This window comes from Balneola sp. (genome assembly GCA_003712055.1).
GTDB lineage: Bacteria > Bacteroidota > Rhodothermia > Balneolales > Balneolaceae > RHLJ01.
In genome coordinates this window covers 1-115,343 of record RHLJ01000006.1, presented here as the reverse complement: position 1 = coordinate 115,343, position 115,343 = coordinate 1, and the positions used below count along the sequence as shown (strand labels likewise).

General features: G+C 39.1%; 97 protein-coding genes and 1 rRNA gene (1 of these 98 running past the window's edge). 40 read left to right on the top strand and 58 right to left on the bottom strand.

The window, feature by feature from the left end; all coding sequences use genetic code 11:
- Positions 1-700, top strand: the 3' end of a protein-coding gene (locus ED557_13940; GenBank protein RNC79620.1) for a hypothetical protein. Its footprint begins 716 nt before the window's first position; only the last 700 of its 1,416 coding nucleotides appear in the window; the start codon falls outside the window, past its left edge; the stop codon is at positions 698-700.
- A 162-nt stretch (positions 701-862) separates the two neighbouring features.
- On the opposite strand, the gene ED557_13935 is transcribed toward ED557_13940, so the two are convergent.
- The 4 genes from ED557_13935 to ED557_13920 all read right to left on the bottom strand — a co-directional run bounded on the left by ED557_13935 (position 863) and on the right by ED557_13920 (position 4,204).
- Positions 863-2,074 (bottom strand): ABC transporter permease, encoded by a 1,212-nt coding sequence (locus ED557_13935; protein ID RNC79619.1) that lies wholly within the window; start codon positions 2,072-2,074, stop codon positions 863-865.
- A 160-nt stretch (positions 2,075-2,234) separates the two neighbouring features.
- On the bottom strand, positions 2,235-2,678 hold the full coding sequence (locus ED557_13930) for a DUF2141 domain-containing protein (GenBank protein RNC79618.1): 444 nt from the start codon (positions 2,676-2,678) through the stop codon (positions 2,235-2,237).
- Between the two features lie 100 nt (positions 2,679-2,778).
- Positions 2,779-3,117 (bottom strand): tRNA-binding protein, encoded by a 339-nt coding sequence (locus ED557_13925; GenBank protein RNC79617.1) that lies wholly within the window; start codon positions 3,115-3,117, stop codon positions 2,779-2,781.
- A 73-nt stretch (positions 3,118-3,190) separates the two neighbouring features.
- Positions 3,191-4,204, bottom strand: a complete 1,014-nt coding sequence (locus ED557_13920; GenBank protein RNC79616.1) for a glutamine synthetase — start codon at positions 4,202-4,204, stop codon at positions 3,191-3,193.
- A gap of 269 nt (positions 4,205-4,473) precedes the next feature.
- On the opposite strand from ED557_13920, the gene ED557_13915 reads away from it, so the two are divergent.
- Genes ED557_13915 through menE form a run of 3 tightly spaced genes read left to right on the top strand, consistent with a single transcriptional unit; the run spans position 4,474 to position 7,920 of the window.
- Positions 4,474-5,361 (top strand): 1,4-dihydroxy-2-naphthoate polyprenyltransferase, encoded by an 888-nt coding sequence (locus ED557_13915; protein ID RNC79615.1) that lies wholly within the window; start codon positions 4,474-4,476, stop codon positions 5,359-5,361.
- Positions 5,362-6,435 (top strand): o-succinylbenzoate synthase, encoded by a 1,074-nt coding sequence (menC, locus tag ED557_13910; protein RNC79614.1) that lies wholly within the window; start codon positions 5,362-5,364, stop codon positions 6,433-6,435.
- Entirely contained in the window at positions 6,436-7,920 is a 1,485-nt protein-coding gene (gene menE / locus ED557_13905; protein ID RNC79613.1) for an o-succinylbenzoate--CoA ligase, read from the top strand. It abuts the gene before it with no gap.
- 7 nt (positions 7,921-7,927) lie between these two features.
- Here menE and ED557_13900 read toward each other — a convergent pair whose 3' ends face one another.
- The 3 genes from ED557_13900 to purB all read right to left on the bottom strand — a co-directional run bounded on the left by ED557_13900 (position 7,928) and on the right by purB (position 10,266).
- Complete coding sequence (locus ED557_13900) at positions 7,928-8,332, bottom strand: hypothetical protein (GenBank protein RNC79749.1); 405 nt, start codon at positions 8,330-8,332, stop codon at positions 7,928-7,930.
- Positions 8,329-8,712 (bottom strand): alkyl hydroperoxide reductase, encoded by a 384-nt coding sequence (locus ED557_13895; GenBank protein ID RNC79612.1) that lies wholly within the window; start codon positions 8,710-8,712, stop codon positions 8,329-8,331. Before ED557_13895 ends, ED557_13900 begins: the two co-directional genes overlap by 4 nt.
- Before the next feature lie 258 nt (positions 8,713-8,970).
- Positions 8,971-10,266 (bottom strand): adenylosuccinate lyase, encoded by a 1,296-nt coding sequence (purB, locus tag ED557_13890; protein ID RNC79611.1) that lies wholly within the window; start codon positions 10,264-10,266, stop codon positions 8,971-8,973.
- Between the two features lie 307 nt (positions 10,267-10,573).
- Here purB and ED557_13885 point away from each other — a divergent pair, with 307 nt between their 5' ends.
- Both ED557_13885 and ED557_13880 read left to right on the top strand, forming a co-directional pair.
- Positions 10,574-11,872, top strand: coding sequence for an ammonium transporter (locus ED557_13885; protein RNC79610.1), 1,299 nt, complete (start codon positions 10,574-10,576; stop codon positions 11,870-11,872).
- Positions 11,873-12,024: 152 nt separating this feature from the next.
- Complete coding sequence (locus ED557_13880; protein RNC79609.1) at positions 12,025-12,675, top strand: hypothetical protein; 651 nt, start codon at positions 12,025-12,027, stop codon at positions 12,673-12,675.
- Between the two features lie 88 nt (positions 12,676-12,763).
- On the opposite strand, the gene ED557_13875 is transcribed toward ED557_13880, so the two are convergent.
- Together ED557_13875 and ED557_13870 are read right to left on the bottom strand one after the other, a co-directional pair.
- Positions 12,764-14,272, bottom strand: a complete 1,509-nt coding sequence (locus ED557_13875) for a peptidase M48 (GenBank protein ID RNC79608.1) — start codon at positions 14,270-14,272, stop codon at positions 12,764-12,766.
- 155 nt (positions 14,273-14,427) lie between these two features.
- Positions 14,428-16,539, bottom strand: coding sequence for a hypothetical protein (locus tag ED557_13870; GenBank protein ID RNC79607.1), 2,112 nt, complete (start codon positions 16,537-16,539; stop codon positions 14,428-14,430).
- Between the two features lie 114 nt (positions 16,540-16,653).
- Between ED557_13870 and ED557_13865 the strand changes: the two genes are divergently transcribed.
- Together ED557_13865 and ED557_13860 are read left to right on the top strand one after the other, a co-directional pair.
- Entirely contained in the window at positions 16,654-18,159 is a 1,506-nt protein-coding gene (locus ED557_13865) for a CRTAC1 family protein (GenBank protein ID RNC79606.1), read from the top strand.
- Between the two features lie 10 nt (positions 18,160-18,169).
- A complete protein-coding gene (locus ED557_13860) occupies positions 18,170-18,601 on the top strand; it encodes a hypothetical protein (GenBank protein RNC79605.1) in 432 nt (143 codons plus the stop codon).
- Between the two features lie 16 nt (positions 18,602-18,617).
- On the opposite strand, the gene ED557_13855 is transcribed toward ED557_13860, so the two are convergent.
- From ED557_13855 to ED557_13825, 7 genes are all read right to left on the bottom strand, one after another.
- Positions 18,618-19,637 (bottom strand): UDP-N-acetylmuramate dehydrogenase, encoded by a 1,020-nt coding sequence (locus ED557_13855; protein RNC79604.1) that lies wholly within the window; start codon positions 19,635-19,637, stop codon positions 18,618-18,620.
- Positions 19,634-20,938 (bottom strand): DUF21 domain-containing protein, encoded by a 1,305-nt coding sequence (locus tag ED557_13850; protein ID RNC79748.1) that lies wholly within the window; start codon positions 20,936-20,938, stop codon positions 19,634-19,636. Before ED557_13850 ends, ED557_13855 begins: the two co-directional genes overlap by 4 nt.
- Positions 20,939-21,132: 194 nt before the next feature.
- Entirely contained in the window at positions 21,133-21,588 is a 456-nt protein-coding gene (locus ED557_13845; GenBank protein RNC79603.1) for a single-stranded DNA-binding protein, read from the bottom strand.
- A gap of 127 nt (positions 21,589-21,715) precedes the next feature.
- On the bottom strand, positions 21,716-22,807 hold the full coding sequence (locus ED557_13840) for an AI-2E family transporter (protein ID RNC79602.1): 1,092 nt from the start codon (positions 22,805-22,807) through the stop codon (positions 21,716-21,718).
- A 62-nt stretch (positions 22,808-22,869) separates the two neighbouring features.
- Entirely contained in the window at positions 22,870-24,786 is a 1,917-nt protein-coding gene (locus tag ED557_13835) for a DUF3857 domain-containing protein (protein RNC79601.1), read from the bottom strand.
- On the bottom strand, positions 24,779-26,764 hold the full coding sequence (locus tag ED557_13830) for a DUF3857 domain-containing protein (GenBank protein ID RNC79600.1): 1,986 nt from the start codon (positions 26,762-26,764) through the stop codon (positions 24,779-24,781). The genes ED557_13835 and ED557_13830 overlap by 8 nt, the downstream gene beginning before the upstream one ends.
- A gap of 155 nt (positions 26,765-26,919) precedes the next feature.
- On the bottom strand, positions 26,920-28,902 hold the full coding sequence (locus ED557_13825; GenBank protein RNC79599.1) for a DUF3857 domain-containing protein: 1,983 nt from the start codon (positions 28,900-28,902) through the stop codon (positions 26,920-26,922).
- A 198-nt stretch (positions 28,903-29,100) separates the two neighbouring features.
- On the opposite strand from ED557_13825, the gene ED557_13820 reads away from it, so the two are divergent.
- Genes ED557_13820 through ED557_13805 form a run of 4 tightly spaced genes read left to right on the top strand, consistent with a single transcriptional unit; the run spans position 29,101 to position 34,447 of the window.
- Complete coding sequence (locus ED557_13820) at positions 29,101-30,681, top strand: DUF1800 domain-containing protein (protein ID RNC79598.1); 1,581 nt, start codon at positions 29,101-29,103, stop codon at positions 30,679-30,681.
- Positions 30,682-30,693: 12 nt separating this feature from the next.
- On the top strand, positions 30,694-32,334 hold the full coding sequence (locus ED557_13815; protein RNC79597.1) for a DUF1501 domain-containing protein: 1,641 nt from the start codon (positions 30,694-30,696) through the stop codon (positions 32,332-32,334).
- A 6-nt stretch (positions 32,335-32,340) separates the two neighbouring features.
- Complete coding sequence (locus ED557_13810; protein RNC79596.1) at positions 32,341-33,378, top strand: WG repeat-containing protein; 1,038 nt, start codon at positions 32,341-32,343, stop codon at positions 33,376-33,378.
- The gene (locus ED557_13805) at positions 33,254-34,447 is read left to right on the top strand and encodes a WG repeat-containing protein (GenBank protein RNC79595.1); all 1,194 of its coding nucleotides are present in this window, start codon (positions 33,254-33,256) and stop codon (positions 34,445-34,447) included. The genes ED557_13810 and ED557_13805 overlap by 125 nt, the downstream gene beginning before the upstream one ends.
- A 73-nt stretch (positions 34,448-34,520) precedes the next feature.
- On the opposite strand, the gene ED557_13800 is transcribed toward ED557_13805, so the two are convergent.
- Positions 34,521-35,693, bottom strand: a complete 1,173-nt coding sequence (locus ED557_13800) for a hypothetical protein (GenBank protein RNC79594.1) — start codon at positions 35,691-35,693, stop codon at positions 34,521-34,523.
- Positions 35,694-35,842: 149 nt separating this feature from the next.
- Here ED557_13800 and ED557_13795 point away from each other — a divergent pair, with 149 nt between their 5' ends.
- Positions 35,843-36,427 (top strand): hypothetical protein, encoded by a 585-nt coding sequence (locus ED557_13795; protein RNC79593.1) that lies wholly within the window; start codon positions 35,843-35,845, stop codon positions 36,425-36,427.
- A gap of 43 nt (positions 36,428-36,470) precedes the next feature.
- Here ED557_13795 and ED557_13790 read toward each other — a convergent pair whose 3' ends face one another.
- Entirely contained in the window at positions 36,471-38,423 is a 1,953-nt protein-coding gene (locus tag ED557_13790) for a DUF3857 domain-containing protein (GenBank protein ID RNC79592.1), read from the bottom strand.
- An 11-nt stretch (positions 38,424-38,434) separates the two neighbouring features.
- Positions 38,435-39,628 (bottom strand): phosphoglycerate kinase, encoded by a 1,194-nt coding sequence (locus tag ED557_13785; GenBank protein ID RNC79591.1) that lies wholly within the window; start codon positions 39,626-39,628, stop codon positions 38,435-38,437.
- Positions 39,629-39,795: 167 nt separating this feature from the next.
- On the opposite strand from ED557_13785, the gene ED557_13780 reads away from it, so the two are divergent.
- The 5 genes from ED557_13780 to ED557_13760 all read left to right on the top strand — a co-directional run bounded on the left by ED557_13780 (position 39,796) and on the right by ED557_13760 (position 46,284).
- A complete protein-coding gene (locus ED557_13780; GenBank protein ID RNC79590.1) occupies positions 39,796-43,644 on the top strand; it encodes a T9SS C-terminal target domain-containing protein in 3,849 nt (1,282 codons plus the stop codon).
- 115 nt (positions 43,645-43,759) lie between these two features.
- On the top strand, positions 43,760-44,926 hold the full coding sequence (locus ED557_13775; GenBank protein ID RNC79589.1) for a cysteine desulfurase: 1,167 nt from the start codon (positions 43,760-43,762) through the stop codon (positions 44,924-44,926).
- A complete protein-coding gene (locus ED557_13770) occupies positions 44,923-45,459 on the top strand; it encodes a TIGR00730 family Rossman fold protein (GenBank protein ID RNC79588.1) in 537 nt (178 codons plus the stop codon). Before ED557_13775 ends, ED557_13770 begins: the two co-directional genes overlap by 4 nt.
- Before the next feature lie 11 nt (positions 45,460-45,470).
- Positions 45,471-45,905 (top strand): DUF1499 domain-containing protein, encoded by a 435-nt coding sequence (locus ED557_13765; GenBank protein RNC79587.1) that lies wholly within the window; start codon positions 45,471-45,473, stop codon positions 45,903-45,905.
- Positions 45,906-45,912: 7 nt separating this feature from the next.
- Positions 45,913-46,284 (top strand): hypothetical protein, encoded by a 372-nt coding sequence (locus tag ED557_13760; protein RNC79586.1) that lies wholly within the window; start codon positions 45,913-45,915, stop codon positions 46,282-46,284.
- Positions 46,285-46,387: 103 nt separating this feature from the next.
- On the opposite strand, the gene ED557_13755 is transcribed toward ED557_13760, so the two are convergent.
- Positions 46,388-48,271 carry a long-chain fatty acid--CoA ligase gene (locus ED557_13755; GenBank protein RNC79585.1) on the bottom strand — a complete coding sequence of 628 codons (1,884 nt, stop codon included), beginning with the start codon at positions 48,269-48,271 and terminating at the stop codon, positions 46,388-46,390.
- A gap of 115 nt (positions 48,272-48,386) precedes the next feature.
- On the opposite strand from ED557_13755, the gene ED557_13750 reads away from it, so the two are divergent.
- Positions 48,387-48,887, top strand: coding sequence for a transcriptional repressor (locus ED557_13750; GenBank protein ID RNC79584.1), 501 nt, complete (start codon positions 48,387-48,389; stop codon positions 48,885-48,887).
- 142 nt (positions 48,888-49,029) lie between these two features.
- On the opposite strand, the gene ED557_13745 is transcribed toward ED557_13750, so the two are convergent.
- From ED557_13745 to ED557_13730, 4 genes are all read right to left on the bottom strand, one after another.
- Positions 49,030-49,218 (bottom strand): hypothetical protein, encoded by a 189-nt coding sequence (locus ED557_13745; GenBank protein ID RNC79583.1) that lies wholly within the window; start codon positions 49,216-49,218, stop codon positions 49,030-49,032.
- A gap of 410 nt (positions 49,219-49,628) precedes the next feature.
- Positions 49,629-50,513, bottom strand: a complete 885-nt coding sequence (locus tag ED557_13740) for an ABC transporter permease (protein ID RNC79582.1) — start codon at positions 50,511-50,513, stop codon at positions 49,629-49,631.
- Between the two features lies 1 nt (position 50,514).
- Complete coding sequence (locus ED557_13735) at positions 50,515-52,488, bottom strand: hypothetical protein (GenBank protein ID RNC79581.1); 1,974 nt, start codon at positions 52,486-52,488, stop codon at positions 50,515-50,517.
- A complete protein-coding gene (locus ED557_13730; protein RNC79747.1) occupies positions 52,485-53,789 on the bottom strand; it encodes a competence/damage-inducible protein A in 1,305 nt (434 codons plus the stop codon). Before ED557_13730 ends, ED557_13735 begins: the two co-directional genes overlap by 4 nt.
- 116 nt (positions 53,790-53,905) lie before the next feature.
- On the opposite strand from ED557_13730, the gene pgsA reads away from it, so the two are divergent.
- From pgsA to ED557_13705, 5 genes are read left to right on the top strand one after another with little or no spacing between them, the layout of a single operon-like run.
- A complete protein-coding gene (pgsA, locus tag ED557_13725; GenBank protein RNC79580.1) occupies positions 53,906-54,490 on the top strand; it encodes a CDP-diacylglycerol--glycerol-3-phosphate 3-phosphatidyltransferase in 585 nt (194 codons plus the stop codon).
- Positions 54,491-54,492: 2 nt separating this feature from the next.
- Positions 54,493-54,969 (top strand): phosphatidylglycerophosphatase A, encoded by a 477-nt coding sequence (locus tag ED557_13720; GenBank protein ID RNC79579.1) that lies wholly within the window; start codon positions 54,493-54,495, stop codon positions 54,967-54,969.
- Positions 54,970-55,021: 52 nt separating this feature from the next.
- On the top strand, positions 55,022-55,666 hold the full coding sequence (locus tag ED557_13715; GenBank protein ID RNC79578.1) for an orotate phosphoribosyltransferase: 645 nt from the start codon (positions 55,022-55,024) through the stop codon (positions 55,664-55,666).
- A 51-nt stretch (positions 55,667-55,717) separates the two neighbouring features.
- On the top strand, positions 55,718-57,034 hold the full coding sequence (miaB, locus tag ED557_13710; protein ID RNC79577.1) for a tRNA (N6-isopentenyl adenosine(37)-C2)-methylthiotransferase MiaB: 1,317 nt from the start codon (positions 55,718-55,720) through the stop codon (positions 57,032-57,034).
- Positions 57,035-58,492: a hypothetical protein gene (locus ED557_13705; GenBank protein RNC79576.1), complete on the top strand. Its 1,458-nt coding sequence runs from the start codon at positions 57,035-57,037 to the stop codon at positions 58,490-58,492.
- On the opposite strand, the gene ED557_13700 is transcribed toward ED557_13705, so the two are convergent.
- The 3 genes from ED557_13700 to ED557_13690 all read right to left on the bottom strand — a co-directional run bounded on the left by ED557_13700 (position 58,484) and on the right by ED557_13690 (position 60,426).
- Entirely contained in the window at positions 58,484-59,575 is a 1,092-nt protein-coding gene (locus ED557_13700; protein RNC79575.1) for a carboxypeptidase-like regulatory domain-containing protein, read from the bottom strand. The genes ED557_13705 and ED557_13700 overlap by 9 nt on opposite strands.
- Positions 59,576-59,644: 69 nt before the next feature.
- A complete protein-coding gene (locus ED557_13695) occupies positions 59,645-59,767 on the bottom strand; it encodes a hypothetical protein (protein RNC79574.1) in 123 nt (40 codons plus the stop codon).
- Positions 59,768-59,781: 14 nt separating this feature from the next.
- A complete protein-coding gene (locus tag ED557_13690) occupies positions 59,782-60,426 on the bottom strand; it encodes a DUF4143 domain-containing protein (GenBank protein ID RNC79573.1) in 645 nt (214 codons plus the stop codon).
- Here ED557_13690 and ED557_13685 point away from each other — a divergent pair, their 5' ends adjacent.
- Positions 60,427-60,681, top strand: coding sequence for a hypothetical protein (locus ED557_13685; protein ID RNC79572.1), 255 nt, complete (start codon positions 60,427-60,429; stop codon positions 60,679-60,681).
- An 85-nt stretch (positions 60,682-60,766) separates the two neighbouring features.
- Here the strand turns inward: ED557_13685 and ED557_13680 are convergent, their stop codons facing one another.
- From ED557_13680 to ED557_13620, 13 genes are all read right to left on the bottom strand, one after another.
- Positions 60,767-61,636 (bottom strand): carboxypeptidase-like regulatory domain-containing protein, encoded by an 870-nt coding sequence (locus ED557_13680; protein ID RNC79571.1) that lies wholly within the window; start codon positions 61,634-61,636, stop codon positions 60,767-60,769.
- Positions 61,637-61,713: 77 nt separating this feature from the next.
- Positions 61,714-62,274 carry a hypothetical protein gene (locus ED557_13675; GenBank protein RNC79570.1) on the bottom strand — a complete coding sequence of 187 codons (561 nt, stop codon included), beginning with the start codon at positions 62,272-62,274 and terminating at the stop codon, positions 61,714-61,716.
- Positions 62,243-63,289 (bottom strand): hypothetical protein, encoded by a 1,047-nt coding sequence (locus tag ED557_13670; GenBank protein ID RNC79569.1) that lies wholly within the window; start codon positions 63,287-63,289, stop codon positions 62,243-62,245. The genes ED557_13675 and ED557_13670 overlap by 32 nt, the downstream gene beginning before the upstream one ends.
- A 60-nt stretch (positions 63,290-63,349) precedes the next feature.
- Entirely contained in the window at positions 63,350-63,610 is a 261-nt protein-coding gene (locus ED557_13665; protein RNC79568.1) for a hypothetical protein, read from the bottom strand.
- A 143-nt stretch (positions 63,611-63,753) separates the two neighbouring features.
- On the bottom strand, positions 63,754-64,086 hold the full coding sequence (locus ED557_13660; GenBank protein RNC79567.1) for an AraC family transcriptional regulator: 333 nt from the start codon (positions 64,084-64,086) through the stop codon (positions 63,754-63,756).
- Positions 64,087-64,200: 114 nt separating this feature from the next.
- Complete coding sequence (locus ED557_13655; protein ID RNC79566.1) at positions 64,201-67,329, bottom strand: efflux RND transporter permease subunit; 3,129 nt, start codon at positions 67,327-67,329, stop codon at positions 64,201-64,203.
- A 4-nt stretch (positions 67,330-67,333) separates the two neighbouring features.
- On the bottom strand, positions 67,334-68,398 hold the full coding sequence (locus ED557_13650) for an efflux RND transporter periplasmic adaptor subunit (GenBank protein RNC79565.1): 1,065 nt from the start codon (positions 68,396-68,398) through the stop codon (positions 67,334-67,336).
- Positions 68,398-71,451: an efflux RND transporter permease subunit gene (locus tag ED557_13645; GenBank protein ID RNC79564.1), complete on the bottom strand. Its 3,054-nt coding sequence runs from the start codon at positions 71,449-71,451 to the stop codon at positions 68,398-68,400. The genes ED557_13650 and ED557_13645 overlap by 1 nt, the downstream gene beginning before the upstream one ends.
- 275 nt (positions 71,452-71,726) lie before the next feature.
- Positions 71,727-72,809, bottom strand: coding sequence for a 6-bladed beta-propeller (locus ED557_13640; protein RNC79563.1), 1,083 nt, complete (start codon positions 72,807-72,809; stop codon positions 71,727-71,729).
- A 65-nt stretch (positions 72,810-72,874) separates the two neighbouring features.
- Positions 72,875-73,072: a hypothetical protein gene (locus tag ED557_13635; protein ID RNC79562.1), complete on the bottom strand. Its 198-nt coding sequence runs from the start codon at positions 73,070-73,072 to the stop codon at positions 72,875-72,877.
- A gap of 237 nt (positions 73,073-73,309) precedes the next feature.
- The gene (locus ED557_13630) at positions 73,310-73,615 is read right to left on the bottom strand and encodes a hypothetical protein (GenBank protein RNC79561.1); all 306 of its coding nucleotides are present in this window, start codon (positions 73,613-73,615) and stop codon (positions 73,310-73,312) included.
- Positions 73,616-73,829: 214 nt separating this feature from the next.
- On the bottom strand, positions 73,830-75,335 hold the full coding sequence (gene rpoN / locus ED557_13625) for an RNA polymerase sigma-54 factor (protein RNC79560.1): 1,506 nt from the start codon (positions 75,333-75,335) through the stop codon (positions 73,830-73,832).
- The gene (locus ED557_13620; protein ID RNC79746.1) at positions 75,336-75,920 is read right to left on the bottom strand and encodes a DUF3109 family protein; all 585 of its coding nucleotides are present in this window, start codon (positions 75,918-75,920) and stop codon (positions 75,336-75,338) included.
- Between the two features lie 142 nt (positions 75,921-76,062).
- On the opposite strand from ED557_13620, the gene ED557_13615 reads away from it, so the two are divergent.
- From ED557_13615 to ED557_13595, 5 genes are all read left to right on the top strand, one after another.
- Positions 76,063-78,897 (top strand): insulinase family protein, encoded by a 2,835-nt coding sequence (locus tag ED557_13615; protein ID RNC79559.1) that lies wholly within the window; start codon positions 76,063-76,065, stop codon positions 78,895-78,897.
- 5 nt (positions 78,898-78,902) lie between these two features.
- Positions 78,903-79,409 carry a cupin domain-containing protein gene (locus ED557_13610; GenBank protein ID RNC79558.1) on the top strand — a complete coding sequence of 169 codons (507 nt, stop codon included), beginning with the start codon at positions 78,903-78,905 and terminating at the stop codon, positions 79,407-79,409.
- A gap of 306 nt (positions 79,410-79,715) precedes the next feature.
- Complete coding sequence (locus ED557_13605) at positions 79,716-80,714, top strand: PhoH family protein (GenBank protein RNC79557.1); 999 nt, start codon at positions 79,716-79,718, stop codon at positions 80,712-80,714.
- The gene (locus ED557_13600) at positions 80,680-81,525 is read left to right on the top strand and encodes an MBL fold metallo-hydrolase (protein ID RNC79556.1); all 846 of its coding nucleotides are present in this window, start codon (positions 80,680-80,682) and stop codon (positions 81,523-81,525) included. The genes ED557_13605 and ED557_13600 overlap by 35 nt, the downstream gene beginning before the upstream one ends.
- On the top strand, positions 81,512-82,291 hold the full coding sequence (locus ED557_13595; GenBank protein ID RNC79555.1) for a purine-nucleoside phosphorylase: 780 nt from the start codon (positions 81,512-81,514) through the stop codon (positions 82,289-82,291). Before ED557_13600 ends, ED557_13595 begins: the two co-directional genes overlap by 14 nt.
- On the opposite strand, the gene ED557_13590 is transcribed toward ED557_13595, so the two are convergent.
- The 3 genes from ED557_13590 to ED557_13580 all read right to left on the bottom strand — a co-directional run bounded on the left by ED557_13590 (position 82,286) and on the right by ED557_13580 (position 84,147).
- Complete coding sequence (locus ED557_13590; protein RNC79554.1) at positions 82,286-83,428, bottom strand: hypothetical protein; 1,143 nt, start codon at positions 83,426-83,428, stop codon at positions 82,286-82,288. The genes ED557_13595 and ED557_13590 overlap by 6 nt on opposite strands.
- A 19-nt stretch (positions 83,429-83,447) precedes the next feature.
- Positions 83,448-83,675, bottom strand: a complete 228-nt coding sequence (locus ED557_13585; GenBank protein ID RNC79553.1) for a hypothetical protein — start codon at positions 83,673-83,675, stop codon at positions 83,448-83,450.
- Between the two features lie 61 nt (positions 83,676-83,736).
- A complete protein-coding gene (locus ED557_13580; protein ID RNC79552.1) occupies positions 83,737-84,147 on the bottom strand; it encodes an AraC family transcriptional regulator in 411 nt (136 codons plus the stop codon).
- Positions 84,148-84,398: 251 nt separating this feature from the next.
- On the opposite strand from ED557_13580, the gene ED557_13575 reads away from it, so the two are divergent.
- Together ED557_13575 and ED557_13570 are read left to right on the top strand one after the other, a co-directional pair.
- A complete protein-coding gene (locus ED557_13575) occupies positions 84,399-84,743 on the top strand; it encodes a PadR family transcriptional regulator (GenBank protein RNC79551.1) in 345 nt (114 codons plus the stop codon).
- 7 nt (positions 84,744-84,750) lie between these two features.
- Entirely contained in the window at positions 84,751-87,381 is a 2,631-nt protein-coding gene (locus tag ED557_13570) for an FtsX-like permease family protein (protein RNC79550.1), read from the top strand.
- 533 nt (positions 87,382-87,914) lie between these two features.
- Here the strand turns inward: ED557_13570 and ED557_13565 are convergent.
- Both ED557_13565 and ED557_13560 read right to left on the bottom strand, forming a co-directional pair.
- Positions 87,915-89,564: a hypothetical protein gene (locus ED557_13565; GenBank protein ID RNC79549.1), complete on the bottom strand. Its 1,650-nt coding sequence runs from the start codon at positions 89,562-89,564 to the stop codon at positions 87,915-87,917.
- A 224-nt stretch (positions 89,565-89,788) separates the two neighbouring features.
- On the bottom strand, positions 89,789-91,687 hold the full coding sequence (locus ED557_13560; GenBank protein RNC79548.1) for a hypothetical protein: 1,899 nt from the start codon (positions 91,685-91,687) through the stop codon (positions 89,789-89,791).
- 114 nt (positions 91,688-91,801) lie between these two features.
- Here ED557_13560 and ED557_13555 point away from each other — a divergent pair, with 114 nt between their 5' ends.
- Together ED557_13555 and ED557_13550 are read left to right on the top strand one after the other, a co-directional pair.
- Entirely contained in the window at positions 91,802-92,395 is a 594-nt protein-coding gene (locus ED557_13555) for a hypothetical protein (protein ID RNC79547.1), read from the top strand.
- Between the two features lie 17 nt (positions 92,396-92,412).
- Complete coding sequence (locus ED557_13550) at positions 92,413-92,736, top strand: hypothetical protein (GenBank protein RNC79546.1); 324 nt, start codon at positions 92,413-92,415, stop codon at positions 92,734-92,736.
- A gap of 6 nt (positions 92,737-92,742) precedes the next feature.
- On the opposite strand, the gene ED557_13545 is transcribed toward ED557_13550, so the two are convergent.
- The 3 genes from ED557_13545 to ED557_13535 form a co-directional block, all read right to left on the bottom strand.
- Complete coding sequence (locus ED557_13545; GenBank protein RNC79545.1) at positions 92,743-93,189, bottom strand: hypothetical protein; 447 nt, start codon at positions 93,187-93,189, stop codon at positions 92,743-92,745.
- Positions 93,186-94,544, bottom strand: coding sequence for a M24 family metallopeptidase (locus ED557_13540; protein ID RNC79544.1), 1,359 nt, complete (start codon positions 94,542-94,544; stop codon positions 93,186-93,188). Before ED557_13540 ends, ED557_13545 begins: the two co-directional genes overlap by 4 nt.
- Positions 94,545-94,773: 229 nt before the next feature.
- Positions 94,774-96,573, bottom strand: coding sequence for a M61 family peptidase (locus ED557_13535; GenBank protein ID RNC79543.1), 1,800 nt, complete (start codon positions 96,571-96,573; stop codon positions 94,774-94,776).
- A 145-nt stretch (positions 96,574-96,718) separates the two neighbouring features.
- Between ED557_13535 and ED557_13530 the strand changes: the two genes are divergently transcribed.
- Both ED557_13530 and ED557_13525 read left to right on the top strand, forming a co-directional pair.
- Positions 96,719-97,042, top strand: coding sequence for a hypothetical protein (locus ED557_13530; GenBank protein RNC79542.1), 324 nt, complete (start codon positions 96,719-96,721; stop codon positions 97,040-97,042).
- The gene (locus ED557_13525; GenBank protein ID RNC79541.1) at positions 97,042-97,797 is read left to right on the top strand and encodes an enoyl-CoA hydratase/isomerase family protein; all 756 of its coding nucleotides are present in this window, start codon (positions 97,042-97,044) and stop codon (positions 97,795-97,797) included. Before ED557_13530 ends, ED557_13525 begins: the two co-directional genes overlap by 1 nt.
- 6 nt (positions 97,798-97,803) lie before the next feature.
- Here ED557_13525 and ED557_13520 read toward each other — a convergent pair whose 3' ends face one another.
- Entirely contained in the window at positions 97,804-100,773 is a 2,970-nt protein-coding gene (locus ED557_13520; protein ID RNC79540.1) for a hypothetical protein, read from the bottom strand.
- A 192-nt stretch (positions 100,774-100,965) separates the two neighbouring features.
- Here ED557_13520 and ED557_13515 point away from each other — a divergent pair, with 192 nt between their 5' ends.
- Entirely contained in the window at positions 100,966-104,238 is a 3,273-nt protein-coding gene (locus tag ED557_13515) for an amidohydrolase (protein RNC79539.1), read from the top strand.
- A 125-nt stretch (positions 104,239-104,363) separates the two neighbouring features.
- Positions 104,364-105,230, top strand: coding sequence for an EamA/RhaT family transporter (locus ED557_13510; GenBank protein ID RNC79745.1), 867 nt, complete (start codon positions 104,364-104,366; stop codon positions 105,228-105,230).
- A 93-nt stretch (positions 105,231-105,323) separates the two neighbouring features.
- Here the strand turns inward: ED557_13510 and ED557_13505 are convergent, their stop codons facing one another.
- Positions 105,324-107,108: a HAMP domain-containing protein gene (locus ED557_13505; GenBank protein RNC79538.1), complete on the bottom strand. Its 1,785-nt coding sequence runs from the start codon at positions 107,106-107,108 to the stop codon at positions 105,324-105,326.
- A 179-nt stretch (positions 107,109-107,287) separates the two neighbouring features.
- Positions 107,288-108,394 (bottom strand): histidinol-phosphate transaminase, encoded by a 1,107-nt coding sequence (gene hisC / locus ED557_13500; GenBank protein RNC79537.1) that lies wholly within the window; start codon positions 108,392-108,394, stop codon positions 107,288-107,290.
- Between the two features lie 87 nt (positions 108,395-108,481).
- Between hisC and ED557_13495 the strand changes: the two genes are divergently transcribed.
- Both ED557_13495 and ED557_13490 read left to right on the top strand, forming a co-directional pair.
- The gene (locus ED557_13495; protein RNC79536.1) at positions 108,482-109,174 is read left to right on the top strand and encodes an SDR family oxidoreductase; all 693 of its coding nucleotides are present in this window, start codon (positions 108,482-108,484) and stop codon (positions 109,172-109,174) included.
- A gap of 59 nt (positions 109,175-109,233) precedes the next feature.
- Positions 109,234-109,902: a hypothetical protein gene (locus ED557_13490; GenBank protein ID RNC79535.1), complete on the top strand. Its 669-nt coding sequence runs from the start codon at positions 109,234-109,236 to the stop codon at positions 109,900-109,902.
- Here ED557_13490 and ED557_13485 read toward each other — a convergent pair.
- The 7 genes from ED557_13485 to rrf form a co-directional block, all read right to left on the bottom strand.
- The gene (locus ED557_13485) at positions 109,892-110,755 is read right to left on the bottom strand and encodes an SGNH/GDSL hydrolase family protein (protein RNC79534.1); all 864 of its coding nucleotides are present in this window, start codon (positions 110,753-110,755) and stop codon (positions 109,892-109,894) included. The genes ED557_13490 and ED557_13485 overlap by 11 nt on opposite strands.
- Positions 110,748-111,449 carry an NAD-dependent deacylase gene (locus ED557_13480; GenBank protein ID RNC79533.1) on the bottom strand — a complete coding sequence of 234 codons (702 nt, stop codon included), beginning with the start codon at positions 111,447-111,449 and terminating at the stop codon, positions 110,748-110,750. Before ED557_13480 ends, ED557_13485 begins: the two co-directional genes overlap by 8 nt.
- Entirely contained in the window at positions 111,439-112,941 is a 1,503-nt protein-coding gene (locus ED557_13475; protein ID RNC79532.1) for an acyl-CoA dehydrogenase, read from the bottom strand. The genes ED557_13480 and ED557_13475 overlap by 11 nt, the downstream gene beginning before the upstream one ends.
- A 183-nt stretch (positions 112,942-113,124) precedes the next feature.
- Positions 113,125-113,694 (bottom strand): hypothetical protein, encoded by a 570-nt coding sequence (locus ED557_13470; GenBank protein ID RNC79531.1) that lies wholly within the window; start codon positions 113,692-113,694, stop codon positions 113,125-113,127.
- Positions 113,691-114,782, bottom strand: a complete 1,092-nt coding sequence (locus ED557_13465; protein RNC79530.1) for a hypothetical protein — start codon at positions 114,780-114,782, stop codon at positions 113,691-113,693. Before ED557_13465 ends, ED557_13470 begins: the two co-directional genes overlap by 4 nt.
- 49 nt (positions 114,783-114,831) lie before the next feature.
- Positions 114,832-115,089, bottom strand: a complete 258-nt coding sequence (locus ED557_13460; GenBank protein RNC79529.1) for a hypothetical protein — start codon at positions 115,087-115,089, stop codon at positions 114,832-114,834.
- Positions 115,090-115,261: 172 nt separating this feature from the next.
- Positions 115,262-115,343: ribosomal RNA gene (rrf, locus tag ED557_13455) — 5S ribosomal RNA — on the bottom strand; the annotation flags it as partial.

The window sequence follows — 115,343 nt, the reverse complement described above, 5'->3', positions numbered from 1 at the left end:
TGCTGTGAATGCCTTCGACATAAATGGATCGCTTACCGGAGATGGCCCTTATGTTGAATATGAACTAACCAATATCGACGGGGACGTTCGCATTGATAATAAAAGCGGAAAAATCACTCTCAATTCTGCAAGATCCCTTCGGGTAGTTGGAGATTATACCCACGTAAATGCCTCAAACATAACCAGTTCAGAAGGTGCTTCAATAGAAGGAAGATCTGCTAATGTAGATCTGAAGAATATAGAAGGGAATGTGATGGTAACTGGCCAATACCTCAATATTGACTTAGAAAAAGTTAAAGGCGCCGCCTCAATCAGCAATCGATCTGGTAAACTCTACATTAATGATCTTGAAAAGGATTTAACCTTCAGAGGAGAATATGTGCCTATTTCGGCCAGGAACTTAAGAGGAGCTAATCTAAATATTGATAACAAATCAGGGAATATGGATATCGAAACTCTTGCTGTAATGGAGAATGTCTTTATTAAGTCGAACTACGGCAATGTAGAATTATTTATGAAATCCAAGTTTAATGGTCAGGTCAAAATTGAAACCAAATATGGAAAATTAGATTCCGACTTCACCATTACAGGCGAACAGATTTCAGAGTACAGTAACCGAAGAATTGTTACCGGAACCGTCGGCAACGGGAATGGAACCATGGAAATCATCACTCAAAATGCCAATGTGATAATTAAATAATCACTGGAAAACTTTAAGTATTGTCCTTTCCCAGATAATTAACCCTCCCCTATCCCCTCCCAAGAGGGGAACTCTTTGATCTAAATAAAAAATTAAAGTAAAAAGCCTCCCCTCCATTGGAGGGGATTGAGGGGTGGGTTAAATCAAATAGCATGAGAAGTATCACTCATGCCGAATGGCATCGATTGGATCCAACTGTGACGCCCTCCAGGCTGGGTAAGTGCCAAACACTACTCCCACAACCATAGCTACTGCCAGAATTATCAAAACGGTATTAAACCCAAGAGCAGCGCGAAATCCCATATCAGCGATGGAATTCACTATGGGTACAAAAATAAAGATCCCAAGAATACCAACTACCCAGCCTGCTATACAACCAACGAAGGATACAGTAACCGACTCTGCCATAAACTGAAGTACGATATCTTTCTTTTTGGCTCCGGTTGCCTTTCGGATTCCTATCTCTTTCGTTCTTTCGGTAACGGAAATGAGGAGCACATTCATAACTCCAATTCCACCTACCAATACAGAAATGCCGGTAATTGCACCCATAATCAGTTTGAATAAGAGAATGCCCTGAGAAAATTGCTCTACCCTAGCTCGGTTCGACATCAATGAAAAAGCTCCATGCCCTTCTTCAAATTCACTATCCAGCCATACTTTTAATTCTTCTTCAACTATAGGAATCTCTTCAGCTCTGGTTACTTTTAAGCTAAGTACCGGGTAATCATCAACTATATCCAGAAAAGTAGAAATTGGAACATAAGCTCTTGGAGTTCCTTCTCCCTGTTCCTTTAAAAGTCCAATAACTACGAATTGTTCTCCTTTTATACCAACCTGCTTCCCTATAATCTCTTCAGGACTTTCAAACCATTTTTCAGCAATGTACCCTCCTAGTACCAGAACTTTTTCCCCATTCAAAATATCCGTTTCGGTAATATACCGACCTGAAGCCAGGGAGTCGTTTATAAAAGAGAGTCCATTCTCCATATTTCCCTGGAAGTATATGCCATGGGTTGAGTCTCCATAGCTAATTTCTGTAGCTTCATTTGCCACAAACTCAACAATAGCACGTTTACTATATTCGCTTTGAATCCTTCGGGCTTGTTCTACCTTCAATCTTGGAGCATCCTCAATGCGAACTCTTACATTATCAACTGTTTTTGTTTGATTGGTCCGGGCTTGAAGAATGTTCAGGGAAGTAGTCTGAGCTAACTGCTCCCTTCCCGTTTGTTCAAGTCCATCACCTAAGGCTAATATTCCAACCAATGCAGCTACTCCAATGATAATGCCCAGGGTGGATAAGAAAGTGTGAAGTGGGTTAGCCCGAATATTTTGCAGGGCTATGAAAACAGATTTTATAAAATAACTCATACCGTAGATTTAGATGAAGTACAATAAGCTATTACACAATTGTTACCTACTTGCCCGGAGCGTTATTTGTTAATGGTTATTTGTGAACCATTAACAAATAACCAATAGCTCCTATATAAAGCGGAGTGAGCTACGCAACCAACCTAGCTAGGTTGCACTACTACTTAATCTTAATGAGATGAATCTCTTCTTCTTTGGTAACTACGAATTGTGCATCATCCCACGAAGCAGGTCCAAATCTGCCGCGCGCATTGTTAGAGAAGCCATAACTCTCTTTTGGGATTCCAAGAAAGTTAGTATCCAGTTTCCCATTCTCATTCTTATCGTGATACACTGCTATAGCATATTCTCCGAAAGGTAGCCCGTCAACTTCCCACTCTACTAGCGTACTGTCTACTGTAATTACAACAGCATGAATCGGATCTTTTGTGTAGGAATCTTTTGAATTGAACATTGCAATTCGAATCTCTCCTTCCGCTTTTTTTAACCCTTCAATTTGAAGCTTAAAAACAGATGAGTTTGAATATTCAGGGAGTTCCTGTGCAATAGCGCTCATACTTAATGAGACAACCAAAACTAAAAATACTGCTATATGTTTGACCATTGTTCGACTAGTGTTTACAAATACCGCTTTCTACTTACTCTTGTGAGTTATGTTTCTGAGCGACAGGCTCTTAACCAAGAAAATATCGGAATAATTCTCTCTACCCTAGTTTTACTCCATTTTTTATTGATTTATCCGGAGTGGCTAGTATTACTTTCCCTTCTTCATCATAAAAACCGGTAACCAGACATTCTGATAAGAAATGCCCGATTTGTTTCTTTGGAAAATTGATTACCGCTATCACCTGTTTTCCAATAAGCTCTTCCCGGGAATAATGATCTGTTATTTGAGCGGAAGATTTACGTGTACCTATTTCTTCTCCAAAATCTACAATGAGTTTATACGCTGGTTTGTTGGCTTCAGGAAAATCATGAGCTTCAATTATAGTACCAATCCTTAGTTCTACTTGTTCAAATTCGCTCCAGGTAATTTCTTTCATTTTTGAGGAACAATAAAAAACCCCACCTTCTTTTGAAAGTGAGGTTTTGTTCTACTTCGATAAGAAGAAAGTTTTATCCGGTAACAGTTTTCACTGTTTTGATAATTCGAGCAGCTACTTTGTATGGATCTGCATTAGAAGCTACGCGTCTATCTTCCAGATATCCGCTCCAGCCATGGGTAGCTGTATAAATAGGAATTCGAATAGAAGCTCCACGATCAGAAACGCCATAAGAGAATTGATCAATAGATTGAGTTTCGTGCTTACCGGTTAAGCGTTGCTCGTTGTGTGCACCGTATACGGCAATGTGCTCCTCAACTACATCACGGAAAGCTTCACAAACAGCTTCTATTTTTTCTTTAGAACCAGCAGTTCGGATATATTCGTTTGAGAAGTTTGCATGCATACCTGAACCATTCCAGTCAGTATCGCCAAGTGGCTTGGGATGATATTCGATGTAAACACCATACTTCTCAGAAAGTCTTTCCATGAGATAACGTGCTACCCAAATTTGATCACCAGCAGATTGCGCACCTTTTGCGAAAATTTGCCATTCCCACTGACCTGCAGCAACTTCACCGTTAGTTCCTTCTACATTTAATCCTGCATCAAGGCAAATATCCAGGTGCTCATCCTTAAATGCGCGACCAAAAGCATTTTGGCCACCAACGCCACAGTAATATGGGCCTTGTGGTTCAGGGTAACCATTAAGTGGGAAACCAAGTGGGCGTTGGGTTTCAGGGTCCATTAAGAAGTATTCCTGCTCGAAACCGAACCAGAAATCATCGTCTTCATCTTCGATAGTTGCCCGTCCGTTTGATTCGTGAGGAGTACCATCGGCATTTAATACTTCCGTCATGACTAAATAGCCATTCTTAATTTCAGGGTCAGGGAAAATTGCTACTGGTTTTAATAAACAATCTGAACTACTACCATCAGCTTGTTCAGTAGAACTTCCATCAAATGACCATTCCGGACAATCCTCCAGTTTTCCGCTAAAGTCCGATACAATTTTGGTTTTACTTCTTAGGCTTTGGGTAGGTTTATACCCGTCAAGCCATATGTATTCAAGTTTTGAGAATGCCATGTTTGAATTTGTTTGTAGGTTAGTGCAAAAAAATGACCGTAAATATAAAGCACTTTTACTAAAACACTCAATTAATTTAAACCAATATTTATCCACATATTAATTAGATAGGCTGAAAAGCGCTTTTGCTTTAATTATTTTTTAATTTCAAACGAGTCGCCCTTTTGTATACGTCTATATTAATTGCAAAAACACTAAAACTAGCTTCACATAAAAACTTCTATCCTTTTTATATTTATCCACATTCTAAATGTCTAAAAAAGAGCCTTTTGTCTTCATCAACTTTTAAAATCTGGGTAGACGCTGCCCGCCCAAAAACACTAACTGCAGCCTTTACTCCCGTGCTTGTTGGAGCAGTTTTATCCTTGCAAGATCAAGTACTTTCAGCAAGTGCTACTTTCGTTGCATTTTTGTGCGCGTTCTTAATTCAAATTGGCACCAACTTCGCAAATGATTATTTCGATTTTGTTAAAGGAGCTGATACTGAAGAGCGAATTGGTTTCGAAAGAGCTACTGCCTCCGGACTTATCTCGCCAAAAACTATGCTTAGAGCAACCATCTTAACTATGAGTTTAGCTTTTCTTTTTGGGCTTTATCTGGTTTGGGTTGGGGGATGGACAGTATTAATCATTGGAATCCTATCTCTTGTGTTTGGGATTCTCTATACAGGTGGCCCCTACCCTCTTGGATATAATGGGTTAGGCGATATTTTTGTTTTCATCTTTTTTGGAATTGTAGCGGTAATGGGCACGTATTATGTGAATGCACTTGCATGGTCCGAGGCTTCGTTTTGGGCTTCGTTAGCAGTTGGGGCACTATGTACGAATATTCTTGTAATCAACAATTTGAGAGATGTAGAACAAGACGCAAAAGCAGGAAAACGTACCCTTGGGGTTCTTTTTGGAGAAACTGCCTTAAAGTGGGAGTACCTGTTTATGCTCTTACTTGCTTTTGCCATTCCCCCGCACTTTTATTTTCAGTTGGATTATAGTGCATGGATTTTCCTTCCCTTCTTGTTGCTGCCACTAGCAGCTATGCATACTAAAAAGGTTTGGATAGAGACACATAAACCTCACCTGAATAAGGTACTGGCTCAAACTGCGCAGTTTATGGCGCTTTTCGGAATTTTATTCTCAATAGGCATTGTTCTCACTTAAATGCTGAGCTATTATTCTTATATCACTCCTTTAAAAAAGCCTTTTAAAACCTCAATGGGAAATTTCGCGTCTCGGGAAGGAATTATCATCACTTATGAAAAGGATGGATTACGAGCCTATGGAGAAGTAGCCCCGCTACCTGGCTTTTCCATTGACAATCTGATTGAAGTGAAATCAGTACTGCTATCTAATAGAAACTTAATTAATGACTTCATTGACAGTGAAAATTATGATGAATTACTAAACGAATTATCGAACTCTCATCCTTATCCCTCCCTATTATTTGGAATAGATACATTAATTCATGATCTAAAAGCAAAACAACAGAAGATCCCTTTTCAGGAATTATTATTTGGGAAAGGAACAAACCAGGTTTTATGCAATACAACCATTGGTATGCAAACTACCGAAGAGGCTCTAAATCAAGCTGAACTGAAGATCAAAGAAGGGTTTAGAACTATTAAAGTAAAAGTGGGAAAGGATTTTCAGAAAGAGAAAGAAGTACTCTATTCATTGAGGGATCATTATCCTGATATTAAATTAAGGATTGATGCCAACCAGGCATGGGAGAAAGGTGAAGCAGTTACGCTTCTTAATCAGCTTTCGTCCTTAAATATTGAGTATTGCGAGCAACCCGTTTCTGCTGAGAACATCTCTGATTTAAAGTGGGTAAGTGACAGAACGGAGATCCCAATTGCTGCTGATGAATCACTGGCTAACAAAGACAACATTATCAAGATTTTCGAGAATAAGAGCTGCGATCTGATTGTTATAAAACCAGCTTTATTTGGTTCTTTCGAAGAAATAAACGTAACAAAACAACTTGCCAATTCTCATAACATGGTAGTTGTCTTCACAACAACCCTTGACGGAGTTATTGGGAGGAAGGTCACATCGGTCTTGGCATCTGGTCTCGGCTCAACCAATTTTGCCCATGGACTAGGAACTGGTTCATTTTTTTATGAATCATATTCAAGTTCTGAGCATATTGAGAATGGAAGATATTTACTCAATGAATGTGAACCCGGATTAGGCCACCCAATTGATCTAGTTCAATTAAAAGAAGTGTGCTAATTGTTTAGGTCTCGATTACATAGTTTTGAATTTAGGAAAACAAACCCGCAACAGGTCTTTTTGACCTCTCAGCATGGAATGTATACTTATAGTGATCTTGACCGATTCACTGCCTTCTTCAAAGATATAGTAGAGAAAAAATCTGATTCCATTAAATGGCCTATCGCCTTTCTCTCCGAATCCTCTGATTTACTCATCTTCTCGATAGCCGCTTGCTGGAAACTTGGCATCCCCTTTATTCCCTTAAATCCAAAACTACCTACTGAAAAGCTCAAAGAACAGATACAGGAACTCAGTCCCACACTCATCTTTTCTGACTCGAAAAATAGAAATCGATTAATGGGCGATGATGTCATTCAAATGGATGAGAATTTCTTCCTCAATGCTTTCACCTTTGATATAAGAAATCTTAAACTACCTGATGAGACTAAGATCAAAGACCAATTAGTGTTTGGCTACTTTTTCACTTCCGGTACTTCAGGTTCTCCAAAGATTGTACCACTTAAAAGAAAGCAGATGCTTGCTGCGGCGAAATCGTCCGCAAAGAATTTTAAACCCGATCCTAACCATTTCTGGTTACTCTGCCTCCCTCTTAATCACATTGGTGGTATTTCAATCATATTACGATCGCTTATTTACGGAACAGCAATCTACCGAATGGATGTATTCCATGAAGAAATGATTAAGGAATTCCTTGGAGAGAATACCCGGTTCCAGGCAGCTTCGTTAGTTCCTACTATGCTCAAGCGGTTACTGGACGATCCTCTCTTTAAAACCCATAGAAGTTTTAAAGCCATTTTACTAGGAGGAGGCCCTGTGAATTCAGGCTTGCTCCAAAAGGCGGTAGAACGAGGAATACCTGTGGTTTCATCTTATGGGATGACAGAAACCTGTGCTCAAATTGCTGCTAACCCTACTTCTGCACCTTCCGGAGTATATATCCCAATTAAAAGTGTAGGAAAGGCTTTTCCACCCAATGAATTACAAATCAGGGATGATCGTGGGAAGGTACTTAAACGAAATCAATCGGGTACAATTTGGCTAAAAGGCCCTCAAGTATTTGACGGTTATTACTATAAAAAAGACAATAAGGACCGTTTCGATAAAGACGGATGGTTTAATACCGGCGACTATGGACACAAGAATACCTTTGACCAGGTATTTATTGAATCAAGGCGTACAGATCTAATAATCACCGGAGGGGAAAATGTGAATCCCGTTGAAGTGGAACAGGCGATTCAAAAGCTTCCATTTATCAAAGAAGCGGCAGTTGTTGGACTACCGGATGAAGAATGGGGTCAAAAAATAACAGCTGTTGTAACTCTGTCGAATGGAAAAAATCCAAGCCTCGAAGAAATGAGAGATTTACTTAAGGGAGAGCTCATCAATTTCAAATTACCGAGAGAGCTGTTCATCATCGACGAACTCCCCAAAACTCAAACTGGAAAAATTAGGAAGTCAGAACTTATCGCTTCTTTTTCTTAGGGATAGCTTACTCTTCTTTAAGCCCTACCCTTTCAGAAATAACATTCATATTCCTCACGGAAAGTGCCCATACAATTAATACAGGGTGAATAATTAAAAGCCTTACCCAGCTAACCCATTCAGGTACACAAAGTCCTGTTTCTACACAACTCCCTATTTCGAGAAAATAAATATGTGCAGGAATAAAACTGATCAGCATTAGCACTAACAGATAGCTGGCTATTTTTCGAGTTTTATTGAGTAACACACCGATTCCTAAAACGACTTCTGCAATTCCACTTATTATGTTTATGGCATCAGGAAAAGGAAGATACTCTGGTATAAGTGACAGGTAGAAATCAGGATTAATGAAATGATTAAGTCCTGCAAAAACGTAGAAAAAAGTTAACAGGAATACGTTTACTCGCTTCAAATCCATTGAATCTTTTTATGCTTATGGGAGGTTTTCAGAATGAGGAAAAAGGGAAGCCACCATATAAAGTCGTTGGTAATAAGTGTATAGAAAAATTCAAAAGGGATATTTCCATTTAAGTAGTTTACAAAAAACCCAACCGGGCCAAATATTTTACCTAAAAAACCAACCGCTACAATTGGCCAATGAGTTAAAGGATCTTTTGAAGCCCACCAATATCCCAAACCATAAACCCCAATAACCATGCCCATTCCTTGCCAAATCATAGGATGTGTTGGCAATTCCATTCCCACTAATTCGAAAAAGTGATTTGGAAACAAAACTACCCACCCCCCCCAAATAAGATTGTAGATTGCAGCGGCTCTAAGGGTAAGTGACATTTTTTTGAAGGTCATTGCTGATACAAAGAGATTACTTTAATTTTAGTGAATCTAATTTTTGTTGAATTAGTTCGGCATCAGTCAAATCTCAAGAGACCCTAGGAGGTTAAAAAGGAGTTCAGGTTTCAATGTCACGTTTTCAAAACCGAATTCTATATTAATACCATTACCTTTTTACGACAGAAGATGAATCATTAGAATCACATATAGTGCTCAATCATCCAGAGATAATCGTTTTATTTTTTAAAAATAAAACGATTATCTCAAGCCCACCCTCTCAAAAATAGTATCCACATTTCTGGTATGATGATTTAAGTCAAAGGCATCATCTATTTCTTCCTGTGATAGCTTACTGGTAATAAAAGCATCTGCTTCAACTAACGGTTTGAAAGCAATTTGATTCTCCCAGGCCTGCATTGCCAATGGTTGAACGGCATCGTAGGCTTGCTCCCGTACCTCTCCCTTTTCGATAAGTTTATTTAAGACCCTTTGAGAGAATACCAAACCATGTGTTTTCCAGATGTTGGCTTCCATATTCTCTTCAAACACCACAAGGTTTTCCATCACATTTGCAAAACGATGAAGCATATAGTCTAAAAGAATAGTCGCATCAGGAAGTATAATTCGTTCTGCCGATGAGTGAGAAATATCACGCTCATGCCAAAGTGGAATATTTTCAAAAGCCGTAACCATATAGCCCCTTAGAACCCTGGCACAACCTGATATATTTTCTGAGCTAATAGGGTTTCGCTTATGAGGCATAGATGAAGAACCTTTTTGCCCTTTTCTAAATGCTTCTTCTGCTTCTCGAACCTCACTTCGTTGCAGGTGCCGAACTTCAACAGCCATTTTTTCCAGGGTAGAGCCAATTAATGCTATGGTAGACAAATAATGCGCGTGACGATCACGTTGCAAGGTTTGTGTAGAAATTGGCGCAGGAGTAAGCCCCAGCTTCTCGCAGGTGTGCTGTTCTACTTCGGGAGGTATATTTGCAAATGTTCCTACTGATCCCGAAAGCTTACCAAACTCGACATCAAAAGCTGCTTTTTTAAACCGCTCCAGATTTCTGGACATTTCAGCATACCAGAGCGCACACTTTAATCCAAAAGTAGTAGGCTCGGCATGGATGCCATGTGTCCTGCCCATCATAACTGTATGCTTATGCTTTAAAGCCTTTTCTTTCAGCACAGCTATTATTCTCTCCAGGTCTGATAACAGTAATTCATTGGCCTGTTTAAGTCTCACTCCCCATGCCGTATCAACTACGTCGGTTGAAGTAAGCCCATAGTGTATCCATTTCTTCTCATCTCCAAGAGTTTCTGACACTGCCCTGGTAAAAGCCACCACATCATGGCGTGTTTGCTCTTCAATTTCCTTAATTCGGGCCAGATCGAAAGATGCTTGCTCATATAACTTATCTACATCTTCCATTGGGATCACTCCCAGCTTAGCCCATGCCCAACATGCCGCCAGCTCTACTTGTAACCATGCATTGAACTGGTTTTCTTCTGTCCATATATCTGACATTTCCTTTCGGGCATATCTTGAAATCATAAAAAGTGATCTTTATTAGGTGAGTGTTCGCGCGCAAAGATACGGTTTTGTTGCACACCTTTTCTCAGAAATCCCTTTTCCTTACCCCTTGCTACACACCAATTAACGAATCTTTCAAAAAAAATTTAAAAAAATAACGTAAGCGCTTTTCACCTTGTATTTTGAATGAAAAAGCGCTTCTCACGGTAATTGGTAAAGCTAATATAAAGATTACGTTAAGTTTTTTTATTTGATATTTAGCCTTGCCTAATTATGTTAGAACCGGGTATACAATTCAACTCACTCATCTTAATTAATCACTTTACCAATGAAAATTAGATACAAATTTGCACTTTGCATATTGGCTATGTTAACGGTAGATCAGGTACAAGCTCAGGACATAACTGCTGAAACTGTGCAGGACAATCTTAATTATATCTGGACTATTATCGCAGCTTGTCTGGTATTTTTTATGCAGGCTGGTTTTGCATTAGTTGAAACCGGATTCACGCGTGCCAAAAACGCAGTAAACATTATCATGAAAAACGTAATGGACGTTTCTGCGGGCGGATTGGCTTTCTTCCTGGTTGGCTTTGGTATTATGTTTGGTACCACCGCGGGAGGCTGGATCGGAACGGATGGCTTTTTGCTATCAGAAATAGGTGACTATTCTATAGAATGGTCTTACACCTTCTTTTTCTTCCAGGCTGTATTTGCTGCAACCGCTGCTACTATTGTTTCAGGAGCCGTTGCTGAACGTACTTCATTTAATGCTTATCTCATCTTTTCCATTCTGATTACGGCGTTTATCTATCCCGTTTTTGGCTCATGGGCATGGGGCAGTTTATTCAATGGAAGCGGATGGCTCGAAGGCCTTGGATTCATCGATTTTGCTGGATCTACAGTAGTACACTCTGTTGGAGGCTGGGCTGCTCTTGCAGGAGCCATTGTGGTTGGACCTCGCGTTGGAAAATACATTGATGGTAAACCTCAAGTTATTAAAGGGCATAGTTTGCCGCTAGCAGCTCTTGGGGTGTTCATCCTATGGCTAGGCTGGTTTGGGTTCAACGCTGGTTCTACCACAACCGGAGACACTTCGGTTGCCTTGATCGCCCTTAATACATTCCTCGCCGCAGGAGCTGGTGCAACTGCTGCTATGGTAACAAGCTGGATTTCGGCTGGTAAACCTGATGGTGCTATTACCTTAAATGGTGTCCTTGCCGGGTTGGTTGGTATCACAGCGGGCTGTGCTAATCTCACACCTGGTTTTGCAATTCTAGCAGGAGCCATTGCAGGGGTTATCGTTCATTACTCTATGATCTTACTTGATAAAAAGGTAGACGACGCTGTTGGTGCTGTTTCAGTACACGGGGTATGTGGTGCCTGGGGAACATTAGCAGCCGGGTTATTCGACTCTGCCGGATTTAGCTGGGGGGTAGTAGGTGTTCAGCTTATTGGTATCGCGGCTGCTTTCCTATGGACTTTCCCGGTAAGCTACCTTCTTTTTAAAGGAATCGACCTACTCTTACCACTTCGGGTCAATGGTGAACTTGAAGAAATGGGACTTGATCTTCACGAACATGATGCTGAAGCATATCCCGAATTCGAATCTAAGGTCATCGCTTAGCACGTTTAGTTCTTACTAAACACTACTCAAACACACACTTTCCTGAAAGTCAAGGGGGAACTCACTCTCCTCCTGACTACAGGAAAACTACACTCAGGGTATTAGCAAATTTTGTGTAGCCCTTCTTAATCACTCACTCAATCGAATAAAAAATGAAAACACAATCTAAAATCACATCTTTATTGATGTTGGGTATATTATTGGTATTAGCAAACATTAGCACGGTCAGTGCTCAGGAAGTTGAAGTAAGCACAGGGGTAGATCTTTATTCAACCTATGTGTTTCGTGGCGTAGCTTATTCAGGTCCTTCATGGCAGCCTGCCATTGAGCTTTCAACAGGCGACTTTGCAATTGGCGCCTGGGGCTCGCAGGGATATGACGGATTCCAGGAAATGGATCTTTATGCCGGATATGGTTTCGATTTTGGGTTATACCTCGGAGTAACCGATTACTGGTATCCGGAATCTCAATACCTTGATACCGATACTCATGCTTATGAATTAAACCTTGGTTATGAAATCGATGGCTTCTCACTTGCTGCCAACTATATTTTTGCAGGTGAAGGTTCAGTAGGTGATGATCTCTATTTTGAAGCCGGGTACTCATTAGACCAGGCTGATCTATTTGTTGGTGCTGGTGACGGATGGCACTCTACTGACGGAGAATTTGCCCTTGTTAATATAGGTATTGGAACCAGTAAAGAAATTGCTATTACCGATTCATTTTCAGTACCAGTTAGTGGCGCAATTATCCTGAATCCCGACTCAGAGCAACTTTACATTCTGGTCGGATTCTCATTCTAAGACTTTTGGTCGTTAGTTAGGTTTATCTTTTAACTGGAAAACCACAGGGAGAGCCCCGCAAGGCTCTCTCTTTTTTATTTCTTTTGTTCTAGTTTTGAACTGGAATCTTAAGCATGGTACCCTGCTGAATAATCTCATCTAATTCAACCTGGTTCAATATTGCCATATCAAGGGGATCAATATTCATGGGCAGACTAGACGGGAGTAACGAAGAAAAAGAAACTGTTTTCGAAGCCTCAATTACTTCAAGCCGAACCGGCTCTACATTCAAAATATCCGGATCATTAACCCCATTAAAGCCCATTGGAACCGAGTTGAATCGAGAACGATATTCATTGTACTGAGCGCTCGTTGTGTAGCTCAAAAATTGATAAATATTACCAGAATAAGAAACTGCTGACATATCTATGGTAAGCTCTGTCCCATCATCGGTAGTAATTTTTGCTTCAGCTTCATAACCAGTATATCCATTTATATTAACTGCTCCCTCATCAACTATAGCCACGCCCTCCTGATTTATAAATGCCTGAACCGCAGCTTCGGGACTATCATTCTCAGAGTTAATGTTAAATTGGATAATAGCATCCTGAGCTTCATTCATAAGAATGACTGATGAAGGCTGGTTATAAACTGTGAAGGCATCCGGGACGGGGAACTCAAAAGCCAAATCCGGATGATAAAATACTCCGTCACTCTCAAAACCTTCACGAGGATTATCTCCATACATAAGCCCGTCAATCTTGTCTAAAAACTCATCCTGATTTATCTTATTCATTTCATATCCCTGCTCTGCCCATTCAGAAGCCATCCTTGGGATATTTTGCTCACGTTCACCCGGATCAGGATGAGAAGAAAGGTGTGAAGGGATGCTGTGCCCTGTTTTCTCAGATATTCTTTTAAGGGAAGTAAAGAAGTCACTACCTTCGGCTGCCACATACCCTTCCATAGCCGAATATTCAACACCTAGTGCATCTGATTCTCTTTCGTTTTCTCGACTATAACTCATATATAACAGCTCAGCTGTTTGGCTACTCAATTGAAGAATATTTCCACCATCAAGACCTAAAGACTGTCCGAGCACCGCTCCACCTAGAATAAATACCTGCCCTAATTGCTGATTCGCTTCTCTTTGCGAGGCATGTCTTGCGGCTACATGCCCAATCTCGTGTCCAAGTACTACCATTAATTGTGCTTCATTGTCCAGATGGCCGAGCAAACCACGGGTTACATATACATAACCCCCAGGCAAAGCAAATGCATTTACCACAGGACTGTTTAGCACCCTAAAGGTAAATTCGGTATTCCTGTATTCCGCCGGGGTATCTTCTCTATTGAAGTGACTCACCTCCAGTAACTCTTCCCCAAGCCTGGTTACATAATCTGCCAGTTCCTGGTCATCGTATAAGCCATATTGAGCAATAATCTCACCATCTGCTTCCTGCCCTATTTCTTTCTCTTTCTCCCAGGAATACCCATACACTCTTTTATTTCCGGAGAGAAGGCTGGTTTGATAGGAAACGCAACCACTTAAAAAAAGGATTAGAACAAGGGTCAAAGTGTTTATCACTCTGATTTTAGAATATTCTTGTTTGATCATACTAATATCAATTTTAATGGAATAGCTACTTTGCTAACAATGGTAGGAATTTAAAAACTTTAAGAGTATAAAGTTTCAGTTATAGAACTCTACAAGAATTATTATTCGAGTATTCGTCTTTCATTTTTCAACTTTCGCGATGGCTGCTTGAGTAACTATAATCTGCGGTCTGTACTTAGATTTCTATAAAGAATTACATCGCTGTTATTGCTTACTCTTTGTGTTATTAGAATTCTTCTTTCTTCTCCTGACAAACTCATTCCCGCCACATTAGGGATGTTGTTCAAATTCAATACTAATTCAGTTTCTAGCGATTCAAAATCGTAAAACTTCAATGCGGGATTGGCTGATGCTGAAAGTCGACTTATGTAATAAATCCCTTTTTCTGACACTACAAAATTTCCCCAATCAAAAAGGTGAAGATCTTCTATAATTCGTTCTTCTACTCCGTTTATCAGCGATTTCTCCCATATACCCGTTGAATCGAATTTTGTGAAATAGATATTCTCATTGGATGGAGCCTTAACGGAATAGCCCCCATTTTGGGTAATTTGCTTTTGCGAATCATCTTCAAGGTTATGATACCATACTTCCCATTTCTCTGTTTGATTTGAGCTAAAATAAAAACCTTTATCTCCTGGAGCCCATTGAGGCGTAATCTCGTTAGAAATGGAACTGGTAACTTGTTTTAGTTGCTGCTTCTCAATATCCAGATGATATATATCTGCATTCCCTTTAAGGGTGAATACATTGAATAAGAGTTGGGAATCATCTGATGACCAATGAGGTGAACTCACATACTTCGAATTGATATCAGTAACTCTTTTGGTTTGACGGTTAGTTTTATCATAAATATAGAGTTCGAAATTGCCCGATCGGTTTGAGACGAAAACCAACTTGGTACCATCCTTACTTATTTGTGGAGAAAAATCCTCCAGTGTTGAATTAAGTCCACTTACTACCTCTCTATTAAAAACTGCTTCACTTCTATTGGATACATCAACACTGATAATATCATAGTCATGATCCCAGACTTCGGTAACTAATAACTCACCACTTTTATCTACACTCGGAAATCTTCCGGCTATATTTAACCACGTTGGTTTACCACCTTTTTTTGAGACGCTCCACAACTCTGCCGAACTACCTCTTGAAGCTGAGTAAATAATTCTATCATCCTCAGCCCAAACCTGACCAAGAGTGCGCTGAGTATCATGAGTCAATCTACGCTCATCTCCGGTTTTCAAATCATGAATAAAAATATCGTGGGTACCAGCACTTATACCTCGAATAAAGGAAAGCTTGCTTCCATCAGGGCTAAACGAAGGAGCGTAATCTCCCCAATGCTGATTAGTAGGAGTAGTTAGTTTGACTTTCGTACCATTTTCAACATTCATTAAATAAATACTGTACGAATCCCTCTTTGATTCTCTATCAACATAGGCTATTTGTTTTCCATCTGGTGACCAGGACATATGTTGGGCTATTAAATTGTAAGGCACCCCAATTTTTTCTTCCATCCCCCCTTGTGCAGGTATTTTATAAATCCCACTTTTTTCACCCTCCTGTCTAAAGTATGCGATGTAACGTCCATCTGGAGACCATACGGGTGCGGATTCATTCCCAGGATGGTTTGTTATCCGAATACTTTCTCCCTCCACTCCTGAAATAGCAACCGTTATGTCCCGGTTGGTATCTGAATCTGAATACATAGCATAAGCTATACGGCTACCATCAGGTGAAATAGCTGGAAAAATCTCATTTTTCTTTGAGGTCGCTGTTGGAAAATCCTGCCATACTACAAAATCATTATTATCTCTTTGGCTATAGATCGTGTTCCCAATAAATAAAAGTATCAAAACCGAAATAACCAGGATGAACACCAAACTGTTCTTTTTCTTTTCAACGACTTCCTGAGCTTTTTCTCGTTTATCACCAAAAGTAACTTCTGCTACTAATCGATATCCTTTCTTTCGAATTGTCCTAATCACTCTGGGCTCTTTTATGTCATCTTTAAAGGTGCGCCTCAACACCGAGATACATCTTGTTAGGACTTCTTCTGATACATACTCTTGCTTCCAGATTTCCTGAAGCAACTCCTCTCTTGTAACTACCCGGTCCGAATTCTGAGCAAGATAAACCAAAACCTGCATCACTTTATTCTCTACCTGTACTGAATGCCCATTTATTATGACCTCATTTTGCATAGGTAGAACAGTAAAGTCTCCTATATAAAAAGCTTGAGTATGAGTTGTCTCTTCCTTCAAAAAAGTGTCTTAATACAAGTTTTTCTTTAAAAATCAGATTTCCCTTTGATAAACATCAGGTTAAAAAAGCACTCTGATAATACATTCGTTAAACAATGAATAAAATTCACAAAAATGCAATCCACCGACAAATACTTAATTATGCTTCTTCTAATCATTAGTTCTTGTTCAACGCAGGAGCATGTTACGCCTCATACTTTTACCAGGTTGCAGAATGTCCCGATAGTAACAGATCGTGCGAGTACTGGTGGGGCTAGCTGGATTGATATTGATAATGACGGAGACCTGGATTTGGCAATAACGAATGGATATGATGTAACTAACCCTAACGGTGCAATCCCGCAAACTAACCGGCTGTACCGTAATAGTGGTGATGGAACATTTGAAGAGATAGTAGATAGTCCCTTTGCAACTAAAGAAGGTTTCTCATCAGGCAGCACCTGGGGCGATTATGATAATGATGGAGATCCTGATGTATTCATTTCTAATCAGAGAGGGCAAAACAATTTTTTGTTTAAAAATATGGGTAATGGCCAGTTGTTTATCTCCGAAGATAGTAGTGCTACCATGGATGGAGGGTCTTCATTTGGAGCAGCATGGGTAGATATAGATCTAGATGGATGGATCGACTTATATGTTGGAAATGGAGGTTTAAGTGCCAGAGAACCCGATTTCTTATTTAAGAATAACGGAGATGGAACATTTACACGAATATTAGCCTCACCAATTGCTACCGACTCTCTTGCTACTACCGGAGGCATTTGGAATGATTTCGATAATGATGGAGATCCTGATCTATTTGTCCCAAACAGAGGCGGAAATGATGCATTGTATTTGAATAAAGGAAATTGGGAATTCACCAAAGTAGAAGACTTTTCTCTCACAAGAGAGATGAATCTCTTTACCAGCCAGGGAGCCAGCTCAGGCGACTTTGACAGTGACGGAGATATAGATATTTATATAGCTAAGCCTTTTGGAGGTAATAATATCTTATTAGTGAATGATGGCTCGGCAAATTTTTCACCTCTTGAACATGACCCAATTGTCACACAAAGTGGATATACAAGTAGTGCCTTATCCAGTGATTTTGATAATGATGGAGATTTGGATGTAATTGCTTCAACCTGGGGAGGTGCACTTGAGTACTACGAAAATCTTGGTGGATTGAAATTTCGGCGAACTTTTCCTGGAGAACTAGGTGAGAATATAATCTACTCATCTTCAATAGCAGCCGGAGATTATGATAATGATGGAGACCAGGATGTTTATATTGGGAATTGGCCGAATTACCCAGGAGAGCCAGAAGAGAATCATTTATACATCAACCAAATCCAAAAAGGAAACTGGATAAAAATAAGACTTGAAGGTACCGAATCTAACCGATCAGCAATTGGAGCCAGAATACTCCTCACCTCTGATATAAATGGCCAAACCACAACTCAACTTAGAGAAGTTTCCGGAAGCCAGAACTGGAGAAGCCAAAGTGGACTTGTTCAGCATTTTGGGTTAGCTAATGGTAGAATTATTGACAAAATAGTTGTTGAATGGCCGTCAGGTGCTAGATCCGAGCTGGAGAACATTAGCATTAATGAAGTTCTATTTATAAAAGAAGAATCCTAATTAAACAGATATGAAAAAAGTACTCCCATCTCTCCTTTTTTTAGTAGCAACAGTAGCTGGTAATTATGTCGCACACGCCCAGCAAACAACAACAAATTACTGCCCTGATACTGATTCGGATATCAAACTTGAATTAACACATACGTTTAATGATGGAACCGAGGAGACTACAGTAATTGCAGAGCATGAATCTGTTCAGGCTTTTCTCGGGAATAAAGAATTTCAGGAGTTCAGCAAAATCCTTCTGTTTAAACCTCACAAGAAGAGAACGGACTGCTTCACAATATTGGTCAATCCTGATGTAAAACAGAGAGATTCACTATCGAATATTAAAACGGTTCAGCTTAAGTACTTATCGGAGAAAAACTATAAGAGTATAATTACTATCAATTATGATGTGGCTAAAGACTCGATGAGTAGCCACATCCGAAATGGTTATTAGTTTTAATACTTTTGAACTAGATGATGTTCACTTCAGGATTAAGTTCAATCCCAAATTTTTGTTTAACAACCTGAACAACCTGGAGGGCGAGGTTCCACATTTCTTTTCCCGTGGCATTACCATGATTAACCAGAACCAACGCCTGTTTATCATGTACTCCTGCATCCCCTTTCCTCTTCCCTTTCCAGCCTGCCTGTTCAATAAGCCAGCCTGCAGGCACTTTTACCAGATGTTCTGTAACAGCATACCCTGGAAGTTTGGGATGTTCTTTTTTAAGCTCATCAAAGTGAAAAACGGAGATCACGGGATTCTTAAAGAAACTTCCAGTATTACCAATTTCATTCGGATCGGGAAGCTTGCTTTGACGGACTTCGATAACCGCATCACTTACATCTTTAATACCTGGATTGTGTATTCCTTTTTCCTCTAGTTTTTGCTTTAAGCTGGCATACTCGAATCTTGGCACTGCCATTTTAGAAAGCTTCAAGGTGACTGAGCTTATGATCACCTTCCCTTTAAGTTCTCTTTTAAAAATACTATCTCTGTAACCAAATTTACATTGTTCCTTAGTCCAGATAGTATGCTCCATGGTTTCCAAATGAAGTGCTTCCAGCTCTACAAACACTTCCTTCAGTTCTACTCCATAGGCTCCTATGTTCTGAATAGGTGCGGCCCCAACTGTTCCCGGAATTAACGAAAGGTTTTCAATTCCGCTGTAGCCTTTTTCCACACTCCAGATTACCAGACTATGCCAGTTTTCTCCCGCACCAATTTTAAGGGTAACAGACTCATTATCTTCTTGAACGATAGTAAATCCTTTTATTCGATTTAAGATAATGAGCCCCTCATAGTCTTTTACAAACAGGATATTACTGCCTTCTCCTAGAACCAGGACGTCCAGGTTATTCTTTTTAGCAAAGGTACACGCCTGTAAAAGGTCTTCTTCGTTAATACATTCAACAAAATACCTGGCCAAAGCGGAGACTCCCATCGTTGTGAATGGAGCTAACTCAACCTTCTCCTTAATTGAGATCATAATTTATCCGATCCGCTATCAGTGATTACTTCTTTAGGCCCTTCTACTTTAACCCGAACTTTTTTGATCCTGTTATTTTGGACAGAGTGAACAGTAAGTTCAAGGTTTTTAAAATTAACTCTCACTCCAACGGTAGGCAGACTTTCAGTTAAATGGTAGATAAGGCCACCCAGGGTTTCATATTCATCATCCTCAGAAGTGAGCTCACATTCAAGGATGTCTTCCATATCGTCCAAATCTATTTGGGCATCGAAAATATAGATTCCGCTCTTGAAACGGGTGTAAAGGCTTAATTCTTCGCCTTCATCATCTACAATGTCGCCAACTATTTCTTCAAGGATATCATCCATAGTTATCAACCCTTCTGTCCCACCATATTCATCAACCACAACCGCCATATGTGTTTTTTCCTTTTGAAAGTCTCTCAGAAGGTCGTCTAGCTTCTTTGTAATAGGGATAAATAGTGCTTTCCTCGATATCGTCTTCCAGTTCAGTGCTGGCTCTTCTTTAACCTTATTTAAATATGGGAGCACATCCTTTGTATAAATTACCCCATGGATAGTATCCAGATCATTCTCGTAAAGCGGCATTCGGGACAAGCTATGTTCTTTGATGAGCTTGAGAACGTCTGTCAGGGAGTCTTCTACAGAAACTCCGATAATGCTTACCCTTGAAGTCATTATCTCCCTGACCGTAGTAGTACCAAACTCTATTACGTTTTCAATAATCTCCCTTTCGTCTTCTTTGATCGAGCCTTCTTTTTCACTTACCTCAGCCATTGTTTTTATGTCTTCAGAAGTCATTTTTGAAGTAGGTTTAGGGAGATAACGTTCCAAGCTAATGGCACTTTCCGCTAAAATGGTTGCAATAGGTTTTAGTAAAATGAACAGTGAATAGATAAAACCGCTAACCCTTCTTGAAACACGAAGTGGGTTATTAATTGCGATAATTTTTGGAGTGATTTCGCTTAGGATCAGGATAGTAAAAGTTAACACTACTACCTCAATCGCATAAACCAGTACCTCAGATAGACCAATAAGTAATAACAAACTCCCGGTTATTGCAGCAGCCATAACCGAGGCCATAATGTTGGTAAATGTATTTCCGATAAGGATAGTAGCCAGTAGCCTTCTGGGTTTATCAAGCATTAGCAGAATCCGATCATCTGCCGTGTGTGGCTTTTCATCCTGCTTCAAATCTTCGAGTCGGTTTGCAAGAGAGAAAAAGGCAACCTCTGATCCCGAAAACACCGCAGAAAATATTAACCCAAGTATCATTATCACTACCTGGATACTGAGCATAATCACATCAATCTCGCCGGTAGAAATTATAAATGCCGTGTTTTGAAATGCTAAAAAGAGAGTATCAAAAAAATTATCTATCAATAGAGTGGAATAATTTTTATGAATGTAATGACGTATTAATTCGCTACAAAATAAAAAAGCGCCGGAACAAAGTCCCGACGCTTAATAAGGAATATAATATAAAGTGATCCTTAAAACGGAAGATCATCGTCCATATCATCAAAATTGCTTCCCAGTTCAACATTACTTGAAATAGGAGCGCCTTGAGATGCCGGAGCTGCTTGAGGGGTATTTTGATTTCCACCACCCATTGATCCTTTGCTATCGAGCATTGTCATTTGTAGCGCCTTAATCTCAGTAGTATATCTCTTCTGACCCTGATTGTCTTCCCATTGGCGGGTTTGAAGTGGGCCTTCAATATAGATTAGAGAACCTTTTCTTAAATACTGCTGACAAATCTCAGCGAGTCTGCCCCAGGCTACTACCCGGTGCCATTCTGTTTTTTCCTGATACTCGCCGTTACCATCTTTGTAGCGTTCGCTGGTGGCCATATTCAAGGTAGCTACGGCTGTATTTGCCTGGGTGTATCTTACTTCTGGGTCTTGGCCAAGTCGGCCGATTAACATTACTTTATTTAGTGAACTCATTACGTATCCTGCTGTCTAATTTATGTTTCGTTTTTGCAAGGTAAGACTTAATTAATCCGAATTCCTTACAAAAAATTTTATAAGTAGCTGACCATTAAGTATTACTTAATGATTTTTTCCAGACAGGTTATTCTTCTGACCATCCAAATATTTTACGCACCCTTTTCAAAGTAATAGAATGCTTTTCGGAGCCTTCTGTTCCGAGCAAGAAAGCGTAAGGCTTAAGCTCAGTAACACTTTCACAAAATATTTTAAGCATGCCCAGCGAAGGGATAACAAGAAACATTCCAGGCAATCCCCAAATCAAACCACCTGCAATCAAAGAGAAAATAATTACCAGCGGGTTTATGCGTACATATGATCCAGTAATATTTGGTGTGAGAATATTGTTTTCGGTGAACTGAATGATAAAAAATTGAATGACTACAGCTCCAGCTATGGCTGGAGATTGGACACCCAGCACAAAAATAGCTACGATTCCATATCCAAGCACCGTGCCTAAATAAGGAATGAGGTTGAAGATTGCAGCTATTACGCCGAGTAAGATCGGATACTTTACCCCAATCAGATAAAACCCTAATGAATTGATCACAACAAGTATCAGGCAGACCACAATGAGCCCCTTCAAATATTTTGGAACTACAAATGCGGCTTTGCTGATCACTTCTTGTGCGGTTGACTCATTATCCTTTTTCACAATCATGGATATAAAGTCTCTGAACTTATCGCGATAAAAAAGGAGCAGAAATGTATATACCGGGATAAGTGCCAATGCAATAATCGTATTGCGCCCTGCCTCAATAAGGGATCCAAAATAATCTCCGGAAAGCCCTGCTGTAGTAAGTATAGAATTCTGTTGCTCTACAGGCATACCCATTACACTCACAATCCACAGTTGTAGGGACCGAATATTTTGAGCAAGTTGATCTCTAAGCTGCGGGAGATCATCACTAAATCGATCGAAAAGCTGTGCTATAACAATAATTACTCCGAGAATGAGCGCCATAAAACTGAGAATCACTACAAAATTAGTAACAATTCTAGGTAGCCCTTTCTTTTCTAACCATTGTGCTCCTGGGTAAAGTAAGTAGGCAAGAAAAATGCTGAAGAATAGTGGGACTAGTAACTGTTTAGTAATACTCAATACTGCCACAACAGCAAAAATGAGCATGATTCTAACCAGATAGCGAACAGAAATAGGATAATTTTGCGCCTTCATACCTGCCAAAGTTACTTCTTTGACAGATAATTCTCCGTTTCTAAACTGTAAATTGTTGTAGGCTAATCGCGTACTAAAACAAACTGTTGTCTATCAGCATATCTAACTTTATCAAAAAAGTCTTTTAGGTCATTATAGCTCTCCGGCTCAATCATTTTTTCGGTAATTGAGAAGGTTCTGAAATAGCCCATTTTACCTTCTCCAAGTACTTCGAAATCAGCAGTAAACTCTCCAAACTCATTGGTGTATTCTACATCAGCTGGGGCTGATTCAATCGAAAACCCTTCGGGCGTTTCAAAAATGATTGAGTCTGATTCCATAAAGGTATAAGGCAGATACAACGACTGTTCTCGTTCTTCATCATCATCCAAACCAAAAAACCAACGGTTCATTTTATTAACCGGAACAAAAATTCGCTTATTTGATGCTTGTGTGTAATTCCCAAGTCTGGCTTTAAAACTAAATATGGAGAAGTCATCTGAACTGTTTACTTCGTCAAAACTATATTCTATGATGTTTGTATTGTCTACATCAATCTGACTTTCTATCCATTCCTCTCTCTCCTTTTCTGATACTGGTAACACCTCCATTAATAAGTAGTCCTGAAGAATCCCTTCCCTCTTAGTTTTATTCTCAATAATGGTAGTACCGTCTTCCTCAACTTTCACATGTAATTTTGTTTGAGAGAGGTTCGCTGAATATTCATAAGAAGGTGTTTCAATAACTTCGCCTCCTTCTTCGGTAATCAATAAAGCATATTTGCCTTCATTATCCGGACCTATATGATTAGGAGGATAGTACTTACTGGTACATTCTAACCATATCACTTCACCACTTTCCAAAGTAACTTTTAGAATTACATGATTGAACTGATTGCTTGGAAAATCAACATTCATAAACTGCTCATTTATCCCTCTGTAGATTAGAACGCTTTCAGCTTTTATCCCTGCATACTCGAGCATTGCATGCATATAATTGGTTAGTGCCTTACAATCACCATAGCTGTTATCGAAAACGTAATCTGCAGTAAAAGGCTTCCAGCCTCCTATACCAAGCTGAATACTGACATATCTGGATCTGTCCTGGAGGTAATCGAAAAGGATTTTAACCTTCTCTTTCTCTGAACTAATTCCTGCAATCAGCTCATCAACTTCTTTTTTGGCTTCTTCCGGAAGCTCTCGGGTATCTTTGCTAAGTTCGTAATACCATTTTCCAAATGACTTCCATGTTGTAGCATTCCCAGTCGTTTGCTCCATTTCAAATTTCCCGGGAGCGACCTCTACCATGGGTAAGAGCTCAGAGGATGGAGGCCCAAGTACTTCTCGTTCAATTGCTTCTGAGTTCTTTATGCTCCATGAATAGGTCTTCGCAGTTTGAGTTTCTGTAATAATAGGTTCCTCGTCAATATTTTTGTTATAGAAACGAACCCCGGTATTACCCCTGTCAATTAAGGTGAAATTGGCTTCTTCCACACTTTGACCTATAAGCTGAGGCCACCAACCAGGTAACCCTAATAGGCCATTATATTCTAGCTCAAACTCATACTCAATAGAGTAGGGAAATTTGTTGTAAGGCATTTCGAGTATTTTCATTCTATTGTCAGAGAAGAAATCCCCTCCCGAAGCACTATAGTCTCCGGCATCCCCTAAGGAAAAAGACCGAATAACTCGCCCGGTATTATCTCTGATATTAGCAACCAAATAGTTAATACTTATAAAATCATCATATGGTAAATAAACTACCGCCAGATCCTTATCGTCTTTATCATAAATAGTGACCGCCTTTTGAACTTTATATAGTGCTTTTGATGGGCTTATAACGTCAAGTGTGGTATTACTTAGCCTAACTGTTGAATGCGCATTTAAGGCCAGACGCAAATCGGTACTCGAATAATCACCGTACCCAATATCAACTGACCTTTTAGTTGATGAACACCCAAGAACTAACAGTAATAGGACGATGATTTTTAATTTATTCATTGGTCTGCTTTTTTAACACAATGTTTGCATCCAGCATCGCAGTCATCTGATCGTACATTTTTTTCAATTCGTCGTACTCACCGGGCATGAAGCGATATTTCTTAATCCTGAAAATGTAATTCATCATGATAGTATTTCCATTGGCTTGGATAAGTCGTCTGAACTCAGCGGTGTTATCCGGAAGTCGGTGCACTACTGATTGTGGTAACTCATCCACGACCCATCCTTCAGGAAGAGTCATTGAGTACACTAAATTTTCAGAAAAGGGATAATTATAATCTACAGGAAATGATCTGTCTTCTTTCTTAAATGGATTTTCACGCCCACCAATAACCATTGGATTGATATAGAGTACATCAACGTGCATATTCTTATCAATGCGAAAATCAACTTCCAGGTCAAAAGACTCATCCAGAACATCTTTTGATATACTTACCGAATCAATCATGTAACTATCGGGGGCTCCGAGTATTTCCTGCTTCACACTTTTCTCTAACTCTTCATAGTCGATCTGTTGCCTGCGATTATATGCGAAATACCCTTTGTTGGTAAGCTTGAGAGATCCTTTAATCCCGCTATCTGTGATTTGAACGTTAACTCTGCACACTTCACTGGAAGTAGATTTATTATCTATCGGAACCCATAGCTCTTCATTAGGATAAACAAGCAACCCCTCTCCGTTGAGATCTTCCGGGTGTAATAAATTATAGGGCAGGTAATCATCCTTAGCGTCCAGTAAATGATAGATTCCATCTACCTCAGCATATACAATGGTATGATTGAATTGAATAGAACCTGGAAATGTCCTAATAACCTCTCCATGAGAACGTGTACTAATCATAACAGGGTGCGCTTCTAATCCAACAGCTCTTAAAAAATCTACAAGTACTAGATTTATCGCTGCCCCATTCCCAGTACCCTCTTCATATACATCTTCTAGTTTCTTATTCGGCCAAAGTCCATAATTTTCGTTCCAATCCATCACGCTAGAAACATGATTATATACTTTAACCATCTTATGGAGATCAGAATCTGCGTCGTCAACAAGTCCGGCAACTTCTCTTCCAACCCATCTACCGTTTAATCTTCTCCCATAATCACCGTTTTCTAACATACCATTTACTAACCCTCTCCATGAAGTCATGTAATTGTCGACCATGGAATTTGGCATTTGAATGGAAGCAAGCTTATACCTGATGTGAGACAAATAATCCAACGAAGTCTTCATATATGGTTCACTCTTAATGGCCGGAAGATCCTTCATTGCATATCTGTATTCTGTCCCTTTAAATTCGATTCGCTCTGAAGTATCACCCATATAAATACTGCGCAGAGAAAAGTAATCATTGTATGTTTTTTGCTCATTCACAGCATACCTATGAAAACCACGGCTCACCGTTAAAAAACTGAACCATTCGGGTATTTTGGCTGTGTACTCACTCCACATCACCGGAATATCACCCTGAAATACCCAATCCGGAAAATTCAACGGATTATTAGATACCAATTCATAGGAGTACTCAAAAACACTTCCCTTTCTCAAATTCGGCATGGTAAACTTTACGGCGGAAGCATATTCTGAAAGTTCTTCTGTGAAGCGGTCTCTTCGACCTATATTTTCTTTATTCAACTTTCCATTTTCATCTAAAAAGTAGCTCGTCGCTTTTATATTGTTTATCTCTTCGGGACTGCTTGAATTTTTGTTCCTGAATCGAATGGAAATATCTCCCTCATCAAGCCCTTCATCCGTTAAAATTTTTATTCGTACATGCCTTTTAATAGTGAGCATGAATTCCTCATTCCGGTATGTTAAATCCGTTTCCCCGTTTGAAAAGAGGATAACTGCACTTGCGGTTGAGTCCTTATCGTAAACCTCCATCTCAAGATGTTCTTGAGGAATATCACCAAACTTAAATGTTTGAGAATACAGGTTAGTTACATAGAGTAGAAATAGAGAAGTTAGTAGTAGTCGATACATTTTTTAAGCCCTTGTATTCATTAAAAAGAAAGCACTTTTCGTAGGTACCAGCCTAAATCCCAGAAAAAATAATGATGAAATTAAAGGAACTTTTCTATTGCATCAAACCAGATGAATAAGATTTTAGCAGACTCTTAAGAAATAATCTATCGAGATTATTCTCGTAACTCCCTTTCTTGTTTCTTCAGAACAATACCTTCATCAAGTGCTGCAGTCATGTAATCGTACATTTCTTTTAGTTCGTCATATTCTTCTGGCACAAAGCGATACTTTTTAATGTAAAAGGTATTGTTCACTATTATAGTATTTCCATTCACTTGTATTAATCTACGGTATTCTCCTGCGTTATCTGGTAATGTGTGCGCAACCGATTGAGGTAGTGTATCAATACCCCATCCATCCGGGATTGTAAATGTATAGATAAGGTTTTTCGAAAATGGAAAGTTGTAATCCACAGGAAAAGATCTGTCATTTTTCTTAAATGGATTATCCCACCCACCAATAATCATTGGATTGATATAAAGCACATCAGCATCCACATTCTTATCAAGGCGAAAATCAATATCAAGGTCAAACGCCCCATCCAGTTTATCTTTCGTTATCCTTACCGAATCAATCAGGTAGTTGCCCGGTGTCTTGAATATTTCATCCTCTACACTTTTTGTAAGATCTCTATAGTCAAGCTGGTTTCTCCGGATATAAGCGAAATACCCTTTATTTGATAGCCTAAGATTACCCCGTACGCTACTTTCTGAGACTTGTACATCAATTTTAACATCCTCACTCGAAACGATTCTATTGTCTAGTGTAATCCAACGTTCTTCTAATGGATGAAGTAGCAATGCCTTTCCACCAATCACATCCAGAGGCAGTAAGTTATAGGGCAAATTTTGATCTCTTGCATCCAGTAGATAGGATTCTCCATCAACTTCTGCATAAGCTATAGTGTGGTTAAATTGATCAAAGCCCGGAAATTGGTGGATTACCTCTCCGTTAAAACGTGTACTTAATAAAACAGGATGGGCTTCTAATCCGACAGCCCTTAGAAAATCAACCAATATTAGATTTATCGCTGTCCCATTCCCGGTCCCCTCTTCGTACACATCTTCTGGTTTCCTATCTGACCAAAGGCTATACTCTTCATTCCAATCTATCATATTTGAAATATGGTTATAGACTTTAATCATCTTTTCGAGATCAGAATCTGAGTCATCAACAATACCCGGTATTTCTTTTCTAACCCATTTGCCATTCAATCTTTTACCAAAATCCTCATCACCTAACATTTCGTTTATAAATTCTTCCCATGAACTTGTGAAATTCTGATAGAATCTCTCCGAAAACTCTATTGAAACAGGTTGATACCTTATTTGAGGTAAATAGTCATTTGCTATCTTCATAAAAGGTTCCTCTTCAAAAGCTTCGAGATCTTTCATTACAAATCTGTAATCGCTACCCTGCACTTGAAGCATTTCCAGGTTTTCAAATGACACATATTCTGAATAAGATTCTTTTGTATTAATATGATATTCCTGAAATCCTTTTTTAATCGTAGATAGTGTAAGCCAATCCGGAACTCGAATTCGATATTCACTCCACTTCACCGGAATAGAATCCTGAAAGAACCAATCCAAAATATCCCAGGGGGTATCAGAATAAATTTCATAGGAATATTCAAATATGTCTCCCTTTTTTAGATCTGAAATTGAGACCGATAGCTCTGAAATATGATTTGATATTCTTTCCTCAAAGTAAGCCTCTCTTGGAATCTCTCTCGTAATAACTGCCCCGGTCTCATCTAGTGTATAACTCGCTGTTCTCAAATTTTTTATCTCTTGAGGAAAATCTGACCAATTATTCCAAAACAGGATTGAGATATTTCCAAAGTTCTCTCCTTCATCGGTAAGCACTTTAATCCGCTCATGTATGCTAACCTTGAGAGTAAACTCGCCCCTCCTAAACACAATATTAGATTCTCCTAACGCAAAAAGTACCACCGCATCTGCAGCTGAATCCTTATCAAAAATTAGCATCTCCAGATTTTCACGGGAAATATCACCGAATTCGCGAACCTGTGAATGTACCTCTCCAGATATCAGTAACAAGGCTATTATAGTTAGTAGCTTTTTTGATTTCATAAATACTTATAACACTCACAGTAAACTATCTCTCTCCTAAAATATTATGCAATCCAAGAGAAATGATTTCCCTCAAAATTACGGGAACCTTTCCCAGAAACTTAACTAGAACTATTAACATTTAATGTAACACCTAACTATAGTCAGCCCTCTTACTGACATTCTATGCAACAAGAATTCAAATTTTAAAGCAGTATTATGAATTCTCCTTCTCTCTCAATCAGAGCTAATTCATCAAGTCTGGAGACTTATAATGGAACCTGGGGAAAAGCACAGGCCGCCCATCTAACAAGACGAACTCATTTTGGTAACAAAATAAGTGATTTAAACCGGCTTCGAGCGCTTGGCTCGGCATCAGCTGCGGTTGATACTATTGTTGATGAAGCCGCTTCCGCTATCCTTCCGGATGATCCTTCCTGGTATAACTCAGGAAACTCAGGGGATATTTTGGATATATATGATATTCAGTTTCGCTGGATGGATCGCATGTATAATGGTGGGCTCATGGAGCGAATGATGCTTTTTTGGAGTAATCATTTTGCTGTGTCTTACCAAAATATGAACGACCTGCCTGGTAAAGCTCCCAACAGCTACAGTAGCCATATGTACAAATACATGAAGTTGCTACAAACACACGGCTTTGGCGATTACAAGGAACTTGTTCGTCTTGTGAGTAAAAACTCTGCAATGGTCTATTACCTGAATAACTACAACAATAGTGCAGGTCAACCTAATGAGGATTTTGCGCGAGAATTACTGGAGCTATTTACTCTTGGGCCAAAAGACAAAGACGAGAATGATAATTATTCTGAAAACGATGTAGCCGAAGTAGCCAGAGCTGTTACCGGCTGGAGAGTGAACGATGCCACCCTATCAGGATATTTTGATGATAGCCGTTATGATACCGGGTCGAAGAGCATACTTGAACAGACCGACTCTTTCGATTTAGATGGAGTTATTGATCTGATTTTTGATCAAAAGCCAGCAGAAGTGGCCTGGTTCATAAGCAGAAAACTATACGTCTTTTTTGTTAGTGCTGAACCTGATAATGATGCTATTCAGGAACTTGCTGATTATTGTTTAAGTGTAGACTTCAACATTGCAGATGTTCTCAAAAACCTTCTTAGCAGCACTCATTTTTACGATGAAAGGTTTATGGGTTCAAGGATTAAGAGCCCTATTGAAATATTCATCAGCTTTCTTCGGCAACTCGAAATAGCTCCTACTTCTGAAATTAAAGAGTATATAAGAGTCAGGATGCAGGAGCTTAATGAAGAGCTGCTCCGCCCCGAAACTGTTTTTGGTTGGTCCGGATATAATCCGCCTGATTCAGATGGTACCCCTGGGCATTACACCTGGCTTAATACTAATCTGATGCCCTCAAGATGGGATAATCTTACTGACCTGGTTTATGGATATGATGGTGGTGGAGACCTTTACGATCCCATTCGAATCGCTGAAAAAGTCTCGGACCCATCCAACCCTTTTAGTGTTGCGGAAGATATTGCAGAACACCTGCTTTCGCTCCCACTAGATCAGGTTGGAATACGGGAAGTGGAAGAAGATTTTGCAGGGAACCCTGATTTGGCACCTGATGTATCCGGGTTTCCTGATTACAAAATAAACCTCTCTAAAATTCTGCTGGGAGATATTCCCTGGTATGAATGGACGGCTAATTCTGATGCCGATGATAATCTCTTCTATGAAGATACATTTGCCGAAAATCTACGGCTGTACATCTCATATCTCATTCAATTACCAGCATACCAGCTTATTTAAGGGAGACTAATTATGTGTAATCATCACAATCATTCTAACAAGAAAACTATCTCTAATCGTCATGGAAGCAGTCTTGAGCATGGGCAGGCCCATGAACAAGACCACCAGTCATGGACCAGAAGAAGTTTCTTAAGCACCCTTGGAATTGGGGCTTTAGGTTCTGGTTTTATGCTTGGTGGATTATCTGTTAATGCCATGGCGAGGACTAAATTCCTAAACCGCCTGGTAGCTGCCAACAACGATCGGGTATTAATACTTATCCAGCTAGGTGGAGGTAATGATGGTTTAAATACCATCATTCCTGTAGAAAATGATGTCTATTTTCAAAAACGCCCAACCATAGCTATTACTAAAGAACAGTCGATTCTTCTAAGTGACGACATTGGGATGCATCCTGCTATGGCAGCGCTACAACCAGTTTGGGATAATGGAAATATGTCTGTAATCCATAATGTAGGCTATCAAAACCCGAATCGTTCTCATGCCCGCTCTACGGATATATGGACCTCAGCCAGTGATGAAGATCAGAATCTTGGTACTGGTTGGGCCGGACGTTTTCTGGTGGAAGATAATCCAAGCTTTATCCTAAGCCCTCCTGAGTATCCTTTAGGAGTACGAATTGGAGGATCCGCTACATTATTCCAGAGCGAATTCGGGAACCTAGGAGTAACTTTTGGAGGCGCAAGTCAATTTGCTCAATTCCTGGAACAAGGAGGGTTTTATAGCGAAGAAAATGTTCCTGAAAACGAATTCGGCCGATCTCTTTCCTTCGCGCGAAAGATTGCAAACTCGTCCTTCCGGTATCTTGAAGCTATCCAATCTGCTGCCGATGCTTCAACTAACCTTGTTGAATATCCTAATTCAGGATTAGCAAATAGTCTCTCGGTTGTTGCCCGTTTGATTCGAGGTGGTCTGCAAACCAAAGTATTCCTTGTCTCTAAAGGAGGTTTCGATACTCATAATAATCAGGGAGGAACCGAAGGTGGGCATGCAGGCTTATTAGCTGATATCGCTAATTCTGTGAATGCCTTTTATGAAGACCTGGCAGCCGACGAACTTCAGGATCGAGCTTTAACTATGACGTTCTCTGAATTCGGAAGAACACTGGATGAAAACTCATCTCAAGGTACCGATCACGGTTCTTCTGCACCTGTAATGCTTTTTGGACCAGTAAACGGTGGTTTGTATGGAGATCATGCTAATCTCACCGATTTGGATAATTCCGGCGATCCGGTATTTAGTATCGACTACCGCTCTATATATACCACTATCCTCAATAAGTGGTTTGGATTGGATGTGGATGATACAGAAACCGTATTACAAGGCGAATTCCAGGATCTTGGATTTGTGAATGAGCTGCCCGTCAATACGGAGCCGGGAAGTAAAGCCAGGAACTTTACCCTCCATCAGAATTATCCTAATCCATTTAACCCAACTACTAACATATCGTTTGTGCTGGCCAAATCGGAGCCGGTCACATTAAAAGTGTTCGATGCCAGGGGGAGCTTGGTCCAAACCCTGGTTCATCGAACACTACCTGCAGGAGAACACACACTCAGTTTTGATGCCAGCGCTCTCACCAGTGGGGTTTATCTGTACCGTATTGAAACTCCATCAGGTAGCCAAAGCAAAAAAATGACCCTCATTAAATAGCTAATCATGTCAAAAAAGCTACAAACACTCGCCCTTATTTTTTCTCTAATAAGTTTATTTGTTCTCTCAAATTGTACTGTGGTAGACAGCATAGGGGGAGGAGACGATAATGAAACAGTAGAAACCCTCCACCCTATTCTTTTAAACGGACAATGGGGATACATCAATAACTCTGGCAATATTGTTATTGAACCCAATTATGATGAAGCCCGAGAGTTCTCGGATGGTTTTGCGGCTGTTCGTCAAGGAACCCAATGGGGATATGTATCCGAAGAGACAAAAAAACTTGCAATCCCGGTATCATTTAGTGTCGCCGGTAATTTTTCAGGAGAACTAGCTCCTGCACAACTTCCCGGACAAGCTTATGGGTTTATCAATTCCAGCGGAGATTTCGCCATCTCTCCTTCCTTTGATTTTGCCGGGCCTTTTTCTGAGGGCTTAGCTGCTGTTCGTGCCGATGGTTTATGGGGATATGTTTCTAGCGATGGCTCAACGGCCATTGAGCTTAGATTTAGCGATGCCCAGGTTTTTTCAGAAGACGTTGCTGCGGTAGAAACTTTTGAAGGATGGGTATATATCGATAAATCCGGAAATGAAATTATAAACCCAGATTTCCAGATAGCTTCGGCTGGGGAATTTTCTGACGGACTTGCCCCTGTTCAAACCACCGAGGGATGGGGATATATTGATAAATCAGGTAATCCGGTAATTACTCCAACTTATACCCAGGCAGGAATATTCTCGCAAGGCCTGGCCTGGGTTATGGAAGAAGACTATATAGGTTTTATTGATAATGAGGGAGAGCTTGTAATTCCTTTCCAATTTGCTGAGGTAAAATCATTCTCCGAAAACATGAGTGCCGTACGTCTTAGTGGCGATTGGTTCTACATCAACCGGAGTTCCGGTTTAATAACAATAAATGAGCCTTTTTATGAGGCAGAAAGCTTCACTAATGGAATCGCGAGAGTGCGATTTGGTGAAGATAACCCACGCTATGGATACGTGGATAAATCAGGAGAATATGTTTGGTACCCAACTCGATAAATACAGAATTATGAAACGTTCACTTATATACTTAAGCGCCCTATTTCTTGTTTTTGCCTCTTCATGTGATATAGTAGATAATATTACCGGTGGCGGCGATAACAATGATGATGTTGTAGTAAAACTTTATCCGGTTCTTGTGGATGGGGAATGGGGATATATCAATAATCAGGGAGCAATGGTTATTGAGCCTACCTTACAAAATGCATACCCCTTTTCCGATGGTCTTGCTGTTGTGAGGGAAAGCTGGGGTTGGAAATACATGGACAAAAATGGAGATTTCATTATTGAAGGAGATTTCCAGGATATCCAGCCTTTTTACGACGGTAAAGCTGCTGTTCGAGTTAATGGCAGATGGGGGTATATCAACAAAAAAGGAAACTTCATTATTAATCCTCGTTTCAGGGAATCCAATCCTTTCTCTGATGGACGCGCCTTTGTGAGAAGTCTCGATTACTCCGAATATTTATATATCAATGAAGATGGTGATAAAATTGAATCAGTAAATATGCCTGAAGATTTAGATAATATTGATGAGAATGAATTTTCTAATGGAAGAGCTTTGGTTCGAGATGATGAACTATTTGGCTATATAGACCGAAGCGGTAGTACCGTAGTTGATCTCAAGTATTCAGAAGCCCTCCCATTTTCGGATAACTTGGCAGCTGTAAGGGTCAGCGATCGTTGGGGCTTTATTGATGCTGGTGGTAGTGTGGTCATTTCACCTCAATACATTAGTGCAGGCAGGTTTGGGAATGGGTTAGCTCCGGCCAGAAGAAATAGCAATCAATTTGGGTTTATTGATAGATCCGGGAATTTTGCCATTACTGAACAATTCGAAGAAGTTCGCCCTTTTACTGAGGAAAGAGCTCCTATTCTTGAAAACGGAAAATGGACTTTTATAGATCTTTCAGGAAATAAAATCACTGAAGCCAAATTCGATGAGGTTGATGCTTTTTATAATGGCCTGGCCAGGGTAGTAATTTATGTTACGGTAGATGAAGAAGTAACCGAACAGTATGGCTACATCAACAAATCTGGAGATTATGTGTGGTTTCCCACTAATTAATGACTATCGCTTAAGTACAGTTGATTAATTAATACGTAGGTAAAGAGGCGCTTCGGCGCCTCTTTTGTTTATCTCAGAATATTAATTCTAAAAGAGTCCTTTCCGACTTTCCATTAAGAGGTATTCTACCCCTAATTGACCAATGGTTACCATGCCTATAATACCCTCGGTTGAAAGCACCTTCCTCAATGACATGTAAATAAGCATAATCGAAATTGATATAGTACAAGTCTATACCTAAACCAAAAGAGCGGTAAGAAAAATCTTCTTCTATTTCAGCAGCATTTTCAAAGCCAAATCTCAGTGAAAGGGCGCTTAAAAATGTGACCTCAATACCTACATGGTACCAAAGTTGGTCTTTTAAACCGACTGATACATTTTGCTGCCCATTAAAAAACTCATACGCTTCCCATGATTCTATTAATTGCCTGAATGGAGGGAGTGCGACAAAGGAAGTATCCGAACCTGATATCCTCAATTCTTTCCTTGATAATAATTTGGATACATTTGTCATTAAACTGACATCAAAGAGGTTAAAACCTTTCCATTCTCTATTGCTTTCGTAAGCCAGCCCTGTTCCAATTTTTAATATAGTTGGCAAAGGATCGGTACTTCTGTTCGTATGATATTCTAACCCTGCTCCGAAATCTGTCAAAGAGAATCCAAAGCTTGTTCTTAAAATGTGTCTATTATTTAGTTTAAAAGAATTCTCGTAAACCGCTCCTATATCAAAACTAAATCCTTCAACTTTATCTAATCGAGTAGCAATGGCTTGTGAAAAAGACCCATTGGCATTCATATAATTCATTCCTACTCCTAATCTCAATCCTTGAGAAAGCCTATAATTATATACTCCCGATATATAATGTTCTTCTCCTGCAAGTCTACCTATTCTTCTGAGTCTATCTTCTAGCAAGATCTGCCCGCCCTGCGTTAATTTTCTAAAAGACAAGCCGAATGATGATCTCCCTACCTCATAGCTAATTCCCATTAATCCAATTGAGTGCTCACCTCTCCCAAAGCGTTCATACATGCCTTTTACCTGAACAATATTACTTACCCCAATTCCAGCCGGATTTACATGGTAATCTCCATCTATACCTTGAAGAGAAACCGTAGCATTTCCCAGAGATAAGCTCCTAACATTCGAGTTGTGAATAGTGAATGGAAATGCAGTTAAGCCAAGTTGCCCATAAGAAAAAGTGGAAAGACAAAGTAGTAGGAATACTGTTAGTAAGGACTTCATTGTCTGAAGGTTTGTTAAATGTACAGTATCCTTTTACATAGGCTTTGAAGAGTGATTTTTTGTATTACGGGATAGTAACAAATTCTTGTCCCTTTCTTTAGATCAAATTTGTTACTATTTCAAACATCATTAACCAAATACGGGGAAACATGAAAAAAATCGGTTCATTATTAGTCATAAGTTTATTCACTCTTTCCGCTTTTGCACAGTCAGGAGCAGAGCGTGATTTCGCGATTAAATATTTAATGGCAACTCAGCAAGAAATTGTTAATAGCGCTCAGGATCTTTCAGATGAAGCCTGGAATTATACACCAGAAGCTGGCGGATGGTCTGCTTCAAACTGCCTGGAACATATTCTTGTCACAGAACAGGCTTTTTTTGGAATGATTCAGGGTATGCTTCAGGGAGAAGCTGACGAATCTCTTGATATGTCCGGAGCTGATGGCGTACTTATTGGTACCATCGCTAACAGAGGTACCAAAGTAACCACCGCTCCACAATTTGAGCCAAGTGGCAAGTGGGATACTAAAGACGATATGCTTAACGCTCTCAAGGAATCTAGAACTCAAATTATTGACTTCCTTAAATCAAACGATGCAAATATGAGACATCACAAAGGTGAAATTCCTTTAGGAGAAGTTGATGCGTATCAAATTGTTCTTCTTATTGCTGGTCATAGTCAACGTCACACACATCAAATGAAAGAAGTACTGGGCGAATACCAGGCGATGTAATAATAGTTCTACTTACTTTTAAAAAAACAGGCTCGGGATAGGTTTATTCAGAGCTTTCTTTTTTTAGAACCACCTGAGAATTAGTTGCTTTGTACTTGGCTTCGAATAGCTCTTTTATCTCCTGATACTGATCAGGTGCATAGTAGTAGGTATTAATACTGGTGATAGATACCAGAGTTAAAACATCTCCTGTTAGGTTGGTTTGAAAACGGTAATACCCTCCCTGATCTGGCAGATTCACTTCTACTGATTCAGGTATTTCATCCACTATATACCCATCAGGCAGAGTTACTCTAACCAGGTGTTGCTTACCATAGGGAAATGGAAATTCGATAGGCAGATTCCGCTCCGTTTTGATAAACGGGTTTTCTGGTTCACTTAAAAAAAGAAAAGGGTTCAGGTAGATAAATTCATTACCTAGCTTAAGCCTCTCTTCTTTCTCCATAGAAAAAGACGTTTTATACGTTACGCTTTCTCCTAGATTCTGAAGGTTAGTGAAGGAAGATGAGTCTACAGTAACATCTTCCAGATCACTGTAGTAGTCCTCCCAATATGAGTTAAAATCTAACCGATCTACATCGCTCCTCAATTGTTCAGAAAAAGCCCCTTTTGTCCTCGCTGAAATTGAAACTGCAATTTTTGAAGAATCCTTCAGGGAATAATTCATACTTAATCTCTCTGATGAATTTTCCAGGGAATGGGTAAGCAGCCAACCAAAGGTGTTATCCTTCCTGATTACTAATGCATTTCGAAATAGAAGTTTTGGGTGAGGAAAGGTATAAGACCTTAATCCTGATGAAGCATCAAGCATAAACACCCCCTCCTCTGATTCAACAGCAACAACTAACATATTGAATTGATTCAATGAGGGGTAATCACCTAAAACACTTCCATTATCTCGAGTACTAATTAAGGCCGGATTAGTGCCGATACCCGCTTCCCTTAACATGATGGTAAGAAGTAAATTTAAATCTGCGCTATTCCCCATTTTGTCATCGAAAGTATCTCTAATTCCTTTTTCTGTAACCAAGTAATGATAACCGTCCCATTCAAAATTGTTTACCATATAACTGTAAACAGCTTCTACTTTTTCTAAGTCATTCATTCCATCAGTTATAATAGAATTAACAAGCCCTTTTATAGCGCGGTTAGCCTTCTGTTTACCGAAATCTTCCCTCTCATTTAGTTGTTTAATTATTTCGTCCCAACTCCGCGGAAAATTTCTTGGATAATAACCTGGGATACTCATTCCGGTTAGCTGAGTTATTACGGAAGAAACATGATCATCTCTGTTCAATAAAAAAGGTAATGACTCGATGGGCTTAAGGTCTTTCTTTGCCAGCCTGATACTCTGGGCAGGCATATTATTTACCAGGTTATTAATCCTTTCTGCTTCATTAATATGTAGGGTATCCCCTCCCTTAAAAACCATTCTGTAATTCAATGTAGATGGAACGATCATTTCTATTTCACTCCATTCTATAGGAATGTACCCATGGAATTCCCAATCAGGCATCATGAATGCATTCCCCATCTTTTTCCGATAATAGTATTCAATTATTACCCCTGGTTGCAAATCGGGCATGGTGAATTTCTTTACTTCTATAACATGACCTTCTACCGATGTGAAAATATCCTCTTCATTTATCTTTTTTTCCTCAATTTCTCCATCTTCATTGAGTATATAGGTAACCGCCTTTATGCTTGACACATTTTGCCGGGCAGGTTTATAAGCAGGAATCTCAATATCTCCATAATCAGCTCCTTGATCAGTTAATATTTTAATTCGTCTATGAAGCTGAAGGATGCAATTGTAGTCAGAATCAAATTCTACTACCCCTTTTTCGAATAATATTACCGCCGAAGCCGATTCATTATAGGTGGAGTCATATGCTAAGAAATCCTCAGCACTTATATCTCCATAATCCTTCGGCTGTGCTTTTGCTGAAGAAGTAAAAAGAAAGAATCCTATTAAAACGATCCAGAAACTTTTCACATCCTGATTCTTTATTTATCAGTCAACGAACTTACACCTGGCAAGTCTTTTCCTTCCAGGTATTCCAAACTAGCTCCCCCTCCTGTTGAAACGTGTGATACCTGATCACTTAACCCTGCTTGCTTTATGGCAGAAGCCGAATCTCCCCCACCAATTATCGTAGTTGCTCCAAATTTTGTCGCCTCTACAAGTGCCATAGCTACCGCATTGGTCCCTTCAGCAAAACTAGGCATCTCGAATACTCCCATTGGCCCATTCCAAACTACTGTTTTAGCGGCCTTGATTGCATTCCCAAATGCAATTGCAGATTGTGGCCCAATGTCTAGTGCTTCCCAGTCATCTTTGATATTATCTTCGTCAACTACTTCCTGATTGGCTTCATTGCTAAAGTCATCAGCTATTACAAAATCGAAAGGGAGCATGAGATTGACTCCGGCTTTCTTAGCGTCTTCCATCAGTTTCTTTGCGGTTGATACCATTTCTTCCTGAAGCAGAGAATTACCCACAGACTTACCATTTGCTACAAGGAATGTATAAGCCATCCCCCCACCAATAATTATGGTATCCACTTTATTAATAAGGTTTTCAATCACTGGAATTTTATCTGATACCTTTGCTCCTCCTAAAATAGCCACAAATGGTCGATTGGGATCATTTACACTATCGCTTAGATATCTAATCTCCTTTTCTAAAAGATATCCTGAAGCCGACGGCTGCAGAAACTCAGTTACTCCCGCAACTGAAGCATGAGCCCTGTGACTACTTCCGAAAGCATCATTTACAAATACATCAGCATGGCTGGCAAGTGCTTTTGCAAACCCGGTTTCATTATCAGTCTCTTCTTTATGAAATCGAACGTTTTCAAGAACCACTATTTCACCAAAATCAGCTTTCTCAATAACTGATGATGCAGCTTCTCCTATACAATCATCTGCAAAATGTACCTTTGCATCTATTAAAGAAGCTAAATGTTCGGCCACTGGTTTTAGTGAGAACTCCGGATTTCTTTCTCCTTTTGGGCGCCCTAAGTGAGACGTAAGTATTAGCAAGGCTCCTGCATCAATAACATGTTGGATAGATGGTAATGCCTGAACTACCCGGTTATCGTCTGTTATTTCGCCATTAATAATGGGTACATTAAAGTCGACGCGCATTAGTACTTTTTTGCCTTGTACATCGATGTCGTTAAGAGTGAGCTTCGCCATAATTTTTTTGTAAGGAGTTTATTTTGAATTGGTCTTACTCTCAAAGGTACAATCTTTCTTAATTCAAGCATAGGCATTTACAATAGGATTACATGCTTTTTGCTTAAAAATTTCGGTTATTGTACTGGGTATTAATCGTTTAACAAACAAATGGGGTATTAGTATTTATGAAGTTTCGGATACTATTGTGCTCTTTGAGCTTATTGTCTGGTGCAGCTTTTGCACAAAATCTAAATGTAGTCAGTACCTCTCCCGCTGACGGTGATTTTGATGTTGATACAGATTCTGTAGTAATTACTTTTGATCAAAAAATAGATTACAGTTTCTTCGGAATCAGTGATGGATCAACAGACTCAGAATTCAATTTCTTTATAGCTCCTGATGATTCTGTGTATTACTTAGGGGCTAGTATAAGTGCAGATAGTATGTCTGCGGTATACTATGTGGAATTAGGTGAAAACACTGATTTCACAGTTTACTTGCTTGATGGAGAATCTGCTGATGGAGATCTCCTTGAGGATCCATACATCTTTCAGTTCACTACTGCAGCCGATACAGGGCAGTTTGTAATTGAAGGAACAATCGATCAGGAAGCTCTTGCAAAGGTAATCGAGGCTCATCCTTACGAAGACATATTTGTAGCACTTGCTTATGATCCAATTGTTTTTGGAGAAGAGGATGATAGTACGGATGTACGAGCAGTTTTCTCCACATTAGTGGATAAAGAAACGGGTGATTTCTCAATTCCCAGAGTCAGAGAAGGTGAATATTACCCCATGGCTTTTCCTATTTTTGGTCAAGAGGAAGAAGTAGATTTCTTTCCTCTTTTCTACTTCTATGATGTAGATGGAGACTTTGAGCTTGATGCTATCCAGGTTGATGCCGGTACTACGGTAAATGATACTTTGAGTGGTGTAAACCTGTTTAAGTTTGAAATCACGCCTTTCACTTTCCAGGAAGCTATTGAAAAAGCCGATTCTACCATTGCAGATCTTGAGAACATAATTTCAATTCTTGGTGGAAATACGTTTTATGCTTCTTACTCAGATGATATTGAAGAAGATGGTACTACTGAAAAAACTAAATTCGGGAGTCTAGGGATAGAAAGATCTTTCGAAGCTGATGATCACGGCGGAGATGGAGAATTCCTTGATATCACAAGCTTCCCATCGGGTTACCAATTCCAATGGAGCATTTTTGGGTACGATGCTATTAAAGATTCCGTAGTTAATATCATTGTAACTCCTTTCGATTCTTTTGTTGCTGCCTATTTTGGTAAAGATGATACCGACTTACCAGATAGTGTAGACTTTGATTCATTTGATCCGCTACCGGTAACGTTTATTGACAGTGACTCCGCTGCCTTTATCATGGAAGAAAATGGTGGATGGGAATTCCGAGATCGTTTTACAGGAAATCATAGCTCCTGGGAAATGGAACTGGAAGCTTTTCATAACTATGTGGAGTTCGAACCCGATCCAACTACAGATGCACCTGTAATGTGGATTGGTCGATATAATGGAAATACCTACAATCCTTATACTGGTTTCGCTGAGCAAGGATATTTTGATATTTACCTCGATATCGAAACCGGAGAAGTACTTCATATCGACTCCCTAATTGGCGAACCTTTTGAGTTAGCGCTGATTACTTTTGATGAAGCATTAGCGCTTGCTGAAGAAACGATCGACAGTCTGGGCACTGATGTTGTTATTGTAGGTGGAGGTACATCTTACAGAAGTGATTTCATTTTTGACAGCCCTCAAGATGGAGAAATCCAAGCAAAAGGAAATCCTGAAACACCTCTTTTAGCTGCTGATCACGATGAAGAAGGAGGAGATGGAGATTGGTTCTACTACAGGTATCTATATTTTGGTGAAGATGAGCCTGAAACTGGCGAGCAGCTTTTCTGGAATATCTATGGGTACAATACGGTAAAAGACTCTGCTTTTTCAATTGGTGTTACTTTCAATGATGTAAATTTCTCAGGATACCTCGGTAAAGATGAAACCGATCTTCCTGATACTGTAGATTTTGCTTCCATCAAACCCCTTCCTGAAACTTTCATTGATAGCGATTCTGCGGCTTATATCATTGAAACGAACGGTGGTTGGGATTTCCGAGACCGATTCCATGGAGATTACAGCTTCTGGGAAATGGAATTAGAAGCCTTGCACAATTATTGGGAGTTCGGTCCAAATCCTACTGAAACTGCTCCTGTGATGTGGAGAGGCCGATATTACGGTACCTCTTTCGATCCTTACGATGGATTCTATATAGAATCGTACCTGGATATTTATATCGACATAGAAACCGGTGCGCTTTTATTTACAGATTCATTAACCGTTAATCCACTGGATTCTGCATTAATCACTTTTAGCGAAGCGCTTGACCTCGCTCAATCTGTGATTGATAGCCTTGAAAACGATCCTGTCATTCTTGGAGGAACTACCTTCTACTTTTCTGAAACAGCCTTTGATGGCGGCACCGGAGGAGGAGACTTCAAAACGGTTCCTGAAGGTATTTTCACAAGTAACGACGGACATGATGGGGAAGACGATGATGATGTATTCCCATTTGAATTCCTTTTTGAGCCTAGTGGCGAACAACTGCAATGGGAGATATTTGGATATGACGGCGTCAAAGATTCTGCATTCACAATCAGTGTTTCTTTCTTCGATACTCAATTCGAAGGATACATAAGTGAAGAAGATGCGGAATTACCTGACACGGTTGCCTTTTCTTCATTAAAGGAAATACCGGAATCATTTATCGATAGTGATTCAGCGGTCTACATTATGGAGGAAAATGGCGGATGGGATTTCCGATCTGAGTTTGATGGTGACTACGGTTTTTGGTATATGGATTTACAAGCCGTACATGAGTACTGGTTATTCCCTCCTGATCCAACCGTAGACGCTCCTGTGTTATGGAAAGGTTCTTATCTAGGATTAGGCTTTGACCCCATTACAGAAGAATACTACGGCGGATACTTTGTGATTTACCTGGATATGGAAACAGGTGAAATCTTATTCACTGATTCTGAAATCGTAGCAGGCCCCGGAGACTCTTTCATCACTTTTGATGATGCTGTAGGTCTTGCTGATAGCCTGTTAAGTAACCATCCAAATGATCTAGAGTTGGTAGGTGGAGTTACCAGGTATACAAATGCCGAAGCCATTTTCAAGGATAATCCGAACTTCCAAAATGAGCGTTTCCAAAGTAAAGTAACGGCTCTTGCAGATGAGGACTCTTCCTTTACTATCAGTCCTGATGGGTATGCATTTAGCTGGGAGCTTTTTGCTTATGATCCGGTTAAAGACTCCGTTCTATTCATAAATGTAACTGAGTTTGATGTATTCGAAATGTATTATGCAGGTGAAGATGATTTCGAAGAACCTATCGAGTTTGATGATATCGATCCTCTTCCGTTTACACATATTGATAGTGACTCTGCTGCTTATCTGATTGATGAAGCGGGAGGCTATGCATTCCGAGCAACTTTGGAAGACTCTGAGATTAACTGGATTTGGGAGGCTGAGTTACAATTGCTTCACAATTACTGGGAGTTCCCACCTGATCCAACTCCAGATGCACCTATCACGTGGCACATGAGATACTATGCGTGGGCCTTCGATCCTTCCGGAGTTCCAGTCGGAGCAGACTCTCTAACTATTATTCTTGATGCAGAAACGGGAGATGTTCTATATCAATCTGTAATTGTATCGAATGAAAATGAAGATGCTCTGCCAACAGAGTTTAGTCTCTCACAGAACTATCCAAATCCATTTAACCCAACTACTACTATCCCCTTCTCATTACGAGAAGCTTCAAGAGTAGAAATAAGTGTTTATTCTATTCTGGGCCAGAAAGTAGCTACCATTGTGAATGAGCAGTACCCTGCCGGTTCGCATTCGGTTAGATGGGATGCCAGAAACCTGGCTAGTGGAATGTATATTTACAGGATGCAGGCAAAAGGTTTTACTCAAACCAAAAAACTAATCCTGCTTAAATAAAATTATCCTTAGTTAGATTAAGCCCTGTATCGCAATGGGATGCAGGGCTTTTTTTATGCCTGATTTTCAAATGCTATTTCTCTATTTTTCGCAACTAATTACAAACAGGTTATAGATGAAAACTCTTTATCTCGATCACGCAGCCACCACTCCTCTCGACGAACGTGTACTTGAAGCTATGCTTCCCTTTATGACCGAAAACTATGGCAACGCGAACTCTGCTCACCACTTGGGGCAAAAAGCTAAAGTTGTTGTTGAAGAAGCTCGTGAAAAAGTGGCCCATCTGATAAATGCAGAGCCTTCGGAGATTATATTTACCAGTGGAGGAACTGAAAGTGATAATGCTGTAATCAAAGGAGTAATGGCCGTAGCGGGTAATAAGAATGAATTGATTACCTCACATCTGGAACATCATGCGGTACTACATCCCATTGAGATGGCAAAGATGAATGGGTTCAAGCCAGTGTTTGTAGAACCCGAAGAATGCGGAAGAATTACTGCTGAAAGGGTTAATGATGTATTGACAGAGCATACTGCTCTGGTTAGCCTGATGCATGTAAATAATGAAATAGGTTGCATCAATGAGGTTAAAGAAATCGCTACACTTTGTACTGAGAAAGGCGTTCCTTTTCATTCTGATACTGTTCAAAGCCTTGGCAAAATTCCTATTGATGTTCAAGAACTAGGCCTGGATTTCCTCAGTGGTAGTGCCCATAAAATATATGGTCCCAAAGGAGTAGGGATCATGTATGTTAAAAATGGTTCTCGATGGATTCCATGGATGACTGGAGGCTCCCAGGAACGACGCAGAAGAGCAGGTACTATCAATGTACCTGGAGTTGTCGGTTTTGCTAAAGCCCTCGAGTTAGCAATAGCAGAAATGGAACAGAATACTGCACATTATAAGCACTTACGTTCCCTGTTGATTTCAGAGCTGGATAATAAGCTTAACAGTTGTAGCTATTCCATCAACGGGAATAATGAAAATGGAGTGCCCCACATCGTGAATCTCTCATTTACTGATGACCAAAATCATGGTATTGATGGTGAGATGTTGCTTCTGAATCTGGACATAGAAGGAATTTGCGTGTCTAACGGATCGGCATGCACGTCCGGTGCTGTAGAACCATCACATGTATTAACAGGACTAGGTATCGATGAAACCTCAGCTAAATCCAGTATCAGAGTTAGTTTTGGTAAAAAGAATACCCCTGAAGATGTCCACTACTTTGTTGAAAAACTTGATGGAGTACTTACCCGAATGTTTGATCTTGTTCAATGAAGCACATCTGTGTGTATTGCGGATCCCGTATTCCGAATAGTCCTGAGTTAGTAGATCTTGCCTCTAATCTTGGTAAAGAAATAGCTCAAGAAGGATGGACACTTGTGTATGGTGGTGGCAAGGTAGGTACCATGGGAATTATAGCTGATGCTGCCCTGGATAAAGGCGGAGAAGTAATCGGGGTTATCCCTACTCACCTCAAAAAAGCCGAAGTAGCCCATGAAGGACTAACCAAGCTTTATGAAACGCAGGATATGCACACCAGAAAAGCTTTATTGGAAAATCTTTCTGATGTATTTGTAATCATTCCCGGAGGTTTCGGAACCTTGGACGAATTCTTTGAAATTCTTACTTGGAAGCAACTTGGTATACATAGCAAACCCATCATACTGGTCAATAAATCCGGATACTTTAATGGCTTAACACAGTTTTTTGAGCGTTCCATTGATGAAAATTATGTCAGAGAATCGAGTATGGGGTTATTTAGCGTGGTTGAAAGCCTTGAGGAATGCCTTGAAATTTTAAAGGGTTAATTTCTCAATTCATGAAAAATTCATTTATCACGATTATACTCTTTTCAATTTTTGCCGGTGCTTGTGCAAATCAATCACATTCTCCAGAAATGTCAGACTTAACAAACCCTTTACCGCCCTGCCCGTCCACTCCTAATTGTGTTCGTACAGCAGCTTCATTTGGTGAAGTAGATTCAATGAAAGTCTTTGAAGCTATTCAGCATGCACTACAAAGTATGAAGGCAGAAGAAATCACTGTTGCTGACTCGACCCTTGATATCCATGCAGTATTCAGAATTCCCGTTTTTGGCTGGAGAGACGACGTAAACGTTTCCATTCAGCAAATTGATAATGTTACTGTAGCCTTTTTTCGAAGTGCCAGTCGGGAAGGAACCTGGGATATCTGGGCGAACTCTATTCGGGTTAGAAAACTGATTCGTCGAACTAACAACTTTCTATTACAATAACAGAACTATGAAAAATCTTACACTGTCACTCGGAATCTTACTGATCATCCTTGGCTTGGCTTCTTATTTTGGTACAGGTCAGGAAAGCGTCACCGCTCTCATACCATCTTTCTTTGGATTGGTTTTTATTGGCTTTGGTGTACTGGCTGGAGTTGAAAAACTAAAAAAGCATGCTATGCACGGAGCAGCCGGACTTGCATTACTTGGCATTTTAGGCTCTGCTCGTGGTATACCAGGGCTTTTTGAAATATTTGGCGGAGCAGATGTGGAAAGACCACTGGCTATTTATGCTCAAACTGCAATGTTCCTGATGTGTTTGGTCTTTTTATTCAAGGCGGTTCAATCCTTTAGAGCTGCCCGAAAAGCCGGAGAGGTTTAATATCTACTAAAAAGATTCGGTCATCCTGAGGCTACCGCCGAAGGATCTTGCTTAATATTCGATAAGATCCTTCGCAAGTATGCTCAGGATGACCTAGAAAAAGCTACGCCGCATCATTCTTGAAAATATCGGCGATTTGATCTCCGTATTTCTCAGCAATAACTCTGCGTTTCACTTTTAAGGTTGGAGTAATCTCTCCGGTCTCTACCGTGAATTCATTTGGGAGGAGTCGAAAATCTCTGATTTTTTCATGGGAAGCCAATTCCTTTGAAAAAGCTCTCATCTCATTTTTATACAACTTTTGAATTTCATCATGAGCAAGTAATTCTTGTGTTGATGAAGTCTTTATCCCATTGTCTCGAGCAAATTTTTGAATCGCTTCGTAGTCAGGCACAATCAAAGCTCCCATAAAATTCTGAGCTTCACCTACTACTACCAATTGATCAATCCACTTACTGGTTTTAAACATATCCTCAATTGGCCCAGGGTAGATATTCTTCCCACCTGCATTAACAATCATGTGCTTAATTCGGTCTGTGATCTTAAGGCCACCATTAACAAAACGGCCTACATCACCGGTATGTAGCCAGCCATCAGAGTCAATCATTTCTTCAGTTGCCGTATCATTCTTCCAATACCCCTTCATTACATTAGGACCCTTACAAAGAATCTCTCCAGCTTCAGAACTAAGTTCAGTTGGATAATCTTCCCCACTTATTTCCGCAATTATTTTTCCACTATTCAAATCCTGGATACCCACTGTAACCCCTGGAATTACTTCTCCTACCACACCAAGAACTTCTTTACCTGGTTTATTTGCGGCCATTACCGGAGAAGTCTCTGTGAGGCCATAGCCCTGTAGTATAGTTAGTCCGGCACACCTGAAAAACAAATCAATATCTGGAGGAAGTGCAGCTCCACCTGCTACAAACAATCGAATATTTCCACCTGTTCGCTGCTTCAGCTTATCGAAAACCAGTTTATCAGCTACTACCTTTTGAAGAGAAACAATTCCTCGTTTTCCTTCAGAGTATTTCCGACCTACTTCTACTGCCCAATTGAAAATCTTCTTCTTTGTATCGCTACCTTCTTCTACACTTTTGATAATCAGGTTATAAATCTTTTCAAATAGTCGAGGCACACTAATCATAACCGTTGGCTTTACCTCAGGCATATTTTTAGATACAGTATCCACACTTTCCGCATAATAGATTTCAGCGCCACAAGAAATAATCGCATAGTACCCTGCGGTTCTCTCAAAAGAATGGCAAAGTGGTAAGAAGGACAGCAACCTATCTTTATCGTCCCAGTAAATATGCTGGGTAGCCGCTTTTACATTACTCACAATATTGTTGTGAGTAAGCATTGCACCTTTAGGTCGCCCCGTTGTTCCGGAAGTATATATTAAGGTAGAAACATCTTGTGGGGTAACCTTAGATGATCGTTTTTGGATAGTTTCCTCATGCTTTGGAAATAGCCTCTTCCCCTCTTCGAGTACCGCAGTAAAAAGAGTTACATACTCATGTTCAAGGAGCTTCTTTACTTTTGGAGTATCAAAAGCTATTACTTTAGCGAGGTGCTCACAGTTGTCATATACCTCAACAGATTTTTTTAACTGAATGCCTGTGGAAACGAAGAATAGCTTGGATTCTGAATCCTGAAGTATGTATTCACATTGATTGGGTGGTAAAGTTGTATACAACGATACATTGATTCCTCCAATTAGCTGAATAGCAAGATCTACTACTGCCCACTCATATCGGTTCTCGCTCAAAATACCTACACGATCGCCGTGCTCAATGCCTTGCTCAATCATATAAGCAGCCATGGCATTTACATCATCCGTCACCTGGTCCCAATACACAGGCTCATAGCTTCCGCTAGGATTTAGCTTATGATGTATTATCGGTTTATTCTGCCCCGAATATTTTTTTGATAGATTTTTATAGAGATCAGTAAGGGTCTCAAATGGTACAATTACTGGCATACTGCAATCCTTTATTCCGTTTATTTCCGCTTGAATATACTATTCTTCGGGTGAAAAGCATGAGTTTCAAAAGGAGCTTAACAAGTCTTATATTCAACAAAAATTAATTCTTTTCATGGCACATCCCGCACACGAAGACACGATTCAGCTTGTTAAGGAAATTTTCCGCTCATACCTAAAAGAAGGCAACCAACGTCAGACCCCTGAACGTTTCATGGTACTGGAAGAAATCTATCGAGCGGATGGTCACTTTGATGCAGACGATATATTCTTTCGAATGCAAGAAGGCGGAACCCGTGTGAGCCGTGCAACGGTGTATAATACACTAGATCTACTTGTAGAATGTGGTTTAGTACAAAAACAGCAATTCGGTCGCAGCCAATATTATTATGAGCGCGCTTATGCTTACCAACAGCATGATCATATTATTTGTAACGAATGTGGACATGTGCTGGAATTTTGTGATCCAAGAATTGGTGAAATCCAGGATATGCTTGGAAAGATTCATGGAATGAATATCAGCTCCCATTCGCTCCACTTTTATGGTACATGTAGTGATCTCAATGCTTGTGAGCATCGAAAGTCTGCTTCTAAAAAGGGTAGTCTCGTAAGTTAGACTATTCCTTTTTTAGGTCACTTATACTCGTTTCAGGGTCCTGTAGTAGTTAGAACTTTGACCTAACTCTATTTGGATTAGAGGCACAATATTCACAGGCTCCGGATCAAGTCCAGAATGACTTTCTTTGTATAGAAAGTAACTACTTATCGTCCATCCACTGACTAGATTTCTTTTCCTGTCTTAGCGCTGCACCATACACCAGTACTCCGAATACGCATAAAATAAAAAGGGCCAGTTCCGGGTAGCTTATCAATGGCTCTGCGTTTAACAACTGTTCATTCATGGTTTTCACCGTGTATTTAATTAGCGTTACAACACTAGTACACATGAATATGGTTTTACCCCTAATCTGGTTCTGGAGCTCTGCTACAATACCCAGACTGGAGCTCCGCTCCTACTATTGCCCTAGCCTACTCTCCTGAAAAACAGCTGCTGGAAGCAGAGCTTCCTAGAAGGCGTTGCGAAAGAGACCTTCGCAACTAAGCTTACTCTGATACACAAAAATTAGTGGTTTTGTGTGTTTGTGGCTAATCCGAAGCATAGGCTTGCAGGTGGAATAGCGAACCCACCCCTCAATCCCCTCCCAAGAGGGGAAGCCTGTGTGCCGATAGGTAGGCTTGTTTGAGGATCTGTAAAGCATGATTCGTTGATATAGTCATCGCTAAATCAATCTCTTCCTCTACAGATCCCGTGTCGCAGCACGGGATGACAAAAATTGAGATACGGAATAGCTAAGAACTACCTTGATATATATGTCTCTTCGATAAACTTATGAGCTGCCAATCGGCTTCCCCACCACCCCATTAGTACTGAGAGCCCAAACATTGCCGCAGTTAAAAAATGCCAGCTACCAAACGGCCAGGAAAGTAACCCCATTTCGGGCAGGTATATTGGAATAACAAATTCAAAAACTAGAAAAACACATAACACAGCCATTAAACCGGATAATACCCCTTGTAAAACTCCCTCAATAATAAACGGGCTTCGGATGAATCCGTTAGTTGCTCCTACCAATTTCATTGCCCTTATGAGTTCTCTTTTCGCATAAATAGTAAGCCTTATGGTATTGTAAACTAAAATTACTGAAGCCAAAAGAATTAGAAATCCGATTCCTCCTCCCACTAGAGTAAAGGTATTCAGGTTTGACTCCATAATGCGCAATAAACTTGCGTTATATTTAACCTCATCAACTCCTCTGAGGTTTTGAATACTTGATACCAGAGACTCAATCTGGGCTGTACCAGCTTCAGTATCTACCTTAATCCGAAATGAAGCAGGAAGGAAATTAAGTTCAACTAACTCTTCAGCTCCGGGTCCGAATTCTTGCTTCATAATTGTTGAGGCACTGTCTTTTGAAATATAGGAGACCGAGAGTACTACCTCCCTGTTTTCGAGAGACTGTTGAATCTGTGCAGTTGTGCTTTCATCGATATCAAAAAGAAAAACCTCCACCTCTATAAGATCCTTTACAGACATCGCCTGAACATAGATGTTATAAGCTACCCTGGATAAGATCCCCAGTAATAAAATGGCTACAAATAACGAGAAAATCGAAGTGGTGGCTGCTAACTTCGCTCTTCGGAAGCCCGCGAAACCTTCTTTAATGATGTATTTTATATTCATATCAATTTCTGAATTGTGCCCTAATTCCAAATAATAAGCGCCGGGCAGGCATAGGGTACGTAGCCGATTCAAAGTAGCCTAACTGGCCCACTCCATCAAGTGCATTTTCCCATCTTATTACTACCATCATAGCTCGTATTCTTGCCGAAAGTTCTGCATCTAGCCGGAAAAAAGCTGCAATATCACTTTCACTACTATTAGCCTGCCAGTACTGTAATTCTGTATTAAAATATTTACTTCCATAAGTGAGCGGAGATAAGATTGTACGCACTCCAAGTTTCACATAAGTTGCCCGATCAAACATATATCCTTTAATAAATGCACTGTTTCTAAACCAGATCTTTTGCTCGTTATAATCATTGGAAGCAAGGGTATCTGTTGCTCCTAAAGCATCAAAAGTAACCGAACTTTCAAATTCGTATCTGTAGTTTGAAAATTTTCCAAATATTGTTCCTGAAATACCCGTCACATTTCCATCATTAATAAAAGTACTGTCTGTATTTAAGATGGTTCTGTTCTGGGATTGATTAAGCCTCCCTGAAATACCCACTGATATTCTATCTGAAAATTTGACTTCCAGATCTCCAAACATGGATATCCCGGTTTCGTTTTCAAGAGAGGATGTTCCTGAATAGTTTTTTCCATTCCAGTATAAATGTTGAATGGTTGGCATCCTTGAATATGTACCCGCACCCATGCTTAAAGAAGAGCGACTTGTTGGTAAAAACTGAAGCTCCCCTCCTAATTCTACTCCTGAAAAAGAATCCGAACGAAAAGTAGCTTTCCCTTGAGTACTAACTGAAAATTTTGGTGATAGATAGTAGGTTAACTGAGGAGATACATTTCCAATCCACCAATCATCTCTGGAAATAGTAGTACCCGAAGCCCTTCGAAAATAACTTCCGCTTGCTTTAAGCTTAATCTCCAGATTTCCAACCTTGTTGATATTAAATGCACTCAAGGTATAATTTCTTATATCCCAACTAAGTGTATCCCTTGATGAAGCAGGAAGGCTAAAGTCGTCCTTTGAAGCAACGAATTCAATTCCCCTTGTCTCTACCGAGTTCGTATCCTGCCTTTGGTATAGCCCAATTAACCAATCTCTTCGAGTTGTTTTTGACTCTGCGTTGCTAACATTGGCCGAGGAAGCGAATCGATCAAAGGAAAAGGCCAATGGGTCGCTTACTACATACCCGAAAGGCTCCTGTAATTCAAACTGATTGCGGAGAAATAAACTTCTCAACTGGAGATTTGGCTTAAGGTAGTGATAACCTCGAGCGACAATTTGGTTGCCAAGCACATCATTTCTCGGATAGCTATCTCCATCTCTTCGATCCCAAAAAGATAATTCAAGGTTTGTTCTCTCGGTAAAATTTTGAGCTACCGAAAATTCGAGATTTCTGTAATTAAACTTGGCTTCATCGTAATTCATATAGCTCAGTGGCTCAACCAGATAATACCTCTTAAGCCTCACTTCAGATTGATAGCGAATCATTTTCTGCTCAATTACTTCTCCAATTTTACTATGTGGAACGTAATTGTAATTGATTAGTCCTGTTATTGGATTCGAAAGATCAATTCCGTCAAGAGTCAGGCTTTGCTCATAGGGATTGTACCCGGAGATTTGGAAAGCATCTACCCTTCCAATGGTTCCCTGTCTAAATGAAAGCACATCATGCCGATAAGCATAATAATCTCCCCAATTGGGCCAAACCTGCCAGCGGAGAAGACTATCATTAGAAACCTGGCTAAAACTGGCCGGAGTGAATTGCTTCCAGGGTATTATATTTTCAGGGAGTTTTTCCTCGGGCAAACTAACATCGCGAAGCGTTTCAGCATTCAACAATGAATCGGGAGTAGGAGTATCAATTGCTAAAGAATCTGTAGACACCGAGTCTGGCAGCACTTGAGCTGAAATTTCAGCAGTGGCTAAACAAACAACCACCAAGACCAATAATGTACATCTGCTGATCAAGAAGTTTCTTTTTTTAATGAATATGGGAGTTCCTCTATCCCAATTAAAACTCGACGTATAATTTCAAGCGCCGTGACTACCGTACGCTCTTTATTAACAAGTCGATCTTTGGTAAACAACGCCTTTACCGCAAAATGTTGTTCTGAGCTGTAAAATCCAATCCATACCGTACCTACTGGCTTTTCAGGGCTTCCCCCTCCGGGGCCGGCTATACCAGTGGTTGAAATTCCTATATCCGCGCCCAGATTTTCGGCTACTCCTTTTGCCATCTGTAATGCCACTTGTTTGCTCACTGCGCCAACGGTATCCAAGTCTTGCTGAAGAACTCCAAGCTGCTTGATTTTAACTTCATTTGCGTAGGAAACAATCCCTCCTAACATGTAGGCACTACTTCCTGAAATATCTGTGATTTTACTGGCCAGGAGTCCTCCTGTACAGCTTTCAGCAGTGGCAACAGTAAATTCTTTTTCTTTGAGTATCGTACCAAGAGATTCACTTATTGAAGCCTCTTTGGTTTCTCCATAAATAAAAGGATCTGTTTTCTCGCGTATGAAATCAATCAGTTTTTGAGCATGTTCTGTGGCTGCTTCTTTGGTTTCACCTTTACCAGTTATGCGAAGTGTTACCTGACCAAAGGAAGGCAAAAAAGCGAGTGATACACCATTAGTTAAAAAGCTTGATAAATCCCCTAGAATTGTATCGCTAAGAGTACTTTCTCCAATTCCCGCAACCTTAAGGTATTCTGTGTGAATGTATCCTATGTTCTCAGAAACATTTCTCAATTTTGAAGCTACTCTCCGCTTCATCAAATATTTCATTTCATAAGGCACTCCTGGAAGTACAGCTAGATAACAATCCATTTCGTGAAACCACATCCCCGGAGCTGTTCCAGCCTTATTAAAAAGTACTTCACAATTCTCAGGTACCATCGCTTGCCAGGCATTTGATTCAGAAAAGGGAATATTCCTGCTTTTGAATAATTCCCTCACGTATTGATCTACCTCTTCGTTCTTGTATAAGCCAACGTTAAAAAGCTCCGCAATACTTGTTTTGGTAATGTCATCATGGGTAGGCCCAAGTCCTCCGGTCGTGATAACTAAATCGGAAGCTTCCATACAGGACTTAACCGTTTTTTTTATTAAGTCAGAATCATCCGAGATAGTATGTACCCTGGTAACTTCAATACCCAAATCATTAAGGAATTGCCCCATCCAGGAAGCATTCGTGTTTATTGTGTCACCAATTAAAAGCTCATTACCAATGGATATCAACTGTGCTTGCATGGGCTCAAAATTCACCATTCCAACAGCAAAATGCCAGCCGTAACAATAAAGTAATCGTTTATGGTTAATGGTTATTGGTGAGTCGCCCTTCCAATAACCATTAACCATAAACCAAATAATTCCTATCTTCGCACATGCATCGCATTCCGAATATTCTAAGTGGTACAAGAATAATTCTGTCACCCGTTTTTTTAGTTCTATGGTTCCAGGGTGAATTCTGGCTAAAAGCAGTTGCTTTAGCTATCTATATCGTCGCTGCTGTAACCGATTATTTTGATGGATACTACGCACGCAAATACCAGGTAGAGACCAACCTGGGAATCTTTTTAGATCCACTTGCTGATAAGTTCCTCACATTTAGTGGATTTGTTGTACTACCATTTATCGACCCTTCTCAGTTCCCGTGGTGGGCCATTGGACTCATTATCTTCAGAGATGTATTCATTACTGTACTAAGGGTATATATGAATAAAAAGAAACAACCCATGCAGACTCGCTTTACTGCCAAAGCCAAGACCACTATTCAAATGATATTTCTTTACATAGGCCTTGTGGTAGGATTGTTCCAGGGAGTAGACTTTTTTGTGGGTGATTGGATTGAACTTTTACTGACCACAAATATTCTTTTGATCTTAATGATCTTTGTGACTTTTGTGACGCTCTATTCAGGATTTGAGTACATCTACATCAATAGAGGCGTATTCAAAAAAACTACCTGAGCATGAAATCCCTCAAACTATTTATTGGAACAGGCTTTGGTTCTGGTATGGCACCAGTGGCTCCTGGTACTATTGGTAGCTTGGTAGCTACCATTGCATTGTATTTTGTGTTAATGGTTGACCCCTATTTAGGACCTGTCATTTTTATGATAGCTGCAGGATTACTTACCCTTTGGGTTGGAAAAACCTGCGAGGAAGAATGGGGAAAAGATCCTGGTAAAGTAGTAATCGACGAATTTTCGGGGCAGGCAGTTGTATTTATTTCCATACCATTATTCAATGAGCCTACCCTTGATGCCTTACTTATGGGGGTTGGATTTCTGCTTTTTCGAATTTTTGACATCTGGAAACCTCTGGGCATTCGGAAGGTTCAAAAAACGGGTGGAGGTTTGGGAATCCTACTTGATGATTTAATTGCGGGTTTATATGCGTTAATCTGCTTAAAAACTCTTATTTTCTTTGCTTCGAAAATAGTATAGCCGCAATAAAAGCGGATTTTGATAAAAAGCAGTTAAAAGATTTACAGAACGAATGATTATTGACACCACATTTGCAAGAGAATTAGCCTCCGACTTATTGGAAATTAATGCAGTGATTCTACGCCCAAATGATCCATTTACCTGGGCATCAGGATGGCATTCTCCTATTTATTGCGATAACCGATTAACACTTAGACACCCTGAGATTAGGAAGAAAATCGCGACTAAATTCAGTGAAATTATAACCCAGGAGTTTCCAAATACAGAAGTGATTACGGGAACAGCTACAGCGGGTATTCCTCATGCTGCCTGGGTAGCTGACTTACTTAATAAGCCCATGGCTTATGTGAGAGCAAAACCAAAAAACTATGGGATGGGTAATCAGATTGAAGGTGGTGTAGCTAAAGGACAGCCTACTGTAGTAATAGAGGATTTAATTTCAACAGGTGGTTCTGCACTTTCTGTAATTAATGCCCTTCAATTCGTTGGTGCCGATGTACAGGCTATTATTTCGATTTTTAATTATGGATTTGATAAATCCTCCGAGAATTTTGAATCGGTTAATGTTCCCGTATTCAACCTAACTGATTACAGTACGTTGGTTGATGTAGCTGTTGAAAAGGGTTTCGTTACCAGCGATGACCTGGATCAATTGTCAAACTGGAGAAATAACCCTGATACCTGGCCTAATAATTAATTTCCGATTGTGAGTAACAAGAAATTCTTCATAGAGACTTACGGATGCCAGATGAACTTCGCAGATTCTGAGATCGTCAACTCAATTCTGCTTGAAGATGGTATGACTGTAGCAGATACCCCTGAGAAAGCCGATGTAATTTTGGTAAATACCTGTTCCATCAGAGAAAATGCAGAAACTAAAGTTTGGAATCGCCTCAAGGAATTAAGAACGCTTAAAAAAACAAATTCTGAACTTACGGTTGGTGTGTTAGGATGTATGGCCGAACGCATCAAAGACCGAATCATAGAAAAAGAACACCTGGTTGATATTGTTGTTGGACCTGATGCATATCGTGATATCCCAAGGTTATTGGCCGAAGTTGATGACGGAAGAAAAGCAGTAAATGTTCTTCTATCGTTGGAAGAAACTTATGCAGATATAGCCCCGGTTCGAACTACCGGGAATGGAGTTTCTTCTTTCGTTTCTATCATGCGCGGATGTGACAACATGTGTTCATTCTGTGTGGTACCCTTTACTCGTGGTAGAGAAAGAAGCAGACCAATGGAAAGCATCTTGCAGGAAGTTCGTCAGCTTAGCAACGAAGGCTACAAAGAAGTAACCTTCCTCGGGCAAAATGTGAATTCCTATCGGGACGGAGAAAACACATTTACCACATTAATGGATGCTGCCAGCTTAATTGATCCAGAAATACGGTTCAGATTCTCTTCCCCTCATCCAAAAGATTTTCCGGATGACCTTCTGCATTTGATTGCGGAACGCCCGAATCTGTGTAATTACATTCACATCCCTGCTCAGGCAGGAAGCGACACTATGTTGGAGCGTATGAGGAGACCTTATACTCGCCAACAGTATTTGGAGCTCATCCAAAAAATGCACGAAATTATTCCTGGTCTTGCTCTTTCAACTGATATCATTGCAGGTTTCTGCGGTGAGACCGAAGAAGAACATGAAGGAACAATGACTCTAATGAAGGAAGTTGGGTACGATCTAGCTTATATGTTCGCATACTCAGAACGAGAACGAACACTTGCTTATCGAAAGTTTGAGGATGACGTCCCTGAAGAAATCAAAAAGCGCCGATTGACTGAGATCATTAATCAACAGATGGAGATACAGAAAGAAAGAAACCTGTTGGAGATAGGAAGAAGACACCTTGTTTTAGTAGAAGGAACCAGTAAACGATCAGAAGAGCAGGTAAGTGGACGTACCGATACAAACAAAATGGTTGTTTTCGATCGAAATGATTATGAAAAAGGTGATTACGTTGAAGTAGAAATTACCGATTCTACCTCGGCAACCCTCCTGGGCAACCCGATTCGTAAGTCTTCGATTGTAGAATTTTATGGAGCTGCTGTAGAAGCCTAAGTGAGAATTAAATCCACATATTTTTTTCTTTCTCTTTTTTGCTGGCTTGTTGCCACTTCTATTAATTCTGTTTCTGCACAAAACCCCAGACTTGGTATAAGCTGGTCTTTCCTTCCAAATACACCTAACCAAATATCTGCTCAATTAAACACTTTCGAGAATATAGGTATAGAGGTATTGGAATTGACACATCCGGTGAGCACTACATTGCTCGATTCCATTTCAAATTACCCCTTTGAAGTATATATCCGTTTTAACCATAACTTTCTTACTGCTACTAAAATAACTGAGACTCGGGAAAATCTTGTTCAAGAGTATAACACACTTATAAATGGTTATTCCGAACATACTCAGATTGCGGCATTTGGTTTATACAGTTATAGCCAGTCTTTTGATGAAAATTTTACCAGAGAGTTTGAATCAATTACTACTGAGCTTAAAAAGAATACAAATAGAAGCTTCTATGAAGTTACTTCAGGAAACACCACGGCACTGGATTTCTCTATTACAGAAATAACCGCTGATTCGATTATTGTAGAAAATACCGCCCTGCTTCTTTCGAAAGAGAACTCGATTAATGATGCCAAACTTTTAAATGATTTATTTAATTCACGAACGGAACTTCTATTTATCAATTCTACCTGGTTTTTTAATGCTATCCATATTCACCCAAGGCTACTTCTGTCACTTGGAGAAGTAAAAAACGGAAGCCCATTCATATTACCAGAACAAAAAACGGAAGCCTCTTCTGATCCATTAAACTGGCCGGTAATTGTTTTTATGCTGGTTTGGCTAAGTGTAGGACTTCATCTAAAAGTCTCTCAAAATTACCGCACTCTATTATTCCGTTTCTTCACAGGTCATCGCTTTTTTGTAGATGATATTATGAGATATAGGGAGCGGTCAATGACAAGTGGTATCTTCCTGTTTCTCCAACATGCTTTCTTATCAGGAATAACTCTTTATCTCGTGTTCTCTACCCTCGTTTCGGAAAAAGGGTTGGAAGCATTTTATCATTTCATGCCTTTACTAGCTATTGTCGGGAAAAACTATTTCTCCGTTTTCATAATTGGAGTTTTGCTCTCATCGTTAGTTCAGGTAATAGGAGTCATTTGGTTATACCTACCTAATAAGGCAATGACACACTTGAGCCAGGTCATGAATTTATACACCTGGATTTTCCATCTCGATTTTCTGATTGTAAGCATTATGCTGGTTGTTTACCTGGCCGGGGGTAGCTCTACGTTAATCATTATTCTCTCTATCCTTTACCTCTTGGTTTGGCTAACAGGGTTTTTACTCACATCTCTTGATAGTTCGAAGTACTTACAAAGAGGAAGAATCAAATATATCTTTTACACCTTTGGCTTACACACTCTCGTAAACATTGGCATTCTGGTGTTTGTTTTTGCGAATGCTTGGACAATGGATGTACTACAACTGATTACATTATTGTAGCGATTCAGTGATATAATCTATTGGGAGGGTTTTTGCAAATCGATCGTTAGACCATGGCCCATAAAAAATTACATCTTCCGGATTAAAAATATTTCCATAATCATCCACTACAATAAGGCTTGCCTGGTTATTGATTTGAAAATTGGTGAATACCTGATCCGGAGATAAACGATCTCCTCTGGTATAAACTGGTTTGTGGAGTACACCAAACTCATACCTAACTAATCGAAAAACATGATAGTTATCTACTATCACTTTCCATTTTCTTGGGAATACTCGTTTAATTAGCTCCTCATTATCCACCTTTTCCAGTATGTCAGACTTAGGCATTACCGCGAAATTTTCCCGTTTCACCTCATCCTCGATCACACTTTTCAGAAAATGTTTTGAAGATCCTTCAAATGCGCGTTCTCTATTCTGATCCCATTTTCTTTTTTCCCTATAGTTTCTTGGCTCCATCTCCTCGAAACGAGGTTTCACACTCCAAAACCCAGTATGATCGTATGGATTGAATATTATCCGTTGGTTTTCGATAACAATTTTATAACCCAGCTCATTATTATTTAATACAATTGGCTGCTTAAAAAAGACCATGAGCTCGCTCCTGCCGTACTCTTCAAAATCAATGTATTCGGGGTTAACAATTATCGTCTGGTCTGAGTAGGAATCCCATCCCAAAAAAAATCTCCGGAAATTTTTGAACTGTTCTTGCCATTCTTTGTCCCGTTCAGCAGAAACCTTAAGCTCATCCATCTGTAATGAGTTTTCAACCAACTCAAATCTAAATGAAAAATCTTCTTTTCCATCCAATATAATTTCCCTCATTTCAGTTTCAAAACCCAGGAAACTTACAACAAGGTCAAAACGACCTTTTAAATTTGTTTCAAATTCGAACTCTCCATTTGCATTCGTTGAGGCTCCAATGCTAGTACCTGCAAGATATACATTCACCCCTATTAGAGGCTCCTCCGTTTCTCGTTCAAGTACACTTCCGCTTATTGAGATACTTTGAGCTATTGTAAGATTTGTACTAAATAGGATACAAACAAAAATGACCATTCTAACTACCAGACGAACAAACATACTTTTCTCTTAAATCTAATTTCTATTTTATCAATAAAATTAAAAGGATATAAAAATGAAATAGTGATATTAAATAATCTGCTTCCTCAACCTGGCAACTGGCTCATTTAATTGCTCCCGATATTTACTTACCGTCCTTCGACCCACTTTATGTCCTTTTAAACTCAAGATATGACTAAAAAACCTGATCACTTAATTAGTTTCTTTTATTTAGGAAGTATCCACTCTAAATAATTGGAGGGATTAATTTGCTTAAAAAATGAATGAGCATACGCCTTTTCCCAAGCCACAGGTATTTTACTTTTCTTTTTGGGATTCCACTTCATTTCATAAGCGTATAGCTTTCCGCTTCGCTCTTCTACCCAATCTATTTCTTGTTGGTCATAGGTTCTCCAAAAATAGCTGTTCACCAGTATGTTTGAATAACTCAATCGCTTCACTCTTTCACTTATAATGTAATTCTTCCAAAGTTGCCCTATATCTAACCGGGAAGATATACCCTTAAAATTAGCGATAAGAACATTTCTTAGCCCATTATCAAAGAAATACCATTTACTGGATTTAGTAATCTCTTTTCGCAAATTTCTACTGAATCCTTCTACTTTGAATAACACGAATACTTTTTGGAGTAAATCAAGGTATTTCTCAACCGTATTCTTGCTCATTCCAAGTTGACTACCCAATTCTTGATAAGAAACCTGGTTTCCAACCTGAAAAGCGATCAACCTAAGCAGGTCTTTTATTTTTGAAGCATTTCTTATGTTTTCTAAAGCCAAAATATCTTTCAATAGATATGTTTCAGTCAATTCTCTTAAATAGACTTCTTTCTCTTCTTTTGATTGAAGGTGTATGTGTTTATGCTGGCAGTTTACCTGTCGGGTGGTAGTCCCACTCTAATCATTATTCTCTCTATCCTTTATCTCGTGGTTTGGCTAACAGGATTTTTACTCACATCTCTTGATAGTTCTAAATACTTACAAAGAGGAAGAATCAAATATATCTTCTATACCTTCGGTTTACATACCGTGGTAAATATTGCCATCCTTGTGTTTATTTTTACAAATGCCTGGATAATGGATATGCTACCGTTGATTATTTTTTTGTAGTGCCAGCTTCCCGGTTTTTTGAGCCAGTTAAAAGTTGACTCTACTTTAGACAGGCTCAGTTTTTGAAGTATCAATCTTTGAAAAACTAAAGCTCAATACCTCGAAAAAAGAATTGTAGTTCTGTTTTAGCAACCAATCTAAATTCATCATTTATATTCGAGGAGTAATTTAGATCTCTCGCAAAAAAATTCCCTGGATTAGAAATTTTATATCTAAATAATAGATTTCGATTCTCAACTTCTCCGTCTATTCGAATTCTCTCTAAAGATAATAGAACATCCCCATTGAGTATCAGATTAAGAAAACTAATATCTTTGGTAACAACCCCTGTTTTTTGTTTTTCTTTCAAATAAACATTATCTCTAATTAGATTTTCTCCAACTTTACCATCTTGAAAATCATAAATATTTATCCTGAAAAACATACTATCCCCTACAATTTGGCTGATTTTAAAATTTGCACTTGTGATATATGTTGGTTTTTCAAAACTAATTTTTGTAGCTATTTCATCTCCTGACCTCCAATTGGAAAGAACCGTTCCACCCTTTCTTTTAGAGTCATTCCCAAATATTTTTTCTTTACCTAACCTATTCGAATTAACTGTTATTTCTGTAAAACTAAATTTTACAGGAACCATACGAATTTCGTTCAATTCTTTAACCTGATCAACAACCAAAACTATATTCTCATACCCTACATAAGAAAACTTAACAGAATCAGAAATCTCGATTTTATCGCTAACTAATAAAAAACTCCCATCAATACTACTTACTGTACCGATTCTAGTTCCTAGCACTCCAATATTAACATATGGTAAGGGTAAACCAGTAGAATCACTCACTATCGTACTTGTAATTCCAACTTGTGAATTACACAGATTATAAAAACCTATAGAAAATATTAGGAAGAAAAATGATATAAATAAGGTATTATTTTTATTGTCAAATCTACACATTATACCTAAATGAATAAAATATGAAAAGTAATTTGGATTTATATAACTGACCTAATAATCTATTATTTATCTCTTTTTTAGTTACTTAAAAATTTAATTAACCTAAAATTACGTCTATAAAAAACTATACTTTTATTCGGCTTATCTATTTCGGAATAATGAGTATCTAAAACTTTTCCTGTAGATGTAACTAGAAAAGCGATCGGATTATCAAAATTTAGATCCTCGTTAACTATTGTTGTATTAGATTGCAGTAACTTATATCCGAATTCAGCTTCATATAACCTTTCGAGTAATGTCGAATCATTTCCTATCAAAAAAACAGTAAAAAAAGAGTGATTTATTTCAAGATTGTCATTCAATAAATTAACTTCATTTTGAATACACTCAATACAACCAGTACTTTTAAAAAAAATATATAGATGTATATCACCATGCCCTGCGTTAACTAAGGTTTTATTTAACTTAAATTCTTTTAGACCATTATCGTCTTGATAGTAGCTATTTATAGGTATACTATTTAATATAGTTTTATAGCTTTTATTTTTTGAAATGGAATAAATATTTATTGCTAGCAAAATAAAAATTCCTACCAATAACTCTTTTTTAGTTATCCAATTTAAATCTATAAATCTCATCATTATTAAAACTTATAGCGTAAATATAATTTTCATTTACATCTATACTTATCATAGATATATCTAAATTTCCATTTACTTTATATTGTTCAATTGGAATACCATCCCAAGTAATTACTTTTATGTAAAAATTATCTGGAGCTGTGAGTTCATTACTTCCCCTGTAAAGTAGATAAATATTATCATCATTAGCTGTAGCAAAAACGTAATATTGAATTAAATTCATATCTATAAATTCAGATAATGGATATTCTAAATCCAATTTAGAATCTTCCTCTAAGATAAAATTTCTTTTTTCTTTTGTATTTATATCAATTATTTCAAGGAGTGGTGCATGTACACTAATTAAAGCTAATTTATTATTATTCCGGGATAAAACAGGAGTTCTTGAATTAATATTAATTTGTTCAGTTCTATCATAGGGATTTAGCTTAAAATTTATAAGTTCAATTATGTCATATTCATCTTTTTGAAAATTGTAGATTACGATTCCTTTTTTTGAATCAATCCTTTGATGAATATGATCGTCATAGATTCCGATAAGATTTGCTTTATCTAAGTAAAAAATTTCTCTTAATCCGATAAACTCTCTAGGCAAATTAATTTCTCTTTTTACTATAATTCGTGATGAATCAATAGAAAGTGTTAAATCGATTTCTTTTAGTTTAAGTAACTGTGCATCAAATATAAAAACACTACTATTAGTATTGTCATATATATGATAAGGAATCAATAACTCATCAGGGCCAGGGCCAATTTTGCCGAACACTCCAATTTTATAGAGATCCTCATTGTAAACATGGTATAAAGAATCTAACTGAATTGTACTTAGTAATAATAAACTATCTAATGGTTTTATAAAAAAATTTCCAAACTGATCTTCAAGAATTATTTCTTCTTTTAAGTCTATAGGCTCAGGAAAATTTGTTACTACTTCTATATTATTATTCTTTTGTTCTACACAATTTAGTATCAGGATTATGCTTGCTAGAAAAAATATGTTTGAAAATTTCATTTACTTATAAGGCAAAGGTATATAAATATACCTTTGCACAAATTTTATTAATTATTTAGGCTATTCTTCGCCAGGATTTGACGTAGTACATTCAGATTGAGGTGCCAACCCCCTTCTAAATTGTACTGTAGTACAAGTAGTACAATTGGTATAGTCATATGTCAAATTTATTTTTGATTGAGACCAACATGGTATAAGATCTCCAGATCTAGCATAAGCATCTTCACCTCCAATCGTTATATTATGTTCTTCAGATAAGTTTATGGTAATTAAAAAAATAAACGCAAACAAAATTATAATTTTATATTTAATTTTCTCCATTGTTACAATGATTAGTTCAAGTTGACATAAAAATTTATGTTTTCAGGAGATGAGTTTCTCCCTTTTCAGACTCCCTTTTCAGACTCCCTTTTCAGACTCCCTTTTCAGACTCCCTTTTCAGACTCCCTTTTCAGACTCCCTTTTCAGACTCCCTTTTCAGACTCCCTTTTCAGACTCCCTATACACATACCAGTATGCCTGTTAACAAACTTGTATAAAGCAGTATCATTTGCAAAACCTAATTCTCGGGCAATACAATAATAAATATCGTCAGGAGATGTTCTGAGACATTCTTTTATCTTCTTGATTTTTTGTTGTATATAAATTTCTTTCGGAGAACAGCCATAATGAGTCTTAACTTTTTTTGAAAAATAATCTGCCGAAGAATACCCCATGAGCTCTGCCCACTCAGCTACGGTAGTAACTCTCGTAATATGCTCTCCTAATATATCAACTGCATTCTCTATTTTGTGCATTGGAAGTTAATTAATTACAAAGTTCTTAGCGCTTGCAGAACTACCTAACCTATTTCTCTTCAAGACTTTGTTAAAAAAGTAATTACTTTTAAAAAATCAAAATAATTCTTACTGCTACTTTTTCACCCACATTCCAGAAACAAAAAGCAGTAACCCAGTACTAAACAACAATCCCCAGATCACAATAACTGCAAGTGGCTCCCAAAACTCGTTGGAACCAAAAATTAGCATAGGGGTTAATCCTGCTATGGTAGTAGTGGTTGTAATTAAAATTGTCCGAATCTTTTTTCTAAATACATACAGCCAGTTTCTAAGTCCACCTATTCCTTTTTTTAATTCCAACTGATGCTGATGGATCAAAAGAATTGCATTATTAACTACTACCCCGATACTTAACAATGCCCCGGCTATTGCTCCTCGATCAAATGCAAGATCGTTAGAAAGAGTGCCAAGCATAATACCTATACCACATAACGGAACAGCAAGAATCACAAAAAGCGGCCCTTTCCAGCTCTCAAGTAGTGCTGAAACAATCATCCAGACACTTAATACACTTAGAAAAGCTATGAACCATAAATTTCTAGTAGTCTCTTCGTTATCCCTTCCAAAAAAAGAAAAACCATAGTTAATGCTTGCCCCTACTGGAACAGGAACTGCATCTAAAGTTTGCTGGATATATTCCCTTCCCATTCGGAAATTCCCCAAAAAATTTAAGGTAATTGTTCGTTCATAAGATTGGTTATTTCTTCGAATCTCTGTTAACGCTTTCTCTTTTTGAATTTCACTTATTCGAGCAAGGTTAAAGGAAGCATTTTGGGTTTCCCTTGGTGTGTTCATGAGATCTTCTTCATACATTAGTTCTGCTCCAGTGGTACCTATCAGGTACATTTTTTGACCTTCGAACTCCACTTTGCTAACCGTATTAGTTGGATTCAAGTCTATGGATAAAGCCTGTAATACTTCTCTTCGATCTAAACCTTTCGCGACTATCGTTTCATTATCCAACTCTAGCTTATATTGTTGAAAATCGTTTCTACTGAAGTAGGAGCTTGAATTAATATCTACCTCTCTTACACGTCGATTCCTCTCCAGTCTTCTCTGAATTTCTCCAGCCAATTCATAAAGCTCATCATAGGAATATCCCGTTAGCTGAATCCTATGAGAAGAAGACTGCCCTCCAAAGCCAGTACTTATCCCGTCACCAAAACCCGAAACAGAAGTAGCTACATTACCTGTACGAGCTGCCAGGTACATTGCCTCTCCAAAGAAATAATAAGGGTCGGGATTAAATAAATAATCAGGGTCAACGGCAAACCTGATATGAGCACCATAGTATTCTGACATCTGAGCTTCATAGTAGGTGAAGGCCTGCTGATAGGGTTTTACAATTGTCTCGTAGTTAGCTACAATCTTATCGATCTCGGAAAGCGGCGTGCCTTGAGGAGAGCGGATATAAACCGTTATATACTCTTGTTCGCTTCTACTCCATGGACTTCCAAAATAGGTTTCACTTACAAATTTCTGTGTGATTCCTCCTATCCACGGATCGATATTATCACGATTATCAAAATAAACCTGTGTGAATTCCGGCCAATTGGTGCTTTCCCAGTCAGGATCAGGAATAAGAAACAGAGGAACACCAATCAGCCATATCAATGCTGCTAAAACAACCCACTTTAATTTGTTTCGGTAAAAGAGAAGTTGAAGTCCAAGTTTGTTTGAAACAATATTTCTCCTGGGCTTTTTGGCAGAGCCATTTTCTTTTTCGGAGGTAAGCCATATCAAAGCATAAGGAATCCAGGTAAAAGCGATTAGTACAGAACAAACAAGAGTGAGGGTTAATGCCACTGCAAGTGGCATTAGGAATAATTTCAGTTCATCCAGGGCAAAAAGAAGCGGAATAAAAATACCTATGGTTGTAAATGTGCTGCCAAATACAGGAACAACAGCATTCCCAAGTTTTCCAATTATATGCTTACTCCTTTCCTGCCTTGAGAGAGGCAACTCAGAATTAATCTGCTCAAAAACCACCACTGCGTTGTCAATCAACATCCCAAGTGCAATGGTTATGCCCGCGAGAGTAATTACATTGAGTGTATAATTAAAAACCAAGAGCAACGCTATGCTCATTAATACTGAGAAAAGCACACTACCGATGATAATTAGCGGGGCCCGTAAGCTCCGGATGAATAGCAGTACAATGACAAATACTAGCACTCCACTTAACATAGCCTGAGTAGCTAATTCATCAAATTGTTCCCTCAATTCCTCTGTCGAATCAAACTGCATTCTTAGTTCCATCCCTTCAGGAATCTTGGACTCTATTATCTCCATTTTTTCAATAATCTCTTTCGCAAGTTCTAAAGCATCTGCCCCTCCTTCTTTCACGAATTCTATAGTTAATGCAGGATTCCCATTTATCCTTCTCTTTGTTTTAGAAGGATAATCGGTAACACTTACTGAAGCAATTTCTTCGAGTAATAATTGTCTTTGAGAGCCTGGAAGTGATATTCTCATTCCGGCAATATCAGCTCGCTGGTTAAATACCGGAGGTAATATCAGGCTTGTTCGTTCTCCCATTCCATCTACAAAACCCGCACCATTCCAGGAGAGTTTATCCCTTATCTCTACTAAAACAAGGCTGGGGGAAATATCATATTTTTCAAGTTGATCACGATCAAATTCAATGATTAATGCCGGGTCTTCTACCCCTTCCAGTTTTATATCAGCTAATCCCTCAGTCCCCAGCAATTGGGTTTTTATATTTTGCCGGGCGTATTCGAGCAATGTTTTTCCCTGCAATTCTCCACTAAGGGTAAAAATCAGAAAAGTTTGCTGGTCCTCTAATTCCTGGGGCACCTGTCGAGAAATAGATGCCGGAGAAATATTAGTGGGGAGATCAGCCTCCAGAGTATTCAAATACTCCCGCATTTCAAGAGCCCGGAATTCTACCGGCGCATTTTTGAAAAAGGTAATGGTAACTGAACTCCTTCCTTCCTGGGTAATAGATCGTATTTCTGAAACATCTCGCAGACGATTTGCAGCACTTTCCACTTTTCGCGTAATCTCCTGTTCCATAATCTCAGGAACAGTGCTTCCCCACGAATAAGAAACTGTAATGGATGGTAAGTTGAGTTCAGGTGTTTGCTCAATACTTATAGAATTCCAAGCTACAAATCCTACCAAACATACCATCAGGTAAAAAAAGGAGATCAGGTATTTGCGCCTCAGTAATTCTTCCATTGCTTTAATTATCTAACAATGGCACCACTTTTTGCTGATGGCTGATACTAAAATGTTTGTCTATAGCTAAGGTATCCCCTGGAAAAATATCCGGATGATTTACGAGTACCCATTCAGTGGTCATAGCCTCCGGAGTTACATAAATCCACTCAACTTCATCCTTATTAAGCTTGAATACCAACGTTCGTCCATCTCTTTCCAGCAATGCCTCTCTGGGCATTCTCACTTTACTTGTTTCGCTTCTTACAAAAACTCTTCCTTCAACCGTCATTCCCGGTTTTAAATACTCTTGGGGGTTTTCCACCTTTGCAACTACCTGTCCTGTTTTGGTATCCAGATTTATTTCAGGTGAAATAGCTGATATCACACCAGAAAAAGAATTGCCTGATGGATCTTCTAGTTGAATCTCCATTCCTGAGTTTAAGCCACTAATCTCTGATTCCAGTACATCGAAGCGAACATATACAATTTCACTATTGATTAGCACCCCCAGTTCCTTTCCAGCAGAAATATATGCCCCATTCGTAATTACTTCTTTCGTGGATATTATACCTGAAAAAGGAGCTTTCAATGTGGTATAGGAAAGGTCCAGCTTCGCTCGGTCATAAGCGATCTCTGCATCAGCAAGTCCGGAGGTAATTCGATACCCTTCCAGGTCATTCGTATTTCCATTAGTACCACGAAGTTGTGCTTCTACTTCAAAATCAGCTTTAGCTTTCAGATAGTTATTATAAGCCTCTTGCTCCCTCAATTCCCATTCTTCCTTATTCAGTTGAAAGATGAGTTCTCCTTCCTCAATTACTTTGCCTTCAACAATATTATGGTTTTCAAGGAATCCACCTATTCTTGGTGCGAGAGAAATTTTTTGATCCGGTTCTATTACTCCCCTGCTTTCTACAAAAAATTGTAGTGGTTCTGCATCAACTACAGTAAAGACTACTTCAGGACGTATTTCTATACTATCTAAATCAGGTTGCTCTACTCTCTCTTTCTCACCTATACAGCCAACTAACAAAAAAAGGGCCAATACAGGTATCATGTTTAATATGTATTTAGACCTGGTTCTCATTATGACGTTTTATTTAATTGATATTTCTTACGATTAATAACTCTGAATACGGTAGGAATTATGTACAATGTTAGTAATGTACTCGTAAATAGGCCCCCAACCAAAGCAATTGCCAAAGACTGACGAAATACATACCCATCTCCAATAGGAATAAGCATGGGTATTAGACCCAAAATAGTTGTCAAACTTGTCATAACCACAGGTCTGAACCTATTAATGCCCGCTTGTTGTATGGCAGCGTCCAGATCTCCTGTCTCAGCGAGATATCTTCTCATAAAATCTATTTTCAAAATAGAATCATTTACTGCAATACCAGTAAGTATTAAAATTCCCATAAAAGAGAGAGCATTCAAACTTAAGCCTGTAACAAAGAGTATTCCTATAGAGCCAATCCATGCAAATGGAATAGCTAAAATAATGAGCAAAGGATAGAGCAGGTTTTCATATTGGATAGCAAGAATCAGGTAGATTAGAAGGACGCTTAGCGACAAAAGCATTCCTAATTGTTTTAATAATTCAATGAGCTCCGGAGCTTGGCCAAAAACCCGAACCTCCTGACTTGTTTCTCTCATAAACTGCTGGATTTCCTCATTGATTAACGCTGACTTCCACCACCAATCTGTATAACTAAGATTAGTTGTAAATGTAAGCACAGGAGCTTGCCCAATCCGCTCAATCTGCTCGGCTTCTTCTGCTTCTGTAATAATAACCAGGTCAGAAAGAGGGATAATTTTATCATCAAAATTCAAGCTGATATCGTCAGGGTGTATGACTTGCTGACCCTGAGCTCTAAGCCTTACCGAAACATTTTCATCCTGCCTTGTCCAATCCGTAATCCACTTTCCCCTGGAAACAGATTCGAGATAGTTTATAACTTCTCTTTCCGAAATACCATAGTTAAGTAACTCTTTGCTTTTGAACCGGAGTTGATACACCGATACTCTCTGAGGGTATTTTTCCTGGGTTTGAAGGCTAGGAAAATCATCCGATAGCTCCTCAAATAAAGCACTCCCTACCCGTTTACTAAATGTTCTGTCTTCTCCAATAATGGATACTTCTACCGGAACTTCACTGGAAGATTCCACAACAGTAAAACCTCTGGTAGCTTTTTGAATTATATCCCAGGTATCATAACTGGCAAGCAATTGCTCGAAAATGGTTTCGACTTGAAAAATTTGTTCCTGATTACTTACCGGAATAGAGAGATGAAGTTTATTGAGAGCCTCATCGGTAACCGTATTTAGGCTTATATCATCGGTATATCCTGCATAGGCTAGAATCCCTTCAATATCACTGTTGCTCTGAATCGTTCGTACTACTTCAAAAGCTATTTCCTGAGTAGATCTAAGCGAGGTATTACCCGGCAAAGTGATTAGATATTCAAGTTGATCCGGTTCACTTTCCGGAAGAGAAGCTTTATCTATATATAGAAAGGTACCAATAGTACTTGCTATGAGTAGCGAAGCAACTACAAAAACAACGAGTGGTCTTTTTTTTACTTTTGAAAGACTTCTTTCATAAGCCTGAACGAGATTTGTCAGCCATATTGAAATACGCCCAAGAATTTTACTTTCCTTATCAGACGAAAATTGTGCTACAAAAACAGGAAGAATTATTAATGCCACTAATAACGATGAAAGCAGACTGATAGATAAGGTAGCGGCAAGATCTCGAAAAAAGGCTCCTTCGAATCCACCTAAAAAAAGCAGTGGTAGAAATACGGATACGGTTGTGAAAGTTGATGCAGTTACCGCCAGGGCTATTTCCCTTGTCCCTTTTAGCGAAGCGGTGAACCTGTCTAAGCCTTGCTCTTTATATCGATTGATATTCTCCAGCACAACAATTGAGTTATCTAAAAGCAGCCCAATACCTAATGTCAATCCACTCAAAGAAATGATGTTCAATTGAATGTCGAGAACAAACATAAGGGTAAAAGTGAGGAAAATGCTTGCTGGAATTGAAATCCCAATAGTGAAAGGAGTTCGGGCATCGTTTAGAAAAAGAAACAGCACCATAAATGCCAGCACACCACCTATAAGCAAGGTCTGAAGTAAGTTAGAGATGGAGTTCTGAATATAGGTAGCATCCTCGAGTACAATCCCGATTTCTATTTCCGGGTATTGAGTTTCTATCTCTCCTAAGGTTTCCAATAAAGTTTCAAATACAGATACTGTATTTGACCCAAACTCTTTTTTTACCTGAACACTTAGTATCTCTTTATCATCCAATAGTGCAAAGGATGTAGGATCTGCTTCAGTAAGGGTAATATCAGCCAGTTCATCAAGAAGTAGCACTCTCCCATTAGCCAGCGACTTGACCGGAGTTTGGCGAATATCTTCTATCGAATTTATTCGGCTTTCAATTTTTAAGGCATAGCGATACCAGCCGTCTCTAAGCTCTCCTGTCGAAGAAAACAGGTTTGCATCCTGAACCACCTGTTGCACCTGGGCCAGGGAAACATCAAAGCGATCAAGTAAAGAAGGGTCATAATTGATTTGCACTTCTGGCTCTACTGCACCAACCAGTATGGCCTGAGCTATCCCTTCTTGCTGCTCTAACCTTCGGGTAAATACCTGCTCTGCCCATTGCTTTAATTCTAGCTGGTCACTAAAACTTTGAATCTCCTGATTCTTATTGGAAAGCGACAAAGTCGCGACAGGCTGATCGGAACCTGAGGCGTATATGATTTGCGGCCTTTCGGACTGTTCTGGCAGTAAATACCGGGCCTGGTCCAGCTTTTCTCTCACATTCAGAAATGCCAAATCCATATCGGTTCCCCAGTTAAAGGTGAGGAACAATAGGCTCTTGCCTTGACGGGCTAACCCACGAATTTCTTTTACCCCTTTCACCGAACCCATAATCCCTTCCAGTGGCTCATTAATCCGGTACTCTACTTCCGAAGCTGGGGCTCCAATATACTCCGTCGAAATAAGTAAGCTCGGCTGGCTTACATCCGGTAGCAATTCTACGGATAACCGGGACAGAGAAATCCCACCAAAAATTAAAACGGCTAGAACAATGATAACCGAGGCAATGGGTTTTCTAAGAAGCAAATAGAGTTATTTTAGTTACTTAAAGAATAGTACTGATATGATTATTTGAAGTCCAACTTTCATAGAGAAAATTATGCTTTAATTAACCAATATTTAAGTAAGGTTGTACAATTCTAAAGTTGGCATCTTCCCAGCTTGGAATCTCGGGTGAACTAGAAGCCGTGGGGTTAATCTCTGTGGTATAAATACAAAAGCAAACTAAGACACGGAGCATTGACGAACACGTACCCGTGCATTATTCCAGCTTGAACATTTACTTATATCGATAAGCGCAATCAGTTAATGAAGCTCTTATGAATCTTTTTTTTGACGGAGTTAATTAAAAAAATTTCATTGTCCCTGATCTTTAACCTTGTAAACCCGCTTATGGGGTCACCTGTACTTTCAACTAATATATATTTGGTCACTTTTTTTGTAGCTAAATCAATCGAATGGAGCTTTCCCATATAGCTAAAGTAAATCTTTTCTTTCGTAATCGATAAATCATGAAGGATAATATTAATTCCCTGGCCTATTAGATCATTGGCATTTCCAGTAAATGACGTTTTCGTTTTTCTCATAAAAGGCTTATTGAATTCCGTTAATTCTTTATCCGGAAGAAGATTGAATACATATTTTTCAGATTCGGTTACAATAAAGATTAATGGAAGGCCTTTAAATCCATAGGTTAGCATACGTTGTGTATCGTTATAATCATGAGTAATACGATTATGGGATATGTATGAATCATTTAATGGTGTAATTCTGGGAATAAATTTATTCACCAATTTGGCTTCAGTATCGATTTGGATGAGCAATGAATCTTTGTATGGTGATTGTTGAATAAAGAAGGTATTGTTATCACCGTTCACTAAGTCAAGTGACCAATAATTTGTATTAATAAACTCACTTACAGTTCGGTCAATTTCTTTTCCATGTTTATCGTACTCAATTAAACTGCTTAAACCAGTATCCAAAACAAATATCCTGATTTGCTCTTGATTCTCCACGATGGTATTGATGGATGCAGGCTTTAGTAATTCATTAGGCCCCTTTCCTTTTTGAGCTATAGTTTTCACATATTCACCATTCGCTTCATATACATGAATGGCACCTCCTCGCACATCCAAAATCCAGTACTGTTCACCTACTTTTCCTATATCTACGGGGAAGTTCGATATTGGATCACTCCCATTAGCTGTTTCGATATCATACAGAGACTCGAAAACTAATGTATCCGAATTAATAACTTCATCTGATACTGTTAATCCTATATAATCAAAAGAATCTAATTCCAATTCTGACACATACCCTGGTACACTGTGCTCATTTTTACAACTTAGTATGAATACACTTAATATTAAAAATAATAATCGCATAAATATAAAAAGCAACGACTAGGTCATTGCTTTGATTGTTTGAAAATAACAGTTAATTATAGTGGTTATGAAGGATAACACCAATCATCTCCTCCATCATATTGTCCTCCAATAGTGCCTTCTTCGAGAAAAATTCCGTCTGAAGTATACATGATCCAAGACACGGTATCATTATCATTATTAACTATATCTATGATAACACTACCTGAAGAATTGGTACACTGCCACCAATCAGCATAAGATGCTCTAACGTCCATAAACATACAAAGTAGCATTACAAAGAAACAGCTAAATATTATTTTACTTTTTTTCATCACTGTATAGTTATTTAAAATTGAAGATCAAATCTATTCTACCAGAGCTGTATTCTCAAACTATTATCCCCATGATTATTCCCCATGATTATTCCCCATGATTATTCCCCATGATTATTCCCCATGATTATTCCCCATGATTATTCCCCAAAAAAAAGGTGTAACCACTATCGAAGGATTGCAAATTTATTTAGGCTTTTGGGTGGTTCTTTTCACGAAACGGTACATACAGTCATCATTATCAAATCCAAGTTCTCTCGCGATAGCATACATAGTAGTTTCTTTGTCACTATTTCTAAGTGCATTAACGGTAGCTACTGTCCAAATTCGATCGTGTACATCTTTTGGTCTTTCACCAAAATGGTGTAAGAAACTTCTGGAGAATTTTTTTGAGGAAGTATAGCCCATCTTTTGCGCCCATTGATAAATAGATTTTAGTTCGGAGCGATATTCTTGAAGTACATCTAGGGCTTCAGCTATATCTTTTTTCATGAATAGATATGAATTTTGTTTTAATACTTACTCAATAATCGAACTGATATGCTGCCCTAAAATATCAACAGCATTCTCTATGTGTTGCATTTGAGTTCATATTTATTGATGACCATTTTGACAAGACGGCTTTTTTACTTCTCTCTATTCTTAAGCCGTTGGAAATGAAAGAATTAATTTTAAAAGATCAAAATCAAGATTTCGTTACATCTAGCTATATAATCTGTTTCCTCAACCTGGCCACGGGCTCATTCAATTGCTCCCGGTATTTACTTACTGTCCTTCGGGCTACTTTATATCCTTTTTCATTAAGAGCATCCGCTAATGCCTGGTCACTCAAAGGATTTCTCTTGTCTTCATTATCAATAATTGTTTGAAGGATATTCTTGACTTCCCGGTTTGAGACTTCTTCTCCACTTTCGGTTTCTAATCCTTCGTTAAAGAAGTATTTAAGCTCATACACTCCAAAATTGGTCTGCACGTACTTCCCGTTTACTACACGAGATACCGTAGAGATATCCATCCCAATTCGCTCAGCTACATCTTTCAGAATCATGGGTTTTAATCCGTCTCCGAACTTGAAAAAATCTTCCTGCAGAGCTACCATCGTTTTCATGGTATTCATGAGTGTATTCTGACGTTGCCTTATTGATTCAATAAACCAGTTAGCCGAATCTATCTTCCCTTTCATGAATTGTTGTGTCTGAGCATCTGCCTTATCCTTTTTGGCTTTAATCTCATCCCACATCTGTTTGTACTCCGGAGAAATCCTAAGAGAAGGAGCGTTGCGTTGATTCAGATGAATAACAAACTCCCCATTCCCGGTTTCACTTTGATGTTCTCCCCTCCAATACACTTCAAAATCAGGTTCGATATAGTTTTGAGTTTCTTCCAGGCCGTCACTTACTGCACCAGGACGAGGGTCCATTCTTCTAATGGCTTCAAAAGCCTCTTTTAATGATTCTTCATCGGTGTTCAATCTCTGAATAATCTTATCGAAGTGCTTTTTTTCAAATGCTGCCCAGGTCCTATTAACTACTTCGATTGCCAACTCTCTTCCCGGTAACATTTCATCTGCTTCCCGGAGTTGTACTAATAAACAGTCTTGTAAGCTTGTAGAAGCAATCCCTATTGGATCCAGGAGCTGAATCTGCTTTCGTATTCGCTCCACATCTTCCTCTTCCAGATAAATTCCATGATTGAAGGCGATATTATCAGCAACAGCAATTAATTCGCGCCTGAAGTATCCATCTTCATCTAAAGAACCTAAAATTTGATCGGCAATAAGCCGCTCATCTTCAGACAAATCAAGCAGCGAAACCTGCTTCTCCAGCTCTTCTAGCAACGACTCATTATATGGATTGGGAAGGTCTCTCCATTCTTCTATATCCGGATTTACAGGGATTGAGTACGTCTCTCCTTCGAACTCAGTGTTTTTATCAAATTCATCCCAATCTACTTCATGCTCTTCCAGGCTTTCTAAAGCCTCTTCCCGTTCTTCTTTTGGGTCTTCCTCTTGTTGATCAATCCTTTCCTGAATTTGCTGCATCCCATCCAATTCTTCCAGAATAGGATTCATTTCAATTTCTTCCTTTATCCTTTGCTCCAGGGCAATTGTAGGTAGCTGCAATAGCTTTATATACTGCAACTGTTGGGGAGATAGCTTTTGCTGAAGCCCCTGCTGAAGCTTTTGGCTAATATTCTGTTGATTACGGAGCATTTACTCCTCCTCTTTTGACCTTACATATTCGCAAGCAGCAATAAACTCATCGTACCAATCCTGACCGTATCTCCTTACTAACGGAGCCTCAAGAAACTCAGCCAGATAAGTACCTTCCTCCTTACCTTTCTCACATGCAGGAGAACAAATATTTGGTACATATTCGAAATTAGCGTAGTCAAACCCAGCAATTTTTTTCAATCGAACAGGAAAAAGATGGCAACTCAGAGGTTTCTCCCAATTAAAGCGACCTTCGAAATAAGCCTTTTGAATAGTACAATAGGCGACATCATGTTCATCATAATTCACAAATACACATTCAGCCCCACCCACACATGAGATTTCATATCCCTTTTCTTTGGAGCCTATTACAACCCCTTCCCGATCAGCTACTTCTACCGCTTCAGGTCGCAATTCATCTTTTAGAAGTCGATAAGCTTTGTGGAGTATAGGTACTTCATCTTTAGAAACCGGGGCACCAGCGTCACCAACTACACAGCAAGCTCCCTTGCATCGAGGAAGGTCACAAGCAAACTTTGCTGTTGCTACATCATCCGCTATTATGGTATCCTGTACTTTGATCATCGGCCCAATATACAAACATCGTGCCAATCCGAAATATCCTATTGATAACTATTCTTTTTGGAACATTATTTCAAAGCATTCTTTAACAATTTGATAACCTATTCCCAACTATCTTCACGATTGAACTAAATCTAATCTTCCTATGAAATTATCGGTTTCTTCTCTTTCTATTTTCACGTTCATCATCGTCCTTGCAGGTTGCTCAGGATTAAATGAACAGGAATTCTCTGTCGACTATGAAAAATTTACACTTGATAACGGTCTTGAAGTAATCTTCCATCAGGATGACTCCGATCCTGTTACTGCGGTAGCTCTAACTTTTCATGTTGGATCTTCCAGAGAGAAAGAAGGCAAAACCGGTTTTGCTCATTTGTTTGAACACCTCCTATTCTTAGAATCAGAAAACCTGGGTAAAGGTGGTCTTGATCAAATGAGTAGTAGAATTGGTGGTTCAGGTGCCAATGGATCAACAAGTCGTGATCGTACCAACTATTTCCAAACTGTACCCAACGACGCTCTTGAAAAAATGATTTGGGCTGAAGCAGATAAACTTGGGTACTTCATCAACACAGTTACGGAAGCTGTTGTAGCAAAGGAGAAGCAGGTTGTAAAGAATGAAAAGCGCCAGGGAATTGATAATCAGCCTTATGGCCATGCCAATTATGTGATCGGTAAGAACATGTATCCCGAAGAGCACCCATATAACTGGCAGGTGATTGGATCGCTCGAAGATCTGCAAAATGCCACCTTAGCTGATGTAAAGGAATTCTATAATACCTGGTACACACCAAATAATGCTACACTAGTGATAGCCGGAGATTTTGATCCTGTGCAGGCAAAAGAATGGATACACAAATACTTTGATGAAATTCCAAGGGGAATTGAGATCGAACCAATTGAAGATCGACCAGCAGTTCTTGCTGAAACTAAAAAACTTTATTACGAAGATAATTTTGCTCGCCTTCCTGAATTAAGAATGTACTGGCCAGGTGTCGACCTTTACCATCCAGACTCCTATGCATTGGACATTTTGATGGAATTATTGGCTTCTGGTAAAAAAGCTCCACTTAATAAAGTATTGATCGATGAGAAAGAACTTACTTCGACGGTGTTCATGTTCAGCAACAATTCTGAGATAGCTGGTGAAGTTGGTTTTATTACCAGGGCATTCCCTGGTACCGACTTGAACGAAGTACATGTAGCCGTAGAAGAAGCTTTCACCAGGTTTGAAGAAGAAGGGTTTACCGATGCCGATTTAAACAGAATCAAAGCAGGTATTGAAACTCAATTTTATAATGGCCTTTCAAGTGTATTGGGTAAAGCGTTCAACCTTGCTCAGTACAATATTTTTGCTGATGATCCCGGATACATTAATGAAGACATCAAAAAAACCTTAGCGGTTACCCGTGAAGATGTAATGCGAGTTTATGAGCAATACATCAAAGGAAAGGATTTTGTAGCTACCAGTTTTGTCCCAAGAGGCCAAACCGATTTAATTCTTGATGGCTCTGAACTAGCTAGTGTTGAGGAAGAGGTAATCGCTGAAAGCGGTGCTGATGAGTCTTTCACCCTTCCCGAAGAAACTGATTATGAGCGTACCGCTTCTAGTTTCGACCGAACTGTTGAGCCACCATATGGAGAAAGCCCAACGATTAAAATCCCTGAGATTTGGGAAACTGAGCTTTCTAATGGATTGAAAGTTTACGGCATTGAAAACACAGAATTACCGCTCGTTCAGTTTGAGTTAAAGCTAAAAGGAGGCTTGTTGCTAGATGATCCTGATAAAGTAGGGGTAGCTAACCTTGTAGCTGAAGTTATGACCAGAGGAACGGCAAATAAAACTCCGGAAGAATTAGAAGAAGCTATTGATGATCTGGGTGCATCCATAAATATTAGTTCAGGACAGCAAAGCATCAGCATTACTGGTAATACTCTTTCACGAAACTATTCAGCTACAATGGCTCTGGTTCAGGAAATGCTTTTGGAACCTAGATGGGATGAAACTGAGTTCGATTTAGCTAAACAAAGCACTTTAAGTCAAATTGCAGCGCAAAGTGCTAATCCAAATAGTATAGCAGCCAACGCCTATAACAAATTGATTTATGGTGAAGATAACATTCTATCCAATAACTCCATTGGAACTACTGAAAGTGTTGAAACTATCACGATTGATGATCTGAAATCGTATTACGAAAGTAACTTCTCTCCTACTCTTGCTAGTTACATGGTTGTAGGATCTGTAAATGAACGAGCAGTTACTTCAGCACTTCGAGGAATACAGGAAGGTTGGGCTGCGAAAGATGTACAGCTTCCTGAACTTACTTTTCCTGAGGCTCCCTCTGAATCGCAGGTATATTTCTATGACGTACCTAATGCAAAGCAATCCGTAATCCGTTTTGGTTACCTGGCTATGCCCGTTACCGACGAAAATTATTACCCTGCTACAGTTATGAATTATATCCTGGGTGGCGGTGGCTTTGCTTCAAGATTTACCCAGGAACTTCGAGAAGGAAAGGGATACACATATGGAATTGGATCAGGATTTGGTGGTTCTGCCCTTCCAGGTCCATTTACCATTAGTAGTGGAGTACGAACTAATGTTACCTACGAATCAGCGGCTTTGGTCAAAGAAATTCTGGAGCAGTATCCAACTACTTTTACCGAACAGGATCTTGAAACCACTAAGAGTTTTCTATTAAAGAGTAATGCCCGTCGATTTGAGACCTTAGGTGCAAAACTGAATATGGTCGAAAACATCTCAGATTATGGATGGAGTCCGAATTACATCCTGGAAAGAGAACAAATAGTTCAGGACATGACCATTGATCGTATTTCGGAACTTGCAGGAGAATATGCCAATCCAAATCGAATGATCTATTTAGTGGTTGGAGATGCCGCTACTCAAATGGATAGATTGGAGGCTCTTGGTTTTGGTAAACCAATTTTAATAAGCGAGAATTTTAGAGAAGGAAATTAAGCTCCATGCAAAACAGGGTTAATGAGCTCATCGAAAAGCTCGAACTTTCCCAACATGTAGAAGGCGGTTTCTTTAAAGAAACCTACAGAAGTGAAGGAAGCATATCCGAAGGAAGCCTTTCAGAAGAATTCGAAGGATCTCGAAATTATTCTACCGGCATTTACTTCCTTCTCACTTCGGATACCTTTTCTGCATTCCATCGAATCAAACAGGATGAGATGTGGCACTTCTACGAAGGTTCTCCATTGACTATCCACATGATTGATGAGCGAGGTAAGTATTCATTTCATCGATTAGGCCTCGAATTGGGGGATCAACAATCTCCTCAGTTTACAGTTCCCCGGGGGTATTGGTTTGCTGCTGAGGTTGAAGACCCAAATAGCTACACCCTGATTGGATGCACTGTTTCCCCTGGTTTTGATTTCTCTGATTTTGAGTTAGCTGACAGAAAAAATCTAATCGAATCCTTCCCCTCCCATGAACAAATTATAAATCGACTTACCAGGTTTTGACTATTGATTTAAAGAATTTTCTAGTCATTCAAACCGGCATTAGTGCATAATTTATTTAACCCACCCCTTTCCCCTCCGAGGAGGGGAACTCTTTGATAAAGTTTCATTACTGAAAGTGAACAACTCTCTTCAATAATCAAAAGTCAATCCTCCCCTCCATTGGAGGGGATTGAGGGGTGGGTTAAATTTAAAGATTGAAATAAGTTATTACTTTAGCTCATTGTATTAGGTACTACTACTTCTGGTTGGTATAGATTTTGCCGAATCCTTACCTTTTAGTTCATATTCACTTTTAGATTAAAGACCATAGAAGACGCACGTACATTACTCGAGTTAGTAGTCCAGCTTGGCGATACTGATCCTGTTTCACTTTTTGGTTTGCATGACCAAAACATAAGAGTGCTAGATACCAATTTTCCCGAAACTAAAATCAACGCCCGGGGAGAACGGGTTAAGATAACCGGACCTAGTTCTGAAGTATCTCTTGTTAAGGAAATAATAGAAGGCATGATTGAGGTAGCTCAGCGAAAGTCGAAGGTTACCGAGGACGATGTAAATACCTTAATAGCACTTAAAAGTGGAGAACTCCAGGCGAAAGAGCGTAAGCACCCTGCTTATACAGGGGATGGGGAACTCATTCTTTATACTCATAAAGGAGAAGCCATCCTTGCTAAAACGCCGGGACAAAAGCGGATTTATAAATCTTCTGCCGCCAATGATATTGTATTCGCCATTGGACCTGCAGGTACCGGAAAAACTTATACCTCGGTCGCTTTAGCAGTTAAAGCCCTTAAAGAACGCAGAGTTCAAAAAATCATTCTTGCAAGACCTGCCGTTGAGGCTGGCGAAAATCTGGGCTTTCTTCCTGGAGATTTAAAGGAAAAAATTGACCCTTACCTCCGCCCTCTCTATGATGCTTTAGAGGATATGATTGATCAGGAAAAACTGAACCTTCATCTTTCGAAAAATGTGATAGAGATTGCTCCTCTGGCATATATGAGAGGCCGTACATTAAATAATGCTTTCGTGATTTTGGATGAAGCCCAAAATGCGACAAATACACAAATGAAGATGTTCCTGACAAGAATTGGCTTCAATAGCAGAGCAATTATTACCGGAGACATTACTCAAACCGACCTCCCGAAAAGGCAACAATCAGGACTAGTTTCCATCCAAAAAATTCTGGCAGATATTGAAGGGATCGACTTTGTGTACTTACGAGATGAAGATGTTGTAAGACATAAGCTGGTTAAGGATATCATTAATGCATATGACCGCTACGACGAAGAGCAGGAAGAATCCTAATTTGAGTACAAATCAAACATACGTTGCAGCCCTCTATGAAGGAACTTTTTCTGTAGGCCTTGATCGAATATTCAATCGCATCCCAAAAGATGGTCAACCAGCGAAAGGCGCACTTAAAATCTCACTTAACCCCTTCCTGATTGTTACTCCAGATAGGAATATCCTTTTTGATTGTGGGATAGGCGAATTTGGTGAGGATACCGGACCGCATTTTATTCGAAAGAATCTTGAAGAGCATGGACTCACCGAGTTTGACATAACCGATGTTTTCTTGAGTCATCTTCATTATGACCATATTGGTGGGTTAGCAAATAAGGAGAACGGGTACTGGGAACTCACTTTCCCCGATGCAAAAATATGGACTTCTGAAAAAGATTGGGAAAGAGCTACCGCAAAAGAGGTATGGTATGATGAGGAGAAAACGGAATTTCTTTCCTTCGTTGATGCACGGGCAGATATACACTTTTTGAATGAACAAGACCAACCTTATCCAGAAATCTCTGTTGAAAAGATTGGCGGTCATACTGAACATCACTTAGTTCTTCTTTTTAATGATGGAACCAACAAATTCCTTCAGGCTGGAGATGTCATAGCAACCCGGAGTCAGATCAATAGAAAATTTGCTGCTAAATATGATTTTGATCCTCAAACCAGTCAGGCTCAAAGAGAGAGGTTGGCCAAACTTGCTTTTGATGAAGGCTATATCGTCCTTGGATTTCATGATGACCAGGATCCCATTGTTAAGATTACGGGGTATGACGAAAAAACTGGTTATCAAACCGAAGCACTAGAATCTTATGTCCCTTCCTAAGCATGTATTAAGTATAAAAGAGGTTCTTGAGGAAAAAGGCTTCCCATCAAAAATTGATGCTGTTGTTATTCTGGGGTCGGGGTTGGGAAGCTTTGGCGGTGAAATTGAAAACCCAATTACAGTCCCTTACTCAGAAATTCCTGGCTTTCCTCAATCAACAGTACAAGGGCATTCCGGTTCCTTAATCTTTGGGACTATCAATAATAAATCTGTACTAGCCTTCTCTGGTCGATTTCATTTCTATGAAGGTTATGATTTAGAAAAAACAGTGCTTCCAGTCCAACTAGCAAAAGCTTTCGAAACCGATAAACTACTTATTTCCAATGCAGCCGGAGGCATAAACCTGGATTTCCAGGTCGGTGATCTGATGGTAATCGATACGATTATGAGTCCAGCTAAAGAGTTGAATATCACTTCAGGCACCCAACTTTCTGAAATTGCCCTATCCGTCCGGGACATTGCTTCTTCTTTAAGCGTCCCTACAAAGAAAGGCTCCTACCTCTATGTAACCGGCCCCAACTATGAGACCAAATCAGAAATCCATGCTTTCCGATTTCTTGGAGGAGACGCTGTAGGAATGAGCACGGCTCCTGAGCTTATTGAAGCGGAGCGTTTGGGTGTGAAAGCAGCTGCCATTTCCTTAATCACCAATGCTGCAGCAGGTGTTACTGACCAAAAGCTCGATCATTCTGAGGTAAAAGATGCTGCTGAGGCGAAGAAAGAAGTTTTTGCTAAGCTTGTTAAGGGATTGATTGAAGCGCTATAAATTATCTAATTGTATGCGCATAGGATATCTTCTATCTAATCCCTCGTATATACCATATACAGCTTCATCTGTAGCTCTATAGAAATAGAAGTTTTTCGATACTGTAATTAATTCTTTTTCATTACTTGAAAGATTAATCCTAATGATCTGGCTGTTGCTCTCCTCCGAAAAATTATAAATACGAAAGTAGGCATATTCAGAGGTAACATCGAAAACACTAAAAAGAGGAAAATTCCCCGGCTCTCTTAAATTGTTTTCAACATTTGGGAATATCGTTGTTAATCCTTCGTACTCATCTAAAATATAGTCTACCTCTTCTTCTTTTTTCTTTCTTTTCGGAAAATATCCTAAATCGTAGTTTTTTACTGATCGAGTAACCAAATCAACTTCTGTAACTGAGAATTCTTTTGAGTTAGCTATGAAGAGCTTGCTATTTCTAAATATCCGATACGTCTCATAGCTTAGAAATTCATTTTGCATTATACCATTTCCCTTTCTATCAGCCACTACCCCTGTAGGTAATACATACAATTCCTCTTCCATTTCGAGTTTATCATTTAACGAGTATAGAATAAAAGATTGATCATTTTTACCATCAGAATGCTGGGAAAAAACATCTTTGAAAATTCCAAAATACTGATCTCCTACTTTTGCAAAATCATATATAAGAAATGGATAATAACTTGGAAGAGAGAAACCCATTCTGTATATAAGTGAATCGTTTCGGACACCATATGATTCAATTTTATTTCCTCTCATATCTAAGATGAAAATGTTATTCTTTTCATCTACATAAATAGAATTAACCACTTGAAATTCACCTGGCCCCATTCCATTACCACCTTGAATTCCCAAGCTTACTCCATTTTTATCAAGTAACTGCAAATTCCAATCACTAGGACTAACAGCTAGAACATTTCCATAATTATCCAAATCTAGACGAAATGGTATTATGATGTTTTCACTTGTAAATGGCTCCTGCTCAGATTCTATTTGAACTTGATTTAAATTCGCTACAAAGGAAGAAAAAGTCTGACTTTTTTCCTCCTCCTTCTTAGAGCTCTTTTTTTTACATGTAGCAAGAAAAAAAGAAAGGAACAGAAAGGTTACGCAAATGATGAAACTTAGATTTCTCAATTTTCTGCTCCTCAATTAACTAAAAACCTTCTGCTTCTGCTATTGTACATGCATAATATGACGTGTTACATGCCATAACATGAATAACAGCTGCTGCATATTGGTCGGGTATAGATGGGTCATAAGGGTTAGAATTAATACAAACTATTAAGCCAATTTCACAGGCTCCCGGGTCATTTGAAAAAGAATCACTTGTAAAGAATAATAACATTAATAAAACTGAACTGAGCTTAAAAAAATTTTTCATCTCTTTAGATATTTAGTTGAGGTTGAGAAATAGGGTAATAATCTTAAACTATTCTATTGCTTCAATTCTCCTCAATTTTTTCCTTGAAATTTTTTGGTGTCATTCCAACTGCTTTAGAAAATGATCTACTAAACGCACTGTAGCTTATAAAGCCAACTTCAAAACCAGCACAGCATATGTTTTCTTCTTTCTCCATACTTCCTAAGATTTCTTTTGAAGCTTCAATCCTTAAATGAAGGATGTAGTTTTTCAAACCGTGCCCGACGTAGTGTTTAAATTTACCCGAGAAATTTTTATTTGATATACAACATTGTTTCAATGCTATTGATACGTTGAGATCAGATTCGAATAAATGTTCATGTACAAACTTATACACTCTTTGCACATCTATTGGCCATTCTTCTTTGCAATTATCAAACTTTAAAGTGTACTGCTCCTTGATTACTTGAATTCTCTTAAACCTATCTATCATGTTTCTTTTTAGTTACGGACAAAAAGTAATTCACGATTTTTAGCATTCAAAATTTATTTTGGTTCAACCTGTCTTTTAACCGAATACCTTTGGTAATCATCAGTGAAGTCGAAGGATCAAACTATATTTAAACCCAGTTAGATCCTTCGCAGGTATGCTCAGGATGACTATCCTGATTTACCTAATTGATTTAGGTATGAAATTTTTGCAACTTACCTAACACAATTAGGTATGCACGCAAAAATTTTGTCATGATTTCACGAGAACTAAAAGCAGCTTCATCAAAACCATTAATCCTATCCATCTTAAGCAGAGGTGAGAGCTACGGATACGAGATTATCCAAAAAATCGAGCAGATTTCAGGAGGCGAATGGGAATGGTCAGAAGCGATGCTCTACCCTGTTCTCCATCGACTTGATGCTGACGGATTGATCCAATCCAGATGGGCTATTCTTGAGAACGGCCGAAAACGTAAATACTACAGCCTTACTTCAAAAGGTAAAGAAGCACTGCAAGTAGAAAAACAACGCTGGATGAAAGTACATAATGCCCTAATAAGCCTATGGGGGCCTAATCCGAAACTATCATTTGAGTAATAAAACTATGTTTAACCTGGAAAACGCCGTAAGAGAGTGGCACAAAAAACTCAAAAAGCACCCTGATCTTGAACCCGGGGTAATTGAAGAGTTAGAAACACATCTTTATGATAAAATTGACTCGCTAAAATCTGAGGGGTTAAGTGAAGAAGAAGCATTTAATAGGGCTTCCTCTGAAATCCCAGGAGCTGTTAGTTCTTTCGCTTCTGAATTTAGCAAAGCCAAAAAGCGACCTATAATAAAAGGCACCAAAGTTTCTTTTTGGATGCTCATACCTAATTATTTCAAGGTAGCTCTGCGTCAGCTTTACAGGCAAAAAGGATATTCTATAATAAATATTCTGGGACTGGCAGTCGGTATAGCTACTACCATTTTGATAATGATGTATGTAAAGCATGAGCTCAGCTATGATACTTTTCATACTAATTCAGACCGGATTTACAGGCTTATAAATGAGAACCCTACTTCTGGTCAACAGGGTATTGCAAAGGTAAATGGTCCCTGGGGAGTAACTGCAAATGAGAATATTCCGGAGGTAGATAATGTAACCCGATTTGTCTTTTTCACAACTCCCATTGTACAACGTGGCGAAACTTCCAATTACGAAGTTTCTGGGTTCTATGCTGATGCTTCGGTGTTTGATGTTTTTGGGTATGAAATGATTAGCGGTGATCCCAAAACCGCGCTGGTTAATCCGAATTCAGTCGCACTTACTGAACAGGTTGCAGAAATTTACTTCCCTAACGAAGACCCCGTTGGTAAATCACTTACCATGGATGGAGTTGAATATACCGTTACTGCTCTGCTAGAAGACATACCTGGAAATACACATATTTCATTCCGCTACCTGGTTTCTATGTCAAGTCTTACTCACCCGGAAAGGGACGACTGGATACGCTGGAACCAATTTTATACCTATCTCTTACTGGCTGAAGAAGCTACTCCTGATGTAGTGGCGCAGAAATTCCAGGAGATATTGCCAACTTATATTAGTGAGGACGCTTTACCCAACTATAACGCAAGCTTACAGTTGATCTCGGATATCCATCTTAACTCTGATTTATTCAGGGAAATAACTGCCAACTCGAACATCATTTATGTATATGTATTTTCTGCAATTGCCCTTCTGATTCTCCTTATAGCTTGTGTCAATTTCACAAACCTTGCTACAGCAAAAGCTATGAACAGGGCCAGGGAAATAGGAGTAAGAAAATCTGCAGGTGCTTTGAAATCAACTCTACGAGCTCAGTTCCTTGGTGAGTCTATTGTATACACAGCCATTTCTTCAATTTTTGCAATTGGACTGGCTATTGCTGCACTTAATCTTTTCAACCAAATTACCCTACAAAGCTTTACTGTTTCCGACTTATTTGACTTCCAGCTTATAAGTTGGATACTCATTTTAATTGTCTTTATCGGAATCTTATCCGGAAGCTATCCTGCTTTCCTGTTATCCGCATTTAAGCCTGTACAATCTCTGAAAGGAGAAATTAAGATATCCGGGAGCAACACAGTAAGAAGTGGATTAATCGTATTCCAGTTTGCAATTACTACTGCATTGATTCTTGCAACAAGTGTTGTAATTCAACAGCTAAATTATGTACAAAACCAGGATCTTGGTTTCGACAAAGAACAACTGGTTATATTGAGAATCAGAGATAATAGCTTGAGAGAACAGGCTGATACTTTTAAAGAAGAGCTCCTTCGAAACCCTAATATCATTAATGCTTCTATATCAGCAAACTTCCCAGGCGGAACCGATTATGGAATACCAAGTCAGCCTGAAGGGATTCCTGAAGAGCAACGCCCCCCTATGCGAGTACTTGCTGTAGATCACGAGTTCGTTGAAACCTTCGGAATGAAAGTAGCTCAGGGCAGAAGTTTCTCAAGGGATATTACTACCGATGCTTTTGGTTCTGTACTGATAAACGAGGAGGCTGCGAGACAATTAGGGTGGGAAAACCCTCTTGATCACAGGATATCAATCGATGCAATTGGTTTTGGTCCTGCACCGGTAATTGGTGTTCTTGAAGACTTTCATTTTAGGTCGTTTAGAGAAGCTATCTCCCCCATCATGCTATTTATCCCTACAGCTGATTGGTACACCTACTATACCATCCGAATTTCTCCTGATAATGTAGAAGAAAGCCTTGCTCATATTCAAAGTACCTGGGAGAAGTTCGACCCTGTGAACCCTTTCTCCAGCATCTTTTTTGATAGTTATTATCAGGGTTTGTACTACCAGGAACAGAGTACACAAAACTTGCTCAACTACTCCACCTTGTTGGCTATAATTATCTCGGCAATCGGCCTGTTTGGCTTAGCTTCTTTTATCACAGAAAAGAGAACGAAAGAAATTGGTATCCGAAAAGTACTTGGAGCTTCTGTAAGAGAAGTGGTCTTCATGATGGCTAAGCAATTCACAAAATTTGTAGCCATTTCCCTTTTAATTGCTATTCCAGTGGCTTATTTCGGAATGGGTAAATGGCTTGAAAGTTTTGCCTATAAAACGAATATAAACGCTATCACCATTTTAATTACTGCAGCTAGTGTTTTTGGAATAGCGTGGGTATCAGTGAGTTATCAATCCATAAAAGCTGCTTTATCTAATCCAATTAAGAGCTTAAGAAGTGAGTAACTGAAAGTCATCCTGAGGCCGCCGCCGAAGGATCAGCTGATCCTTCGCTTTCGCTCAGGATTGTATATGTCAGGTAATTCGTTGACAGTTTTGGTTAAACTCAGTGAGTCATTATTCACTTCTAACCATTTTTTAATGAAGTCATCCCGAACTTGTTTCGGGATCTTATGGAATGGCTGGAAATGTACTATTCATCGCTACCCCTTACACCGGGAAGAATACTACCAATTCATTGCTCAGAGGTAGAGTTTGATGCTCTTAGGGTGTTGATTAACCAGAGGTACCTTCCTTGTTATATTTTTGAGGTGCTTTATAGTTCCAATCCTCACAAAGATCCCGAAACAAGTTCGGGATGACTCTGAGATTGAAAGTTTTGTATAGATTCATGAAACCAAGCATTCAGAGTTGTCAACGAATTACCTGATATCTACAAGGATGACTAACTAAAAAAATACCACGGTGGTAGGGTACCACCGTGGTTAGGCTTTAACTCTCTTGACATATTGTTTTAGGGTATGATTGTGATTTTGTTCCTATAACACCCTTGACTCTTCCAGATTTATATCCGCCCATTTCCAAGCCTCTCTCAATCTTATCTTAATCCCCTCTGCCTCCTTGTAATCTCCTTGGTTGATATAACTATTGTATAAACCGAACAACGACCATCCGTTTTCTGGAAAAATCTCCAGGTCTTCTTTATACACCTCCTGAGCTTCTGCAATCCTTTTAGCTTTTAGTAGAACAGCCCCTAAAGATTGGCGGACTGGATAGTGCCAGTCAGATGGCTCGTTATAATTGAGTTCGTCTTCAAGCTCAACTGCTTTTCTAAGGATGAAGATCGCTTTATCGTAGTTTTCATCCTTCCCTTCGATTTCTCCTTCAAGGGTAAGGGAAGCTATAGATAGAACATCAACAGCTGAGTTTATTTCCCAAACAGTGATTCCCTCTAAACGCGCATCCTCACGAAGTTTATCTAAAGCTTTTAATTCATTTCGCGCAGCATCAGTATTTCCTTCAGCGGTATAAGCAATACCTCTGGCATAATGCCAAATTGCTCTTGGATATACTAAATCTTCAGCTGGCTCAGGAGTAGCCATAATCTTTTCCCATTTTCCGAACCTCACATAAGCATATAATGGAGTTACCCAATAGTGTTGAAGTGTTCCAAGCCCTGGGGTTCTCATGTTATCTTCATCTACATGATGAGCCATATGCTCCGCGGCCATTATCGCTTTCTTGCTATTTCCTTGAAGAGTAGCCATTGCCCATAGGAAATGTTGATTATGAGGTACATAAGCCAATGGATATAGTCCTTGTCTTCTACACTGATTTACATAATCCTCGTCCACAAGAATAGCACGTTCATTAGCTTCTACTCCTTCCTGGTATAACCCGGTTCGGATATAAATATGGCTTGGCATATGAACAAGGTGACCAGACGCCGGAACCAAATCTTCGAGTGTCTTGGCATATTTTAGTGCTCTTTCAGAAGTCTTCGATGCTTCAACTACATGGATGTAATAGTGAATCAGACCTGCATGCTTTGGATGCTGTTCTAATCCTTCTTCTAATACCTCAAGTATTTCTGGTGTCCACTCTTTTGGCCGGCCATTACTTTCCCAATAGTCCCAGGCATGAATCACCATAAGTGCTTCCGCAAGCATGGTGCGTACATTAGGGTCGTTAGGATATTTCTTTACTACTTTCTTCATGGCTCTAGCGTATGCAGCATCCAGTTCCGTCCGATCAGAAAGTGTTTCATCAGCAGAATAGCGTGTAGCTAATGCGTCTACTAAATCGCGTTCCTTTTGTGATGCATATTTTTTAAGACTCACCGCCTTCTGAATAGCTTCGTATGCTGGTATTACCGCAGCTGGCTCCATTGCAGCATTGATATTTGAACCTAATACCAGAGCCTGTCCCCAGTATGCAATTGCCGAGTTAGGGTCAATAAGTGCTACTTGTTCATAAGAACGAGCTGCTTCCAAATGATTAAATCCATACGTAAGTGCAATTGCCTGATTAAAGAAAATACTAGCCAGATCATCTTTAGAAGAGATCTCAAAGTCATGCATCCCCATACCCTCGAATAGAGGTGCATGTTGTGCCTTAAACAACTTGTCACCTTGCATAGGCTGACTTAAAGCTAATTGTGCTGATGCCGTCACGATCAGCACACCCATTATTATTTGTCTCATTGTTATTACTACCTAAATGTTAAGTTTATTTTTCTTAGTGATTATTCAATCTTGACGCCTCATTTCTGATGCGGTAAAAATTACGCAGTTAGACCAGGTGGGATGCGAGTCCTTGCGTCAACAATGGGTGTACAGGTACACTAAGGTAGGAGTAAACATTAGGTGATCAGCCTAATTTTTTTGTGCTAAAACTGGTTTTATTGAGGTTTCTATGAAACCTCAAGTGACTCTTTTTCGAGCGCTATCATAAACTCGGTGAGATTATCCTCGGTATTCAAATCCAGTTTTTTTCTAAGACGATAGCGGGCTGTTTTAACGGAATCAGGAGAAATACCCAGAATGGCAGCCATCTCTTTAATGGTAAGATTTAGTTTTACTAAGGCAGAAAGCCTCATTTCATTGGGAGTCAGGTCGGAATAGCGTTCTTTAAGGATGTGGTAAAACCCGGAATGTACTTCTTCGAAATGCATCTTGAATTGCTTCCAGTCCTCATCAAGGCTAAAACTTTGATCAACGAGTCGAGAAAGGCTATTTAATTCACGAGAAGAAACCTCTCTCTTCAGGTTTTCAACCTTTTCCTTCATTTCTTCCATCATCTCATTTTTCTGCACCATATTGAGGCTATGAGTAGTAAGCTGCTTATTCTTAAACTCAATATCCCGTTGAAGTTCTTTTCTTTTCAACTTCGATACTTCAAGTTCTGCCTCTCCTTTTTGAATCTTATGCCGCTGACTTCTGACTATTAATAAACCTATCACGATAAAGAGAGCCAATCCACCAACCAGTGAAGCCTGTATGATACTCCTTCTTTCATTTTCGGCCTGTAGAGCAGCGATTTCCTGTTCCCTTTCTCCAATTCGGAACCGGGCTTCAAACTCTACCAGATTCTTTGCTCGCTCTTCGTCTAAAATAGAATCCCGAACAGCAATTAATTCTTCATGGTATGCTGTTGCTTCATCATAAGCTCCAGTCTCTTTGGCAACCTGAATAAGTACCTCAATATTGTTTTCTGCCATCCTCCAGTCATTCACTGACAAAGCCAATGTTTTAGCTTTGAAGGCCGCGTCTCTGGAGTCTGCTAAATCACCTTTGTTAAGGTGCATATGGGAAAGTTTATTCAATAAAAACTGAGTAGTATTGGAGAACCCGGCCTGCTCTGCCTTCTCAATTCCTTCTTCCAGAATATTGGTGGCCCGATCATAATTACCCATTTCATAGTACACTTCGGCAACTTCGTCAAGGTTGTGCAAGGCCATAAACGTATTGCCTAATGAATCGGCTAGTTTTACTGCATTGTTAGCCATTTCAAGGGCTTCTGATAACCTGTCTTCATCCTGGTAAATATTCGCAATGTTAAGCATGAGCTGCGGCACAGCATGCTGGTAGCCCTTATCCTTAAACAAGGATATCGCTTTTTGATAATACTCCGCTGCTTTCTCAAGATTCCCGTTTTTCTCTTCCAGAAATCCAGCTTCTGAAAGTGCAATCGATTCTCCTCCCCAATCTCCTATTTCCTGGGCTTTGTGTATGGCATCGTGTAAAAAACGCTGAGCTATTCTGTATTCTTCAAGGTTTTGCTGAACCAGTCCCAGCTTAGTAAGTGCAAAAACCTCACCGCGTTCATTCCCTAGTTCTCGGGCATATTCCAGCGATTTGAAGTATAGTTCTGAAGCTCGCTCATATTCTGAGATATCTACATATGAAGAACCTAACACCTGTAGAACCCTAAGTTCATTCGCCTTTTCTCCAAGTCGCTCAAAGATGATTTGAGCGTCCAGGAAATTGTTTATAGCTGCTGACTTTTTATCCGTAAATGCAAAGGCATACCCTAAAAAGTAATGACTTTCGGCTATCAGACTATCACTATTTAATGCTTTGGATAGATCCAGCGCCTCCTGGGCATATTCGGTAGCTAGTTGGGTATTTTGAAAAGATATTCTTGATGAAAGTCGGTGCAAAATCTCTATACGGTCGGAACCCGCACTGTTTTCCAATTGCTGAGTGAGCTCATCAAGCTGGGAAGCTCCATGGCCATGTTGTGCATTGGCTGTTCCGGAAATAATAAGTAGTAGAGAAATGGAGAACCAAATAACCCTAATTGCTAACATAACCCGATTAATTGATTGGCTTAAAATAAACGATCGGGTTCTATCGAACAAGTTAGGTTATTGTTGCGCAGTGATTTTGGATAGTTAAGACATAAATTGCATTTGGGTAGCAGGATGTACATATTTTTTATTGGTGTTAGACTTAACATATTAAAGGGTATTATGATGGGTGCATTTCTTGATTTAGAGTTTCATAAACGAATTGGTCTTTTTCTGGTAATAAGTACCATTGTAGGATTCCTATCCCTTTGGCTTTCTCTAAAAATTGTTTATCCGGACGGATCTGTCCCCCAACTTAAGGGTTACTGTTGCGAGTACTGCGAAAATGGAACGGCTTGTGTTCAGGCCGCTGTCGGTGATCCATCGGCTTCCAAGTCAGAAGTATGCTCACACATGAGTTCTTATGAGGATAAAAAAGGTGTTGCCATTTCAGTTCCAATTGCCCCTTCGGATACATGGAGTAATGTAGCTTATCTAGTGATTGCTCTGCTTCCCCTCGCCCAACGCATTCGTACAAATATTACTGCTATCCTATTTACTGTGGTAGCCTTGATATTGGGATTTGGAAGCGGCCTCTTTCATGCAGCTGGCACCCCAAATGGTGAACTTGCAGACGTTTTCGGGATGTTCATCGTGTTTGGTTTCCTGGCAGCGAACAGTGTTCTTGTTTTGCTTGATAAAAAAATATTCTGCTACTCATCGTTCTAACTGCTGTACTCACATGGATGCAATTCTTTTTAAGATCGGTTTCAGGTGATGTATTAGCACTTGGTACGATCGCAGCCATCATTCTTATTCCTCTTATTATTTCGAGTAGAGGTAAGCCACATCATGGGAGAGTGCTTTGGTGCTTAGTCATTTTTATTATAGCCATTGTTTTTAGGCAACTTGATTCCACTTTTTGCGGAATTTTTGGTGAGCACTGCATTATCCAGGGACATGCCATTTGGCATACCATTTCTGCTTTTGGGATAGGCTATGTTTTTTGGGTGCAACAGGAACTTACTGAAGAAGCAATTGATACAGAATCAACTATGGCAGTTGAATGAAGTGAATTAAGATTCTGCTTTTGAATTTCCCCAGGCTCCATATACTTGATCTAGTATTTTTTTAGCCTTGCCAGAATTGCCATGATTGCCAGGTGCTACTATTGTTTTAGCAATATATAACTCTTTTTGTTTATAGAACTCTATTACCAGAATATCATTCGAGTCTTTCAGATAAATCCTGTGAACCTTCTCCCAAGGAACCAACTCCTCTTTTAATTGAAACCCTTTATCAGTCATAACAATTACTTCTAACCCACTCCATTTAACAAAATTAAGAACCAGTACTGATATCGGGATTATCAACAAAAAAGAAATATTCCACCAATTACCATCCGATGCCCCGCTTGAGTTGTAACCCACGATTAATTCATAAATAATGAAACCAATAAAAGGAACCTGAACAATCAAACTCCCTTTTATGATGTAGTAGTAAAAAGTATCAGTAATCGTCACTTTTCAGCGGCAATTCTTGGTATGGTAAAAATCTCTCTTTGGCGACCATCCAAATACCAAACCCCGGTTTCATCGAAGAAAGCATCTTCTTCTAGCATGATTCGAATTTCCTTTCCCCATTCTTCGATATAGGTAGCAGCGTTTAGTTCAATGGAATATGCTGTATTAAGATGTAATGGGTAATCTCCTTTTACAGGAACACCCCCCTGAGAATCCCACATCCCTAAGGTAGTACCAGCAGCATGGCCATGGTACCCCAATGGATGAGTATAAATGGAAGGTTTAATGCCTTCATCGATAGCTTCTTCACGAGACATCTTTAGTACTTCGTTTCCGGTTCTACCTTCTCTAAAATTGTTTGTAAAGATATCCTGAAGCCTGTTTCCATTTCTAAATGCTTCTTGAAGATACCCAGGAACCTCTGTTTCACCAGGTTTTAGTATATAGGCATGTTGCTGGGTATCGGTATTCAACCTTAGGTAAGTAATTCCAAAATCGACATGGAGAAGGTCTCCCGGTAAAATCACATTTTCTCCCGGTCGGCTATCGAATGTTCTGAGGTGATCGAAAGATTCAGGATCAGCTCGTTGAATGGAAACACTTGGATGAAACCAGGTTATTAACTTTAATTCTCTCACTTTTTCTCTGAACCACCACACCACATCATCAGTGGTTGTAACCCCTGGCTGAATAACTCTATCTGAAAAACCTTCAGCTATTATCTCATGGGCAATCCTGACTATTTGAGGATAGAGCACCATTTCCTTTGGAGTCCGGGTTTCCAGCCAACCAATAGCTACCTTTTCTGCTGATACTATTCGGTTTGAATACTTTTCTCCAATATTAACCCGAAGCTCTTCCAAATCGGTAGCTACAATTCCATCTGCTAAGCCAAAATGTTCGGATTTATTAATTCCAATTCGCTGTGGATCACGTTCTTCAATAATCTCCTTCAGCCTTTCCCATTGATTGGGTTGCACTTCCTTATTCCATGCTTTTTTGAATATCTCACCCACATCATATCTGGCTACAGCTAAAGTTTCTAATCCTTCCTCCTCACCCCGGTCGTATATAACAAGAATAGTTCTTCTCCGAGCAGCTAGCCAGGTAGCAGGTAACATGGTTTCAATTACCGGATCTTCGTTGTACTCCCTGGAAATAATTACCCACATATCAATGCCTTCTCTTCTCATTATATTGGGAAGCACAGTTTCAATTTTGTCCTTCAACAAATCATTGATCACCTCTGCTCGTTGCTTCATAGGAAGAATTTCGGGATAGCTTTGAGCTTGAGCTATCATGCTAAAGCAAATGATGAATAAAAATAAGATCCCTAAAGCGTGTGTACCCTTCATTTTTGTACCGATAAGTTAGTTTTGATTAATTAGCTCTTTAAGCTTTAAAAATTGGTCATTCCGCAGCATAAGCCGGAATCTAGATTTATATAAAGAATAGCTTTTACTATTAAAGCAAAATCTAGATTCCCGCCTGCGCGGGAATGACTAAAAATTGTGCTTTGAGTTCATGGAACATAGTATCTTGAACTCAAATTCCAGATAAAACAGATTTGAAAAGTAATCAATTCTACTCACCATTCAACCAGGCGTCTCGCAAAGCCCTTTGCTGCCTACTTGGTCTTCGGTCCAGCTCTGTTTTAATTCTATCTGATTCCCCTAGGGTTACCCGAACCCTTTTTTGTTCACCTAGACGATTAAATACTATTTCGATTGTTTGTCCCGGTCGTCTGCGTTCCAGAATCTCGTCCACATTGTTTACTGTTGAGAGCCTGACCCCTCCTACCGAAATAATCTCATCCTGTGCGTTAATACCTGCCTCATAAAGCGGACTTCCAATTCGTGCATTTCCTGTTAATCTCCAGACCCCGTCATTTTCTCTTATAGCATTACCTAACGAAGCTGTACCACGACTTTCAGGCTCAAAAATTACCCCAACTTGTTCAAATAGACTTTCATAGTCGGGCATGTCGCTATCATAAATGAAATCACCAAAGAATGCTGAAGCGAATTCCTCTCCTGCATATTCTCCGAGAAGCGTTTCTAAATCCCGAATGGAATAGGGAATTTCTGATTCCCCATATTTTTCCCAAACTAAACGCATAAAGTCATCCAGATTTAAATCTCTGAACTCCGTACGAAGCATTAAGTCGAGTGCGAGCCCCAACACACTTCCATAGGAGTAATAGGAAACAAAGGTGTTGGTATTGTTGGTAGGATCAATAGATGTTGCAGCATCTACAAAAGGAGCCCTATAGCTCATCTCAATAGGATTGAAGAACTGTCTTCCTGGCGAGTTGATTACATAATTCAACGCTCCATCCAGTCCTTCCACATATTCTTCATGAGTTCTAATTCCAGCCCTTGCCAGGGTTAACCCGGTATAATAGCTGGTGAATCCTTCAGCAAACCATAGTTCACCGCTCATATTTGCTTCTTCAAAGTCAAATGGCTCTAGAGACGCAGGTCGAATTCGCTCCACATTCCAGGCATGAAAAAACTCGTGAGAAACCGTACTGATTCGGTAATCGCCCAATGGGTCTTCCAGATCTTTAGATCCGGACACAATGGTTGAATTTCTGTGTTCCATACCATCCCCACTTGCGTTGGGCATAAAATTTAACAGGAAGGTATACTCTCCATAATCGAATTCAGGCAGCTCTCCATAAATCTCTTTCTGAGCTCTTACAATACCCATCACATTTTCAAAGTAATCGTTTATTTCCCGCTCGCTCGCTGGAGTGTGCAAAGCCATTCGTATAAGCTGCCCGTCCACCATTTCTTCTCTTAAATGGTAATCGGCTAGTAGCATAGGGCTGTCCATGAAATAATAAGTATCAGGGGCATAATAGGTATTGGTTCCAACCCTATTTAGTTGTGTAGCTACTTGCCAGTTCAGGTCTTCACGAACATCAAAGGTTACGTAAACCGGCCTGTGTTGATAGTCTCTGGGAAAAACAAAAGTAGCGGGTATGTTTAAATGAGCATGAGCTTCATCAACCTGAGAATAGGTACCGTCTCCTCTGTTAGCAAACAGAGTATATTCAAACCTGACCATTCCATTATGACCATGGACATCCCATTGTTGAGGATTTGGTCGGGATATTTCAAGTTCATTTCCTTCGCTATCAAATGCTTTTACTGCATACACATTCTTAGCAAAATTATGAATGGCATATCGTCCTGGGGAAGTTCTGCTCATCCTTATTTCCAATGGACTGTTATCCAGATTAGAGAAAACGGCGCTAATCTTAGCTTCGTGGTGAACAGCGTTCTCAAAAGATATGGTGTATTCATTGGCAGTTTGGGCTTCTGATTTCCATGAAATCAAAATCAAAAAAACGATTGTTGGGAAAGAGACTCGATGCATTATCTACTATTTGTTTAGCTCTGGAATATCAAGAGCATAAATTTGGGTTGCAACCAACTCGGCGTTAAAGAATTAAAACTGCTTCGCTAATTGTAAGTTTTTTAACCTATATTTTGATATGAAAAGACTTTTTATTTGTTCCGCTTTGCTTTTTTTGGGCCTTAATAGCCAGGCTCAAGAAGTGGATCTAACATCTGGTTCATTTGAGTATTTACTTCTTCAAGCCGATAGCTTCCAATATGATGAGAGTTTTACCTTTGAGTTCGACTATTCACCAGTTACTATAAGCAAACCGTTATTCTATTCTCTAAAAGCTTTTGAAAGCATTAAATATCGATCGATTATAGAGGAGTTTAATGCCATTCCTTTTTTTGATGTAAGAAAGTTTGACCCGGTTTCTTTTTCTGATTATTCCCGCCATTATCAAAGCTATTATTTTACCTTACAAACAGAAACTTTTAGTGAATAATGGAAGGAAGTGTACATCTCTCCATTCAGGATGGTATTGGAACCATCGAGTTTTTTCATCCCAAAGGGAATTCCCTACCAGGTGCTCTGCTTCAGCAATTGTCTGATGCTATTACTACTGCAGGTGAATCCTCAGATATCTCTGTTATAATTCTAAGGAGTAAAGGTGATGGAGCTTTCTGCGCCGGAGCCTCCTTTGATGAATTAATTGCCATAGAAGATGCAGAGACCGGAAGAGCTTTCTTCTCTGGATTTGGGAGAGTAATTACTGCAATGATTTCCTGTCCAAAGTTCATCATAACCAGGGTGCAGGGAAAAGCTGTTGGTGGCGGTGTAGGCATTATTGCTTCTTCAGATTATGCTATCGCCGGAAAAGACGCTTCTGTAAAGTTAAGTGAGTTAAGCATTGGGATTGGCCCTTTCGTAATCGCTCCACTAGTTCAGAAGAAATTGGGATTTACTGCATTTGCTACTCTTAGTATTAATGCATGGGAATGGAAAAATGCAGATTGGGCATTCCAGAATGGTTTATATAATGACATTGCTTCAGAAAAAGCTGAACTGGATGAAAAAATCGACCTGCTTGCAAAACGACTTGCCAGCTCAAGCCCAGAGGCCATGAGAAAAATTAAAGAAGTTATGTGGGGTGATACTGAATCCCTCAAAACACTGGTTGACCAAAGAGCTAAAATTACCGGATTATTGGCTCAAAGCGAATTCACTAAAGCATTTATTCGATCTTTTAAGAGGAATTAGAATCGCTTATGCTTCCTTTGGGATTGAAAAAATAAAGCGAGTGCCATTTTCTCCTGAATGGCTTACCTGTGCCTTGAGCTGAGCAGCCAATGATTTGATTAAGCTGATCCCTAGAGAAGTACCTTTTTTCTTTAGTAAACCTTCTTCAGATCCCTTTCCGTCATCGTAAATTTCCAGAAAATAATTTTCCCCTTCTTCTCTGAATACTAAGTCTATTCTTCCTGATATTTCCTGATCAAACGCATGCTTATAACAATTACTAACAGCTTCGTTCACGATCAAACCAAGTGGAATACCTCTATTAACATTTATAGATATATCCTGAACATCTAAGTTTACCTCAATATCCTGCTCGGTCTGTCTCATGGTTGTAGAAATACCTCCTACTAAATCCTCTAAGAACTTCTTGAAATTAACATTAGCCAGATCATCATTTTGATACAGGTTTTCATGAATCTTGGACATAGCCAACACTCTCATTTTACTCTCATAAATTGCATGCTTGGCCAAAGGTTCTTTGACATTCCAACTCTGCAATTCCAATAATCCTGAGATAACTGCTAGATTATTTTTAACCCGATGATGAATTTCTTTAATGAGTACTTCCTTCTCTTCTACCGCGGCTGTTAGATCTTTGGTTTGCTCGTTTACTAATTCTTTTAACTTTTTCTTTTCATAGCGCTCAAGAGCTACCTGGTTCAACATAAGTATTAGTACAAATATGGCTATAGCCATCATAATGTAGAACCTGGATGTTTTCCAGAAAACCTGGTCTACATTAATACTTGCCAATACCTGCTCTTCGCCCCAGTTCGAATTGATAGATTTAGCTTTCACCATAAAAGCGTATTCCCCTGGAGGGAGATTGGTGTACCTTATTTCATTTACATCTTCTACTACATTCCAATTGTCATCAAATCCATCCAATTTATAGGAATACAAGATCCTGCTGGGATTTTTAAAATCCACTGCATTCACATTGAAGTAAATATTATTCTGATCGAAACTGGTATGAATTTCGGGAAGCTCATCATTGGATTGAAGCTGATGATAAACGGTTTCCATATCTATCTGGATATCTCTTAGGAATACCTTTGGGGAAGCAGATGGTACGAGCTTTGTTTCATCATCTGGAAAGACAAAGGTAATTAGCCCTTTAGAGTTACTCCCAAACCAAAGCTTACCGCTTTGATCTAGAATGGCAGCGAGACCATTGAATTCTACCCCTAATCCATAGTCTGAAAAAGGAAAGTGTTGCTGCATTGAAATACCATGCCCTTTCCATGCATCAATATCGAAGTAATTGAGTCCACCATTGGTCCCCTGCCAGAGATTTCCAAATTGATCAAATACAAGGAAAATAGTCTCTTGCAAATACTGGTCATGGGTTTCAAAAGGTGTAATTTTTGCAGGCATTCCGCTATCATCAAAATCACTGAGTACGCTTATTCCTTTATTGGTACCAACCCAAATACTTCCTTCATTATCTTCTGCTAAATCATAAATACCCCCCCCCATTAGGCCTGCACTTTCGGAAATATATCTAAAAGATTTTCCGTCAAAATTTGCAATCCCACCTTCGGTACCAATCCAAAAAAATCCACGAGAGTCTTTTTTTATGAAGTTGAGCTCGGTCTGCCAATAATAATCGGTAGTTGTTTCGAAAGTGGTTAACTCTCCATCCTTATATTTCAGCAAGTTTTGATAAGCAGTAAACCAAATAGAGCCATCATCATCTACTAAGATATCACTCAAATAGTAAAGATATAGTTCATCACTAAATGAAGGTCTGAAGAAAGTATTTCCATCATACTGTATCAATTGCTGATCGAAAGTGAGCATAAGCAGATCCCCATTAGAAAGCTCTTCTATATCCCAAATCTCGTCCTGATCGAAGTATCTTTCGGGGAGTGCGATATTTCTAAACGTTCCATTTTTATAAGAACTAATGCCATCCTGGGTACCAAACCAAAGTGTTCCATCAGAAGCTTCCAGGATACTGTAAATTGAATTCACATCTAATTCAGAGGTTCCATCGTAGATTTCAAAACCGCGATCCTTAAAAATATTTACCCCATTCCCATCAGTACTTACCCATATAGTTCCTTGCTCATCTTTAATCAACCTGTATATGTAATTGCTACTTAAGCCATTGCTCTTAGTAACATGCACATACTCTTTCCCATCAAACCAGTAGAGACCATCTCTTTCCGTACCTATCCAAATTACTCCATCATTTCCTTCTACAATGTTGTACACATAATTCAGTGCCTCACCGTTAACTTCAATAATTGTATCAAGAGATCCATCAGGATTAATTACTGTAACTCCATTACTAGTCGGTATCCATTTCTTCCCATCACTAGCTATATATACCTGATAAGCTATGGTACCTGAAAGACCATTTTCTCGATTAATGACTTGTACTACTTCGTTACCATGCTCGTATTTTGCTACTCCAGTTGAAGTAGCAACCCATGAATTTCCATCATCATCAAACTCAATCCCCCAAACTTGATTATCAGGAAGCCCATTTTCTGTATTTAGAATTCGAGATAAGGAACCATCCTCACCTAGCTCAAAAATCCCATATTCATTAGTACCTATCCAGAGTTTGTTATCAGGGGTATCAGCAATAATATTGATTAGAAGAGAATCAAGATTCGCTAATTCAGGAAGATAAATCAGAGAGTCATTTCTGAACAACGCCATTCCCCCAAATTCCGTAGATACCCAAAAATTACCCTTTTGATCTTTATGGATATCATAAATCAACGGGTCTTTTAGTCCGTGATCAGTAGTATAGTTTTTGAAGTTTTTACCATCAAATCGGACCAGCCCATTTGCAGTTGCAAACCAGGCGTACCCTATGTCATCTATAAGCACATCATACACAAAGCTCGAAGGTAGACCATCATTCACTGAATAGGTCTTTACATTGTACTTCTGAGACAAAGCCAAGGTATACCCTAACAAGGTAATCGTAAGACACAGAAAAAACCTTTTAATAAACACTCCTTAAAGCTGAAGCCGAATTCTAATACAGCGCATATCCGTTTTGATCGAAATAAAATAGTCAAATACACGCTATTTGAAAAAACTCATGAAAAATATCCTTATTTAGCTCTTCAAACGGTATTATGCCGTGCAATTAACTAACCATATGTGATGAAATCTTTTTTGACTTTTCTTCTTTCCTTAATCCTTGTAAGCCTTTCTACTGCACAGGATAAATGGGATGTCTCAAATCCTGATCTTGGTGAAACTACTTCCCTTTCTTTTACTACAGATGAAGGTACCTGGATGAACCTGGATGTTAGTCCTGATGGAGAGCAAATTGTTTTTGATATCCTGGGTGACATTTACATAATGCCTATTTCTGGTGGCAAAGCAACCCTACTACGAGGGGGATTGCCTTATGAAGTACAACCCCGATTTAGCCCTGATGGCTCTCACATTTCTTTTACCAGTGATGCTGGGGGAGGTGATAATATTTGGGTCATGAAAGTAGATGGTTCGGATGCCACTCAAATCACAAAAGAAAATTTCAGGTTATTAAACAATTCTACCTGGATGCCCGATGGAGAATATATTATCGCCAAAAAACACTTCTCTTCTACTCGCTCGTTAGGGGCAGGCGAAATTTGGATGTTTCACAAAACCGGAGGAGCAGGGATTCAGTTGGTGGAAAAGAAAAATGCTCAGCAGGATATTGGAGAGCCTTCCGTATCTCCGGATGGGCGTTACATTTATTATAGCGAGGATAATTACCCAGGTGGTTTTTTCCAGTACAATAAGGATCCAAACAGCCAGATCTATGTAATCCGAAGATATGATCGCGAAGAAGGTGATATTGAAACCGTAACTGGAGGAAATGGTGGTGCTGCACGACCACAAATCTCACCAGATGGAAATACCCTCGCTTTTGTAAGAAGAGTAAGAACTAAATCTGTTCTATATCTCAGAGATATGAAATCAGGTATGGAGCGGCCTCTCTTTGAAGACCTGAGTAAAGACCAGCAAGAAGCATGGGCTATTTTTGGAGTGTACACAAGTTTCAACTGGACTCCGGATGGTGAAAATATCATCATATGGGCTAACGGAAAGATCAATAAAATTAATGTTGAAACCGGAGAATCTTCCATTATCCCATTTGAAGTTGAGTCTAATCATGAAATCGTAAAAGCAGCCCGATATAAGCAAGATGTTTCTCCGGAAACATTTACGGCAAGAGCAATTCGAAATGCCATAACCTCTCCTGATGGCAAAACACTGATATTTAACGCTGCTGGCTATCTCTGGATAAAAGAATTACCAAATGGCACTCCAAGAAGGCTTACGGAGGGATTAGATTTTGAATTTGAACCCGCCTTCTCTCCTGATGGTAAAACACTGGCTTATGTAAGTTGGAGTGATGAAAACATGGGAGCACTAAATACAGTGAATCTGGATAGTAGAGGGCGTTTTAAAAGGCCTAATAAGCTTAGTTCTGAGAAAGGTATTTACCGCGAACCAGATTTTTCTCCGGATGGAAGGACAATTGCTTTCAGAAAAGAAAGTGGAAATGGTCAGCAGGGTTTCGCTTACACTATCAATCCTGGAATCTTTACCATACCTACCAATGGTGGAATGGTAACTCAAATCACAGAAACTGGTGCATTCCCAAGGTTTAATTCAACGGGTGATCGCATTTTCTACCAAACCGGTGGGTATATTTTTGGTTCTATCAATAAAACCTATCGAAGCGTTGATCTGAATGGAGAAGATGAGAAAACACATTTCACTTCCAGTTATGGGCACGAATTTGTTCCAAGTCCTGACAACAAATGGATCGCATTTTCAAACCTGTACAAGGTGTACCTTGCTCCGATGACTATGACAGGCAAACCCATTGCTCTTAGTCCAACCACAAAAGCCATTCCGGTAAAAGAAGTAGCCAGCGAAGGTGGATATCATATGCATTGGTCTTCTAACGGTCAGCAACTTCATTGGACACTAGGGGAAGAGTATTTCACTATCGATTTAAAAAATGCATTTACCTTTGTGGAAGGTGCCCCTGACAGCCTTCCCGAACCTCCGAAAGAAGGCATATCCATAGGGCTTGAATTAGATACTCATGTACCTGAAGGAACTATCGCATTTACCAATGCGAGAATTATCACCATGAATGGAGATGAGGTTATCGAAAATGGAACTATTGTTGTAGAAGGAAACAAGATTACAGCTATCGGTTCAAATGTAAATGTGCCTTCGGGAGCAAAAGTAATGGATGTAGCCGGAAAAACGATTATGCCAGGTATAATTGATGCGCATGCCCATCTTGGTAACTTCCGATTGGGAATTAGTCCTCAGCAACAATGGGAATATTTCGCGAACCTCGCATATGGTGTGACTACTGCTCATGACCCTTCTTCAAACACTGAGATGATCTTCTCTCATTCAGAAGCCATCAAAGCAGGTAACATGATAGGACCGAGATTGTACTCAACAGGAATTATACTTTATGGTGCAGATGGAGATTTTAAAGCAGTGATCAATAATTATGAAGATGCTTACTTCGCACTTAAGAGAACCAAAGCTTTTGGTGCTTTTACTGTTAAGAGCTATAACCAACCTCGAAGAGATCAGCGACAACAAGTAATGAAAGCTGCTAAAGAACTTGAGATGATGGTTGTACCTGAAGGTGGTTCTTTCTTCTTTCATAACATGAGTATGATCCTTGATGGTCATACAGGAGTAGAACATAATATCCCGGTTGTACCACTCTATAAAGACGTAAGTGAACTTTGGAGTAACTCAGAAACAGGGTACACTCCTACTCATATTGTCAATTATGGCAGCGTAACTGGTGAGTACTATTTCTACCAAAAGTACAATGTGTGGGAAAATAAGAAACTGCTCTCATTCACTCCAAGAAGTGTAATTGATCCCCGTTCCAGACATCGCACTATGATCCCGGATGAAGAATATGATCATGGTCATATCCTTGCTGCTGAGTCTTCCAAATTACTCACCGATGCAGGCGTGAAGGTGAACTTGGGAGCACATGGTCAACTTCAGGGACTCGGAGCTCACTGGGAGCTTTGGATGATGAGCCAGGGCGGAATGACAAACATGGAAGCCCTAAGAGTGGCAACTATAAACGGCGCGCACTACCTCGGCCTTGATGATGATATTGGATCTCTCGAAGTAGGTAAGCTTGCTGATTTAATTGTACTGGATGCGAATCCACTAGAGGATATCAATAACACAAATACAGTACGGTATACTATGGTAAATGGCAGGTTACTTGATGCCGCTACGCTTAATGAAATAGGAAATCAAACTAATAATCGACTTCCTTTCTGGTGGGAGCGTGATGGTTATGGCGATCAATTCGATTGGCATGCAATAACTTTAGAAGCTGCCGGATTACAATGCTCTTGTTTCAATAGACAGTAATCTCAACTACATTAATTATTGAGAGCTAATCCGGTCAAAGGATTGGCTCTTTTTATTTGTAGCTTCTTCGTCAAAACTATTATCACTATCTATTGAGTAACCGAGCGCGTTATCTGGCTTTTATTATTGCTGCCCTGGGAGTACTTCTATTCTCAACTAAAGCAGTAATTATAAAATTAGCCTATCGATATGACATTGATTCCATTTCTTTGCTGTTGCTAAGAATGCTGTTTGCTCTCCCATTCTACCTCGCTATTTGGGGATACCATTATAAAGAGTGGAGACAAGACCCTCTTTCTAAAAAACAGGTTATAACACTCATTTTTCTGGGATTATTTGGCTACTACCTGGCAAGCTATTTTGATTTTCAGGGACTCACATACATCACTGCCAGCCTGGAGCGTTTGATCCTGTTCACCTATCCTACCTTCGTGCTCATCTTAAGTGCTCTTTTCCTAAAGAAGAAGATTACAAAAACACAGTTGATATCTATTGGCATCACTTACACTGGGATCGTTGTCATCTTTTTTGACAGGGATGGTATTACTGCCGGAGATCCTCAAGAAGTCCTCTTTGGTTCACTTTTGATTGTTATAAGTGCCATTACCTACGCTGCTTATCTGGTTGGAGCCAACTCTCTAATCGAGAAAGTAGGTAGTGTTCGATTAACCACCTTCTCTTTATTGATTTCCTGTTCAGCTGTAATCACCCATTATTTGATTACAACTGATCTCCAATTATTCCATTATCCCAAAGAGGTATATCTGCTTAGTTTTGTAATGGCTATTTTTTCTACCGTAATCCCTTCTTTCTTAATCAATGAAGCCATTAAGAGAATTGGCGCTCCTTCCGTATCCATTATTGGAAGTTTGGGACCTGTTTCTACTATTCTACTTTCTGTCGCTTTTCTTGGCGAGATGCTTACATTCACTCAAGTCATCGGCGCACTTATAATCATCTCTGGAATATTTGTGATAGGCAGAGCTAAATGAAATCAGGAAAAGCACTTTTACTTTTTCTGGTTTTAGGGTAAAATTAATCATGGAGTGTAGAACCTGTCAAACAAGCTCTGAGGAGAACGTTGATCAATAAGACTTACGAGCCGAATTCAACTTCCTTTTCGGAAATTTGACTTCTATTCTTGTTCCTTTGCCTTCTTTTCCAGACAAGATTTGGTACTCCCCTTTTAACTGTGAGGTAAGGGTTTTTATGAGGGTCTTACCCAGAGATTTGGAGTCTTTAAGTTCATCTTCTTCCAACCCGGCTCCGTTATCCTCAACAGCAAGCATATAATACTCACCGTTTTCCATCATAGAGACACAGATCTTTCCCTCCCCAACCCCATCAAAAGCATGCTTGTAAGAGTTTACTACAATCTCATTAAGTAATAACGAACAGGGGATAGCTAGATTAACATCAAGCGATATATCTTCTACCTCAGCATTTAAAGAAATATCCTTTGTATCACTCATATACATCTTGCTTATAGCGTCGAGTAGATCATTTACGTAGATCTTATAGTTTATATAAGCAAGAGTGTGATCATGGTATAACATCTCGTGAACCAGCGAGATAGACCGAATTCTAGCCTGGCTTTCCGTCAATGCTTTTGTTACCTCATCATTGCTGGATGCATATGCTTGTAATTGTAAAATTCCAGATACAACAGCAAGATTGTTCTTTACACGATGATGGATTTCGGAAAGCAAGACTTCTTTCTCCCTCAAAGAATCTCTTATCGCCTGATCCGATTTCTTTCTTTCAGTAATGTCAGTAGCTATACATACAGAACCTACCTTCTCTCCTTCATAATTAATTAAATCTGATTCAGAAAAAAGTACAGGGATTTGCATGTCTTCTTTCGCGAGTAACTGAAATTCAAAAATACTACCATCATTCTGTTTCTCTTTATAAATATCCCCCATCGACTCCATATCATAAAATTGCGTAACCGGGAGACCAATAATTTCTTCCCGAGAATAGTTTAGCATTTTTAAACCAGCCTTATTGATTCCAATAATAGCTTTCTCCTCGTCGGTAACTATTAGAGATTCTTGTAAAGACTCAATAATGCTATCAAGATAATCACGAGCCAGGGTTCTCTTCTTGAGGTTAGAGGCCATATCATTGAAAGATTTCGCTAACTCACCGATTTCATCCGTGCTTTGAATTTCTATTTCTTTATCTAAGTTACCCTGTCCTAATTGTTGAGCTCCATCTCGAAGCTTCTTAAGCGGATTTGCTATCGACCGATAGATATAGAGTGAAATAAGAACAGCCAGAAGAACACTAGCTCCGAATGCTATACCTAAAATCTTATTTAGCCTGGATAATTGTAGGCTTAACTCTTTCTTTTCTTCTGTGTGGTAAATCAAGGTTTGCTCTCTAAGCTGCGAAATAGCTGGTGTGATATTGTTTCGGAAGAATGGACTTATGGATGTATTAAACTGAACACTGGCTTGTTCTGCATCTTCCTCCAAAAGTATCAGCCATTCTTTCGATAGGTTTGTATATAATTTGATTCTTTCACTTAGCCGATTAGCCTCTTCTAAATTCTCACCACTGCTTTGAAGATGGGAATTTTCAAAAAAATCGTACATACGATCATAGTCCATTTCAATCCTGTCAATCTGTTCTTCAAATTGTTGGATTAAAAGGGTTAAGGTAGGTTCATTCAGAGTAGTTTGACCTTCGAGAATACCATTAGATTCCTTAATAGCAGATAAGTAGACCAGGCTTTCATATAACCCAATCTCGAGGCTGGAAGTAATTTCAACTAACCGATTCGTTTGGGCACTGTTTATAACCAGGTGATTTTGAATTTTACCCGAATACCAACTTGACAACACCCCCAGGGATGCTATTAACAAGCTGATGCAGACAAAACTTAATATGATTTTGTTTCCTAATTTCAAAATAGCCTCTTAACAAATTAGTATTTGATAATAATAGAAATAACAACTTAAACGAATTAGAAAAGACTCATGTAACATTTCAAGGATAGCGTTCTCTACGAATGACTCGTTCTCTAAAATGAGTTCAGAATTGTCTACCTATTTAGTACTTCTGAAAAGGAACGCTTGAAGTGCTCCATTTCTTTTTCAGTCCCAATAGTGACTCTCACACATGTAGGAAGACCAAATGCCTGAATCCTTCTTAAAATCACTCCCTTCTTCAACATAGTTGAAGTAAAGAAAATGGCTTCCTCTTCCGTTTCAAAAACCATTACAACAAAATTCGCTATTGATGGGATGTATTGAACTCTTTTCTGATCAAAAAAATCGTACAGTTTTTCTTTTTCCTGTTTTACAATACTCCTTGAATTTTTTAAAAATTCAATGTCTTTAAAAGCTGCCAAAGCAGCCGCCTGAGCAATAACAGTAGGCTCAAAAGGCATTTTAGTTTTATAGAGATACCCGATTATTTCTTTACTAGCAATCGCATAACCAATTCTAAATCCTGCTAAACCATATCCTTTCGAAAAAGTTCTTAATACGACCACGTTCTCATAGTTGTAGCTTAATACATCGGGATAATCATTTACTTCGTAAGTGTACTCGTAATAAGCCTCATCCATAATGACCATCACATCACTGGGAATATGTTCCATGAGCCATTCAAACTCTTCAGTTGTGATGTAGGTGCCAGTAGGGTTATTCGGATTTGCGATATAAACCATCTTGGTATCGTCATCTATGGCATTTACCAAAGCTTTTACATCAAACTTATACTCTCTCGTTAAAGGGGTTTTCTTAACCTTTACTCCACGGATCTGAGCCTGAACATACATTCCAATAAAAGTGGCATTTGAGGTAACTATGTTCTGCTTATTAAGAAAGAATGTCTTGCAGAGCATCGAAAGAACGCTTTCTGATCCTGCCCCAAAAATTACCTGACTCTGATCGACTCCGTTTTCGTTAGCAATTTCTTTAGTAAGCTTTTTTGTTAAAGGATCAGGATACTCATGAGCATATGACAAAGCCTCCTGAATTGCCGGATAGACGTGTTTACTGAAGCCTACTCGATTTTCATTTGAAGCTAGCTTCGAGATTTGATCCGGTTGATATTCTTCTACAACCTCTGCAATTGTTTTACCTGGTACGTACGGCTTTAACTGTTCTATATTCGCAGGCACCAGGCTATGCTTACTCGTCATGTTTTGATTCTCCAACTAATTTAAATCATAAGGTACGATCAATGAAACTAACTTTCAGAATGAACTCTCAATACGTACTTTAGGATTATGAAAAACATTATTGTTACAGGTGCTAGTAAAGGAATAGGAAGAGCTGTTACTATTCTACTCGCTCAAAAAGGGCATAAGGTATTTGCGATTGCACGTACCGAGCGCGCACTAAAGAATCTGATCCTCGAAAATTACAAGGGAGATATTGTAACGCTTACTGCAGACTTAACTGATGAAAATGATATTGATCATATAGTAAAAACAATCGGTAGTGAAACATCTATTGATGCTTTAATTAATAATGCAGGGCTATTAATTAATAAACCCTTTTTAAAAACGTCTATAGATGACTGGCAGGAGCAGTTAGAGGTAAACTTGATTGCCCCTGTTCGATTGATTAAAAGAATTCACCCCAATCTAAGGAGGGGCAGCCATATCCTTAACATTGGAAGTATGGGTGGTTTCCAGGGAAGTGCAAAATTTGAGGGTCTGTCTGCTTATAGTGCTTCTAAAGGAGCTTTATCAATTCTTACTGAAAGCCTTAGTGTAGAATTCGCAAATTCAGGAATAGCAGTAAACTGTTTGTGCCTTGGAGCAGTTCAAACAAAGATGTTGAGAGAAGCTTTTCCTGGTTACCAGGCCCCTACTTCTCCGGAACAAATGGCTGCTTTCATATCCGACTTTGCGCTTAACGGACACAACTACTTCAATGGAAGAATTCTCCCAGTCTCTTTAAATAATCCTAATTAGTTTGTTCAAAGGCAGGTCATTTTGTTAACTTTGTCCAAACCAAAACTACTTACTTCTAGATGAAGCATTTCGGTACGATCATTTGTTTTACAGCGCTCTTCCTCTCAACTTTCACCTTCGAATCTAAAGCCCAAACGGTAGAACTATTAGCCGGCAATACACTAAATGGGGCTATGAATGGAACCATTTTAGGGGGGGCATCAATGGCTTTGGCAAACAATGATGACTTTTATCCCCTTCAGGTTGGACTCGGATTGGGCACGCTGTATGGAATTGGAATGGGAGCCTACGACATTGTACATGGCCAGGGTCAGGAAATTCTAGTATCGGGATTATTCAACGATGGAAGTAATAGCTCCATCATTGTTTTACTAGATACCTTTTATGGAGCTGCAGCTGGCGCTGTTATTGTTACTTCAGTAATGCTTGTGGCTAATGAACCTCTTGTTGATGGGCTACAATATGGTGCAGCGATAGGTGCCTGGGTGGGTTTTGGCTTCGGAGTTTTTGATACGTTTTTCCTTGCAAAAAGAACTACGGCTTCAATTGCTTCTGATTACAGACCAAATAATAATGCGGGCGGACTTGTAGGAATTGATTTCGAGAACGGCACTTCACTTGGACTGGTGCAACCGTCGTTATTTTATGGGATCGATGTTAATTCATCGGATATTAATTCACAAATTCAGCCAAAGCTTGATCTTGTAAACTTCCGATTTAACTTTTGATCTTAACTTCAGCTAACGTCCTTAATACTTCCCTTACCGTATTTACATGGCCACTTAGAGAATGATGTAACCCATCACTCAAATAATTCCAGGCTTTGGGCTCACCTTCTCCCATTCTCAACCCTTTTGGGTCAACGATTCCACCCGTTTTACCAGATACTAACTGCCTTACTTGTTCCAAGTCTTGAGCCTCAATTGAGAATTCATATAATGGATTGGAATCCAGAAGTTCAGATATTACCGGAGATGGAGTCATCCACAGAGTTGGATTTTCTACCTGATCATCAAGTATGAGCGAAATGGTGTTGAGATTTTCCCACGTTTCAGATAAAGGTATGAGTGTACGGTCTGAAGCTATATTCAATCGCTGAACATCAAAAGTACCTAGAGCAACAAAAACCCAATCTGGGTTATGTATTAGTACATCTCTGTCCATCCTTCTTAAGGCTTCAGAAGTTGTATTATATGAGACTCCTGAGTTAATGAAGTTAAAAGCCGGTTTTTCAAATGAGATCTCAAGAAGGTTTCTCAGAATACTGAACCAACTTTGATCGTCTTCGGTAATAGAGTCACCAAATGCTACAATAGTCTCCTCTCCGTCAAACGGTAGTTTATCGATAAGATCAATAACCTCTTCCTCTTTCAATAGTTCAAGAGCGGCTTGTTTGGCGTTCTCTTCAAGATTACATCTATAAGTTTCTAATTCGTCTAAAGAGATTCCCAGTAGAGCTGCTTCGGCTTCTTTACTTTTGTTGCCAGGAAAAAGCTGAAGCTTTTTTTCAATGTGATAAAAGGGAATAATAAACTGTTCTAAAATTCCTTTTTCTTCATCTGATAATTTCTCTTTACTCATTTCTTAAGTGTATTAAATGCTGTTCAAGTTCTTCAACTCCGGCACATGCACTCTGTTTTATATGAATCCAATCTGCATAGCTGAAAAGCTCAGGAGTTGAAGGGTCAATTATAAATTTGGGAATACCTTTTTTTGCATAGTTTACAAGACTTGCAGCAGGATAGACGACTAATGATGTACCAATTACAATGAGTAAATCAGCCTGTGCAACTATCTGAGCCGCAATTTCAATTAGCGGAACCATTTCTCCAAACCAAACGATTGCTGGTCTTAACTGAGAACCATCAGGTGCCTTATCTCCTGGATTTATGTCATTTGTTCCAATCTCAATAATATGAGAATCATCAAATTCACCCCTTGCTTTTGATAACTCACCATGAAGATGTATTACATTTGAAGAACCTCCTCTTTCGTGTAAATCATCTACATTTTGGGTAATAACTGTTACCTCATAGTCTTTTTCCAACCTACCTATAAAGTAATGTGCCGCGTTAGGTCCCGCCTGTGAAGCTTGTTTTCTCCTTAAGTTATAAAAGGCCAATACCTTCTCAGGATCCTTATTCCACCCATCTATTGAAGCAACTTCATGAACATTGTATCCTTCCCATAAACCTCCTGAGTCTCGAAAAGTTGCCAATCCACTTTCGGAGCTTACCCCTGCACCAGATAGAACTACAATGTCTTTAACGGGCATCTACAGTAGCAAGACTAAACCAATTACTTTCGGTGAGGTAATCTTCAACTACTTCTAGTATTTGAGAAGACTTGAATGAATTTAAAAGGTTGTCTACCTCTTCCTGAAGTACAGCCAGGGCATTGTCAATCATTTCAGAGTTAAACCCTTGCTCTCCTAAATTAATTGTAAACTCCATAGAGATGATTCGTCCTAAAGCTCTTCCTAGCTCAACCAGCTTCCTTTGTGGCATCTTAGCATCTATTTCAAAATTTAGACCTTCTTTAAAATAGTCGGAAGCATTTATAGTTAGTTCATAGTTCTTTAAAAAGTCATATAGGTTTGTACTCTTAAATTTTCTCATCATTTTGAGTACTGACTCACTGATCTGCTGATATAGAATATCATTTGAACCTTCAAAAATCTGAAATGGACGACTATCAACTGTTGATCTTCCTGCAATATGATCTAAACGGTAGCCTTTAGCCCCTGTGAGCTGTAATAATGATTGAGAAGCTTTCTGCATATAATCTGTAATCACTGATTTAATAGCATTAGCCTCTACATCCATTTTCGCTGTGTTTTTCTCAAGTGGAATATTCAAGCTTGTGAAGTTGCACATTGCAGAACACACTGTAAAATAGGATTGAAGCTTGTTAATTCTTGATTTCACCTGGTCATAATCGATCAGTCTACGTCCGCCAACAAATCTTTGACGACAGTGTGTAATAGCCTCATCCATCATTCTTCTCAAAAATCCTGCTCCCATTCCAGGAAATTGAAGTCGGCTTCTATGAAGAAGGTCGAGCATTAATGTAATGCCTGTACCTTTAGGCTCTAATTTGTATTCCGATGGAACTTCAATATTCACCCGATTCTTTCCATAAGGAATTGGGTACAATCCAAGATTATTGTAGTATTCTTCTACATTAATTCCTCCATTTCTAGTGTCATGAATGAAGAAAGAAATATCTCTACCTAATTGACCATCCTTACTTTTTTCTCTTGCAGTCATAAGCCAATAATCCGCTTTTCCGGTTAACCCGGCCCAGTGTTTCAAACCCTTAATCGAGTATGAATCAGTAGCAATTTCCCTAACAAAAGAGGTTTCCATCTTTAAAGCCTCAGATCCAAAATCAGGCTCAGTAATCATCAAACCACCCATTTTTCGATCATTCAGGATACGTTGATAAATTTCTTCTTTTGTACCCTCCTGAGCATAATTTGCTACAGGTTGAATAAACAAAGCTCCGTTGATACCCATCATCAATGATAGTGGCAGGGACTCATATGAACTAGCTTCCAGCATTGCTAATGCTTCTGCTGTGTGACCTCCAAATCCCCCATAATTGGAAGGAATAAATGCTGCTAGCGGAGTAGGACTCAAAATACTCGCTAAATCTTCATCTGCTATTCCTCTTTTAAGAGAATCTTTATTCGTCTCTAAATCTCTCTTAAAAATTTTTGAAAGTTTGTCTTTGTATTCTTTTAAGAATGATTCAAAATCAAGCATAGTGTGCCTTAGATGGATAATTAAGTTTGGTAATATACGACTTAAAACCCTTAAAATTTGAAAAGCTCTCGAATAAAAATAATGGGAATAAAAAAACCCTTTCGGAAATCCGAGAGGGTTTTTTAAAGGGGGAAAGGTGGCGACCTACTCTACCGCAAAGCAGTACCATCGGCGCTGCAGGACTTAACGGCTTTTGTTCCTGCGAGTATCTAATTCTTCAAATAAATTTTTAACCTGATTGTAAAATTGTTCACTCTTATCTTTATTTGCTACCTCAGCTTTATGAACTCTATGTACTAACCCTGTGGAATCTACTAAAACCGCAATTGGGTTTACGAACTCATATCTAACATCAAAGATATCTTTTTCGGGACTAATCAATTCATACTTAAAACTAGCGCCAAACATACGAGTTAAATATGTAGGAGCCTTTTGTGTTATTAAGTATGCATTAAACTTCTTAGGATGTAAATTATAAACTTCATTTAATAGATTTACCTCATCTTGTATACATGTTTGGCAGCCTTGATCAGAAAAGAAAACCTTAAGTTGAATCTCATTTTGAGGTATTAGTACTCTATCATTGACTATATGAATAAGAGTACTATCTAAAGTCTCAACATTCCAACTTGATGAATTTGAGTTTTCATGAAGCTCTTCTATTATGAGATTTTTTTGTTGGTTATTGTATAATAGCCATACATTCAAAACTATTAAAATACCAATAAGTATAGTTGATTCTAATTTTTTCATTTTGAATTACCATAAGAAAACTTAAAAAGCGCGTCTCGAGAATAACTCATACCAAAAATTATTGAATCGCCCTGATTTACAGTAAACCTGTCTATATCATATTCCGAACCCAAACTAAAAACTTTCACAGGCTCCCCTTCCCAGTCAAGAACTTGTACATGCACCTCTTTTTCTTCCTCATCTAATAAATACTTGGCATTTTTTAATAGATATATATAATCATCAGTTACTGTTATATCATGAAAAAATTCTGGATATGCCCATTGTTCAAATAATACCATCTCATATTCTGGCCCCGTATTTTCTTCTTGCATGTAAGAACTCTTTCTCAACTCAAAATTCTTATCACCCACTTCGTAAATTTGCAACAAAGGCGAATAGCGCATTGCAATTGCTAATTTATTATTTGAAGGCGAAAGATCTATATGTCTCGAATTTAGGGTAGACATATTCTGACGATATGCAATATCAGTAGGATCGCTAGGCCTAAAATCTAGATTTGGTAATCGATAATAATTGAATTTGTTAGCACTCGGATCAAAGTCAAATAAACCTGTTCTTTGATCCAAATTCTTATAATAATGACCTGAATAGACTCCTATAATTTTAGTGCTATCTATATAAAACGCCCTTGATATACGACGTAGCTCCCGCGGAAACTCATAAGAATTTTCCATATATGGGTTTTCATTTTCTATTGATTTACTAAGATTTATTTTGTCTAATGTCAACAAATTTACATCAACGTTTGTTGCTATTAAATCTTCTTCTCTATGAAAATCATATATTTCTACTAAATCGTTGAATTCATTTGGCCCTTTACCTATCCTTCCAAATCTTGTTCTGAATTTACCATTTCGATCATATATTCCAATTAACATATTTTCATTTGCCGTCGTCACCACTAAATTAGAATCAATGAAATCCAAGTAGAATAATCTGTAAAGTTCATTTTCTTCTGTTTCAATTTTCTCACCTACTAGTTCAATTGGCTCAGGCATCGGCTTTATATAGGTTGCATCTATTTTCTCATAAGTATCCGAGCAACCGATAACCAGCAAAAAGACAATAAAGATAGATTTTTTCATTTATTTCAAATAAGGTGATCTTCAATAAGATCACCTTTAAATATTTAGCTTAATTTTCGCCTAAATCTTCAGGTGTACATTCTCCTGCTGTTCCAGAATGTTGCCCTTTCTTTTCTGTACACCCTAGACAAAATACAAGAGTATGTCCAGTGCTGTGTGAATATGCGGAATAGCAAGGTATTTTATCTGGATCACTTGCCCTTACTTCCTCACCACCTAGACTTATTTGAAAAGTAGAAGTTATGTTTACAGTTATTATAGCAATTAAGCATAACATACCTGTTATTTTTATTATCCCCTTTTTCATTTGTAAATATTTTAGTTAAAAGTTTTAGTCATGTCAGTATATATATTTATTTACAATAATGTGTCTATTATCATTAATAAGTCTTAAGTGTAGACTATGTGTAGATGATAAATTTGAAAAGCGTTTAAATAAAAAAACCCCTTCTTTGTGGGGAAGGGGTTTTTTAAAGGGGGAGAGGCGGCGACCTACTCTACCGCGTAGCAGTACCATCGGCGCTGCAGGGCTTAACGGCCGTGTTCGGGATGGGAACGGGT

Bases quoted from the DNA above. Each gene is read 5' to 3' on its own strand.
- ED557_13920 (RNC79616.1), bottom strand. From the start codon at position 4,204: ATGGCATTCTCAAAACTTGAATACATATGGCTTGACGGGTATAAACCT.
- hisC (RNC79537.1), bottom strand. From the start codon at position 108,394: ATGACGAGTAAGCATAGCCTGGTGCCTGCGAATATAGAACAGTTAAAG.
- ED557_13805 (RNC79595.1), top strand. From the start codon at position 33,254: ATGAGCCTTTTTATGAGGCAGAAAGCTTCACTAATGGAATCGCGAGAG.
- ED557_13730 (RNC79747.1), bottom strand. From the start codon at position 53,789: ATGGTGAATTTTGAGCCCATGCAAGCACAGTTGATATCCATTGGTAAT.
- ED557_13555 (RNC79547.1), top strand. From the start codon at position 91,802: ATGTACATATTTTTTATTGGTGTTAGACTTAACATATTAAAGGGTATT.
- ED557_13495 (RNC79536.1), top strand. From the start codon at position 108,482: ATGAAAAACATTATTGTTACAGGTGCTAGTAAAGGAATAGGAAGAGCT.
- ED557_13740 (RNC79582.1), bottom strand. From the start codon at position 50,513: ATGAATATAAAATACATCATTAAAGAAGGTTTCGCGGGCTTCCGAAGA.
- miaB (RNC79577.1), top strand. From the start codon at position 55,718: ATGAACTTCGCAGATTCTGAGATCGTCAACTCAATTCTGCTTGAAGAT.
- ED557_13610 (RNC79558.1), top strand. From the start codon at position 78,903: ATGCAAAACAGGGTTAATGAGCTCATCGAAAAGCTCGAACTTTCCCAA.
- ED557_13470 (RNC79531.1), bottom strand. From the start codon at position 113,694: ATGAAAAAATTAGAATCAACTATACTTATTGGTATTTTAATAGTTTTG.
- ED557_13840 (RNC79602.1), bottom strand. From the start codon at position 22,807: ATGAAGGCGCAAAATTATCCTATTTCTGTTCGCTATCTGGTTAGAATC.
- ED557_13715 (RNC79578.1), top strand. From the start codon at position 55,022: ATGATTATTGACACCACATTTGCAAGAGAATTAGCCTCCGACTTATTG.
- ED557_13750 (RNC79584.1), top strand. From the start codon at position 48,387: ATGGCACATCCCGCACACGAAGACACGATTCAGCTTGTTAAGGAAATT.
- ED557_13830 (RNC79600.1), bottom strand. From the start codon at position 26,764: ATGTATCGACTACTACTAACTTCTCTATTTCTACTCTATGTAACTAAC.
- ED557_13650 (RNC79565.1), bottom strand. From the start codon at position 68,398: ATGAGAACCAGGTCTAAATACATATTAAACATGATACCTGTATTGGCC.
- ED557_13845 (RNC79603.1), bottom strand. From the start codon at position 21,588: ATGAGTTCACTAAATAAAGTAATGTTAATCGGCCGACTTGGCCAAGAC.
- ED557_13745 (RNC79583.1), bottom strand. From the start codon at position 49,218: ATGTGTACTAGTGTTGTAACGCTAATTAAATACACGGTGAAAACCATG.
- ED557_13670 (RNC79569.1), bottom strand. From the start codon at position 63,289: ATGAAATTTTCAAACATATTTTTTCTAGCAAGCATAATCCTGATACTA.
- ED557_13575 (RNC79551.1), top strand. From the start codon at position 84,399: ATGATTTCACGAGAACTAAAAGCAGCTTCATCAAAACCATTAATCCTA.
- menC (RNC79614.1), top strand. From the start codon at position 5,362: ATGCTGAGCTATTATTCTTATATCACTCCTTTAAAAAAGCCTTTTAAA.
- ED557_13615 (RNC79559.1), top strand. From the start codon at position 76,063: ATGAAATTATCGGTTTCTTCTCTTTCTATTTTCACGTTCATCATCGTC.
- ED557_13655 (RNC79566.1), bottom strand. From the start codon at position 67,329: ATGGAAGAATTACTGAGGCGCAAATACCTGATCTCCTTTTTTTACCTG.
- ED557_13820 (RNC79598.1), top strand. From the start codon at position 29,101: ATGAATTCTCCTTCTCTCTCAATCAGAGCTAATTCATCAAGTCTGGAG.
- ED557_13640 (RNC79563.1), bottom strand. From the start codon at position 72,809: ATGCGATTATTATTTTTAATATTAAGTGTATTCATACTAAGTTGTAAA.
- ED557_13935 (RNC79619.1), bottom strand. From the start codon at position 2,074: ATGAGTTATTTTATAAAATCTGTTTTCATAGCCCTGCAAAATATTCGG.
- ED557_13540 (RNC79544.1), bottom strand. From the start codon at position 94,544: ATGAAGGGTACACACGCTTTAGGGATCTTATTTTTATTCATCATTTGC.
- ED557_13550 (RNC79546.1), top strand. From the start codon at position 92,413: ATGCAATTCTTTTTAAGATCGGTTTCAGGTGATGTATTAGCACTTGGT.
- ED557_13895 (RNC79612.1), bottom strand. From the start codon at position 8,712: ATGTCACTTACCCTTAGAGCCGCTGCAATCTACAATCTTATTTGGGGG.
- ED557_13770 (RNC79588.1), top strand. From the start codon at position 44,923: ATGAAGCACATCTGTGTGTATTGCGGATCCCGTATTCCGAATAGTCCT.
- ED557_13665 (RNC79568.1), bottom strand. From the start codon at position 63,610: ATGGAGAAAATTAAATATAAAATTATAATTTTGTTTGCGTTTATTTTT.
- ED557_13570 (RNC79550.1), top strand. From the start codon at position 84,751: ATGTTTAACCTGGAAAACGCCGTAAGAGAGTGGCACAAAAAACTCAAA.
- ED557_13760 (RNC79586.1), top strand. From the start codon at position 45,913: ATGAAAAATCTTACACTGTCACTCGGAATCTTACTGATCATCCTTGGC.
- ED557_13795 (RNC79593.1), top strand. From the start codon at position 35,843: ATGAAAAAAATCGGTTCATTATTAGTCATAAGTTTATTCACTCTTTCC.
- ED557_13630 (RNC79561.1), bottom strand. From the start codon at position 73,615: ATGAAAAAAGATATAGCTGAAGCCCTAGATGTACTTCAAGAATATCGC.
- ED557_13825 (RNC79599.1), bottom strand. From the start codon at position 28,902: ATGAAATCAAAAAAGCTACTAACTATAATAGCCTTGTTACTGATATCT.
- ED557_13485 (RNC79534.1), bottom strand. From the start codon at position 110,755: ATGAGTAAAGAGAAATTATCAGATGAAGAAAAAGGAATTTTAGAACAG.
- ED557_13925 (RNC79617.1), bottom strand. From the start codon at position 3,117: ATGAAAGAAATTACCTGGAGCGAATTTGAACAAGTAGAACTAAGGATT.
- ED557_13930 (RNC79618.1), bottom strand. From the start codon at position 2,678: ATGGTCAAACATATAGCAGTATTTTTAGTTTTGGTTGTCTCATTAAGT.
- ED557_13525 (RNC79541.1), top strand. From the start codon at position 97,042: ATGGAAGGAAGTGTACATCTCTCCATTCAGGATGGTATTGGAACCATC.
- ED557_13600 (RNC79556.1), top strand. From the start codon at position 80,680: ATGACCGCTACGACGAAGAGCAGGAAGAATCCTAATTTGAGTACAAAT.
- ED557_13800 (RNC79594.1), bottom strand. From the start codon at position 35,693: ATGAAGTCCTTACTAACAGTATTCCTACTACTTTGTCTTTCCACTTTT.
- ED557_13860 (RNC79605.1), top strand. From the start codon at position 18,170: ATGAAAAAAGTACTCCCATCTCTCCTTTTTTTAGTAGCAACAGTAGCT.
- ED557_13585 (RNC79553.1), bottom strand. From the start codon at position 83,675: ATGAAAAATTTTTTTAAGCTCAGTTCAGTTTTATTAATGTTATTATTC.
- ED557_13565 (RNC79549.1), bottom strand. From the start codon at position 89,564: ATGGGTGTGCTGATCGTGACGGCATCAGCACAATTAGCTTTAAGTCAG.
- ED557_13880 (RNC79609.1), top strand. From the start codon at position 12,025: ATGAAAACACAATCTAAAATCACATCTTTATTGATGTTGGGTATATTA.
- ED557_13775 (RNC79589.1), top strand. From the start codon at position 43,760: ATGAAAACTCTTTATCTCGATCACGCAGCCACCACTCCTCTCGACGAA.
- pgsA (RNC79580.1), top strand. From the start codon at position 53,906: ATGCATCGCATTCCGAATATTCTAAGTGGTACAAGAATAATTCTGTCA.
- ED557_13460 (RNC79529.1), bottom strand. From the start codon at position 115,089: ATGAAAAAGGGGATAATAAAAATAACAGGTATGTTATGCTTAATTGCT.
- ED557_13835 (RNC79601.1), bottom strand. From the start codon at position 24,786: ATGAATAAATTAAAAATCATCGTCCTATTACTGTTAGTTCTTGGGTGT.
- ED557_13535 (RNC79543.1), bottom strand. From the start codon at position 96,573: ATGCATCGAGTCTCTTTCCCAACAATCGTTTTTTTGATTTTGATTTCA.
- rpoN (RNC79560.1), bottom strand. From the start codon at position 75,335: ATGCTCCGTAATCAACAGAATATTAGCCAAAAGCTTCAGCAGGGGCTT.
- ED557_13765 (RNC79587.1), top strand. From the start codon at position 45,471: ATGAAAAATTCATTTATCACGATTATACTCTTTTCAATTTTTGCCGGT.
- ED557_13490 (RNC79535.1), top strand. From the start codon at position 109,234: ATGAAGCATTTCGGTACGATCATTTGTTTTACAGCGCTCTTCCTCTCA.
- ED557_13580 (RNC79552.1), bottom strand. From the start codon at position 84,147: ATGATAGATAGGTTTAAGAGAATTCAAGTAATCAAGGAGCAGTACACT.
- ED557_13875 (RNC79608.1), bottom strand. From the start codon at position 14,272: ATGATCAAACAAGAATATTCTAAAATCAGAGTGATAAACACTTTGACC.
- ED557_13620 (RNC79746.1), bottom strand. From the start codon at position 75,920: ATGATCAAAGTACAGGATACCATAATAGCGGATGATGTAGCAACAGCA.
- ED557_13635 (RNC79562.1), bottom strand. From the start codon at position 73,072: ATGTTTATGGACGTTAGAGCATCTTATGCTGATTGGTGGCAGTGTACC.
- ED557_13785 (RNC79591.1), bottom strand. From the start codon at position 39,628: ATGGCGAAGCTCACTCTTAACGACATCGATGTACAAGGCAAAAAAGTA.
- purB (RNC79611.1), bottom strand. From the start codon at position 10,266: ATGATTTCAAGATATGCCCGAAAGGAAATGTCAGATATATGGACAGAA.
- ED557_13675 (RNC79570.1), bottom strand. From the start codon at position 62,274: ATGAGATTTATAGATTTAAATTGGATAACTAAAAAAGAGTTATTGGTA.
- ED557_13480 (RNC79533.1), bottom strand. From the start codon at position 111,449: ATGCCCGTTAAAGACATTGTAGTTCTATCTGGTGCAGGGGTAAGCTCC.
- ED557_13515 (RNC79539.1), top strand. From the start codon at position 100,966: ATGAAATCTTTTTTGACTTTTCTTCTTTCCTTAATCCTTGTAAGCCTT.
- ED557_13660 (RNC79567.1), bottom strand. From the start codon at position 64,086: ATGCACAAAATAGAGAATGCAGTTGATATATTAGGAGAGCATATTACG.
- ED557_13755 (RNC79585.1), bottom strand. From the start codon at position 48,271: ATGCCAGTAATTGTACCATTTGAGACCCTTACTGATCTCTATAAAAAT.
- ED557_13865 (RNC79606.1), top strand. From the start codon at position 16,654: ATGCAATCCACCGACAAATACTTAATTATGCTTCTTCTAATCATTAGT.
- ED557_13855 (RNC79604.1), bottom strand. From the start codon at position 19,637: ATGATCTCAATTAAGGAGAAGGTTGAGTTAGCTCCATTCACAACGATG.
- ED557_13720 (RNC79579.1), top strand. From the start codon at position 54,493: ATGAAATCCCTCAAACTATTTATTGGAACAGGCTTTGGTTCTGGTATG.
- ED557_13780 (RNC79590.1), top strand. From the start codon at position 39,796: ATGAAGTTTCGGATACTATTGTGCTCTTTGAGCTTATTGTCTGGTGCA.
- ED557_13680 (RNC79571.1), bottom strand. From the start codon at position 61,636: ATGTGTAGATTTGACAATAAAAATAATACCTTATTTATATCATTTTTC.
- ED557_13700 (RNC79575.1), bottom strand. From the start codon at position 59,575: ATGTTTGTTCGTCTGGTAGTTAGAATGGTCATTTTTGTTTGTATCCTA.
- ED557_13475 (RNC79532.1), bottom strand. From the start codon at position 112,941: ATGCTTGATTTTGAATCATTCTTAAAAGAATACAAAGACAAACTTTCA.
- ED557_13465 (RNC79530.1), bottom strand. From the start codon at position 114,782: ATGAAAAAATCTATCTTTATTGTCTTTTTGCTGGTTATCGGTTGCTCG.
- ED557_13560 (RNC79548.1), bottom strand. From the start codon at position 91,687: ATGTTAGCAATTAGGGTTATTTGGTTCTCCATTTCTCTACTACTTATT.
- ED557_13815 (RNC79597.1), top strand. From the start codon at position 30,694: ATGTGTAATCATCACAATCATTCTAACAAGAAAACTATCTCTAATCGT.
- ED557_13885 (RNC79610.1), top strand. From the start codon at position 10,574: ATGAAAATTAGATACAAATTTGCACTTTGCATATTGGCTATGTTAACG.
- ED557_13595 (RNC79555.1), top strand. From the start codon at position 81,512: ATGTCCCTTCCTAAGCATGTATTAAGTATAAAAGAGGTTCTTGAGGAA.
- ED557_13810 (RNC79596.1), top strand. From the start codon at position 32,341: ATGTCAAAAAAGCTACAAACACTCGCCCTTATTTTTTCTCTAATAAGT.
- ED557_13850 (RNC79748.1), bottom strand. From the start codon at position 20,938: ATGCTCAGTATCCAGGTAGTGATAATGATACTTGGGTTAATATTTTCT.